Annotated in this window: 107 protein-coding genes, 3 pseudogenes and 1 riboswitch (2 of these 111 only partly in view); of the genes and pseudogenes, 28 read left to right on the top strand and 82 right to left on the bottom strand. The window is 73.4% G+C overall.

The window, feature by feature from the left end:
- From FIV44_RS19695 to FIV44_RS19685, 3 genes are all read left to right on the top strand, one after another.
- Positions 1–595, top strand: partial view of an HAD family hydrolase gene (locus tag FIV44_RS19695; protein ID WP_141005933.1) — the 3' portion only. Its footprint begins 284 nt before the window's first position; only the last 595 of its 879 coding nucleotides appear in the window; its start codon lies beyond the left edge, outside the window; it ends in the stop codon at positions 593–595.
- Between the two features lie 87 nt (positions 596–682).
- Complete coding sequence (locus FIV44_RS19690; RefSeq protein ID WP_141005932.1) at positions 683–1,492, top strand: sigma-70 family RNA polymerase sigma factor; 810 nt, start codon at positions 683–685, stop codon at positions 1,490–1,492.
- 121 nt (positions 1,493–1,613) lie between these two features.
- Positions 1,614–2,759, top strand: coding sequence for a DUF5667 domain-containing protein (locus FIV44_RS19685; protein ID WP_141005931.1), 1,146 nt, complete (start codon positions 1,614–1,616; stop codon positions 2,757–2,759).
- Positions 2,760–2,780: 21 nt separating this feature from the next.
- Here FIV44_RS19685 and FIV44_RS19680 read toward each other — a convergent pair whose 3' ends face one another.
- The 4 genes from FIV44_RS19680 to FIV44_RS19665 all read right to left on the bottom strand — a co-directional run bounded on the left by FIV44_RS19680 (position 2,781) and on the right by FIV44_RS19665 (position 5,751).
- Positions 2,781–3,962: a lysophospholipid acyltransferase family protein gene (locus FIV44_RS19680; protein WP_141005930.1), complete on the bottom strand. Its 1,182-nt coding sequence runs from the start codon at positions 3,960–3,962 to the stop codon at positions 2,781–2,783.
- The gene (locus tag FIV44_RS19675) at positions 3,955–5,016 is read right to left on the bottom strand and encodes an NAD-dependent epimerase/dehydratase family protein (protein WP_141005929.1); all 1,062 of its coding nucleotides are present in this window, start codon (positions 5,014–5,016) and stop codon (positions 3,955–3,957) included. The genes FIV44_RS19680 and FIV44_RS19675 overlap by 8 nt, the downstream gene beginning before the upstream one ends.
- Before the next feature lie 83 nt (positions 5,017–5,099).
- Positions 5,100–5,201 (bottom strand): 30S ribosomal protein bS22, encoded by a 102-nt coding sequence (locus tag FIV44_RS19670; protein ID WP_008356322.1) that lies wholly within the window; start codon positions 5,199–5,201, stop codon positions 5,100–5,102.
- A gap of 334 nt (positions 5,202–5,535) precedes the next feature.
- A complete protein-coding gene (locus FIV44_RS19665) occupies positions 5,536–5,751 on the bottom strand; it encodes a helix-turn-helix domain-containing protein (protein ID WP_141005928.1) in 216 nt (71 codons plus the stop codon).
- Positions 5,752–6,066: 315 nt separating this feature from the next.
- Between FIV44_RS19665 and FIV44_RS32410 the strand changes: the two genes are divergently transcribed.
- The 4 genes from FIV44_RS32410 (at position 6,067) to FIV44_RS19645 (ending at position 8,977) form a co-directional block, all read left to right on the top strand.
- Positions 6,067–6,477 carry a hypothetical protein gene (locus FIV44_RS32410; protein WP_141005927.1) on the top strand — a complete coding sequence of 137 codons (411 nt, stop codon included), beginning with the start codon at positions 6,067–6,069 and terminating at the stop codon, positions 6,475–6,477.
- Entirely contained in the window at positions 6,474–7,085 is a 612-nt protein-coding gene (locus FIV44_RS32405) for a TetR/AcrR family transcriptional regulator (protein ID WP_141005926.1), read from the top strand. The genes FIV44_RS32410 and FIV44_RS32405 overlap by 4 nt, the downstream gene beginning before the upstream one ends.
- A gap of 152 nt (positions 7,086–7,237) precedes the next feature.
- Positions 7,238–8,194 carry a tryptophan--tRNA ligase gene (trpS, locus tag FIV44_RS19650; protein WP_141005925.1) on the top strand — a complete coding sequence of 319 codons (957 nt, stop codon included), beginning with the start codon at positions 7,238–7,240 and terminating at the stop codon, positions 8,192–8,194.
- Between the two features lie 33 nt (positions 8,195–8,227).
- Entirely contained in the window at positions 8,228–8,977 is a 750-nt protein-coding gene (locus tag FIV44_RS19645; protein ID WP_141005924.1) for an HAD family hydrolase, read from the top strand.
- Here FIV44_RS19645 and FIV44_RS19640 read toward each other — a convergent pair.
- The 8 genes and pseudogenes from FIV44_RS19640 to FIV44_RS19605 all read right to left on the bottom strand — a co-directional run bounded on the left by FIV44_RS19640 (position 8,946) and on the right by FIV44_RS19605 (position 15,099).
- On the bottom strand, positions 8,946–9,368 hold the full coding sequence (locus tag FIV44_RS19640; protein WP_141005923.1) for a hypothetical protein: 423 nt from the start codon (positions 9,366–9,368) through the stop codon (positions 8,946–8,948). The two genes, FIV44_RS19645 and FIV44_RS19640, sit on opposite strands and share 32 nt — an antisense overlap.
- Positions 9,369–9,378: 10 nt before the next feature.
- Positions 9,379–10,197: a pyrroline-5-carboxylate reductase gene (proC, locus tag FIV44_RS19635; protein ID WP_281285747.1), complete on the bottom strand. Its 819-nt coding sequence runs from the start codon at positions 10,195–10,197 to the stop codon at positions 9,379–9,381.
- A complete protein-coding gene (locus tag FIV44_RS19630; protein WP_141005922.1) occupies positions 10,194–11,135 on the bottom strand; it encodes a proline dehydrogenase family protein in 942 nt (313 codons plus the stop codon). The genes proC and FIV44_RS19630 overlap by 4 nt, the downstream gene beginning before the upstream one ends.
- A 33-nt stretch (positions 11,136–11,168) precedes the next feature.
- A complete protein-coding gene (locus FIV44_RS19625; RefSeq protein WP_141005921.1) occupies positions 11,169–11,903 on the bottom strand; it encodes an ABC transporter permease in 735 nt (244 codons plus the stop codon).
- Entirely contained in the window at positions 11,900–12,613 is a 714-nt protein-coding gene (locus tag FIV44_RS19620) for an ABC transporter ATP-binding protein (protein WP_141005920.1), read from the bottom strand. The genes FIV44_RS19625 and FIV44_RS19620 overlap by 4 nt, the downstream gene beginning before the upstream one ends.
- Before the next feature lie 134 nt (positions 12,614–12,747).
- Positions 12,748–13,344 carry a TetR/AcrR family transcriptional regulator gene (locus FIV44_RS19615; protein ID WP_141005919.1) on the bottom strand — a complete coding sequence of 199 codons (597 nt, stop codon included), beginning with the start codon at positions 13,342–13,344 and terminating at the stop codon, positions 12,748–12,750.
- Positions 13,341–14,044, bottom strand: a pseudogene (locus tag FIV44_RS19610) (sugar phosphate isomerase/epimerase family protein). Before FIV44_RS19610 ends, FIV44_RS19615 begins: the two are co-directional and overlap by 4 nt.
- 116 nt (positions 14,045–14,160) lie before the next feature.
- The gene (locus FIV44_RS19605; protein ID WP_141005918.1) at positions 14,161–15,099 is read right to left on the bottom strand and encodes a Ppx/GppA family phosphatase; all 939 of its coding nucleotides are present in this window, start codon (positions 15,097–15,099) and stop codon (positions 14,161–14,163) included.
- 59 nt (positions 15,100–15,158) lie between these two features.
- Here FIV44_RS19605 and FIV44_RS19600 point away from each other — a divergent pair, with 59 nt between their 5' ends.
- From FIV44_RS19600 to FIV44_RS19590, 3 genes are all read left to right on the top strand, one after another.
- Positions 15,159–15,920, top strand: coding sequence for a DUF3109 family protein (locus FIV44_RS19600; protein WP_141005917.1), 762 nt, complete (start codon positions 15,159–15,161; stop codon positions 15,918–15,920).
- An 81-nt stretch (positions 15,921–16,001) separates the two neighbouring features.
- Positions 16,002–16,640, top strand: coding sequence for a VOC family protein (locus FIV44_RS19595; protein WP_141005916.1), 639 nt, complete (start codon positions 16,002–16,004; stop codon positions 16,638–16,640).
- Between the two features lie 19 nt (positions 16,641–16,659).
- Positions 16,660–17,361: a class I SAM-dependent methyltransferase gene (locus FIV44_RS19590; RefSeq protein ID WP_141005915.1), complete on the top strand. Its 702-nt coding sequence runs from the start codon at positions 16,660–16,662 to the stop codon at positions 17,359–17,361.
- A gap of 180 nt (positions 17,362–17,541) precedes the next feature.
- Here the strand turns inward: FIV44_RS19590 and FIV44_RS19585 are convergent, their stop codons facing one another.
- A complete protein-coding gene (locus FIV44_RS19585) occupies positions 17,542–18,576 on the bottom strand; it encodes a LacI family DNA-binding transcriptional regulator (RefSeq protein WP_141005914.1) in 1,035 nt (344 codons plus the stop codon).
- An 82-nt stretch (positions 18,577–18,658) separates the two neighbouring features.
- On the opposite strand from FIV44_RS19585, the gene radA reads away from it, so the two are divergent.
- Together radA and disA are read left to right on the top strand one after the other, a co-directional pair.
- The gene (gene radA / locus FIV44_RS19580; RefSeq protein WP_141005913.1) at positions 18,659–20,089 is read left to right on the top strand and encodes a DNA repair protein RadA; all 1,431 of its coding nucleotides are present in this window, start codon (positions 18,659–18,661) and stop codon (positions 20,087–20,089) included.
- Positions 20,090–20,424: 335 nt separating this feature from the next.
- Positions 20,425–21,498 carry a DNA integrity scanning diadenylate cyclase DisA gene (gene disA / locus FIV44_RS19575; RefSeq protein ID WP_141005912.1) on the top strand — a complete coding sequence of 358 codons (1,074 nt, stop codon included), beginning with the start codon at positions 20,425–20,427 and terminating at the stop codon, positions 21,496–21,498.
- Between the two features lie 14 nt (positions 21,499–21,512).
- On the opposite strand, the gene FIV44_RS19570 is transcribed toward disA, so the two are convergent.
- Together FIV44_RS19570 and FIV44_RS19565 are read right to left on the bottom strand one after the other, a co-directional pair.
- On the bottom strand, positions 21,513–21,905 hold the full coding sequence (locus tag FIV44_RS19570) for a hypothetical protein (RefSeq protein ID WP_141005911.1): 393 nt from the start codon (positions 21,903–21,905) through the stop codon (positions 21,513–21,515).
- 53 nt (positions 21,906–21,958) lie between these two features.
- Positions 21,959–22,774, bottom strand: a complete 816-nt coding sequence (locus FIV44_RS19565) for a hypothetical protein (protein WP_141005910.1) — start codon at positions 22,772–22,774, stop codon at positions 21,959–21,961.
- A gap of 93 nt (positions 22,775–22,867) precedes the next feature.
- On the opposite strand from FIV44_RS19565, the gene FIV44_RS19560 reads away from it, so the two are divergent.
- A complete protein-coding gene (locus FIV44_RS19560) occupies positions 22,868–23,740 on the top strand; it encodes an HhH-GPD family protein (RefSeq protein ID WP_141005909.1) in 873 nt (290 codons plus the stop codon).
- Positions 23,741–23,758: 18 nt separating this feature from the next.
- On the opposite strand, the gene FIV44_RS19555 is transcribed toward FIV44_RS19560, so the two are convergent.
- From FIV44_RS19555 to FIV44_RS19495, 13 genes are all read right to left on the bottom strand, one after another.
- The gene (locus FIV44_RS19555) at positions 23,759–24,340 is read right to left on the bottom strand and encodes a cysteine hydrolase family protein (protein WP_141005908.1); all 582 of its coding nucleotides are present in this window, start codon (positions 24,338–24,340) and stop codon (positions 23,759–23,761) included.
- Positions 24,341–24,364: 24 nt separating this feature from the next.
- The gene (locus FIV44_RS19550) at positions 24,365–25,792 is read right to left on the bottom strand and encodes an amidase (protein ID WP_141005907.1); all 1,428 of its coding nucleotides are present in this window, start codon (positions 25,790–25,792) and stop codon (positions 24,365–24,367) included.
- Complete coding sequence (locus FIV44_RS19545) at positions 25,789–27,228, bottom strand: amidase (protein WP_141005906.1); 1,440 nt, start codon at positions 27,226–27,228, stop codon at positions 25,789–25,791. The genes FIV44_RS19550 and FIV44_RS19545 overlap by 4 nt, the downstream gene beginning before the upstream one ends.
- Complete coding sequence (locus FIV44_RS19540) at positions 27,225–28,694, bottom strand: amidase (RefSeq protein WP_141005905.1); 1,470 nt, start codon at positions 28,692–28,694, stop codon at positions 27,225–27,227. The genes FIV44_RS19545 and FIV44_RS19540 overlap by 4 nt, the downstream gene beginning before the upstream one ends.
- Positions 28,695–28,707: 13 nt before the next feature.
- On the bottom strand, positions 28,708–28,902 hold the full coding sequence (locus tag FIV44_RS19535) for a hypothetical protein (RefSeq protein ID WP_141005904.1): 195 nt from the start codon (positions 28,900–28,902) through the stop codon (positions 28,708–28,710).
- 61 nt (positions 28,903–28,963) lie between these two features.
- Complete coding sequence (locus tag FIV44_RS19530; protein WP_181410699.1) at positions 28,964–30,427, bottom strand: ABC transporter substrate-binding protein; 1,464 nt, start codon at positions 30,425–30,427, stop codon at positions 28,964–28,966.
- Positions 30,428–30,690: 263 nt separating this feature from the next.
- A complete protein-coding gene (locus FIV44_RS19525) occupies positions 30,691–31,683 on the bottom strand; it encodes an ABC transporter ATP-binding protein (RefSeq protein WP_141005902.1) in 993 nt (330 codons plus the stop codon).
- The gene (locus FIV44_RS19520) at positions 31,680–32,678 is read right to left on the bottom strand and encodes an ABC transporter ATP-binding protein (RefSeq protein ID WP_141005901.1); all 999 of its coding nucleotides are present in this window, start codon (positions 32,676–32,678) and stop codon (positions 31,680–31,682) included. Before FIV44_RS19520 ends, FIV44_RS19525 begins: the two co-directional genes overlap by 4 nt.
- Positions 32,679–32,682: 4 nt before the next feature.
- A complete protein-coding gene (locus tag FIV44_RS19515) occupies positions 32,683–33,579 on the bottom strand; it encodes an ABC transporter permease (protein WP_141005900.1) in 897 nt (298 codons plus the stop codon).
- A gap of 7 nt (positions 33,580–33,586) precedes the next feature.
- A complete protein-coding gene (locus tag FIV44_RS19510; RefSeq protein ID WP_141005899.1) occupies positions 33,587–34,519 on the bottom strand; it encodes an ABC transporter permease in 933 nt (310 codons plus the stop codon).
- Between the two features lie 3 nt (positions 34,520–34,522).
- Complete coding sequence (locus FIV44_RS19505) at positions 34,523–35,281, bottom strand: GntR family transcriptional regulator (protein WP_141005898.1); 759 nt, start codon at positions 35,279–35,281, stop codon at positions 34,523–34,525.
- A gap of 178 nt (positions 35,282–35,459) precedes the next feature.
- Complete coding sequence (locus FIV44_RS19500; RefSeq protein WP_141005897.1) at positions 35,460–36,206, bottom strand: GntR family transcriptional regulator; 747 nt, start codon at positions 36,204–36,206, stop codon at positions 35,460–35,462.
- A 123-nt stretch (positions 36,207–36,329) separates the two neighbouring features.
- Positions 36,330–38,885, bottom strand: a complete 2,556-nt coding sequence (locus FIV44_RS19495) for an ATP-dependent Clp protease ATP-binding subunit (RefSeq protein WP_141005896.1) — start codon at positions 38,883–38,885, stop codon at positions 36,330–36,332.
- A gap of 188 nt (positions 38,886–39,073) precedes the next feature.
- Here FIV44_RS19495 and FIV44_RS19490 point away from each other — a divergent pair, with 188 nt between their 5' ends.
- The gene (locus FIV44_RS19490) at positions 39,074–40,612 is read left to right on the top strand and encodes a hypothetical protein (RefSeq protein WP_141005895.1); all 1,539 of its coding nucleotides are present in this window, start codon (positions 39,074–39,076) and stop codon (positions 40,610–40,612) included.
- A 20-nt stretch (positions 40,613–40,632) separates the two neighbouring features.
- Here FIV44_RS19490 and FIV44_RS19485 read toward each other — a convergent pair whose 3' ends face one another.
- The 3 genes from FIV44_RS19485 to FIV44_RS19475 all read right to left on the bottom strand — a co-directional run bounded on the left by FIV44_RS19485 (position 40,633) and on the right by FIV44_RS19475 (position 42,996).
- Positions 40,633–41,295 carry a response regulator gene (locus FIV44_RS19485; protein ID WP_141005894.1) on the bottom strand — a complete coding sequence of 221 codons (663 nt, stop codon included), beginning with the start codon at positions 41,293–41,295 and terminating at the stop codon, positions 40,633–40,635.
- Entirely contained in the window at positions 41,285–42,520 is a 1,236-nt protein-coding gene (locus FIV44_RS19480; RefSeq protein ID WP_141005893.1) for a sensor histidine kinase, read from the bottom strand. The genes FIV44_RS19485 and FIV44_RS19480 overlap by 11 nt, the downstream gene beginning before the upstream one ends.
- 140 nt (positions 42,521–42,660) lie before the next feature.
- Positions 42,661–42,996 carry a histone-like nucleoid-structuring protein Lsr2 gene (locus FIV44_RS19475; RefSeq protein WP_141005892.1) on the bottom strand — a complete coding sequence of 112 codons (336 nt, stop codon included), beginning with the start codon at positions 42,994–42,996 and terminating at the stop codon, positions 42,661–42,663.
- A gap of 181 nt (positions 42,997–43,177) precedes the next feature.
- Between FIV44_RS19475 and FIV44_RS19470 the strand changes: the two genes are divergently transcribed.
- On the top strand, positions 43,178–44,290 hold the full coding sequence (locus FIV44_RS19470) for a hypothetical protein (RefSeq protein ID WP_141005891.1): 1,113 nt from the start codon (positions 43,178–43,180) through the stop codon (positions 44,288–44,290).
- A 17-nt stretch (positions 44,291–44,307) separates the two neighbouring features.
- Here FIV44_RS19470 and FIV44_RS19465 read toward each other — a convergent pair whose 3' ends face one another.
- Entirely contained in the window at positions 44,308–44,898 is a 591-nt protein-coding gene (locus FIV44_RS19465) for a hypothetical protein (RefSeq protein ID WP_141005890.1), read from the bottom strand.
- A 143-nt stretch (positions 44,899–45,041) separates the two neighbouring features.
- On the opposite strand from FIV44_RS19465, the gene FIV44_RS19460 reads away from it, so the two are divergent.
- Positions 45,042–46,994, top strand: a complete 1,953-nt coding sequence (locus tag FIV44_RS19460; protein WP_141005889.1) for a sensor histidine kinase — start codon at positions 45,042–45,044, stop codon at positions 46,992–46,994.
- On the top strand, positions 46,982–47,623 hold the full coding sequence (locus tag FIV44_RS19455; RefSeq protein WP_141005888.1) for a response regulator: 642 nt from the start codon (positions 46,982–46,984) through the stop codon (positions 47,621–47,623). Before FIV44_RS19460 ends, FIV44_RS19455 begins: the two co-directional genes overlap by 13 nt.
- Positions 47,624–47,650: 27 nt before the next feature.
- Here FIV44_RS19455 and FIV44_RS19450 read toward each other — a convergent pair whose 3' ends face one another.
- The 8 genes and pseudogenes from FIV44_RS19450 to FIV44_RS19420 all read right to left on the bottom strand — a co-directional run bounded on the left by FIV44_RS19450 (position 47,651) and on the right by FIV44_RS19420 (position 57,099).
- Positions 47,651–48,961, bottom strand: coding sequence for an NHL repeat-containing protein (locus FIV44_RS19450; protein WP_141005887.1), 1,311 nt, complete (start codon positions 48,959–48,961; stop codon positions 47,651–47,653).
- A gap of 117 nt (positions 48,962–49,078) precedes the next feature.
- On the bottom strand, positions 49,079–51,475 hold the full coding sequence (locus tag FIV44_RS19445) for a tetratricopeptide repeat protein (RefSeq protein WP_141005886.1): 2,397 nt from the start codon (positions 51,473–51,475) through the stop codon (positions 49,079–49,081).
- A 22-nt stretch (positions 51,476–51,497) separates the two neighbouring features.
- Positions 51,498–52,271 (bottom strand): type III pantothenate kinase, encoded by a 774-nt coding sequence (locus tag FIV44_RS19440; RefSeq protein ID WP_141005885.1) that lies wholly within the window; start codon positions 52,269–52,271, stop codon positions 51,498–51,500.
- A 5-nt stretch (positions 52,272–52,276) separates the two neighbouring features.
- Positions 52,277–53,191, bottom strand: coding sequence for a carboxylating nicotinate-nucleotide diphosphorylase (gene nadC, locus FIV44_RS31500; protein ID WP_246087050.1), 915 nt, complete (start codon positions 53,189–53,191; stop codon positions 52,277–52,279).
- Between the two features lie 97 nt (positions 53,192–53,288).
- Positions 53,289–54,857, bottom strand: a pseudogene (locus FIV44_RS31495) (L-aspartate oxidase); the annotation flags it as partial.
- 13 nt (positions 54,858–54,870) lie between these two features.
- Entirely contained in the window at positions 54,871–55,290 is a 420-nt protein-coding gene (gene panD / locus FIV44_RS19430) for an aspartate 1-decarboxylase (protein WP_141005884.1), read from the bottom strand.
- A gap of 19 nt (positions 55,291–55,309) precedes the next feature.
- On the bottom strand, positions 55,310–56,194 hold the full coding sequence (gene panC / locus FIV44_RS19425; RefSeq protein WP_141005883.1) for a pantoate--beta-alanine ligase: 885 nt from the start codon (positions 56,192–56,194) through the stop codon (positions 55,310–55,312).
- Positions 56,191–57,099, bottom strand: a complete 909-nt coding sequence (locus tag FIV44_RS19420) for a Rossmann-like and DUF2520 domain-containing protein (protein WP_141005882.1) — start codon at positions 57,097–57,099, stop codon at positions 56,191–56,193. Before FIV44_RS19420 ends, panC begins: the two co-directional genes overlap by 4 nt.
- A 335-nt stretch (positions 57,100–57,434) precedes the next feature.
- Between FIV44_RS19420 and FIV44_RS19415 the strand changes: the two genes are divergently transcribed.
- A complete protein-coding gene (locus FIV44_RS19415) occupies positions 57,435–58,412 on the top strand; it encodes a hypothetical protein (protein WP_141005881.1) in 978 nt (325 codons plus the stop codon).
- Here FIV44_RS19415 and FIV44_RS19410 read toward each other — a convergent pair.
- The 12 genes from FIV44_RS19410 to folP form a co-directional block, all read right to left on the bottom strand.
- A complete protein-coding gene (locus FIV44_RS19410; RefSeq protein WP_141005880.1) occupies positions 58,396–59,802 on the bottom strand; it encodes a bifunctional cytidylyltransferase/SDR family oxidoreductase in 1,407 nt (468 codons plus the stop codon). The two genes, FIV44_RS19415 and FIV44_RS19410, sit on opposite strands and share 17 nt — an antisense overlap.
- 23 nt (positions 59,803–59,825) lie before the next feature.
- A complete protein-coding gene (locus FIV44_RS19405) occupies positions 59,826–61,016 on the bottom strand; it encodes a hypothetical protein (protein ID WP_141005879.1) in 1,191 nt (396 codons plus the stop codon).
- 10 nt (positions 61,017–61,026) lie between these two features.
- Positions 61,027–62,241 (bottom strand): hypothetical protein, encoded by a 1,215-nt coding sequence (locus tag FIV44_RS19400; protein ID WP_141005878.1) that lies wholly within the window; start codon positions 62,239–62,241, stop codon positions 61,027–61,029.
- Positions 62,238–63,080, bottom strand: coding sequence for a hypothetical protein (locus tag FIV44_RS19395; protein WP_141005877.1), 843 nt, complete (start codon positions 63,078–63,080; stop codon positions 62,238–62,240). The genes FIV44_RS19400 and FIV44_RS19395 overlap by 4 nt, the downstream gene beginning before the upstream one ends.
- Positions 63,077–64,279, bottom strand: a complete 1,203-nt coding sequence (locus FIV44_RS19390; RefSeq protein WP_141005876.1) for a hypothetical protein — start codon at positions 64,277–64,279, stop codon at positions 63,077–63,079. Before FIV44_RS19390 ends, FIV44_RS19395 begins: the two co-directional genes overlap by 4 nt.
- Positions 64,280–64,575: 296 nt before the next feature.
- Complete coding sequence (locus tag FIV44_RS19385; protein WP_141005875.1) at positions 64,576–68,166, bottom strand: bifunctional glycosyltransferase/CDP-glycerol:glycerophosphate glycerophosphotransferase; 3,591 nt, start codon at positions 68,164–68,166, stop codon at positions 64,576–64,578.
- Positions 68,167–68,233: 67 nt separating this feature from the next.
- Positions 68,234–68,830, bottom strand: a complete 597-nt coding sequence (locus FIV44_RS19380; RefSeq protein WP_141005874.1) for a hypothetical protein — start codon at positions 68,828–68,830, stop codon at positions 68,234–68,236.
- Positions 68,831–68,921: 91 nt separating this feature from the next.
- Positions 68,922–69,899, bottom strand: a complete 978-nt coding sequence (locus tag FIV44_RS19375) for a hypothetical protein (protein ID WP_141005873.1) — start codon at positions 69,897–69,899, stop codon at positions 68,922–68,924.
- 44 nt (positions 69,900–69,943) lie between these two features.
- Complete coding sequence (locus FIV44_RS19370; RefSeq protein WP_246086503.1) at positions 69,944–70,465, bottom strand: DUF3180 domain-containing protein; 522 nt, start codon at positions 70,463–70,465, stop codon at positions 69,944–69,946.
- 7 nt (positions 70,466–70,472) lie between these two features.
- Positions 70,473–71,042, bottom strand: coding sequence for a 2-amino-4-hydroxy-6-hydroxymethyldihydropteridine diphosphokinase (folK, locus tag FIV44_RS19365; RefSeq protein ID WP_141005872.1), 570 nt, complete (start codon positions 71,040–71,042; stop codon positions 70,473–70,475).
- Positions 71,039–71,446, bottom strand: a complete 408-nt coding sequence (gene folB, locus FIV44_RS19360) for a dihydroneopterin aldolase (RefSeq protein WP_141005871.1) — start codon at positions 71,444–71,446, stop codon at positions 71,039–71,041. Before folB ends, folK begins: the two co-directional genes overlap by 4 nt.
- Positions 71,443–72,321, bottom strand: a complete 879-nt coding sequence (gene folP, locus FIV44_RS19355; RefSeq protein WP_246086502.1) for a dihydropteroate synthase — start codon at positions 72,319–72,321, stop codon at positions 71,443–71,445. Before folP ends, folB begins: the two co-directional genes overlap by 4 nt.
- Before the next feature lie 166 nt (positions 72,322–72,487).
- On the opposite strand from folP, the gene FIV44_RS19350 reads away from it, so the two are divergent.
- The gene (locus tag FIV44_RS19350; protein WP_141005870.1) at positions 72,488–74,050 is read left to right on the top strand and encodes a glycosyltransferase family 2 protein; all 1,563 of its coding nucleotides are present in this window, start codon (positions 72,488–72,490) and stop codon (positions 74,048–74,050) included.
- A gap of 174 nt (positions 74,051–74,224) precedes the next feature.
- Here FIV44_RS19350 and rfbA read toward each other — a convergent pair whose 3' ends face one another.
- Positions 74,225–75,118 (bottom strand): glucose-1-phosphate thymidylyltransferase RfbA, encoded by an 894-nt coding sequence (rfbA, locus tag FIV44_RS19345; RefSeq protein ID WP_141005869.1) that lies wholly within the window; start codon positions 75,116–75,118, stop codon positions 74,225–74,227.
- A 42-nt stretch (positions 75,119–75,160) separates the two neighbouring features.
- On the opposite strand from rfbA, the gene rfbB reads away from it, so the two are divergent.
- Together rfbB and FIV44_RS19335 are read left to right on the top strand one after the other, a co-directional pair.
- On the top strand, positions 75,161–76,210 hold the full coding sequence (gene rfbB, locus FIV44_RS19340) for a dTDP-glucose 4,6-dehydratase (RefSeq protein WP_181410698.1): 1,050 nt from the start codon (positions 75,161–75,163) through the stop codon (positions 76,208–76,210).
- Positions 76,211–76,212: 2 nt separating this feature from the next.
- Positions 76,213–77,604 carry a sugar nucleotide-binding protein gene (locus FIV44_RS19335; protein ID WP_246086500.1) on the top strand — a complete coding sequence of 464 codons (1,392 nt, stop codon included), beginning with the start codon at positions 76,213–76,215 and terminating at the stop codon, positions 77,602–77,604.
- A gap of 163 nt (positions 77,605–77,767) precedes the next feature.
- Here FIV44_RS19335 and FIV44_RS19330 read toward each other — a convergent pair whose 3' ends face one another.
- The 7 genes from FIV44_RS19330 to dacB all read right to left on the bottom strand — a co-directional run bounded on the left by FIV44_RS19330 (position 77,768) and on the right by dacB (position 85,138).
- Positions 77,768–78,118, bottom strand: coding sequence for a hypothetical protein (locus tag FIV44_RS19330; protein WP_141005868.1), 351 nt, complete (start codon positions 78,116–78,118; stop codon positions 77,768–77,770).
- Positions 78,119–78,125: 7 nt separating this feature from the next.
- A complete protein-coding gene (gene folE / locus FIV44_RS19325) occupies positions 78,126–78,701 on the bottom strand; it encodes a GTP cyclohydrolase I FolE (RefSeq protein ID WP_246087049.1) in 576 nt (191 codons plus the stop codon).
- 59 nt (positions 78,702–78,760) lie between these two features.
- Positions 78,761–80,833 (bottom strand): ATP-dependent zinc metalloprotease FtsH, encoded by a 2,073-nt coding sequence (gene ftsH / locus FIV44_RS19320; RefSeq protein WP_141005866.1) that lies wholly within the window; start codon positions 80,831–80,833, stop codon positions 78,761–78,763.
- Between the two features lie 109 nt (positions 80,834–80,942).
- Positions 80,943–81,494, bottom strand: coding sequence for a hypoxanthine phosphoribosyltransferase (hpt, locus tag FIV44_RS19315; protein ID WP_141005865.1), 552 nt, complete (start codon positions 81,492–81,494; stop codon positions 80,943–80,945).
- Between the two features lie 5 nt (positions 81,495–81,499).
- Positions 81,500–82,480, bottom strand: a complete 981-nt coding sequence (tilS, locus tag FIV44_RS19310) for a tRNA lysidine(34) synthetase TilS (RefSeq protein ID WP_141005864.1) — start codon at positions 82,478–82,480, stop codon at positions 81,500–81,502.
- Between the two features lie 2 nt (positions 82,481–82,482).
- Positions 82,483–83,532: a zinc-dependent metalloprotease gene (locus tag FIV44_RS19305; RefSeq protein WP_246086499.1), complete on the bottom strand. Its 1,050-nt coding sequence runs from the start codon at positions 83,530–83,532 to the stop codon at positions 82,483–82,485.
- A gap of 133 nt (positions 83,533–83,665) precedes the next feature.
- Complete coding sequence (dacB, locus tag FIV44_RS19300) at positions 83,666–85,138, bottom strand: D-alanyl-D-alanine carboxypeptidase/D-alanyl-D-alanine endopeptidase (RefSeq protein ID WP_141005863.1); 1,473 nt, start codon at positions 85,136–85,138, stop codon at positions 83,666–83,668.
- 104 nt (positions 85,139–85,242) lie between these two features.
- Between dacB and FIV44_RS19295 the strand changes: the two genes are divergently transcribed.
- On the top strand, positions 85,243–85,731 hold the full coding sequence (locus FIV44_RS19295; protein WP_141007963.1) for an inorganic diphosphatase: 489 nt from the start codon (positions 85,243–85,245) through the stop codon (positions 85,729–85,731).
- 19 nt (positions 85,732–85,750) lie between these two features.
- Here the strand turns inward: FIV44_RS19295 and FIV44_RS30660 are convergent, their stop codons facing one another.
- From FIV44_RS30660 to FIV44_RS19235, 12 genes are all read right to left on the bottom strand, one after another.
- Positions 85,751–86,314: a TetR/AcrR family transcriptional regulator gene (locus tag FIV44_RS30660; protein WP_181410697.1), complete on the bottom strand. Its 564-nt coding sequence runs from the start codon at positions 86,312–86,314 to the stop codon at positions 85,751–85,753.
- Positions 86,311–87,006, bottom strand: a complete 696-nt coding sequence (locus FIV44_RS19285) for a class I SAM-dependent methyltransferase (protein WP_141005862.1) — start codon at positions 87,004–87,006, stop codon at positions 86,311–86,313. Before FIV44_RS19285 ends, FIV44_RS30660 begins: the two co-directional genes overlap by 4 nt.
- Entirely contained in the window at positions 87,003–88,994 is a 1,992-nt protein-coding gene (locus FIV44_RS19280; RefSeq protein WP_141005861.1) for an acyl-CoA dehydrogenase family protein, read from the bottom strand. Before FIV44_RS19280 ends, FIV44_RS19285 begins: the two co-directional genes overlap by 4 nt.
- Positions 88,995–89,029: 35 nt before the next feature.
- On the bottom strand, positions 89,030–90,301 hold the full coding sequence (locus tag FIV44_RS19275; RefSeq protein ID WP_141005860.1) for a C40 family peptidase: 1,272 nt from the start codon (positions 90,299–90,301) through the stop codon (positions 89,030–89,032).
- A gap of 267 nt (positions 90,302–90,568) precedes the next feature.
- Positions 90,569–91,645, bottom strand: a complete 1,077-nt coding sequence (locus FIV44_RS19270; protein ID WP_246086498.1) for a phosphatase PAP2 family protein — start codon at positions 91,643–91,645, stop codon at positions 90,569–90,571.
- A gap of 10 nt (positions 91,646–91,655) precedes the next feature.
- A complete protein-coding gene (locus tag FIV44_RS19265) occupies positions 91,656–92,681 on the bottom strand; it encodes an ABC transporter ATP-binding protein (RefSeq protein ID WP_141005859.1) in 1,026 nt (341 codons plus the stop codon).
- Positions 92,682–92,683: 2 nt separating this feature from the next.
- Positions 92,684–94,315, bottom strand: a complete 1,632-nt coding sequence (locus tag FIV44_RS19260; RefSeq protein ID WP_141005858.1) for an ABC transporter permease — start codon at positions 94,313–94,315, stop codon at positions 92,684–92,686.
- Complete coding sequence (locus tag FIV44_RS19255; protein ID WP_141005857.1) at positions 94,312–95,370, bottom strand: thiamine ABC transporter substrate-binding protein; 1,059 nt, start codon at positions 95,368–95,370, stop codon at positions 94,312–94,314. The genes FIV44_RS19260 and FIV44_RS19255 overlap by 4 nt, the downstream gene beginning before the upstream one ends.
- A riboswitch (TPP riboswitch) is annotated at positions 95,362–95,469 on the bottom strand. It overlaps the preceding gene by 9 nt.
- Before the next feature lie 116 nt (positions 95,470–95,585).
- Positions 95,586–96,656 carry an MBL fold metallo-hydrolase gene (locus FIV44_RS19250; RefSeq protein WP_141005856.1) on the bottom strand — a complete coding sequence of 357 codons (1,071 nt, stop codon included), beginning with the start codon at positions 96,654–96,656 and terminating at the stop codon, positions 95,586–95,588.
- Between the two features lie 9 nt (positions 96,657–96,665).
- Positions 96,666–97,490 (bottom strand): SDR family oxidoreductase, encoded by an 825-nt coding sequence (locus tag FIV44_RS19245; protein ID WP_141005855.1) that lies wholly within the window; start codon positions 97,488–97,490, stop codon positions 96,666–96,668.
- Positions 97,487–98,599, bottom strand: a complete 1,113-nt coding sequence (locus FIV44_RS19240) for an NAD(P)H-dependent amine dehydrogenase family protein (protein ID WP_141005854.1) — start codon at positions 98,597–98,599, stop codon at positions 97,487–97,489. Before FIV44_RS19240 ends, FIV44_RS19245 begins: the two co-directional genes overlap by 4 nt.
- Before the next feature lie 22 nt (positions 98,600–98,621).
- A complete protein-coding gene (locus FIV44_RS19235; RefSeq protein WP_141005853.1) occupies positions 98,622–99,800 on the bottom strand; it encodes an oxidoreductase in 1,179 nt (392 codons plus the stop codon).
- Positions 99,801–99,860: 60 nt separating this feature from the next.
- Here FIV44_RS19235 and FIV44_RS19230 point away from each other — a divergent pair, with 60 nt between their 5' ends.
- Positions 99,861–100,769, top strand: coding sequence for an oxygenase MpaB family protein (locus FIV44_RS19230; RefSeq protein ID WP_141005852.1), 909 nt, complete (start codon positions 99,861–99,863; stop codon positions 100,767–100,769).
- Positions 100,770–100,776: 7 nt separating this feature from the next.
- On the opposite strand, the gene FIV44_RS19225 is transcribed toward FIV44_RS19230, so the two are convergent.
- The 6 genes from FIV44_RS19225 to nth form a co-directional block, all read right to left on the bottom strand.
- Positions 100,777–101,553, bottom strand: a complete 777-nt coding sequence (locus FIV44_RS19225; protein ID WP_141005851.1) for an enoyl-CoA hydratase/isomerase family protein — start codon at positions 101,551–101,553, stop codon at positions 100,777–100,779.
- 19 nt (positions 101,554–101,572) lie between these two features.
- Positions 101,573–101,815, bottom strand: coding sequence for an acyl-CoA dehydrogenase family protein (locus FIV44_RS19220; RefSeq protein ID WP_281285879.1), 243 nt, complete (start codon positions 101,813–101,815; stop codon positions 101,573–101,575).
- A gap of 159 nt (positions 101,816–101,974) precedes the next feature.
- Positions 101,975–103,150: a MarP family serine protease gene (locus FIV44_RS19215; protein ID WP_141005850.1), complete on the bottom strand. Its 1,176-nt coding sequence runs from the start codon at positions 103,148–103,150 to the stop codon at positions 101,975–101,977.
- Positions 103,147–103,887 carry an NUDIX hydrolase gene (locus FIV44_RS19210; protein WP_246086496.1) on the bottom strand — a complete coding sequence of 247 codons (741 nt, stop codon included), beginning with the start codon at positions 103,885–103,887 and terminating at the stop codon, positions 103,147–103,149. The genes FIV44_RS19215 and FIV44_RS19210 overlap by 4 nt, the downstream gene beginning before the upstream one ends.
- Positions 103,884–104,516: a TlpA family protein disulfide reductase gene (locus FIV44_RS19205; protein ID WP_141005849.1), complete on the bottom strand. Its 633-nt coding sequence runs from the start codon at positions 104,514–104,516 to the stop codon at positions 103,884–103,886. Before FIV44_RS19205 ends, FIV44_RS19210 begins: the two co-directional genes overlap by 4 nt.
- Positions 104,516–105,232, bottom strand: a complete 717-nt coding sequence (gene nth, locus FIV44_RS19200) for an endonuclease III (protein ID WP_246086495.1) — start codon at positions 105,230–105,232, stop codon at positions 104,516–104,518. The genes FIV44_RS19205 and nth overlap by 1 nt, the downstream gene beginning before the upstream one ends.
- 138 nt (positions 105,233–105,370) lie before the next feature.
- Between nth and FIV44_RS19195 the strand changes: the two genes are divergently transcribed.
- Positions 105,371–106,048 (top strand): Crp/Fnr family transcriptional regulator, encoded by a 678-nt coding sequence (locus tag FIV44_RS19195; protein WP_141005847.1) that lies wholly within the window; start codon positions 105,371–105,373, stop codon positions 106,046–106,048.
- A gap of 32 nt (positions 106,049–106,080) precedes the next feature.
- On the opposite strand, the gene FIV44_RS19190 is transcribed toward FIV44_RS19195, so the two are convergent.
- From FIV44_RS19190 to sp36, 4 genes are read right to left on the bottom strand one after another with little or no spacing between them, the layout of a single operon-like run.
- Positions 106,081–106,902 carry an MBL fold metallo-hydrolase gene (locus tag FIV44_RS19190; protein ID WP_246086494.1) on the bottom strand — a complete coding sequence of 274 codons (822 nt, stop codon included), beginning with the start codon at positions 106,900–106,902 and terminating at the stop codon, positions 106,081–106,083.
- A 4-nt stretch (positions 106,903–106,906) separates the two neighbouring features.
- Entirely contained in the window at positions 106,907–107,779 is an 873-nt protein-coding gene (locus FIV44_RS19185; protein WP_141005846.1) for an NUDIX hydrolase, read from the bottom strand.
- Positions 107,776–108,237, bottom strand: a complete 462-nt coding sequence (locus FIV44_RS19180; RefSeq protein ID WP_141005845.1) for a RidA family protein — start codon at positions 108,235–108,237, stop codon at positions 107,776–107,778. Before FIV44_RS19180 ends, FIV44_RS19185 begins: the two co-directional genes overlap by 4 nt.
- A 4-nt stretch (positions 108,238–108,241) precedes the next feature.
- Entirely contained in the window at positions 108,242–108,397 is a 156-nt protein-coding gene (sp36, locus tag FIV44_RS19175; RefSeq protein ID WP_141005844.1) for a Sp36 family protein, read from the bottom strand.
- On the opposite strand from sp36, the pseudogene FIV44_RS33295 reads away from it, so the two are divergent.
- The 4 genes and pseudogenes from FIV44_RS33295 to FIV44_RS19160 all read left to right on the top strand — a co-directional run.
- Positions 108,356–109,213 (top strand): annotated as a pseudogene (locus tag FIV44_RS33295) (sensor histidine kinase); the annotation flags it as partial. The gene sp36 and the pseudogene FIV44_RS33295 sit on opposite strands and share 42 nt — an antisense overlap.
- 417 nt (positions 109,214–109,630) lie before the next feature.
- Positions 109,631–110,317, top strand: a complete 687-nt coding sequence (locus FIV44_RS32395; RefSeq protein WP_281285877.1) for a response regulator — start codon at positions 109,631–109,633, stop codon at positions 110,315–110,317.
- Between the two features lie 238 nt (positions 110,318–110,555).
- Complete coding sequence (locus FIV44_RS19165) at positions 110,556–111,422, top strand: ABC transporter ATP-binding protein (protein WP_141005842.1); 867 nt, start codon at positions 110,556–110,558, stop codon at positions 111,420–111,422.
- Positions 111,422–112,552 carry the start of an FtsX-like permease family protein gene (locus tag FIV44_RS19160; protein ID WP_141005841.1) on the top strand. Its footprint extends 1,299 nt past the window's final position, so the window shows 1,131 of its 2,430 coding nt (coding positions 1–1,131); it begins with the start codon at positions 111,422–111,424; the stop codon falls past the right edge of the window. The genes FIV44_RS19165 and FIV44_RS19160 overlap by 1 nt, the downstream gene beginning before the upstream one ends.

Below are 112,552 nucleotides of genomic sequence, written 5' to 3'. Positions count from 1 at the left end.
GCACGTCGCCGAGGCGCGCAATTCCGCGCTCGCGTTCATCGCCGGACACACCGTGCAGGAGCTGGAGGAGGTCGGCGAGGAGATCTTCGACGAGGCGATGGCGCACCGGATCTGGCCGGGCACCCGCGCGCTCGCGCAGATGCACCTCGACCAGGGCCAGCGGGTCTGGCTGGTCACCGCCGCGCCGATCGAGATCGCCAGCCTGATCGCCCGCCGCCTCGGCCTCACCGGGGCGCTCGGGACGGTCGCCGAGCATGTCGACGGGGTCTACACCGGCAGGCTGGTGGGCGACATGCTGCACGGACCGGCCAAGGCGGTCGCCGTCAGGGCGCTCGCCGAGCGGGAGGGCCTCGACCTGTCCCTGTGCTCCGCCTACAGCGACTCCGCCAACGACCTGCCCATGCTGAGCCTGGTCGGCGATCCCTGCGCGATCAACCCCGACGCCAAGCTGCGCGCTCACGCCCGCGCGCACGGCTGGCGGATCCGCGACTACCGGACCGGTCGCAAGGCCGCCCGCGCCGGACTCGTCGTGGGCTCGGCGGCGGCCGGGGCCGCGGTCGCCGGGGCCGTCGTACGACGCAGGCTCCGCGGGTAGCCGCTGCAACCGGTTCTCGGGTTCCGGTACCACTGCGCAAGGATCCGCCGTAGGATCCCTGCCGGGGGCAGTAGGGAGGGGACCCGAATGACCTGGCAGCGCACTGACCTGTCGCGAGGGCTGGACGCCCTCCGCGAGGCTGTGCTCGCTGCCCTGTCCCCTGCGCCGACGGCGGCGCTCGCGGGAGGCGCCACTCCCTCCCCGCGCAGCGGGTACGACGCCCCGTGGCTGCTCAGCGAGGCCCACGTGGAGAGCGACGGCTTCGACCGCGACGGCGCGTCCGGCTCCGGCGGCTCCGGGGGCTTCGGCGACTCCACCCTCGCGACCTCCTCGGAGGACTCCCCCGAGGCCCGGGAGCGGCTGATCGGCCTGGTCGAGCTCGCCCGCGGCGGCGACGCGGAGGCCTTCGGGCTGCTCTACGACCATTACCAGCCGTCGGTCTACCGGTTCCTCTACTACCGGACCCGCTCCGTGGTCGTCGCCGAGGACCTGTGCTCGGAGACCTTCTTCCGCGCGCTGCGCAACATGTCGTCCTTCCGCTGGCAGGGCAAGGACTTCGGCGCCTGGCTGATGACCATCGCGCGCAACCTCGCCACCGACCACTTCAAGGCCGGCCGCACCCGCCTCGAGCTGACCACCGAGGACATGGGCCAGCACGACGACGCGACCGAGGGCCCGGAGAACGCCGTCCTGGCGAGCCTCACCAACGAGATCCTGCTCGAGTCGCTGACCAAGCTCCCCAACGAGCAGCGGGACTGCCTGATCATGCGCTTCCTGCAGGGCATGAGCATCGCGGAGACCGCCGCGGCGCTGGGCCGCAGCGACGGCGCCATCAAGCAGCTCCAGCTGCGCGGCGTCCGCAACCTCGCGAAGCTGATGCCGGAGGGAATCCGATGATCCGTTCGGACTATGCCGGCATGACCTTCCGGACCGTAACCAGCGGCACCGTCCTGTCGTTGGATGTCTGTAGGGACGGACGGGCCCCGATGGCCCCCCAGACACGAGGACGGACGTTGTGATGCGCGGGAACGGCTGGTCGCGCGGCGCCGACGAGTTCGACGCGCTGGTCTCCGGCCGCGCCGAGGACGAAGCGGACCGTGACGCGCACGCCGAGCTGCTCGAGCTCGTCGCCGCCCTGCGCGCCGTCCCACCGCCCACGGCCCGCCCGGAGTTCGTCGCCTCGCTGCGCACCCAGCTGGTCGCCGCCGCCGAGCGCGAGCCCGAGCGCGCCGAGGAGGACCTGGCCGTCCGGCTCACCCCGCGTCAGCGGCGCGGCTCCCGCGAGCGCCGCCTCGCCGCCGTGATCGGCGGCTTCGCCGTGGTGTCCGCCACCGGCTCGATGGCGATGGCCTCCCAGGACGCCCTGCCCGGCGACGTGCTCTACCCGGTCAAGCGGGCGATCGAGAACGCCCAGACCAACCTGCAGCCCGACGGCGCAGCGAAGGCCGACTCCCTCATCTCGCACGCCCGGGCCCGCCTCACCGAGCTCCAGGCGCTCACCGCCCGCGACGCGAAGGCGGCGGCGGTCAACGCAACCCTCCAGGACTTCACCGACCAGGCCCGGCAGGCGTCCGAGTTCGCGCTCGACGACTACGCCGCCACCGGCCGGCCCGAGCGGATCGCCGACCTGCGGGCGTTCGCCGCCGACAGCATGGACGTGCTCGGCGGCCTCGGCTCGGTCGTGCCCACCGACAGCCGCTCGAGCCTGATCACCGCGACGCAGACGATCCGCCAGATCGACGCCGCCGCGTGGGAGGCCTGCCCGAGCTGTGCCGAGGGCGGCATCGCCGAGATCCCGGAGATCGCCACCCTGCCGCTCAGCGCGGTCCTCAGCGGCGACATCACCGCCTCGGTCACCGAGCCGCTGGTGGAGCCGGACAAGAAGAAGGACAAGCCGGCCCAGGGCACGCCTCCGGCGGCGCCCCCGACCGACATCGCCGCGCCGCCGGTGCCGCCGGTCGAGACGCCCGGCACCACCGAGACCGACAAGGCCAAGACGGGCGTCGGCAAGACGGTCGACGAGGTCACCCGCGGCCTCACCGGCACGCTCGGCCTCGACGGCCAGAGCCAGACGACCGACGGCGCGACCGACCCCGGCCTGCTCGGCACCCTGGTCAACGGCGTCGGCGGCCTCCTCGGCGGCCTGCTCGGCACCAACCAGTAGGCCCCGCCGGAGGAGACCGGATCAGCGGAAGACCGACTCCCGCTGCATGAGCAGGCTGTAGAGCGTCTGCTGGATGGTCTCGCGGACCTGATCGGTCACGTTGAAGACCAGCATCGGGTCCTCGGCCGCGCCGTCGTCGTACTCGTCGGTGCGGATCGGCTCGCCGAACTCGAGCAGCCACTTGGACGGCAGCGGGACCAGGCCGAGCGGCCCGAGCAGCGGGAACAGCGGCGTGATCGGGATGTACGGCACGCCGAGCAGGCGGGCCAGCGACGGGATGTTGCCGACGAGCGGGTAGATCTCCTCGGCGCCGACCACCGACAGCGGCACGATCGGCACACCGGTGCGCAGCGCCGCGGACACGAAGCCGCCGCGGCCGAAGCGCTGCAGCTTGTAGCGCTCGGAGAACGGCTTGCCGATGCCCTTGAAGCCCTCCGGCCACACGCCGACCAGCTCGCCGCCGCGCAGCATCCGCTCGGCGTCCTCGTTGCAGGCCAGGGTGGCCCCGCCCTTGCGGGCCACCGAGCCCACGACGGGCAGCCGGAACACCAGGTCGGCGCCGAGCGGGCGCAGGAAGCGGCCGGTGTGGTCGTGGATCGAGACCATCGTCATCAGGCCGTCGACCGGGATGGTGCCGGAGTGGTTGGACACGACCAGGGCGCCGCCCTCGGTGGGGATGTTCTCGATCCCGCGGACCTCGATCCGGAACCACTTCTGCGCCACCGGCCGCAGCGCGGCCATGAAGAAGCGCTCGGTGACCTCGGCATCGAAGCCGTACTCGTCGACGACGTACTCGCCGGTGAGCCGGCGGCGCAGGAACGCCAGGAACCGGGCCAGCTGGGGCTCCCACTGGTCGCCGAACAGCTCCCTGCTGGCGTGCTGGAAGGCGGCCAGCCAGTCGCCGGCCGGGATGCCCGAGAGCGGGCTCGCGCCGCGCTCCTCGGTGCGGGCCGGGGCCACCACCGGCGCCGGTACGTCGGCCGGCGCGTCGAGCAGCGTCGGCGTCTCGATCACGGGGGCGTCGTCGGCGGGCGGCTCCTCGACCGGGGCGGTCTCCTTCGCCGGAGCCGGCTTCCTGGCGGACGCCTTGCGCGGCGTACCGCTCTTCGGCGCGAGCCCGCGGGCCGCGGCGGACGGGCGCTTGCCGGTGCCGCGGCCGGGCTGGCCGCGGGTGCCGATCGGGATGATCTCGGCGTCAGCCATCCGTGCCTCCAGCGAGGGTGAGCTGGGCGGGACGGTCCTCGTCGACCGCGGGGAGGCGCTCGGCGAGCGCGCCGAGCATCCGTTCGGTACGGTGCGCCCCGGGCGGGAGCGAGGCGGCGAACTCGGCGAAGGCCGAGGCCGTCGTGTAGTGCGGCTCGAAGCCGAGCTCGTTGCGCATCCGCGTCGTGTCGACGCCGCGGCCGTAGGTCAGGAAGGCGACCAGCTCGGGCGAGAGGTCGGCGCGGCGTACCGACTTGAGCACGGACCCGAGGCCGCCGAAGGCCACGCCGGGCACGGGGACATTGGGCCGCCCGGAGCGGCGCAGCGCCTGGGACAGCATCAGCAGGCCGTCGCCGGCGACGTTGAACGTCCCGGCCCGCTCCTCCCGGACGGCGTGGCGCAGCACCCGGTTGAGGTCGGACTCGTGGAGGAACTGCAGCCGCGGGTCGAACCCGAGCACCGTGGGGATCACCGGCAGCCGGAAGTACGAGGCCAGCGGGCTCACCACCCGCGGTCCGATCACGTTCGCGCAGCGCAACAGGGTCACGGTCACGTCGGGACGGCGGCGCGCGAAGCCACGGACGTACTGCTCGACCTCGGCGACGTCCTTGGCGTACCCGGCGCGCGCAGGACGCCGGGGCTCCATGTCCTCGGTGAACATCGCGGGATCGCCGCTGCTGGCGCCGTACGCGGTCGTCGAGGACTTCACGACCAGGGAGCGCAGGCCCTCGACCTTCTGGCAGGCCGCGAGGAGCTGCATCGTCCCGATGACGTTGAGCTCCTTCATGGTGCCGCGGGCACCTGCGGAGCCGGGGGTCGCGATCACGCTCATGTGGACGACGGTGTCGACGTCCTCCTTGGCGAGGACCTTCGCGATGACCGGGTTGCGGATGTCGGCGCGCACGAACGTCACGTCGCCGAGGTCGCCCCGCGGCGGGATGACGTCGACGCCGATCACCCGATCGATCCCGGGGTCGGTGGCCAGGGTGCGCGCAAGGGTGCGGCCGAGGTCTCGTGAGACCCCTGTGACCAGGACCGTGCGTCCGGCGCCCATCTCCACCGACTCCTCGGAATCAGGCCGGCGCGCCTCGGGCGCCGGCGATGGCTGCGACTGCGCGAGCTAGCGGCTCGCGCAGCTCACTTGCCGAGCTTGCGACGCTGGACGCGCGTCTTCTTCAGCAGCTTGCGGTGCTTCTTCTTCGCCATGCGCTTGCGGCGCTTCTTGATGACAGAACCCACGTGGAACCTCTCCGGATCACCGGGCGCGACCAGCACCCGGCGTGACGTACGACGCCCCGGGGACCCCGGAGCACCGGGTCAGCCTATCCGGACCCCCGTGGCCGCGGTGAATCAGCGCAGGAGATGGGACGGAGATCGCACGGCGCCGTGACCCTGGCCGGCGCGCTCGGCCTTCCGGGCGGCGGGCGGCGGCGCCTGCATGAATCCCCGGATGTCCGGGGATTCATGCACTTGTCAGGGGTTGCAACCCCCACTATGTGCATGGATCCCCGGATGTCCGGGGATTCATGTGCCGCATGAGGCCCCTGGGACCACCGACGGGGTCGTCCTCGGGCTAGCCGGCGGAGTAGAAGGACTTCCGGAGGTACTCGTTGACGTCGTCCTCGGTCACCCGGAACGAGCGACCGACCCGGACGGCGGGGAGCTCACCGCTGTGCACCAGCCGGTAGACGGTCATCTTGGAGACGCGCATCACCGAGGCGACCTCGGCGATGGTGAGGAATTTCGGGTCCGGGAGGGACTCGGCGCGCTCGCGCGACGTAGGAGCCATGACCAACCACGCTTTCTGTGCGCCCGTCACCGCCTTCCCCAGCTGTGATCTGCCGGGCGCCACTTGCGTGAGAATAGGGCCAGATGTGACTCGTGGGGAAGGGATTCATCAGTGAAACTTTTGGGATCCCGGCGTGTCGCCTTGACCGACCTCTGATCGCCGACGCCCCCGAAGCGCCCTCAGTACATCCCCGAGCGCCCTCTTTCACGCTCAGCAGGCCCGCCCCGGCCCACGCCGGCGCCTCCACAAGCCCCTTGTCGTACACCCGTGTTCGACTTATGATCTCGAACATAGGTGTCCAACTTGGAGGTCCCCATGAACGCACGACAGATCCGCAGGTTCGCACTGCACTACGGCGAGATGGTCGCCGCCATGCTGCTCGGCATGATGGTCCTCTGGCCGGTCTGGATGCTCGCGACGAGCGCCGCGGGCGACGGCTCGTGGCTGCGCTCGGCCACCGTCGAGACGCTGGTGATGGCGACGACCATGGCGCTGCCGATGGCGGGCTGGATGCGCTTCCGCGGGCACCGCTGGGCGCCGATCGCGGAGATGTGCGCGGTGATGTACGCCGGCTTCGCGGTCGCCGTCCCCCTCTACTGGGCCGGCGCCCTCGGCGAGCACGGCCTGATGATGGTCGGCCACATCGCGATGTTCGTGCTGATGCTGGTCGCCATGACCTGGCGCTGGCAGGAGTACGCCGGCTGCCACGACGCGGTCGCCGCGTGACCACCCGCCCGCTCCGCGCCGACGCCCGCCGCAACGTGGAGTCGATCCTCGACGCGGCGACCACCTGCCTGGCCCGCGACCCGGACGCGAGCATCAACGACATCGCCCGGGCCGCCGGCGTCGGCCGGGTGACGCTGTACGGCCACTTCGAGAACCGCGCCGGCCTGGTCGGCGCGGTCGTCGACCGGGCGATGCGCGAGTCCGAGGCGTCCCTGCGCGGCGTCGACCTCTCCGGCGACCCGGCGGCCGCCCTGGTCCGGTTGATCGAGGCGAGCTGGCAGGTCACCCTGCGGTACGGCGCCCTGGTCGTCGCCGCCGAGCGGAGCATGCCCGTCGCGGAGATGGACGCCGCCCACACCGAGCCCCGCGAGCGCGTCCGGCGGCTGCTCGAGCGCGGCCGCGCGGAGCACCGGTTCCGCACCGACCTCCCCGTCTCGTGGCTGCTGACGGCGATGCACACCGTCACCCACGCCGCGGCGGCGTCGGTGTACGTCGGCGAGCTGGCCGACGCGGAGGGTGCCCGCGCCATCGCCGCCACGATGCTCGGCCTGCTCACCCCGCCCGGGGCCGTGGTCCCGGACGTCGCGGCGCTCCGGAGCGTGCGATGATCGAGGCGTGTCGAACCGGATGACCTTCGCCTGGTGGCCCGCCTGACGGCGGCCGCCCCCTCGACACACCCTTCCACCGGCCGCCCTCGGGCGGCCGTCGTGCTTCTCCGGCCCGGTCCTGCCACCCGTGGGCCTCACTCCCAGGAGCACCCATGTCCCGACGCCTCTCCCTCCTCACCCCGAGCGGCCGCCTCACCCTCGGCAACCTGCTCGGCGCCCTGCGCCCGATGCGCGCCGCCCAGGCCGAGGCGGACTGCTTCTACGGCATCTCCGACCTGCACGCGCTCACCATGCCCCGCTCCCCCGACACATTGCGCGCCGCGATCGCCGAGCAGGCCACGCTGCTCCTCGCCGCCCGCCTCGACGGGAGCACGCTGTTCCGGCAGAGCCACGTGCCGGCGCACGCCGAGCTGGCGTTCCTGCTCGAGTGCGTCGCGACCACGGGCGAGCTGGGCAGAATGATTCAGTTCAAGGAGAAGTCCCGGCGCCGGGAGTCGGTGCGGTCCTCGCTGTTCACCTATCCCGTGCTGATGGCCGCCGACATCCTGCTCTACAGCGCCGAGCAGGTCCCGGTCGGCGACGACCAGCGCCAGCACGTCGAGCTCGCCCGCGACCTCGCGCTGCGGTTCAACACGACCTACGGCCCGGTGTTCACCGTCCCCGAGATCACGGTCCCGCCGGCCGGCGCGCGGGTGATGGACCTCGCCGAGCCGACCCGCAAGATGAGCAAGTCCGGTCCCGGCGCCGGCTCGATCGCACTGCTCGACCCACCCGACGTCGTACGACGGAAGGTGGCCCGCGCGGTCACCGACTCCGACACCGGGCTGGACGCGGTGCGCACGGACCGCGCGACCAAGCCGGGTGTCACCAACCTGCTGGAGATCCTCGCGGCCTGCGGCGGCTCGGCGGAGGGGATCACGACGTACGGCGCCCTCAAGGCGGCGGTCGCCGACGCGGTCGTGGCGGAGCTGGCGCCGCTACAGGAGCGCTACCGGGAGCTGGCCGCGGACCCCGCCCACGTGGACGAGGTCTACCGCCGCGGGGCGGAGCGCTGCCGCGAGGTGACCGCCCCGGTGCTCGCCGCCGCGAGGGACGCGATGGGGCTGTGAGGGCTGTCGGTGGCCGCTGGCAGACTGCTCCGCATGACGATCCGGGCCCTGCTCCTCGACCTGGACGACACCCTGGTCGACCACCGCGGCGCCGCCGACCGCGGCGTGCGCACGTGGCTGGCCGGACTCGGGCTGGCGGAGACCGAGACCGAGCTGGAGGGCCACGTCGAGCGCTGGTTCGTGCTCGAGACGCGCCACTACGAGCGGGCCCAGCGCCGCGAGCTGACCTACACCGAGCAGCGGCGGGTCCGCATCCGCGAGTTCCTGCCGGGCTGGGACCTCGCCGACGACGCGCTGGCCGACGACGTCTTCCAGGGCTTCCTGGGCTGCTACCAGGCCGCACAGCGGGCGTTCGACGACGCCGCGGCGGCGATCGACCGGGCCCGGTCCGCCGGGATCCCGGTCGGCATCCTCACCAACGGCGACCACGCCATCCAGACCGGCAAGCTGCGCCGGACCGGCCTGCTGCGCCCCGACGTCCCCGTCTTCGCCTCCTCCGCGCTGCCCGCCGCCAAGCCCGACCCGCGCTCCTATCTCACCGCCTGCGCCGGCCTCGGCGCCGATCCGGCCGCCACCCTCATGGTCGGCGACTCGCTGCGCCACGACGTCGTGGGCGCCCAGCGCGCGGGCCTGCAGGCGCGGCTGCTCGACCGGTCCGGGCGGTACGACGCCCGCCGGGCCGGCGTCCGAGTGCGGACCGTGCGTGGGCTGGCCGAGCTGACCGAGCTGGACGTCCGAGGCAGCGCCGGGGTCACTCGGGCCAGCAGCCCGCGGAGCCGGTGACGACGGCTCGGTCGCCCTCCCGGGACAGGCTCAGCACGATGTCCTCCCGAAGGAGGAAGCGGACCCCGAAGTCGCTGACCCGGGTGCGCCAGCCGTCCGCCTCGTAGGCCGCCGCGACCTCGGCGAGGTGGGCCTCGTCGGCGTCGTCGAAGTCGAGGTGGAGCACGTAGTCGAGCTCCTCGGACGCGTCGTCGGGCGCCTTGCCCCGGCAGTGCACGATCTCGTCCGCGACCGTCTCGGGCGAGGCGTCGAACTCGGCGGCGAACGCGTCGGCCAGCGGCCGGGCCCGGTCCGCGCCCCGCTCGGCGTGCTCCCGGATCTCGGCGTCGCCGGGCCCACCGCACGCCGGCAGGGCCAACAGCACGACGAGCGCGACCCCGAGACGCCTCATCGGCCGGACGTCAGCTGCCGAGCTCGCGCGAGCGGTCCCGGGCCGCCTCCAGCGCCGCCAGGAACGCCGCCCGCACGCGGTGGACCTCGAGCTCGCGCAGCGCCGCGGCCGTCGTACCGCCCGGCGAGGTGACCTGCTCGCGCAGCACGGCCGGGTGCTCGCCGGTCTCGCGGAGCATGGTGGCGGAGCCGACCAGGGTCTGCACGACCAGCTCCTGGGCGATGGTGCGCGGCAGGCCGAGGTGGACGCCGGCCTCGATCATCGACTCGACCATGAAGAAGACGTACGCCGGCCCGGAGCCGCTGATCGCGGTGACCGCGTCCTGCTGCTTCTCCGGCACCTGCACCACGCGGCCGACCGAGGCCATCAGCTCCTCGGCCTCGGCGAGGTGGCCGTCGTCGCAGTGGGTGCCCGGCGAGATCGCGGCCATGCCCTGGTCGACGAGGGCGGGCGTGTTCGGCATGACCCGGACGACGGCGATGCCGTCCGGCACACGGGACTCCACGAACCCGGTGGTGATCCCGGCGGCCAGCGAGACGAGCAGCTGGCCGGCGTGCAGGGTCGGCGCGAGCTCGGCGAGCACGTCGGCCATGTCCTGCGGCTTGACGACGAGGAGCACGGTGTCGGCCTCGGCGGCGGCGGCGACGTCGTCGACCACGCGCACGCCGTACCTCTCGGCGAGCTCGGCGGCGCGCTCGGGCCGCTTCTCGACGACCACGAGCGCCTCGGCGCTCCGGCCGGCCCGGATCAGGCCGGACAGCAGGGTCTCCCCCATCACACCCGCACCGATGACAGCGGTCCGCTTCTCGCCCACGCCCTGCTCACTCACCTTCTGGAGACCAACGACGTGAGGAAGAGTCTCAGGTTCGCGGGACGCTCCGCCACTCTGGCCGAGCGCGTCTTCGTCACAAGCCTGGGAAGCAAGCTTCCGTCGAAGTGACTCTCGCCGCGCTGCCGGCTGAACACTCTGCGCATCAGGTAGCCGTGCCACGCGGCGCCGTACGGCAGGTAGACCCGCACCCGCTCCCCGCTCGCGACCAGCCGCCGCTGCTCGGCGGAGCGGATGCCGTAGGGCAGCTGGAGCTCGTACGTCGACGGCGCCCGGCCGTAGCGACTGGCCAGGGCGCCGGCGATCTCGATCAGGCGCGGGTCGTGGGTGGCGATGACCGGGTACCCCTCGCCCGCGAGCAGCACCTTGAGGCAACGCACGTAGGCCTTGTCGACCTCCGCGGAGTCGGCGTCCGGGCCGCCGCGCTCGATCCGCACCCGGCTCCCGGGGACGGCGAGCGCCCGGCAGTCGTCCTCGGTGCGAGGCAGCGCAGCGGACAGCGCGACGCCGACGTCGGGGAAATCCTGCCGCAGCGCCGCGACCAGCGCGAGCGTCCGGTCGACCTCCCCCGCCTCGGGCGGGGCGATCGTCACGGTCGCGCCGACCCGGGCCGCCGTACGGCAGACCTTGCGGGCGACCGAGAGCGCCGACTCGCCCGGCAGGTCGGACCGGATCGTCACGTCGGCGCCGGCCGCGAGGCCCGCGTCGGAGAGCCGGTCGAGGAGCGTCCGGTACTCCGCGACGGCTGCGACCGCCTGCACCTCCGGGTGCGCGGGCGCACCGAGGTGGGCGACGCTGACGGGGAACCCGTCCGCCGCCAGCTCGGCGACGACCCGCACGAGGTCGTCGACCCGCTCGCCGGCCACGAACCGGCGCACGACCCGCCGCGCCGGCGCGCTGCGGGACAGCAGCGTCAGGGAGTCCCGGACCGGTCGCATGCCCCAAAACTACGGGCTTTCCGGCGATCTCCGTCAGTCGGTACGGCGTTGCAGCGTCGCCGCTCCGAGGGCGAGCGCGGCGAGGGCGAAAGCCACCACGATCGCGACATCGCGCAAGACCTCGCCGGTCCGGGTCGTGGTCGCGAGATGCTCCATCGCGTCGACCGCCCAGGTCAGCGGCAGCACGTCGGCGACCACCTCCAGCACCCGGGGCAGCCGGTCGCGCGGCACCAGCAGCCCGCAGAGCAGGATCTGCGGCACCACCACCGCGGGCAGGAACTGCACCGCCTGGAACTCGGTGCGGGCGAAGGCGGAGACGAACAGCCCGAGCGCGGTGCCGAGCACGGCGTCGGCGACCCCGACCAGCACCAGCAGGGCGTCCGGGCCGCGGAGGTCGAGGTCGAGCAGCCCGATCGCGACGCCGGCGGCGAGGGCCGCCTGCACCGCGGCGACCGCGCCGAACGCGAGCGCGTAGCCCGCCAGGAAGTCCAGGCGCCCCATCGGCATGGTGAAGAGCCGCTCCAGGGTGCCGCCCGAGCGCTCGCGCAGGGTGGTGATGCTGGTGACGAGGAACATCACGAAGAACGGGAAGATCGCCAGCAGGGCCGGCCCGATCCGGTCGAAGACGATCGGCGTGTCCTGGAAGATCCACCACAGCAGCGCCTGCAGGAGACAGGGCAGCACGAGCAGCATGGCCAGCGTGCGGTGGTCGCGCCGCAGCTGCGTCAGCACCCGTACGGCGATCGCGAGCGTCACCCGGGGCGTCATGCGGGGCCTCCCTCGACCAGGCCGAGGAAGGCGGACTCGATGTCGTCCACGCCCTGCGCCGCCTTGATCTCGGCGGGTGGACCGTGAGCGATGATCCGGCCCTCGCGCATCAGCAGCAGCGCGTCGCAGCGCTCCGCCTCGTCCATCACGTGGCTCGACACGAGGACGGCGGTCCCGGCGGCGGCGATCCGGTGGAAGAGCGCCCACAGATCGCGGCGGAGCACCGGGTCCAGGCCGACCGTCGGCTCGTCCAGCACCAGCAGCGCGGGCGTCCCGAGCAGCGCCACGGCCAGCCCGACCCGGGACCGCTGGCCGCCGCTGAGGCGCCCGACCACCGCGTCGCGGTGGCTGCCCAGGTCCACCGCCGCCAGGGCCTCCTCGGCGACGGCGGGCGGCAGGCCCAGCACCCGGGCGAAGAAGCGGAGGTTCTCGGCGACGGTCAGGTCGTCGTACACGCTGGAGGACTGGGTCTGGTACCCGACGCGGTCCCGCAGCGGCCGGCTGCCCGCGGGCCTCCCGAGGACCGTGACCGTGCCGGCCGCCACCCGCTGCACGCCGACGATGCTGCGCAGCAGCGTGGACTTGCCGCAGCCCGACGGGCCGAGCAGCCCGGTCACGCCGGGCCCGATGTCGAGGTCGAGGCCGGCGAGCACCACCCGGCCGCCGCGCACCACGCGCAGCCCGGCGATCTCGACGATGGAATTCACCATGTGATGAATAATGCGCCTCGGGGTGGGTCGGGCGCAACCACGACGGCCATGTAACACGTTGTCCACGTCGGTCTGGAACGTTCCAATGGGCCGTGAGCCGAGGAGAACGGGCGGGTAGAGGGGTGGACCACGTGTTACAGCGGGCCGGTGAGGAAGCCGTCCAGCACCGGCGCGTACACCGCCACCAGCGCGTCGACGTCCATGGCGACGAGGAGCTCGGCGTGGACGACATACCGCAGCACGAGCAGGCCGATCACCTGGCTGGCGACCAGCTGCATCCGCCGCTCCGGGGCGTCGACGCCGAGCGCGCTGCCGAGCGGCACGAGCACGACCGGCAGGAAGCCCTCACGGAACAGCGCGTCGCCGCCGGGCTCGAGCAGCCGGCGCACCATCGCCAGCAGCGCGGGCTGCACGGACGGGTCGTCCCAGACGCCGAGCAGCGCGCGGAGCAGCCGTTCTCCGGCGCCCTCGACCGGCCCGACGACCTGCTCGGCCAGCACCGACCGGGGGTCGACCGGCAGCTCCAGCGCGGCCACGAACAGGTCGTCCTTGGAGCCGAAGTAGTGGTGCACCAGCGCCGGGTCCACACCGGCATCCCCCGCGACGGCGCGGATCGTCGTACCCGCGAATCCGGCCGCCGCGAAGCGGGCGCGTGCCGCGGCCAGGATCGCCGCGCGGGTGTCGGGGCTCCCGGGCCGGCGGCCCCGGCCCCCTCGGACCGACGAGGTCACGCGCCGTCCCCGGCGTCGGCCGGTACGACGGTCAGGTGCTCGATCGCGAACTCCAGCGACTCGCGCAGGTCGGCCTCCCGCTCGTCGCGGTCCACGCAGCGCCGGGTGTTGATCTCGAGCACGACCTCGCCGGCGAAGCCGGTGCCCGCCAGGTGCCGCAGGAACTCCGCCGCGCCCATGTCGCCGCGCCCCGGCACGAGGTGCTCGTCCTTCGCGGAGTCGGTGCCGTCGGTGAGGTGGACGTGCCGCAGCCGGGGCCGAGTCGCTCGGCCATCGCGACCGGGTCGGACTGCGCGATCGCCGCGTGGGAGAGGTCGATCGTGGTGTTGGCGTACGGCTCGGAGGAGGGGTCCCAGCCGGGCAGGTACATCTCGAGCCGGCGCCGGGAGGCCCGCCACGGGTACATGTTCTCGACGGCGAACGCGATGCCCGAGGACTCCTCCAGTGCGGCGATCCCGTTGACGAAGTCGCGGGCGTACTCCCGCTGCCAGCGGAACGGCGGGTGCACGACGACGACCTCGGCGCCCACCGCCTGCGCCATCGCGGCCGAGCGCTCGAGCTTGCCCCACGGCTCCACGCCCCAGACCCGCTGGGTGAACAGCAGGCAGGGCGCGTGGATCGCGCTGATCGGCACGCCGTGGTGCTCGGACAGCTGCCGGACGGCGTCGACCTGCTGGGACAGCGCGTCGATGCCGACCATCACCTCGACCGCCTCGTAGCCGACGGACGCGGCGTACGCGAAGGCGTGGGCGGTCGACTCCGGGTAGACCGAGCTCGTGGAGAGCCCGATCCGGGGACGCCCCGGCCCGCCGACACTCATGACGGGTCGTTGACGCTGAGCTTGTCGATCCGCTCGAGGATCACGCCCTCGCGCAGGGCCCACGGGCAGACCTCCAGCTCGGGGAGGTCGAAGATGTCCATGCACGCCTCGGCGACGAGCGCGCCCGGCACGATCTGGTGGGTGCGACTGGGCGAGACGCCCGGCAGCGCCGCCAACTCCTCCGGCGTCATCGCCACCAGCTTGGGGATCCACTGCCGCAGCTCCGCCAACGGGAGCACGCGCGGCACCAGCTGTCCCTCGGCCGACGGCGCGGCGCCGCAGATCCGGGCCAGGGAGCGGAAGGTCTTCGACGTCGCCGACGCCCGGTGCGTCGCGCCCGCCCGCAGCAGGTGGCCGGCGTCGCGGGCGATGTCGGCGCGGATCCGGCGCCGGATCTGCCGCAGCTGGTCCTCGTCCGGCTGCGCCGCGAACTCCGAGCGCGCCAGCCGGGCCGCCCCCAGCGGCAGCGACCACGCGACGTCCGGCCGCTCGTCGGACCCGGCCGCGATCTCCAGGGACCCGCCGCCGATGTCGAAGACCGCCAGCCGCCCGGCCGACCAGCCGAACCACCGTCGTACGGCGAGGAACGTCAGCCGCGCCTCGTCCTCGCCCGGCAGCACCGCGATCCGTACGCCGGTCTGCGCCTCGACGTGGGCCAACACCTCCTCGGAGTTGCCGGCGTCGCGGACCGCGGAGGTGGCGAACGAGAGCATCTCCTCGCAGCCCTTCTCCTCGGCCACGACGAGCGCCTGCGCGGTGAACGCCGTCAGGGCGTCGATGCCGGTCGGCGACACGTCGCCGTGCTCGTCGAGGTGCTCGGCGAGGCGCAGCGGCTCCTTGTAGGAGTACGCCGGCAACGGCGCCGCGCCGCCGTGGGCGTCGACCACCAGGAGGTGGCCGGTGTTCGAGCCGATGTCGAGCACACCCAGACGCATACGTCCACGGTACTAGCGCAATGAGCCAGGATGACCAGGGCTCCACTAGATTGGGGCGAGTGCCCGAGGTCCCGCTCGATTTCCCCCGCGCGTGGGTGGAGTTCACCAACCCGGCCGACGAGACCGAGGTCCTCAAGTGCGACCTCACCTGGCTCACGTCGTCCTTCACCTGCATCTTCGGCAGCGGCTGCGCCGGCATCTACGCCGACTCCCCCGACGTCGGCTGCTGCACGCTCGGCGCGCACTTCGCCGACAAGGCCGACGAGAAGCGGGTCGAGGGCTTCGTGCGGCAGCTGACGCCGGAGCACTGGCAGTTCCACCCCGGCCGGCCGGTGAAGCGCAAGGACTGGGTCGAGAAGGACGAGGACGGCGAGCGGAAGACGCGCATGCACGAGGTCGGCGGCCAGCGCTCGTGCGTGTTCGCCAACCGCACCGACTTCGCCGGCGGCGCCGGCTGCGCCCTGCACGGCCTCGCGCTCGAGCTCGGGCGCAACCCCCTGGAGACCAAGCCGGACGTGTGCTGGCAGCTCCCGATCCGCCGTACCTTCGCCGAGATCGAGCGGATGGACGGGTCGTCGTACGTCGAGGTGACCATCACCGAGTACGACCGCCGCGGCTGGGGACCCGGGGGCCACGACCTGGACTGGTACTGCTCCGGCAACACCGAGGCCCACGTGGGCGTCGAGCCGGTCTACGTCACCAACGAGGCCGAGCTCGTCGCGCTGATGGGGCGGGAGGCGTACGACGAGCTGGTGCGCCACTGCGAGGCCCATCTGCGCTCGCGATCGGCGCTCGCACTGCACCCCGCCGACCCCCGTTGAGCGCTCCCGCAGCCTTCTCGACGTCAAGAGACAGCGACCCCGATTCGTCGGACCTCTGCGGGCATGCTCAGAATGTCTGGCATGCGCCTGGACCATCTCTCCTACGCGGCAGGACCCGACGGACTCGAGAGCACTGCTGCCCGCCTGGGCGCAGTGATCGGGCGTGAGTTCGTCGACGGCGGCGTGCACCCGCGCTTCGGCACCCGCAACATGATCCTCCCGCTGACCGACAGCACCTACCTCGAAGTGGTCGAGGTGCTCGACCACCCCGCCTCCGACAAGGCGCCGTTCGGCCAGGCCGTGCGCGCCCGCTCCGCCCTCGGCGGCGGCTGGCTCGGCTGGGCCGTGGCCGTCCCGGACATCGCGATCGTCGAGCAGCGGCTCGGCCGGTCCGCCGTACCCGGCTCGCGGCACCGCCCCGACGGCACCGAGCTGCGCTGGAAGCAGATCGGCATCAACGGCCTGATCGCCGACCCGCAGCTGCCGTTCTTCCTGCAGTGGGACGTCCCGGCCGACCTGCACCCCTCGACCGGCGCCGACGGCAGCGTGTCGCTGGCCGGCATCGAGATCGCCGGCGACCCGCAGCGGGTCAGCGAGTGGCTCGGCGAGACCGTCGAGGCGCCGCTGGAGGACGTGAAGGTCGAGTGGGTCGCCCCGCACGGCACGCCCGGCATCCTCGCCGCGCAGGTGCTCACCCCGGACGGCATCGTCCGCATCTGACGCTCGTCCGTTCGACCTGATGCAGCCCCGGGGCACCATCCCCAGCCCCAACATCTGGCACCACACGGCGACGTACGAGCTCGAGAACCGCGCCGCCGACCCGGACGGACGACTGTGGTCCGCGATGCGTCGGCGCGCCGACTGGGACGGCCGGGTCGTGCTCGACCTCGGCTGCGGCACCGGCTTCCACCTGCCCGCCTTCGCATCGACCGCTGCGAAGGTCGTCGGCGTCGAGCCGCACGCCGGGCTCGCCAAGCTCGCCGGCCGCCGGCTGCGCACCCGCGGGGTCGCCGACGCGGAGGTGCTGCGCGGCACCGCTCAGGAGATCCCCCTGCCCGACGCGTCCGTCGACGTGGTCCACGCGCGGTGGGCGTACTTCTTCGGCCGCGGCTGCGAGCCCGGCCTCGCCGAGCTGGACCGCGTCGTACGCCGGGGCGGGGTCGCGCTGGTCATCGACAACGACGGCTCCCGCTCGACCTTCGGCGGCTGGTTCCGGCGCGGGTACCCCCATCTCGACCCGCCCGAGGAGACCGAGCGGTTCTGGAGCCTGCGCGGCTGGACCCTCGACCGCGTCGACATGGGCTGGCGGTTCGCGTCGCGCGCGGACCTGGAGGCCGTCGTACGGATCGAGTTCACCCGCGAGCTCGCCGACGAGGTGCTGCGCGAGCACGAGGGCGTCGAGGTCGACTACGCCGTCAACCTCTGGTCGAAGACATTCTGAGCTGGTTTGGCCGAGCGTGTCGCCGGATCGAGGGCGCCGCACGGTCCTCGCTTCGCTCGGACCGCGGGCGTCCTCGATGCGCTTCGCGCGGGCGCCACGCTGCCGGCCACGCGGTCGAGATAGGCGTCATCCGAGGTTTCCTGGCGACAAGACGCTGGTGTCGGCGGTGAGCGGTGCGGGCTACCGGACGCTGGAGGTCCTCACCTGGAGGGCGGGCTGGAGGAGCACGCCGCTCTGGGCGGCGTGGCCGGGCGCCAGCAGTGTGCGGAGCGCCGCGACGAGGTGGACCGCCACCTCCTCCAACGGCTGCCGGACCGACGTCAGGCCCATCACCTGGGCGACCTGGGAGTCGTCGAAGCCGACCACCGCCACGTCGCGGCCCGGCTCCAGCCCGCGGTCGGACAGCGCCCCGAGCACTCCGACCGCGAGCGTGTCGGACGCGCACACGAACGCCGTCGGCGCGCTCGACTCGAGCAGCGACGCGGCCGCCCGGCCGCCGGCCAGCACGCTGTCCTCGACGGCCGCCTCCAGGCCGGCGGTCGGCAGGCCGAGGGCGGTCATCGCGCGGTGCCAGCCCGCCCGCCGGTCCTCGCCGATCCGCGAGCCGGGCTGCCAGCCCAGCCAGGCGATCCGCTCGTGTCCCTGCTCACGGACGTGCTCGGTCGCGGCCTCGACGCCGGCCGCGCCGTCGACGTCCACCCACGGATGGCTCGCCGCCGGGTCGTCCCACGGCCGCCCGAACGCCACGAACGGCGCCCTCCTCCGGGCCAGGCCGACCGTCTGCGGGTTGCCGAGGTAGGTGTCGGTCACCACGAACGCGTCCACGGCCGTGGAGCGGAGGAGGTCGTCGTACCCGCCGAGGGGGTCGGGCTGCTCCCCCTCCGCGACGCGGCCGCCGGAGAACAGCAGCACGTGGTAGCCCGCCTCGCGCGAGGCCTCCACGAGCGCGTGCACGAACCGGTCCATCGCCATGTTGGCGGTGAACTCCTGCGCCGGGCTCAGCCGCAGGCCGACCAGGTGCGAGGAGCGGGTGCGCAGGTGCCGCGCCGCCTGGTTGGGCGTGTAGTCGAGGTGCTCGATGGCCTGCTGCACCCGGGTGAGCGTGTCGGGTCGCAGCAGGTCGGGGTTGTTGATCGCGTTGGACACGGTCTGCCGGGAGACGCCGGCCCGCTCGGCGACGTCGGCGAGCGTCGCCGGCGGTCGAGGGGTGTCCACCGCACGATTCTGTCACGGCGTTTTTCCACAGCCACCGCGCGCCAGGGCGGTTGCGTCGGCACTCTGCTCTACTGTCGTGCCCATGGCTGGTTCGAAAACACGTTCGACTTACCGCTGCGGCGAGTGCGGCTGGTCCACCGCGCGCTGGGTGGGCCGCTGTGGCGAGTGCCAGGCGTGGGGCTCGGTGTCCGAGGTCGCGGTCGCCTCGTCCGGTTCGTCGAGCCGTACGACGGCCGCGCCCGTCACGCACGCCGCAGTGCCCATCGGCCAGGTCTCGGCGGAGCGGGCCGTCCACCACCGCTCCGGGGTGCCCGAGCTCGATCGGGTCCTCGGCGGCGGGCTGGTGCCCGGCGCCGCGGTCCTCCTCGCCGGCGAGCCCGGCGTCGGCAAGTCGACCCTGCTGCTGGAGGTCGCCGCCCGGACCGCCGCCGCCCGGCAGCGCACGCTCTACGTCACCGGCGAGGAGTCGGCCGCCCAGGTCCGGCTGCGCGCCGACCGCACGGGCGGCATCCACGACCAGCTCTACCTCGCCGCCGAGACCGACCTCGGGGCGGTGCTCACCCACATCGAGCAGGTTCGGCCGAGCACCGTCGTGATCGACTCGGTGCAGACCATCGGCGCCTCGGGGGTCGACGGCGTCCCGGGCGGGGTCACCCAGGTCAAGGAGGTCGCGCAGGCGCTGGTGCGGATGGCGAAGAGCCGCGACATCACCGTCGTGATGATCGGGCACGTCACCAAGGACGGCGCGATCGCCGGGCCGCGGGTGCTGGAGCACCTCGTCGACGTCGTCCTGCACTTCGAGGGCGACCGCAACTCCCGCTTCCGGATGCTCCGCGCGGTCAAGAACCGGTTCGGCCCGGTCGACGAGGTCGGCTGCTTCGACCTCGGCCCCGACGGCATCCGCACCGTCGAGGACCCGACCGGCATCTTCGTCGAGCGCCATCACGGCCGCGTCCCCGGCACGTGCGTCGCCGTCTCCATGGAGGGACGACGCCCGCTGCTCGCCGAGGTGCAGGGCCTGGTGACCCTCTCCCCCGCCGAGCGCCCCCGCCGTACCACCTCGGGCGTCGACGGCTCCCGGCTGGCGATGATCCTCGCCGTGCTCCAGCAGTACTGCGGCATCCGGCTCCACCAGCACGACGTGTTCGCCTCCACCGTCGGCGGCGCCCGGCTCAGCGACCCCGGCGCCGACCTCGCCCTCGCCGTCGCGATCGCCTCCGCCCACTTCGTCAGCGCGCCACCGGCCGGCGTGGTCGCGCTCGGCGAGATCGGGCTCTCCGGCGAGCTGCGCCGGGTCCGCGACCTCCCCCAGCGACTCGCCGAGGCCGCCCGCCTCGGCTTCGCGATGGCCGTGGTCCCCGCCGACCCCGGCACCGCCCAGGGGGTCCGACGCACCGGCGGCGAGCGGACCGTCGACGGCATGCGGGTCGTCGAGGTCCCCGACGTCGCCTCGGCGCTGGCCGCCCTCCACCTCGACCGCCGGACGAAGCACGCCTTGGAGGTGGTCGAGTAGCGGGCCGCCGCGTCGCCTGCGGCCGCCCGGCGCAGGGCAGGCGCGTCAGCGGCGGGCGCATCGGCGGGCGGCACGTCGGCGGGCGCGAGCGCAACGGCGTCGGCGGTGGCCCGCAGGCCGATGGGCGGGGCGGCCGAAAGCCGCGGCGCAGCGGACGGAGCGAAGCGACGGTCCTTGACGGCGGGGGACGGTCGGCTACCGTGCGGCTGCCCAGACCAACCACGAGACGAAACCAGCCCCGAGACCCACCAGACCCGGATATCCACGCATGACCACGGCACCGCGCGGATAGGGTGACCTACGTCCGAGCAGCACATCGAGCAGGGAGCAACCCAGTGGTCACGTCGGCCGACCCCCGACTCCGCGAGGCCCTCGCGTCCATCGCACCGGGTACGCCCCTGCGCGACGGGCTCGAGCGGATCCTCCGTGGGCGCACCGGCGCGCTGATCGTGCTCGGGCAGGACCGGCTGGTCGACAGCCTGTGCACGGGCGGGTTCGAGCTCGACGTGCCGTTCACCGCCACCGGCCTGCGCGAGCTCGCCAAGATGGACGGCGCGATCATCGTCGACGGCGGCGTCAACCGGATCATCCGGGCGGCCGTGCACCTGATGCCCGACCAGAGCATCCCGTCGGAGGAGACCGGCACCCGCCACCGCACCGCCGACCGGGTCGCCAAGCAGACCGGCCATCCCGTGATCTCGGTGTCGCAGTCGATGCAGATCATCGCCGCGTACGTCGGGGAGACCCGCCACGTGCTCGAGGACTCCGGCCAGATCCTCTCCCGCGCCAACCAGGCGCTGGCGACCCTGGAGCGCTACAAGCTGCGCCTCGACGAGGTCTCCAGCACCCTGTCCGCGCTGGAGATCGAGGACCTGGTGACCGTGCGCGACGTCGCCGTCGTCGCCCAGCGCCTGGAGATGGTCAGCCGGATCGCCCGCGAGATCGAGGACTACGTCCTCGAGCTCGGCACCGACGGCCGCCTGCTCGCGCTCCAGCTCGAGGAGCTGGTGACCGGCGTCGACACCGAGCGCGAGCTGGTCATCCGCGACTACGTCCCCTCCCGCCGCCGCAGCCGCGACCCCCTCGACCTGCTCACCAAGCTGGAGCAGCTCTCCTCCACCGACCTGGTCGACCCCTCGGCCGTCGCCCGGGTGCTCGGCATCGGCACCGGCGAGCACCTCGACGGCGCGGTCGCCCCGCGTGGGTACCGCCTGCTGACCAAGGTCCCGCGCCTGCCCACCGCCGTCATCGAGGGCCTGGTCGACCACTTCGGCACCCTGCAGAAGCTGCTCTCGGCCGGCATCGACGACCTCCAGGCCGTCGAGGGCGTCGGCGAGCTCCGTGCCCGCAGCGTCCGCGAGGGCCTCAGCCGCCTCGCCGAGTCGACCATCCTCGAGCGCTACGTCTGAGGCCGGTCACCGGCTCATCCCGCGTCGGCGCAGGTCCCGTTGGCGTAGTCGAAGAAGGCGATGACGTCGGCGGCGTCGTCCTCGTCGATCCCGTAGACGTCGGCGAGGCCGGACGCGTCCGCCGCCACCTGGTCGAGCTCCCTGAGCTGCGCCTCGTCGACCTCGCCGAGCTGCTCGACGAACACCTCGAACCCGTTCCGTGCCGCGTCGTCGATGTCACCGGGCGTCCCGACCTCGTCGAGGTCCTCGGCCCGGTCCCGTACGGCGTCGACGTCGTTCCCGGAGTCCGCCTTCCAGACGGCGCAGAAGTCCTCACTGCTGGCGTCGCCGGGCGAGCCACCGCATCCGGTCAGAGCGACGGCCAGCAACAGGCCGGCTGCGGTCCCGGCGATTCGCGACGTGTGCACAGACCGCTCCTCCCCCGGCTCCCGCGCCGCAAACGGACCCGGGAGCGAGTCGGTCAGTTCGTCGGCGTCTTCGGCTTCTTGGCCTTCTTGGTCCTCTTCTCCTTCAGCGTCACCTGGATCGTCTCCGGAGCCGGCGCGCCGAGCGCGAACTGGGCCTCCGCGGGCTCACCGCCGAGCGCGGCGGCGGCGATGGTGAACTTCCCGGGCTTCGCCCAGCCGGCGTTGCGGGTGCAGCCGTCGGTGGACTCGCGGGCCTCGGGCCAGGTGAGCTGGACGACGGTCGCCACGGCCTGTCGTACGACGACCGGCTGGGCGGGCACCGCCTTGGGGCACTGACGGGTGGTCCACACGTCCTTGCCGCCCTGGGAGACCTTCACGACGACACTGTCGCCGGCGACCTGCCAGGTGCACGCCTCCGACTTGCGGGTCTGCAGCGAGAGCGTCACCGGGACGTCGCGTCCGGCCACGGCGCCTTCGGCGATCGACGGCGTGACGAGGACGTCGGACGGGGTGCACTCCCCCTGGGGCTCGGCGAGGGTGGGCGTGGTGGGCACCGTGGCGGGCTCGGTCCCGCCCGGGTCGGCCGCGCCGACCGGGTCGGCCGGTTCCGAGCCGCCCGTCTCCGCGGCGGCGGCGTCCTCGCCGGCGGTGACGGTCCCGGTCACCTCGACCCGGCCACCGGCCTGCTCCGCCGCCGGCTGCTCGCCCGAGCGGCCGTCGCTGCCCGCGGTGAGCAGGCGGGCGATCACGAACACGAGCGCGAAGGCGAGGCCGAGCACGAACACCCGGCGCCGCCAGTACACCCCCGGCGGGAGCGGTCCTCGGGTCGCCGCACCGCGAGCGGCGCCCGGACGGCGGGACGTGGACATGGGACGACGGTAGCCAGCCGCGACCCGCGATCCTCGCTGACCCGCCGGTCCCGGCGTGGCGCGCCGTGATCGACAGGTCACAATGAACCTGCGATGACGACGAGCACCCTGGTCGAGCCGATCCTGCGCTGGTACGACGAGCACGCCCGCGACCTGCCGTGGCGGCGCCCCGACGCGACGCCGTGGTCGGTGCTGGTCAGCGAGTTCATGCTCCAGCAGACGCCGGTCGCGCGGGTGCTGCCGGTCCACGAGGCCTGGCTGGCCCGCTGGCCGACCCCGGTCGCGCTGGCGGCGGAGCCGTCGGGCGAGGCGGTCCGGGCCTGGGGACGGCTCGGCTACCCGCGGCGCGCGCTGCGGCTGCACGCCGCGGCGACGGCGATCACCGAGCACCACGGCGGCGTGGTCCCGGACTCCTACGACGACCTCCTGGCGCTGCCGGGCGTCGGCGACTACACGGCCGCCGCGGTCGCGGCGTTCGCGTACGGCCAGCGCCAGGTCGTCCTCGACACCAACGTCCGGCGGGTGCTGGCGCGCACCGTGACCGGCACGGAGTTCCCGGCGCGCTCGGTGACCCGCGCCGAGCGCGACCTCGGCGCGGAGCTGCTGCCGGCCGACCCGCCGACCGCGGCGACCTGGTCGGTCGCCGTGATGGAGCTCGGCGCCCTCGTCTGCACCGCCGACCGTCCCCGCTGTGGCGGCTGCCCCGTCACCGACGCCTGCGCCTGGCAGCAGGCCGGCGCCCCGGCGTACGACGGCCCGCCGCGCCCCGTGCAGACCTACGCCGGCACCGACCGCCAGTGCCGTGGCCGGCTGCTCGCCGTGCTCCGCGACACCCACGGCAGCGTGCCCAAGGAGCGCCTCGACGCCGCCTGGGACGACGTGCCCCAGCGGGAGCGCGCCCTCGCCTCGCTCATCGCGGACGGCCTGGTGGCCGAGCAGCCCGACGGCCGCTACGCCCTCCCCTGACCCACCGGGGCGGCGGGATCAGCGCAGGTGGGCCGCCACGAGCTCGCGCCACGGCGCGACCTCGGCGAACACCGCGGCCATCACCTCCAGCGCCGGCCCGTGCTGGGACTCCGGCGCCGAGACGCAGTCCGAGGCGACGAGCATGTCGAAGTCGCGCTGGTGGCCCGAGCGCACCGTCGACTCGACGCAGACACTGGTGACCACGCCGGTGACCAGGAGCCGGGTGATCCCCTTGCCGCGGAGCACGGTCTCCAGGTCGGTGTAGAGGAAGGCGTCGTACCGGCTCTTGTCGATGATCACGTCCCCGTCGGCGGGCGCGAGGTCGTCGACCACCTCGGCGTCCCAGGAGCCGCGGACGAGCGGGGCCGGCTCCATCGTCTTCAGCATCTCCATCCGCGCGGGCGCCTCGACGAAGTCGGGTCGGAACACGTGCCGGGTGTAGATCACCGGGACGCCGAGGCGACGCGCCTCCGCGATCAGGTCCCGGTTCTCGGCGATCACCGCGGCGGTGTTCGGGAGCCCGTTGCCGTTGCTGGGCAGCGAGCCCTTGTCGTGGACGAAGCCGTTCTGCATGTCGATGACGAGCAGTGCCGTGGTCATGTCTCTCCTCTCAGGCCGCGATTCTCAGGCCGCGATCGCCGGGACCGCGAGATGCCAGTCGGTGTCCCTCTGGAAGGCGTCGGCGGCGCGAAGAACGGTGGCCTCGTCGAACGGCCGACCGGCCAGCTGCATGCCGAGTGGGAGCCCGGCCCCGGTGAAGCCGATGGGGACGGTGATCACCGGGTGTCCGGTGACGTCCCAGTACGGCGTGTTGACGGTCCGGATCCAGGAGGCGCTGTCACCCTCGGTGAGATCCGCGATCGACAGCGCGCCCTGCCAGGCGGACGGCGTCAGCACCAGGTCGACCTGCCCGAACAGCTCGGCCACGGCCAGGGTGGCCACCCGTCGCACCCGCTGCGCCTGCACGTAGTCGGCACCGCTGAAGAAGGTGCCGCTGCCCAGGCCCAGCCGGATGGTCCGCGCGTAGTCGGCGAGCCGGGTCTGTGCGTCGGGGCGGTGGTAGGCGCCCGACTCGCCGGCGTTGATCGGCCACAGGCTGGCCATCGTCAGCTCGTAGTGGGGCAGGGTGACGTCGACGACGCTCGCGCCCCAGGCCTCCAGCTGCGCGATCGCGGCGTCGAGGGCCGGCGCCAGCGCCGGATCGACGTACGGCGCCAGGTCGGCGCCGCTGGTGCGGTCGACGCCGATCGTCAGTCCGGTCAGGTCGCCGGTGAGCGCCGCCGCGTAGTCCGGGACCGGCTCGTCGATCGCGCACAGGTCGCTGGCGTCGTACCCGGCGAGGGCCTGGAGCAGCACGGCGCAGTCGTGGGCGGACCGCGCCATCGGGCCGATGTGGTCGAGGCTGTAGCCCAGCGGCACGCAGCCCGACTTCGGCACCCGGCCGAAGGTCGGCATCAGCCCGGAGATCCCGCAGAACATGGCGGGGATCCGGATCGAGCCGCCGGTGTCGGTGCCGAGACCGCCGAGGAACATGCCGGCCGCGACGCCGCTGCCGGTGCCCGAGCTGGAGCCGCCCGGCCAGTGGTCGAGGTTCCACGGGTTGCGCGGGATCGGGAACGGCTTCTCGGGGTCCGGCGCGCCCATCGCGTACTCCATGGTGGTGAGCTTGCCGGTGATCAGCCCGCCCGCCTCCCGGAGCCGTCGTACGACGACCGCGTCGCCCTGTCCCCAGGACCGGTCCAGCACCAGCGACTGGGCGGTGGTCTCGCCCTCGCGGGTGGTGATGATGTCCTTGATGCCGAGCGGGATCCCGTGCAGTGGACCGAGGTCCGTGCCGGCCGCGAGGTCGGCGTCGGCGGCGGCGGCCGACGCGAGCAGGGTCTCGTCGTAGCGGCTGATATAGGTGCCGACCCGATCGTCGAGGCGGTCCGCGGCCGCGATCGCCTGCTCGGCGAGCTGGACGCTGGTGACGGTGCCGTCGCGCAGCGCCCGAGCAGCGTCGGCGATGGTCAGGTGCTCGGTGGTGGGGGTGGTGGGTTCGGTGACGGTCATGCCGCCGCTCCTTCCGTGAGCTCGGCCGGCGTCGGCACCCGCAGGTGCCAGTCCGTGGCCTGTTGGTAGGCGTCGCCGGCACGCAGCACGAGGGCCTCCTCGAACGGGCGGCCGGCGACCTGGAGACCGAGCGGCAGGCCGCCGGCCGTGAATCCCATCGGAACGCTGAGCACCGGGTTGCCGGTGGTGTCCCAGTAGCCGGTGAAGCTGGGGTTCCGCAGTCCCAGGAGACCCTGGGCGAGGTCCTCGAAGGACATCGCGCCGCCCGCGGCCGTCGGGGTGACGATCAGGTCGACCGTCTCGTAGACCGCGTTCAGCGCCCGGATCCCGACGGTGCGGGCGCGCTGGGCCTGGACGACGTCGGCGGCGGTGTAGAACACCGCCATGCCGACGATCTTGCGGAGCGCGGCGAAGTAGTCCTCCCACCGCGACTGCAGGTCCGGGCGGTGATAGGCGAAGGCCTCGCTCAGCATGATGACCATGTCCGCCGTCGACATCTCCGCGTAGAACGGCACCTCGACCTCGACGACCGTGGCGCCGCGCGCCTCCAGCACGGCGACGGCGGCGTCGAAGGCCGCCGGGAGCGACGGGTCCTCGTACGCGCCGGAGATCCGGGCCAGCCGGTCCACCCCGATCCGCACCCCGCTCAGGTCACCGCTCAGGTCACCGCTCAGCGCACCGGAGTAGTCATCGGCCGGCACGTCGATCGCGCACAGGTCGCTGGCGTCGTACCCCGCCATCACCTCGAGCATCACCGCGCAGTCCCTGGCGGAGCGGGCCATCGGTCCGATGTGGTCGAGGCTGTAGCCGAGCGGGATGCAGCCCGACTTCGGCACGCGGCCGAAGGTCGGCATCAGCCCGGAGATCCCGCAGAAGGACGCGGGGATCCGGATCGAGCCGCCGGTGTCGGTGCCGAGCGCGCCGAGCACCGCACCGGTCGCGACCGAGCTGCCCGAGCCGGAGCTGGAGCCGCCCGCCCAGTGCTCGAGGTGCCAGGGGTTGCGCGGGATCGGGAACGGCTTGGTCTCGTCCGGCGCGCCGATGGCGAACTCCATCGTGGTCAGCTTGCCCAGCACGATGCCGCCGGCGGAGCGGAGCCGGTCCACGACGACGGCATCGCCCGACATCGCGTCCCGGTCGTGCACCAGGCTCTGCCCGGTGGTGACGCCCTCGCGGGTGGTGATGATGTCCTTGATGCCGAGCGGGATGCCGTGCAGCGGCCCGACCTCCCGACCGGCCGCGAGATCCGCGTCAGCCGCCTCCGCCGCCGCCAGGGCGGACTCGGTGTAGCGGTCCACGAACATCCCGACCGCGGCGTCCTGGGCATCCGCGACGGCGACGGCCCGCTGAACCAGCTCGACGCTGGTCACCGTGCCGGCCCGCAGCGCGGCCGCCACCCCGGTCAGGGTCAGAGGAACGGTGCTGTCGTCGCTCATGCCACCACCGCCACAGAGGTCGTCGGCACCTGCAGGTGCCAGTCGGAGACCTGCTGGTAGGCGTCGCCCGCGCGGAGGACGAGCGCCTCCTCGAAGGGCCGGCCCGCGATCTGCAGCCCGAGCGGCAGCCCCTCGGCGGTGAGGCCGATGGGCAGGCTGAGCACCGGGTTCCCGGTGGTGTCCCAGTAGCCGGTGTAGATCGAGGAGAACAGGCCCTTCCCAGGGGCCGCCGCCATCCGGTAGAGCGCGTCGATGGCCGGCGCACCGGCGGCCGCGGTGGGCGTGACGATCAGGTCGACGGTCTCGTAGACGGCGTTCAGAGCCTGGACGCCGACGGTCCGCGCGCGCTGGGCCTGGACGTAGTCCATCGCCGAGTAGAGCGCGCCCTGCTTGAGCATCCGGCGCGTGGCGCTGCCGTAGTCGAGCCATCGTGACTGCAGGTCGGGGCGGTGATAGGAGAGTGCCTCGCTGAGCATGATCACCCAGTCGGCGGTCGACATCTCGTCGTAGAACGGCAACTCGATCTCCACGATCTCGGCGCCCCGCTGGGCCAGGGCGGCGACCGCGGCGTCGAAGGCTCCGGGCAGGGCCGGGTCCTCGGCGTCCCCGCCGAACCGGGCCAGCCGGTCCACGCCGATCCGTACGCCGGTCAGGTCGCCGGTCAGCGCGCCGGAGTAGTCGTCGGCGGGTACGTCGATCGCACACAGGTCGCTGGCGTCGTACCCGGCCATGACGTCGAGCATCAGCGCGCAGTCCTTGGCGGAGCGGGCCATCGGTCCGATGTGGTCGAGGCTGAACCCGAGCGGCACGCAGCCCGACTTCGGCACCCGGCCGAAAGTCGGCATCAGGCCGGTGATGCCGCAGTAGGCGGCGGGGATCCGGATGGAGCCGCCGGTGTCGGTGCCGAGGGCGCCGAGCACGCCGCCGGCGGCGACCGCGACACCGGATCCCGCGCTGGAGCCGCCCGGCGAGTGCTCGAGCGACCACGGGTTGCGCGGCACCGGCATCCCGCTCCACCCGTCGGGCGCCCCGATCGCGAACTCGGAGGTGGTGAGCTTGCCCATCACGATCCCGCCGGCCGAGCGCAGCCGCTCGACCACCACGGCGTCGCCCGCGAGGGCGGTGCGGTCGTGGATCATGCTCTGCGCCGTGGTCGGTCCCTCGGCGGTGGTGATGATGTCCTTGATGCCGAGTGGGATGCCGTGCAGCGGGCCGAGGTCCTTGCCCGCCGCGAGGTCGGCGTCGGCCGCCTCGGCCGCCGCGAGCGCGGACTCGGTGTAGCGGTCGAGGAACATGCCGGTGGCGGCGTCGAGCCGGTCGGCGACGGCGAGGACCTGGTTGACCAGGTCGACGCTGGTCGTCGTGCCGGCGCGGAGGGCAGCCGCCGCCTCGGCGATCGTGGCGATCCCGGAGGTGGCGCCGGCCTCGGCGGGGGCGGCACTGCCCGGTTCGAGCGTGGTCGTCATGGCAGGCTCCCGTTCAGACGCGCGGGTCGAAGGTGACGGCGGGCTCGGCGTACCGGACGCCGGGCATGGTGTAGAGCGCCTCGACGCCCTCCCGGCTCTGCGGGTAGGCGGCGACCATCTGGTCGACCTCCTCGGGCGTCGGGCTGATGCCGTTCATCGCGAGCAGGGCGGTCACGATCTCGCGGTCGGTGGGGGTGTTCTCGGGCATGGCGATGCCGTCCTTTCGGTGCTGCGGAGAGTGCTGCGGATGGGTGGTACGGCCGGCTCGATCAGCCGACGCTGACGGTGGTGAGGTCCACGAACCACGACTTGGGCTGGATGAAGCCCTTCACGTCGGGGCTCAGGGCGCGCGGGTTGCGGTCGTTGACGACGTCCAGCCAGGGCGCGTCCTGGTCGACGACGGCGGCGATCTGCGCGTAGATGTCGTAGCGCTTGTCGTGGTCGAGCTCGACCTGGGCCTCGCCGAGGAGCTTGTCGACCTCGGGGTTGCTGTAGCCGCCGACGTTGGTGTAGCCACCGGTCGCGAAGCCCATGCCCCAGAAGGCCTCCTGGATGAAGGTCAGCGAGATGTTGACCGCGTCGGCGTCGTCCGGGATCTTCCCGGTTTCGAACTCGGTGAGCATCGCGGCCCACTCGATCGGCTTGAGCTCGACCTTGACGCCGACCTTCGCCAGGTCGCTCTGCAGCAGCTGGTTCATCGGGCCGGGCTGCATGTTGCCGGAGCCGGACGTCGGGTACGAGACCGACATCGAGAAGCCGTCGGGGTAGCCGGCCTCGGCGAGCAGCCGCTTGGCCTCGGCGGGGTCGTAGGAGAAGGTGTCGTTGTCCTCGCGGTACGCCGCGCTCGCCTTCGGGGCGACCTGCAGGGCCGGGTCCGCGGTGTCCTTGAGCAGGTCCGTGGCCATCGACTCGCGGTCGATCGCGAGGTTCAGCGCGCGGCGCACCTTGGCGTCGCTGAGCGGTCCGGTCCGGACGTTGAGGATCCACGGCCAGATGTGGTCGTAGGAGTTGGTGAGGACCTGGTAGCCGTCGCTCTCCAGGCCGGCGATGTCGTCGGGGTTGGGCGCCTCGACCCAGTTCACCTCGCCGGCGCGGAGCGCGGCCAGGCGGGCGGAGACGTCGGGCATGGCCTTGAGGACCAGCTTGTCGACCTTCGGCGCGCCGCCCCAGTAGTCCTCGTTGGCGACGAGGACGGCCTGCTGGCCGCGGGTGAGGGACTCGAACGCGAACGGGCCGGTGCCGGCCGGGTGGTCGGCGTAATCCTTGCCGTAGGTCTGGATCGCGGTCGGGCTGGCGATGTAGAGGAACACGATGTCCTCCAGCAGGTGCGACCACACGCCGTTGGTGGTGATCTCGAACGTGCTGTCGTCGACCTTGCGGTAGGACTTGACGCCGGCGGCGGTCAGCCCGGCCCGGCCCGAGACGGTCTGGTCGTACTGCGGCGCCTCGGGGTTCATGTACCGGTCGAAGTTGTAGACGACCGCGTCGGCGTCGAACGGGGTGCCGTCGTGGAAGGTGACGCCCTCGCGCAGGTGGAAGGTCCACTTCGTCCTGGTCTCGTCGATGTCCCAGGACTCGGCGAGCCCCGGGATGATCCCCGGCGTCTCGTCGCCCTGCTGGAGGTCCCACTTGGTGAGGGAGTCGTAGAGCGAGTTGCCCATGAACCGGTAGCCCTCGTAGCCCTGGCCGCCGGCCAGGATCGTGTCGGGACTCGGTACGTCGGCCGCGGTCATCGCGATCGTGAGGACGCCCTTCTCGCTGGCCGGTGCGGCCGCGCCACCGCCGCCGCACGCCGCGAGGGGACGACCAGCAGGGCGGCCGCCAGCGCCAGCAGCAGGCGGCGGAGGGGACGCGGAGGACTCGCGTGGGGCGGGCGCGGTGTGGACGAGGGCATGCGGATCGACCTTTCGGGCAGGTCCGACCGCCCGACCTCCGAGAGCGGTCGGCGTTCGGCGTGGAGAGGGAACTCGGGCGGCAGCGCTGCCGCGGGGTGGGGTCAGGCGGGTCGCATCAACGGAACCGGGTCCTGGTGGACGCACGACGCGTGGTGCAGCGGGGTGCGGACGGTGAGGGTCGGCCACTCCTGCGCGCAGACGTCGGCCGCGAGGGGGCACCGGGTCCGGAACCCGCATCCGGAGGGCGGGGCCGCCGGGTTCGGCAGCTCGCCGTCGAGCACGATCCGGGACCGGTCGGGGCCGGGTGTGGAGGACAGCAGGGTCGCCGTGTAGGGATGGCGTGGGTCGTTCCAGATCTCCTCGGCGGCGCCCTCCTCGACCACCCGGCCGAGGTACATCACGGCGACCCGGTCGGAGATGTGCTCGACGACCGCCAGGTCGTGACTGATGAACACATAGGCGATGCCGAGCTCGCGCTGCAGGTCGGCGAGCAGGTTGAGCACCTGCGCCTGAACGCTCTTGTCGAGCGCGCTCACAGCCTCGTCGCAGATCACGACCTCCGGGTCAGTGGCCAGCGCCCGCGCGATCGCGGCGCGCTGCAGCTGGCCGCCTGACATCTGGTGCGGGTGGCGCTCGCCGTACGACGGGTCGAGGCCGACGCGGTCGAGCAGGTCCGGGATCCGGCGGGCCCGCTCGGCCCGGGAGAAGCCGTGCGCGCTCATGTTGAACGCGATCGACTCGGCGATGGTCAGCCGCGGGTTGAGGCTGGTCTGCGGATTCTGCGGCACCACCTGGAGGCGGCGGCGCAGCGCCTTCAGCTCCCTGCCCCGCAGCCGGTGGATGTCGGCCCCGTCGAAGAGGACCTCGCCGGAGTCGGGCTCGAGCAGCCGCAGCATCATCTTCGCGGTGGTGGACTTGCCGCAGCCGGACTCCCCGACGATGCCGAGCGTCTCGCCGGCGTACAGGGTGAGATTGACGTCGGACACGGCACGCACGCCGTTGCCGAAGGTCTTGGTGAGGTCGTTGACCAGGATCAGTGGCCTCCTGCGTCCCGAGGTGGGCGCGACCTCGGGGGTCTCGAGCACGGTGCTCATGCCGCGCCCTCCTTCCAGGCCTCCTGCTGGCCGTTGACGATGGGGCAGGCCGCGTGGCGGCCGGGGCCGACCGCGACGAGGGGCGGCGGGGTGGTCCGGCACGACGACCGGACCTCGGTGCAGCGGGCCGCGAAGGAGCATCCGTCGGCGACCTCGCCGGTCAGCGGCGGGCGGCCGGGGATCACTTGCAGCTGACCACGGGCCACCCCGGGGAGAGGGAGGGAGGCGAGCAGCCCCCGGGTGTAGGGGTGCCGCGGCTGCGCGAGCACCTCGCTGATCGGGCCGGTCTCCATCATGGTGCCGGCGTACATCACGCCGACGGTGCCGCCGAGCTCCTCGGCCACGCCGACATCGTGGGTGACCATGAGCAGCGAGGTCCCGAGCGAGCGCTGCAGCTCGCGGAACAGCTCGAGGACCGCAGCCTGGACGGTCACGTCGAGCGCCGTGGTCGGCTCGTCGGCGATGAGCACGTCCGGCTCGCAGGCGATCGCGATGGCGATCACCGCCCGCTGCCGCATGCCGCCGGAGAGCTGGTGCGGGCGGGCGCCGGCGATCCGCGCCGGGTCGGCGATGCCCACCTTCTCGAGCAGCTCGACCGCGCGGGTCTTGGCGGCCTTGCGGTCCGCTACCACGTCGTGGGTGACCAGCACCTCGACGAGCTGGGAGCCGATGGTGCGCAGCGGGTCGAGCGCGCCGGTGGGGTCCTGCGGCACCATCCCGATCCGGGAGCCGCGCAGGGCGCGCATCTCACGCTCGGAGAGGGCGGCCAGGTCGACCCCACCCAGCACGACCGATCCGGTGATGGTCGCGTTCCCCCCGTAGAGGCGCAGGATCGAGCGGGCGGTGACGGACTTGCCGCTGCCGCTCTCGCCGAGCAGCACGAAGGTGCCGCCGGGCTCGACCTCCAGGTCGACGCCGCGCACCGCACGGACGGCGCCGTCCCCCTTGCCGAAGGTGGTGTGCAGGCCGGTGACCTGCAGGTGGCTCTCGGTCACGTCGTCACCGGCCCTTCCGTCGTACGTCGAGGACGTCGCGCAGCGCGTCGCCGAGCTGGTTGAAGACGAGCGAGGCGCCGAAGATCACCAGAGCCGGGATCAGGGCGGTCATCGGCGCGGTGTACATGTTCTGCCGTTGCTCGTTGATCATCTGGCCCCACTCGGGGTGCGGCGGCGCCACGCCCAGGCCGAGGAAGGACATGCCGCCGGCGAACACCAGGGCGAGGCCGATCAGGCTGGTGGCATAGACCAGCAGCGTGGGCAGCACGTTGGTGAGCACCTGCCGGCGGGCGATCGCGAACGTGCCGGCCCCGCTGGCGTACGCCGCCTCCATGAAGTCCATCCCCTTGAGCCGCATGGTCTCCGTCTCGGCGATCCGCGCGATCGGCGGGACGAGGACGACGGACAGCGAGATGACCGTGGTCATCGTGCCCGGGCCGAGGGCGGCGGCGATCGCGATCGCCAGCAGCACCGCGGGGAAGGCGTAGAACACGTCCGCCGTCCGCATGATCAGCGAGTGCAGCCATCCCGGCCCCATGGCGGCCAGGATGCCGATCGCACTGCCGACGAGGGCGCCGATCGCCACCGGCAGCAGCGCGGAGACCATGCTCGGCCGGGCGCCGGCGACCACCCGCGCGAGGACGTCGCGTCCCTGGCCGTCGGTGCCGAGGAGGTGTCCGGCCGAGCCCGGAGGGAGCAGCCGCTGGGTCATCACGTTGGTGGTGACGTCGCCGACGAGCCACGGCCCGACGAGTCCCAGCAGGACCAGGAGCCCGGCGAGACCGCCGTAGATCCAGAGGGCGAGGGGCCGGCGGGTGCGGGCGCGGGTCCGACGCCGCCGGCTGACCGGCCGGGCGGGCGATGCGGTCGAGGCGGCGATGTCCGCCGTGGTGGTGGTCATGCGTTCCTCACTCGGGGTCGATGAGCGCGTGGGCGGTGTCGACGGCGATGTTGACGAGGACGAAGGCGGCGGCGCTGACGAGCACGCCCGCCTGGGTGACCGGCAGGTCCCTGGTCGAGATGGCGCTGAACAGCAGGCTGCCGAGGCCGGGCCAGCTGAAGATGGTCTCGACGAACACGACGCCGCCGAGCAGGTAGCCGACCTGCAGGCCGGCGACCGTCAGCAGGGAGGGCAGGGTGTTGTGGATCGCGTGGACCAGCACCTGGCGCGGGGACAGCCCGCGGGCGCGCAGCGCCTCGACGAAGTCCATGCCGAGCACCTCCAGCAGCGAGGCCCGGAAGACCCGGCCGATCATGCCGGCCGGCACCAGGGCGGAGGTGAGCGCGGGCAGGAAGCCGTGCCAGAGCAGGTCGCCGAAGCCGCCGCCGTTGACGTCGTGCATGCCGGAGACCGGGAACAGGCCGGTGCCGAGCGAGAGGTAGATGATGAACAGCAGCGCGACGGAGTACTGCGGCGCCGACACCGACACCGAGCTGATCGCGCCGCAGATCCTGCCCAGGACCGTGGTCGGCCGCAGTGCCGCGACGGCTCCGAGCGCGATGCCGAGCACCAGCGCGAGGACCAGCGCGTACGCCGCGAGGACCAGCGTGTTGCCGAACGCGGAGACCACCAGCTCGCGGGCCGGGCGGTGCTGGGCGATGCTGGTGCCGAGATCGCCCTGGACGGCGTTGGTCAGCCAGTTCCAGAACTGGACCACGATGTTCTGGTCCAGCCCGAGGCTGCGGCGTACCTGCTCCTTGGTCTCCTCCGACGCGCCGGTGCCGGCGAGCAGCGCGGCAGGATCGCCGGGGATCAGCTTGACGGTGCCGAAGACGATCACCGCCACGCCGAAGAGGACGGGAACGCCGTAGCCGAGCCGGCGGAGGACGAATCGGGTCATCGGTCAGCCTTTCCGGATGCCGAAGGTCGGGCTGATGGCCTGGGACAGGACGGACATCCGGTCGCCCCGGCTGCGCAGGACCGCGTAGTTGAAGGCGTCGCCCGCGTCGTCGCGGATCACCTGCTCCATGGCCAGCACGGGCCGGCCCACCTCCATCTCGAGGATGCCGGCGAGCAGCTGGTCGGCGGCCATGACCTCGATGAGGAAGTCGGTCTCCCCGATGGTGATGCCGGCCTTCTCCAGCAGCGCGTACCAGTGCGTCCGGAACGGCGTGGTGCGGACGGACTCGGCCTGCGGGAAGCGGACGTAGTTCGAGTAGAGCCCCAGGATCTGGCCGTACTGGTAGCCGACGTACTCGATGAGGAGCGCGTCCTCACCGGGCTCGCAGGCGAGACGGCGGGCCGCGGCGCGCGGCATGGGCACGATCTCGTGGGCCAGGACGCGGCTGGCGGTGCCGGGCATGGCGCGCTGCACGCTGTCGCCGAAGCCGTGCGCCTCGACCAGCTTCATGGTGTTGCGGTGGGCGACGGCCAGGGTGCCCGTGCCCTGGATCCGCTCCACGATCCCCTCGCGCCGGAGCAGGTCGATCGCCTCGCGAACGGTGGACCGCGAGGCGCCGTAGGACTTCATGAGGTCGGCCTCGCGGGGGAACAGACCGCCCGAGAAGCCTCCGCTCATCACCTCCGACCACAGCGCGTCACGCAGCCAGCGCACCGCGGGTCGGTGCGGGCCACGACGGTGGAGTGTGTTCGACCGGGTCATGGCGAGGATTGTTCGTAGGCCACGTTTCCGACTGCCTGTTCGCCCCGTAACGCCGAAGTTTCGCCGCGCTCCGCCGCCCTTCCCCGCGTGGAACGAGCCGATCGCGGGCCATAACGCCGATCGCGGGCGGCCCAGCGCCGGGGCTCCGCCGGGCGAACGCCGAGCCGGACCGGGTCGGTCAGGCTCCGGGGACGGCCGTCGAGAGGCTCTCCCGCGAGAACAGGGCCGTCTGGCGGCGGGTGCGGCAGAACGCGACGTCGAACGGGCGGTCGGCGCCGTCGTACACGACCTCCTCGAGCACCATCACCGGCTCGCCGGCGACGATGTCCAGGATCTGCGCGTCCTGGTGGTCCGCGAGCGCGGTCTCGATGTGGAAGGTGCTGCGGCCGACCTCGATGCCGGCTCGGGTGAGCATGGCGTAGAAGTCGTTCTCGATCATCTCGGGCGACACACGGGCGGCCTCCGGCTCCGCCATGTAGTTGGTCGCGTAGCCGGTCGAGACGCCGTCGAGCAGGGCGACGTAGTCGATCCGCAGGACCGGCTCGCCGTCGTCGACGGCCAGCAGCCGCGCGACCGGCGGCATGGCGGGGACCGTGCTCCAGTCGATCAGCGTGGTCTGCATCCGGCCGCTCCAGATGCTGTCCTCCTGCGGGTCCTCGACCCCGTGCAGCTCCCGCATCGAGTACCACGTCCGTCCGCCGTGGAGGAAGGTGCCCTGCCCGCGGACCCGGTCCACCATGCCCTCGTCCTGGAGCAGCAGCAGCGCCTCGCGGATACAGGCGCGTGGTGCGTCGAACTCGGCCCGCAGCTCCTCCTCCGACGGGAGCACGTTCGACGCGTAGTCGCCGGCGACGATGCTCGCCCGCAGCAGGTCACGGATGCGCCGGGTCTGGTCCTCGGTACGACGAGGTGCGTGCATGCCCATGACGGCATGGTGCAGGACGCGCGTGACAGCCAGGTTTCGCGGCCGCCCGGCCCCGAGAACGCACCGACCCGTCGCGTTCGAACGCGACGGGTCGGTGCGGATCAGGCGTACGGGCGCGCCGGGTCAGTCGTTGCCGGCGGCGGGCAGGTCGCCCTCGCCGGCGTCGCCGCCCTCGCCGACCGTCTCGAGCGGAGGCAGGTCGGGGAGGTCGCCGACCTTCTGGCCCTCGAAGGTGAAGGTCGCCGCGGCGCCCTCGCCGTCGACGTCCACGAGCACGATCTGGCCGGGGCCGACCTCGCCGTACAGCATCTTCTCGGCGAGCACGTCCTCGATCTCGCGCTGGACGGTACGCCGCAGCGGCCGCGCACCGAGGACCGGGTCGAAGCCCCGCTCGGCGAGCAGGTTCTTCGCGGCCTGGGTGAGCTCGATCTTCATGTCGCGGTCCTTCAGCCGGACCTCGACCGCGGCGATCATGTTGTCGACCATCGCGACGATCTGCTCCTGCGACAGCGGCGGGAACACGATGATCTCGTCGACGCGGTTGAGGAACTCGGGGCGGAAGTGCTGCTTGAGCTCCTCGGACACCTTGCTCTTCATCCGCTCGTAGGAGCCTGCGGCGTCGCCGGCCTGGTTGAAGCCCAGGTTGATGCCCTTGGCGATGTCACGCGTGCCGAGGTTGGTGGTCATGATGATGACGCAGTTCTTGAAGTCCACGACCCGGCCCTGGGAGTCGGTCAGGCGACCTTCCTCCAGGATCTGCAGCAGGCTGTTGAAGATGTCGGGGTGGGCCTTCTCTACCTCGTCGAAGAGGACCACGGAGAACGGCTTGCGGCGCACCTTCTCGGTGAGCTGGCCGCCCTCCTCGTAGCCGACGTAGCCCGGAGGCGAGCCGAACAGCCGCGAGACGGTGTGCTTCTCGCCGAACTCCGACATGTCGAGCTGGATCAGCGCGTCCTCGTCGCCGAAGAGGAATTCCGCCAGCGTCTTGGACAGCCAGGTCTTCCCGACGCCGGACGGGCCGGCGAAGATGAACGAGCCGCCGGGGCGCTTGGGGTCCTTCAGGCCGGCACGGGTACGACGGATCGCGCGCGAGAGCGCCTTGACCGCCTCGTCCTGGCCGATGACCCGCTTGTGGAGCTCGTCCTCCATCTTGAGCAGCCGGGTGGACTCCTCCTCGGAGAGCTTCACGATCGGGATGCCAGTCGCCACGGCGAGCACCTCGGCGATCAGCTCCTCGTCGACCTCGGCGACCTCGTCCATGTCGCCCGCGCGCCACTGCTTCTCGCGCTCGGACTTCTTCAGGATCAGCTGCTTCTCCTCGTCGCGCAGGCGCGCGGCCGCCTCGAAGTCCTGCCCGTCGATGGCCGCCTCCTTGCGCTGGCGCACCTCGGCGATCTTGTCGTCGTACTCGCGCAGGTCGGCGGGCGCCGTCATCCGGCGGATCCGCAGCCGCGAGCCGGCCTCGTCGATCAGGTCGATCGCCTTGTCCGGCAGGAACCGGTCGGAGATGTAGCGGTCGGCCAGGGTCGCGGCCGAGACCAGCGCCTCGTCGGTGATGGTCACCCGGTGGTGCGCCTCGTAGCGGTCGCGGATGCCCTTGAGCATCTCGATCGTGTCGGCGATCGACGGCTCCGGCACCTGGATCGGCTGGAACCGGCGCTCCAGCGCCGCATCCTTCTCGAGGTACTTGCGGTACTCGTCGAGGGTGGTCGCGCCGATCGTCTGCAGCTCGCCCCGGGCCAGCATCGGCTTCAGGATCGAGGCCGCGTCGATCGCGCCCTCGGCCGCGCCGGCGCCGACCAGGGTGTGGATCTCGTCGATGAACAGGACGATGTCGCCGCGCGTACGGATCTCCTTGAGCACCTTCTTCAGGCGCTCCTCGAAGTCGCCGCGGTAGCGCGAGCCGGCGACCAGCGCACCCAGGTCGAGGGTGTAGATCTGCTTGTCCTTGAGCGTCTCGGGGACATTGCCCTTGACGATGTCCTGGGCCAGGCCCTCGACGATCGAGGTCTTGCCGACGCCGGGCTCGCCGATGAGCACCGGGTTGTTCTTGGTGCGCCGCGACAGCACCTGCATCACGCGCTCGATCTGGGCGGCCCGGCCGATGATGGGGTCGAGCTTGCCCTCGCGGGCGTCCTGGGTCAGGTTGCGGCCGAACTGGTCGAGCACGAGCGAGGACGACGGCGTGTCGCCGCTGCTCGAGCTGCCGGTGCTGGCCGCCGCGGCGGTGCCCTCCTTGCCCTGGAAGCCGGAGAGCAGCTGGATGACCTGCTGGCGGACCCGGTTGAGGTCGGCGCCGAGCTTCTGCAGGACCTGGGCGGCGACGCCCTCGCCCTCCCGGATCAGGCCGAGCAGGATGTGCTCGGTGCCGATGTAGGAGTGGCCGAGCTGCAGCGCCTCGCGCAGGGACAGCTCGAGGACCTTCTTGGCACGCGGGGTGAAGGGGATGTGGCCGGACGGCGCCTGCTGGCCCTGGCCGATGATCTCCTCGACCTGGGCGCGCACCGCCTCCAGGGAGATGTCCAGCGACTCGAGCGCCTTGGCGGCGACACCCTCGCCCTCGTGGATGAGACCGAGCAGGATGTGCTCGGTCCCGATGTAGTTGTGGGAGAGCATGCGGGCCTCTTCCTGGGCCAGCACGACCACCCGGCGGGCACGGTCTGTGAACCGCTCGAACATTGCACGCTCCTCACACGTCACACGGGGCTGTTCTCAGGGTCTACAACCCCGCTCACACCCTACGCGTTCCGGCCCAAGGACCCTGATCCGTCCGCTGTCAGCGAACGGAGCCTCACACGCCCATGGTTTGGCAACCCCGGGACCGGGCACCTGTCCAGGCATTTGACACGGGGGCCAGGAGGAGCAGCGTGACCGCGTACTCGAGCCAGGCGATCACCAATTTCAAGAAGACGATCGCCCACAACGCCATCAAGATGGACCTCCAGGTGAGGGAGCCCGGCTGGGAGGGTGACGCGACGACGGGGTTCGGGGGCGTGTTCGCGCCGTACCCGGCACTGGAGGGTCCGACCCTGCCGCCGGTGAGCGGTCCGACCGGCAACGTGCAGTACTTCGTGCTGGGGCCGGCGATGAACGCCTACGGGGGCCTCGACCGCGACCCCGGGAGCCCACTCACCCACAACGTGTTCCCGCCCGGCAGCACGATCGTGCGCGAGGAGGAGATCAACGGGTTCCCGGGCTACGTGTGCCAGACGGATCCGTGGACGTCCCTCTACCACCCGTGGCTGGAGCGGATCGACGCCGCCCTCGAGGGGTGGGACACCCTTCCCGATCACAGCCGCTTCGCCCAGGAGGCCGCGAAGGCCAACGCCGCCGTCCAGGGGCTGACCCCCACCAGCGGCTTCGGCGGCCAGAGCGCGGAGGAGTGGCGTCCCACCTTCACCGATCCGGACCGGACCACGGCGTTCGACCTGTTCTCCGAGTACGTCGGCGCCGACGTCGACTCGAACATGGTCTACGCCTTCCGCAGCAAGTACGGCCCGGTCCGCGCCGGGACCGTCATGCAGAACCAGGGCCAGATCGCCTACGGCCTCACCCTCATCCTGGGCGGCGAGGCCAAGCTGTGGGAGGAGGCCGGGGTCGACATCATGAAGCTGTGCGAGGCGGCCGAGGCCGCCTTCCACTACGAGCCGCCCGCCTTCGACTTCAACTTCGACCTGAAGATCTTCAAGGCCTTCACGGATCTCGCGGGGACCTTCGTCCCGGCCCCCGCCGGCACCGTCCTCAAGGGCGCCTCGGCGGTCGCCGGATTCCTGCAGGCCGTCATCCCCGAGAACACCGAGGACACCACGCCTCCCCCGCCGCTCTCGGCCTCGACGGCCGAGCAGGTCGCGACCAACTTCGAAGAGGCCATCCTGACCCTGCGCCGGGCCACGTTCCACCAGGAGGAGGTGCTCTACCACTGCGCCCGCCGGCTCAACGAGGACATCGGGAGCGTGAAGGTCGACTACCTCCACATCCACCCCGGCGCCGGCCTCGACCCGGGGATCACCACGGCCGAGCAGATCAGAGTGCACACCGGCGCCCTGCAGGACATCGGGATCAACCAGGTGCCGATCATCGCCACCATCTTCGCCCAGGCCGCCGACGACACCTACGGTCTCGCGCCCGCCGACATCTGGACCCGCGGCTGGCCGCTGGGCTACGGCACCAGTGGCCCGCAGGAGAACGTCGCCGAGATCCTGGGCGAGTTCGACAAGGTCGCCACCGGATCCGCCCGGGAGCTGGTCGACGCCGGCAAGGAGCTCGCGATCGCGGCCGGGTGGATCGAGGGCGCCGACCAGGGGAGCCAGGCGGACTTCACCGGCCTCAACGACGAGCTCGAGCGCGGCAGGACCGAATGGGAGCACCCGCCGCCGGAGCCGGTCCTGCCTCCCGGCCTGCGCTGAGCGCACCACGCCGCGCGGCGTCAGCCGCGTGACACGAGTCCGTGCTCGTAGGCGTAGACCACCGCCTGGATCCGGTCCCGCAGCCCCAGCTTGCGCAGCACCTCCGCGACGTGCGACTTCACCGTCTCCGGGGCGATGTGGAGCTCGGCGGCGATCTCGGCGTTCGAGCGGCCCGTGGCGAGCTCCAGCAGCACCTCCCGCTCCCGCGGGCTGAGGTCGCGGGCGGCGGCGGGCTCGGGCCGGGCACCGGGTACGTCGGCGAAGCGGGCCGCGACCAGCTGGCGGCTGACCGCGGGCGCCAGCAGCACGGCCCCCTCGGCGACCATCCGCACCGCCTCGACGAGGCGCTCCGCGGTGGCGTCCTTGAGCAGGAACCCGCTCGCGCCGGCCCGCACGGCGTCGTACACGTAGGCGTCGAGGTCGAAGGTCGTGAGGATGAGCACCTTCGTCGGGTGGTCGGCGGTGATCAGCCGGGTGGCCTCGATGCCGTCCAGCTCCGGCATCCGTACGTCGACCAGCGCCACGTCGGGCCCGGTGCTCGCGACCAGCGCGATCAGCGCGCGCCCGTCGCCGGCGGTGCCGACCACCTCGATCCCGGGCTGGGCGTCGAGCAGCGCGGCGAAGCCGGAGCAGATGACGGGCTGGTCGTCGGCGACGACCACCCGGATCGGGTCATCCGACATCCGGCCCTCCCGTGGGGATGGTGGCCTCGACGACGAACCGCTCGCCGGCCGCCTGCACCCGGAGCCGGCCGCCGAGCGCCTCCACCCGCTCCCGCATGCCGGCCAGGCCGCGCCCGCCGCCGAGGTCGGTCGGTGGCGTCGCGACGGGGTTGGCGACGGCGACCTCGAGCAGCCGCGGTGTCGTGCTCACCGTGACCTCGACCGGCGCCGCGGGGGCGTGCTTGCGGGCGTTGGTGAGCGCCTCCTGCACGACGCGGTACGCCGCGTACCCGGCCGCCGCCCCGACCGGGGCCTGCACGTCGCCGGCGAGGCGGACCTCCTGGCCGGACCTGCGGGTGCGCTCCACGAGCGCCGCCACGTCGGCCAGGGTCGGCTGCGGGGCCCGCTCGGCGTCCCCGGCCCGGCCGAGGATGCCGAGCACCCCGCGCAGCTCGTCGAGCGCGAGCCGCGCCTCGGCCGCGACCTCGGCGAGGACCCGCCGGCCGGCGGGCTCCAGGTCGGGCTCGGTGTACGGCGCGGTCTCGGCGCGCACCGCGATCAGGGACACGTGGTGGGCGACCACGTCGTGCAGGTCGCGGGCCAGCCGGGCCCGCTCGGCGACCACCGCGCCCTGCTCGCTCACGGCGCTCTCGTGCGCCACCAGCCGCACCCGGTGCTCCTCGCGCATCGCCGTCGAGCGGAACCACAGCACGAAGGCGAGCAGGAGGCCGAACCCGATGCCGTAGGCGATGGCCACCGAGAGCGGCCCGCCGCCGTACTCCAGGTCGATATGGGACCCGAAGGGCGCCTCCATGTCGCCGCCGGTCACCACCCACACCAGGACGACCAGCATCGCCAGCGCGATGGCGCCCACCGCGATCCGCGGCCGCCGCCACGACGTCGTGAGCGCGACCGCCCCGAGCGTGGCCAGGACGCCGAAGTGCAGCGGCGCGGTCCAGGGGCTCAGCACCGTCGGCACCAGCGGCAGGCACGCGACCGCGATCGCGAAGGCCGGCCAGCGGAACGCCAGCCACGGCGCCGACGGCATGAGGACGACGAGGATCAGGACCAGGAACCCCGCGACCACGTCGCTCGGTCCCACCGACCAGGACATCTGCTCGACGAACCACGGGTACCAGGCGGCGGTGGCGAAGCAGACGAACACCACCAGGCTCGCCGTGATCGCGGCCACGCGGTACGACGCCGGCACCGGCCGGTCGTGCGGGGTCAGGAGGTCGTTCGGCATGACCTCATCCTCGGGCCGCGCGCGCCGGCCTCACCACCCTCGCCGGAGCGGATCCGGCGCTCCCCCGGGCGGGGGATGGCGGGCGGGGCGGGTGCAGGAATCGCCGCTGAAGCGGCGATTCCTGCACCCTCCACGCACCGTCAGTGCTTCGCGTCGTACGCCTCGCGGACCTCGGCGGGGATGCGGCCGCGCTCGGGGACGGTGAAGCCGTTGTCGCGGGCCCAGGCGCGGACCTCCTTGGCCGAGGCGCCGCCGGCGGCGGCGACAACGGCGCGGCCACCGCGCTTGGCGCCGCCGGCGCGGCCGACCTTGCGGCCGTGCCCGACGTACGCCGCCAGCGCGTCGCGCAGCTTGCCGGCGTTCTTGTCGTTGAGGTCGATCTCGTAGTTGGCGCCGTCGAGACCGAAGGAGACGGTCTGGGTCGCCTCGCTGCCGTCGATGTCGTCGACGAGGACGATGTTGACCTTCTGTGCCATGTATTCCTCGCTGGGCGAATAGAGAATATGGAATCGGGTCCGATAAACGAATCGGATTATCGACTCTTCGCACACTAGCAGCATTTCCGGAATCATCGCATTAGCGGTGAACGCGCGCGTTGCGGGAAATGCGGATTCGCCTGGAGGCTCGCATTCCCGGCGCCATCACTATCCTGACCGCGTGACGACTTCTGCCGCGCTTCCGCCGGGGGCACGCATCCTGCACGTCGGCCCGCACAAGACCGGGACCACGGCGCTGCAGAGCGCGCTGCACCAGGCCCGCGCCGAGCTGGACGGCCAGGGCGTGAGATATCTCTCCCGCAGCCGGCACGACGCGTCCGCGGCGCGGTGGGTCACCCGGCGCCTGGTCACCGGCTCGAACGCCCGGGCGGCCGAGGAGCGCTGGGAGCGGATCGTGGCCGGGCTGCGCGGGCCCGGGGTGGAGCGCCGGCTGTTCAGCAGCGAGTTCCTCTCCGACGCGACGGACGCGCAGATGGACGAGATCATCGAGCGGGTCGGGCGCGAGGACCTGTGGGTGGTGGTCACGCTGCGCCCGCTCGCCCGGATCCTGTCCTCGCAGTACCAGCAGGGGCTGCAGAGCGGCGGGCGGCGCGAGTACGACGAGTGGCTGCGCTCGATCTTCGACCCCGGCCACCCGCGGTCGGCGCCGCGCCAGTTCTGGCTGCGGCACCGGCACGACGCGCTGGTCCGCCGGTGGGCGGAGCGGATCGGGCGCAGCCGGGTCGTGGTCGTCGTGCTCGACCCGTCGGACCGGCAGTTCCTGCCCCGCACCTTCGAGGACCTCCTCGGCCTGCGCGCGGGCACGCTGACGTCGCAGGAGGCCCTGGAGAACCGCTCGCTCACGGCCGCGGAGGCGGAGGTGGTCCGCCGGTTCAACGCGCAGTACCGCCGGCTCGGGCTGCGCCCGGAGGCGCACGCCCGGATGCTGATCGACATCGGCGCCCACCTCAAGGACCGGGTCCCGCCTCCGGACGAGCCGCGGATCGTCACGCCCGACTGGGCCATCGCCCGGGCCAACGAGGTGGCTCGGGAGATGGCCGACGGCATCCGCGAGCTCGGCGTCGACGTCCGCGGCGATCTCGCCCAGCTGACCGACGTCCCCCTGACGGGCGCCGACGCCACCGTCGTCACGACGAGCGTCGACCCCGAGCTCGCCGCCCATCTCGGCATCGGCGTGGCGCGGGGGCTCCAGCGCCTCGACGCCCCGCGGCCGTCCGCCCCGTCGGCGGGCCGGAGCCTGCTGTCCCGGATCCGCGCCCGCCTGCGCCGCTGAATGCGGGCTGAGCTCCGTCACAGCGAGGTGGCGCGCCGGGCGGTGAGCAGCAGGGCGATCGACAGCACGATCAGGCCGGGCATCGGGACGGGGAACAGCGAGACGACGCCGGCGACGACGAAGGCGACGGCGGCCGGCTTCGGGAGTGCCCTGCGGCGCAGGCCGGTGACGCCGATCGTGACCAGGCAGACCAGCAGGATCGCCGACTTCGCGAAGAGCGGGACCAGGATCGCGGTGCTCTCGAAGGTGAGCTCGCGGAAGGTCGCGTCGTCCGTGCCGGCGGCCACGGCACGGAGCGTCGAGAGGATCTCGTACGACGAGCAGGCCGCGAGCGCGACTCCGACGGCGGCGCCGAGGACGGCCCAGGTGGGGACGTCCGCGCGCCAGCGGGCCAGGCCGAGGGACAGCACCAGGCAGCCGGAGACGACGGCGACCGCCGAGGGGATGGTCACGGGGTGTTGGAAGGCCTCCCGCGGCTCCATGCCGTTGAGAGCGATGTAGCCGACCGCTCCGAGGATGGTGAGCACGCTGCCGACGGTGAACGGCAGCGCCAGGGATCGTGAGGTGGCCGGAGCCGCGAGGGGCGCGGTCGCCGATGCGTTCGTCATGGTTGCCTCCAGGGCGTTCGGGGACGAGGTGGACGCCCACGACGCTAGGAATCCCGCCGGCCCGGCACATCGCGGCGACCACCCGATCCGGGGTCGTGGGCAGCACGGAGGCGCACCCCTCCGAGAGCGCCCACAATGAGCCCATGACGGGGCAGCGACGGGCCACCTGGGCCTTGGCCGTGGTGGCCGCCCTGTGCCTGGCGACGGCGGTCGTCTTCGCCCTGCTCGCGCCCGGCAGGTCCGCGGCCCTGATGGTGGCCGTCGGCCTCGTCGCCGCACCCCTGACCGCCGGGCTGTCGGTGATGATCGCCCGGCGTCCCGACGGCTCAGGAGACCCGGGCAGCGGTCGGGTCGCCGTGCTGCTCGCCCTGGTCGGCGCGACGGCAGCGCACGTGTGCGCGAAGGAGAACGTCCGCTCGTGGCTCGCGACCGACCACGAGCGGGCGGGGTCCTTCGTCTGGCTGGAGGCCGCGTGGGACCAGAGCGCACTGGCCTGCATGGCGGCGGTCGGCCTCCTGCTGCTGTACTTCCCCGACGGCCGGCTCCCCGGCCGCCGGTGGCGGTGGCTGCCGCCGGCCCTCGTGGCCGTCGCCCTCCTGGCGATGGCGTGGGCCGCGCTCGCGGGCGAGCCGTTCCGCCCGCCGCTGGACTTCCTGCCCCGCAACGAGCCGCCCGGCCTCCTCGCCGGGCCGTCCGGCAGCGACTCTCCCCCGTTCGTGCTCGTCCTCGTCGTCCTGGTCCTGGCGAGCGCGGTCTCGCTGGTCGTGCGCTACCGGAGGGCCGGGGCGGTGCAGCGCCTGCAGGTCAAGTGGCTCGCGCTGGGCGGGTTCGGGGTCGCGCTCTACCCCGTCGTCTGCCTGGGGGAGATCGCGATCTGGGGCGAGCCCCGGTGGGGCAGCCTGGCAGTGCTCGCGGCGGGCATCCTCGGCATCCCGGTCGGCGTCGGGATCGCGATGCTGCGCCACGACCTGTACGGCGTCGACCGGGCGCTCGTCGCGGTGGTCACCTGGACCCTCGCCACCGCCGTCCTCCTCGCCTTCTACGCCACCGCCACCGGGCTGGCCGGGGCCACCGCCGGCAGGGGCTCCGTCCCGGTCGCCGTGACCGTCACGGTGCTCGCCGTGCTCGCCTTCGCCCCGCTGCGGGCGTGGCTGCAGCGCCAGGTCGACCGCCGGCTCTACCCCCGGCGTCGCGCGGGGAACGCCGCCGTCGACCAGCTGCACCGCGACGTCGCGGCCGGCCTCGCGCGTCCCGAGCAGCTCGAGGAGCGGCTGCGGACCGCCCTACGAGACCCGGCGCTGCGGGTGGTGCTCGACGACCGCGACGGGCCGGGCGACGGCGTCCCCGTCGAGCTGGGCGGCGCGGTGATCGGCCGCCTCGTCCCCGGACCGGGCGGCCCGTCGGTCGAGGTGCTGCGCGATGTCGCCGCCCGGGCCACGACCATGGTCGAGGTGGTGCGCGTGCGGGAGGAGCTGGGCCGTGCGCTGCGCGAGGTCGAGGCGAGCCGGGCCCGCCTGGTCCAGATCGGGTACGACGAGCGGCGGCGCCTCGAGCGCGACCTCCACGACGGCGCCCAGCAGCGCCTCGTCGCGCTGGGCATGTCGATGCGGCTCGCGCAGCGTCACCTCGCCGACGGCACGGTCGACGTACCGGGGCTGTTCGACGAGGCCGTCGCGGAGATCGGGACGGCGGTCGCCGAGCTGCGCCAGATCGCCCACGGGCTGCGTCCGAGCGCGCTCGACGACGGGCTCCCCGCCGCCATCTCCCGGCTGGTCCGCAGCCTGCCGATGCCGATCGACCTGGCCGTCGAGGACGTGCTGCTGCCCGACGACGTGGCCACGACGGCGTACTTCGTCATCGCCGAGGCGGTCACGAACGCGGTCAAGCACGCCGACGCGACCCGGATCGTGCTCCGGGTGGCCCGGGACGGCGGCGCGGTGACGGTGCACGTCACCGACGACGGCCGCGGGGGCGCCGTCATCGCGCCGAGCTCGGCGATGGCCGACCGGGTGGCCGCCCTCGGCGGCCGGCTGTCCGTGCGCAGCCCGGCCGGCCGGGGCACCACGGTGGAGGTGATCCTGCCGTGCGCATCGTGATCGGCGAGGACTCCGCCCTCTTCCGCGAGGGCCTGGCCCGGCTGCTGGAGGACGCCGGGCACGAGATCGTCGGCAAGGCCGCCGACGCGGTCGCGCTCGTGGATGTCGTCACCGAGACCACCCCCGACCTGGTCGTGGTCGACGTACGGATGCCTCCCGACGGCACCGACGACGGCGCGCGGGCCGCCAAGGCGCTGCGGGCGAGCCACCCCTCCCTCGCCATCGTCCTGCTCTCCCAGCACGTGGAGTCCAAGCACTCCGTGGAGCTCGCCGGCTCCGGGCGGTTCGGCTATCTGCTCAAGGACCGGGTCCTCGACGTCGACGACTTCCTCGACGCCCTGCGGCGTGTGGCCGGCGGCGGCTCCGCGCTCGATCCCGAGGTCGTCTCCTCATTGCTGGGCGCGAGCCGGGACGGGCCGCTCGCGCGGCTCACGCCACGGGAGCGGGAGGTGCTCGCGCTGGTCGCCGAGGGGCGCACCAACGCCGGCATCGCGGCACGGCTGTTCCTGACCGACCGCACCGTGGAGTCCCATGTCACGAGCATCATCGACAAGCTCGGCCTGAGCGACTCGACCGAGAACCGGCGGGTGGTCGCGGTGCTCACCTGGCTCGGCGTCCGCCCCGGCTGAGGCGGCGGGCCCGCGCCGGGCGCCGGCTCAGCGCTTGCGTCGGACCAGCTTGCCCTTGACGGTGACCGGCTGGCCGCCCACCTGCGGGCTCAGCGTGATGGTCACCTTCACCACGCGCCTTCCTCGCAGCGCGGCCCGGCCCGCCTTGGTGAGGCGCACCTTGACCTTCGCGGAGGCGCCGGCCGGCAGCGCGTACGCCCCCCGGGCCACCGTCACCTCGACCTTCTTGCGGCCCTTGCGCACCTTCTGCTGCAGCCGCGCCTTGCCCACGCAGCCCGAGACCGCGGTGGCCGGGCAGGTCAGCTTCAACGTGGCCTTCTTCCCGGCCGCCTTCACCTTCTTGCCCACGACGCCTGCTCCGCCAGTGCGCTGGTAGCGCAGCACCTGGCCGTCGCCGAGGACGTACATCGTGGAGCCGTCGGCGGAGAAGTCCACGTCGTCGTTGTCGCCGTGCGGCGTCACGAGGGTGGCGAGGTAGGTCCCGTCGGCGGCGAACTCCTGGACCCGGTCGGTGCCGTCGACCACCGCGATCGTGCCCGACGGCGAGAACGCCAGCCCGACCGGCGTGCTGAACCGGCCCGGCTCGCCGCCGAGCTGGCCGAACCCGCCCGCGACATTCCCGGAGGCGTCGTGCACGACGATCCGGTCGGCGGCCGGGCTGGCGACATAGGAGGTGCCGCCCGCGCCCGCGACCACCTCCGTCTGCTCGGCCATGATCCCGCCGGCGGTCGTCGAGCCCCTCTTCCAGAGCCGGTGCCCGGTCGCGTCGTACTTGGCGAGGAACTCGTCGTGCCAGCCGGCTCGGAGGTCGGACTCGACGAGGAACGCGTTGCCGGCCGGGTCCAGCCCGATGTCGGTCGGGTCGAGGTCCACGTCGCCGTGGGGACCTCCCGCGGGCCCGAAGGGTGCATAGGAGCGCACCACGGCGCCGCCCGGCGACAGCACCTGGACCGCATCGGTCGCCTCGTCGTTCCAGCCGACGAGGTGGACGTTGCCGGCCGCGTCGACGTCCATCGCGGGCGCCACCCCGCTCGGCGCCGGGAAGCTCGCGAGCTGGGCACCGGCGGCGGAGTAGCGCACCAGCCGGCCGGGGTAGGGCTGGGAGACCCACACGTCGCCCGTCGGCGAGACGGCCAGCCGGGGGGACCAGGCCGCGACGTCCCAGGCGCCCACGAGCCGCCAGCCCGCGGCGGCGCGGGCCGGCACCTCCGCGGCCGCGGGGACGACCGCCTGCGCCGGGACCGGCGTGACGACGGCGCTCAGGGTCATCGCCAGGGCCGCGGAGGCACCGGCGGCGAGGACGCCGACGCGGCCGGCGGTCGAGGTCGGGCTGGTCATTCGAGGGCCTCCTGAGAAGGGCGGTCGTGGCGACGGACCCGATGCTGCCGCCGCGCGACCGGCGCGGTCAGCCCGCTCGGACAAACCCGAACAGCAATCCCGATACCGGCCGGCCGGTCAGCCGGTCGGGCCGTCGTGTCCGTCGAGCTCGTGCAGCGCCTCGGCGGCCCGGTCGCGCTCGAAGACGTTGCCGATCTGCTCGGCCACGACGCGAGCGGCGAGGTAGTGCTCTCGGGCCAGGTCGGGACGGGTGGCGCGGAGGTAGTCGCCGGCGTTGCTCAGCGTCATCGCCTCCAGCTCCCGGACGCCGACCTCGCGGGCCAGCCGGAGCGCCTCGTCGTTGACGCGCATCGCCTCGTCCAGGTCGCCGAGGTCGTAGCGGACCGAGGCGAGGGTGGAGGTGGCGTACGCGATGCCCCGAGGACGCCGCAGCCGCCGCGCGAGCCGGAGCGCGCGGGTGGCGGCCACCTCCGCCTCCCGGATCCGGCCCGCCTCCTGGAGCAGGGTGGTGACGTTGTTGGCGGCGAGCTGCTCCCCGGCGACCCAGGCCTGCGTCTCGGCCAGCGCGCCGGCCTCCTGGAGTCGGGCCAGTGCCTCCTCGCTCCGGTCCATGCGGGTGAGGACGACGCCGAGGTTGAGCAGCGCGTTGGTGAGGTGGACGTCGGCCGCGGCCCGACGGTCCTCGACATTGGCCGCGAGCAGCCGGACGGCCTCGTCGTTGTCACCGCGCATGTGCACGACATTGGCCAGCGCGTTGCGGGCCTGGACGACACCGAGCCGGTCGCCCAGCGCCTCGCTCGCGGCGAGGGCCTCCTCGAGCATCGGCCCGGCCTCGTCCGGACGACCCAGCCTGCCCAGGGTCTGCCCGAGGTTGCGGCGGCACACCGAGACCCCGAGGGCGTCTCCCGCGCGCTCCGCCGCCGCGAGGGCGTGGCGCTGGAGCACCAGGTTGGTCGCGGCCTCGCTGCGGTCGGCCAGATAGGCCCAGAGCACGGTCGCCAGCCGCACCGTGAGCTCGTCCCAGCCCGCCTCGGCGGCCCAGGTGACGGCGTGCACCAGGTTGGCCTGCTCCTCCCCCAGCCAGTCCAGCGCGCCGACCTCGTCGGTCGTGGCGGCGGTGTCGTGGGGCCAGTACCAGTCGGCGATCGAGCGCGGGTAGATCACCGCCACCGCCCGGGTCGCCTCCGCGAGGTAGTGCTCGAGGAGCCGCCGACCGGCCTCGGCGAGGGTGCTGGGCGGATCGACGTCCAGCGACATCCGGCGGGCGAACCGGCGGACCAGGTCGTGCAGCTCCCACCGACCCGGCCGGACCGACGAGACGAGGCTGGCGGTCGCCAGCCCCTCGAGCGCCGTCCGGCTCGCCGCGCCGTCGCCGGTCCCGGCTCCCAGCAGCTCGCGCGCCGCGTCATCCCCGAGATCGGTGCCCGGAGCCAGCGCCAGCAGCCGGAGCGCGGCGGCGGCGTCGGGGTCCAGGGCCGCGTAGGACTGCGCCAGCGACCCGTGCAGCCCGTCGTCGAGGGCGAGCAGCCGCAGCCGCTGCTCGTGGGCGTCGCGGTGGTCGGCCAGTGGCCAGTCCGGGTGCTCACGGACCCGGCGGCCGAGGAGGGTCAGGGCGAGGGGAAGGCCTCCCGTGGTCGCCGCCAGGGCGTGGAGGTCGGCGTCGTCCACCCCGGACGGCCGGCCCGACACGGTGGCCAGCAGCAGGGCCGCCGCCTCGGCGGGGAGCGCGGGGAGCCGGGCCCGAGTCAGCCCCTCCGCCTCCGGGAACTCGACCCGGCTGGTGACCAGCGCGACGCTCGCGTCCCCCGGCGGCAGCAGCTCGGCGACCTGCTCCGGGCCTGCGGCGTTGTCGAGGACCAGGAGCACCCGTCGCGCGGACAGCAGGTCCCGGTAGTGCTGGAGCGGGTCGCCGACCGCGGCCGGTCCGCCCAGCAGGCACCGGAGCAGGCCGTCGAGCACGGTCGCCGTCTCGGGCGGGATCCGGCCCTCGGTGAAGCCGTCGAGGTTGACGCGCAGCACTCGGTCGAAGCGCGGAGCGATCCGCACGGCGACCGCCAGCGCCAGCGCGGTCTTGCCCACCCCGGGCATCCCGCTGACCACCACGTTCCCCGTTCCGCCCGCGAGCTGGTCCACGAGGTCGTCGCGACCGATCAGCAGCGGCGGATCGGGCAGTCCCTCGTCCACCCGGACCACCAGGCTGGTCCCGGCCCGCTGCCGCTCCACCAGTGCCTCGCGCCACCGGCCGAGGGTGCCCTCGTCCGCGTCCAGGGCGGCGGCGATCTCCAGCACCAGCGGAGCGTTCAGCCGCGACCGGCCCGGGCGGAAGCAGTCGTAGACGGTGCTGCGCGACACCGCCGTCTCGCCGGGCGCCAGTCCCCGCCGCTGCCGGGCCGCGGAGATCCGCAGCGCGATCTGCTGGTACGACGGCGAGCCGGCCCGCGCCCTCAGCTCGCCCAGCGCCGCGGCGATGCTCGCCGGCAGGTCGGCATCTGCCCGCCCGGTCGCACCCACCACGTCGCCATGCTCTCACCCGGGCTCAGGTGTTGCGGAGGAACACCCGCTCCAGCCCGCGCAGGGTGAGCCAGGGCGCGCGGTGGGTGAAGCAGCGGCACTCCTCGACGACCAGCGGCGCGAGGTACCCGGTGGCGATGACCGAGACGTCGGCGGGCGAGCAGTCGAGCGCGGTGGTGAGTCGCTCGACCATGCCCTCGACCTGGCTCGCGACGCCGAACACCATGCCGGACTGCAGCGCCTCGACGGTGTTCTTGCCGATCACGCCGCGCGGGCGGACCAGCTCGACCATCCGCAGCTGGGCGCCGCCGCGGCTCAGCGCCTCGAGGGAGATCTCGATCCCGGGCGTGATCGCGCCGCCGACGTACCGGCCCTGCTCGTCGACCACGTCGTACGTCGTGGCGGTGCCGCCGAAGTCGACGACGATCGCCGGGCACTCGAAGTCGGCGGCCGCGGCGAGCGCGTTGACGATCCGGTCGGTGCCGACCTCGCGCGGGTTGTCCACGAGGATCGGGACGCCGGTGCGGATGCCGGGCTCGACGATGACGCAGGGGATGTCGGGGAAGTGCGCGGGCAGCATCTCGCGCCACACGTTGAGGACGGCCGGCACGGTGGCGCACACCGCGATCCCGGTGACCTCCTGCTCGCGGCTGCCGAGCAGCCCGCGGAGCAGCACCGCCCACTCGTCGGCCGTCCGGTGCTCGGCGGTGGACACCCGCCAGTCGGCGTGCACCGCGCCGTCGGCGACGAGGCCGAGGACGGTGTGGGCGTTGCCGATGTCGGCGGCGAGCAAGGGCATGGCCGCTAGTCCGTCCGGAAGTCCAGGCCGAGGTCGAACACGATCACCGAGTGGGTGAGCGCCCCCACCGAGATGAAGTCCACCCCGGTCTCGGCGACCTCGCGGGCGCGCTCGAGGGTGAGTCCGCCGGAGGCCTCCAGGGTCGCCGGCCGTCCGGCCGCGTCGTTGATCCGGACCGCCTCTGCCATGTCGGCGGTGCTCATGTTGTCGAGCAGGATCTCGGTGCAGCCGGCGGCGAGGACCGCGCGCAGCTCGTCGAGGTCCATCACCTCGACCTCGACCCGCAGGCCGGGATGGGCGGCGACGACGGCCTGGTACGCCGCCACGACGCCGCCGGCCGCGACCGCGTGGTTGTCCTTGACCATCGCCCGGTCGACCAGGCTGAGTCGGTGGTTGACGCCGCCGCCGCAGCGCACGGCGTACTTCTGCAGCGCGCGCCAGCCGGGCAGGGTCTTGCGGGTGTCGAGAACCCGGGCGCGGGTGCCGGCCAGCGCGTCGACCCAGCGAGAGGTCGCGGTCGCGACGCCGGAGAGGTGGGAGGCGAAGTTGAGGGCGGTGCGCTCGGCGGTCAGCACGCCGCGCACCGGCCCGGAGACCGTCAGCACGACGTCGCCGGGCGCCACCCGGGTGCCGTCGGGCACTCGATCGGTGACCTTCACGGTGTCGCCGAGGGCGTAGGTGAAGGCGAGCTCGGCGATCGCGAGACCGGCCACCACGCCCGGCTCCCGGGCCGCGATGTCGGCCACCGCGTGGCCCATGTCGGGCATCGCGTCGCTGGTGACGTCGTCGACGCCCCCCGGCAGGTCCTCCTCGAAGGCCAGGACGACGTGGTCGTAGACGGCTCGCGGGTCCAGCCCGGCGCCGGCGATCTCGTCGACGAGCGCGGCCGGCAGGTCGTCGTACGGGGTGCGGGCGATCAACCGAGACCGCCGTCGGTCGCGGGGCGGGGACGAACGCGACGGTGGTGACGCCGTCGTCCATGGTCACGTCGAAGTGCCCGGCCCAGTGCGCGTCGTCGCGCTCGGGGAAGTCGTCGCGCCAGTGGGACCCGCGGGTCTCCTCGCGCAGCGCGGCGGCGCCGGCGAGCGCGGCGCTGATGGTGAGCAGGTTGGTGGCCTCCCAGGAGGCCTGGTCGACGGCCTCGGCGGCGTGGCCGGCGAGCTTGTCGAGCACCGCGGCGCCCTCGGCCAGGCCGGGCGCGGAGCGCAGCACGCCCGAGCGCGAGGTCATCGTCTCCTGCAGCTCGCGGCGGATGTCGCCGGCGACCAGGCCGGCGGTACGGCGGTCGGCGGACGGCTCGCGCCAGGCCGGCAGCTCGCCGGGCAGCACCTCGGCGATCCGGCGCGAGAACACCAGGCCCTCGAGCAGGGAGTTGGAGGCCAACCGGTTGGCGCCGTGGACCCCGGAGCAGGCGACCTCGCCGGTGGCGTAGAGGCCCGGCAGGTCGGTGCGGCCGTACAGGTCGGTGCGCACGCCGCCCGAGGCGTAGTGGCAGGCCGGCGCGACCGGGATCAGCTCGGTCACCGGGTCGATGCCGTGGGAGCGGGCGGTGGCGAGGATGGTCGGGAAGCGGCGCTCCCAGAACTCGGCTCCGAGGTGCCGGGCGTCGAGCCACATGTGCGGACGCCCGGTCTCCAGCATCCGCTTCATGATCGCCTTGGCGACGACGTCGCGGGGCGCCAGGTCGGCGAGCTCGTGGACGCCCTCCATGATCCGGGTGCCGTCGTCGTCGACGAGGAAGGCGCCCTCGCCGCGGACCGCCTCGGAGATGAGGGGCTGCTGGCCGCGGGAGTCGGGGCCGAGGTACATCACGGTCGGGTGGAACTGGACGAACTCCAGGTCGCGCAGGGTCGCCCCGGCCCGCAGCGCGAGCGCCATCCCGTCGCCGGTCGACACCGACGGGTTGGTGGTCTGGGAGAACACCTGGCCGAGGCCGCCGCTGGCGAGCACGACCGCCCGGCAGTGGACGGCGCCCACGCCGTCGCGCTCGCCCTCGCCGATGACGTGCAGGGTCAGGCCCGCCACGCCCGTCGTACCCGCTGCGTCCTCGCCGAGCAGCAGGTCGACGGCCAGCGCGTGCTGGATCACCTCGATGTCGGGAGCGGCCTCGATCGCGGCGATCAGCGCCCGCTGGATCTCGGCGCCGGTGGCGTCGCCGCCCGCGTGCGCGATCCGGTCGCGGTGGTGGCCGCCCTCGCGGGTCAGCGACAGCTCGCCGTCGTCGGTGTGGTCGAAGTTGGTGCCGAGCGCGATCAGCTCGCGGACCGCCTCGGGGCCCTCGTTGACGAGCACCCGGACGGCGTCGAGGTCGCAGGCCCCCGCGCCGGCGACGAGCGTGTCGGCCTCGTGCTGCTCGGGGGTGTCGCCGGGACCGAGCGCGGCGGCGATCCCGCCCTGCGCCCACTGGGTCGAGCCGGCGTTGAGCACGTCCTTGGTGACGACGAGGATCCGGTCGACGGACCCGCGCAGCCGGAGGGCGGCGGTGAGGCCGGCGATGCCGGAGCCGACGATGACGACGTCGGCGCGCGTCGTCCAGCCGGGGCTGGGCGCGGTGAGGCGCCCGGGCAGGCGCAACGTGTCGGGCATCCCAGCAGACTACTCAGCGCGTCGCCGTCACGTCCCCGCGGGCGAGCGCCGGGTCGCCGAAGGTCTCGGCGGGGTCGAACCCGGTCGCCATGATCTTGTTGTCGGCGTCGACGAAGACGACGTGCGGCTGGTGCTCCTTCGCCTCCTCGGTCGTCATCTGGCCGTAGCCGATGAGGATCACCAGGTCGCCGGGGTGGACCAGGCGGGCGGCGGCGCCGTTGATGCCGATCACGCCGCTGCCCCGCTCGCCGGCGATGGTGTAGGTCTCCAGGCGGGCGCCGTTGGTGATGTCGACGATGTGCACGAGCTCGCCGGCCAGCAGGTCGGCGGCCTCGAGGAGGTCCTCGTCGACGGTGACCGAGCCGACGTAGTGGAGGTCGGCCTGGGTGACCGTCGCGCGGTGGATCTTGCTCTTCATCATGGTGCGCAGCATGGGAGTCTCCCTGGAGGGTTCAGAACTGCAGAGGCAGGTTGTCGATGAGCCGGGTGGTGCCGACCCGGGCGGCGACGAGGATCCGGCCCTCGGTGCCGGGCTCGGGGTAGTCGGGCAGCTCACCGAGGCCGGTGGTGGTCAGGGCGAGGTAGTCGAGCTCGACGCCGGGTGCGGACTTCAGGACGCTCATGGCGGCCCAGCGCGCCGCCGGGACGCCGTACGACGCCCGCTCCTGCGCCGCGCGCAGCGCCCGGCTGAGCGCCACCGCCTGCTGCCGCTGCTCGGCGTCGAGGTAGCGGTTGCGGCTGGAGCGGGCCAGGCCGTCGGGCTCCCGGTCGGTGGCGGCGCCGACGATGTCGATGCCGAGGCACAGGTCGGACACCATCCGCCGGATGAGGGCGAGCTGCTGGTAGTCCTTCTCGCCGAAGACCGCGACGTCGGGCCGGACCAGGCCGAAAAGCTTGGCGACCACGGTCAGCACGCCGCGGAAGTGGCCGGGCCGGCTGGCGCCCTCGAGGAGATCGGCGAGCGGTCCGGGCTGGACGGTGACCGCCTCGGAGGGGACGCCTTCGTGGGGCACGCCGTCGGGGTACATCTCCCCCACGACCGGCGCGAACACCACGTCGACGCCCTCGGTGGCGGCGAGCTCGAGGTCGGCGTCGAAGGTCCGCGGGTAGCGGTCGAGGTCCTCGCCGGGCCCGAACTGCAGGGGGTTGACGAAGACCGACACGACGACGGTGCCGTCGGCGCCCGCGCGCTCGCGGGCGATCCGCATCAGCATCGCGTGGCCCTCGTGCAGGGCGCCCATCGTGGGCACCAGCACGACCGAGCCCGAGCGTGCGCCGAGCAGGCCCGCGAGATCCGCCCGGCTGCGTGCGACAGCCGGCAGGGTGAGGGTGGTCATGCCGACTCCACCCGGGGCGAGAGGACGCGACGGTCGCCGTACGCGCTGAGCACTCCTGCGATCGCCTGGGCCCGGATCGGCAGCAGCCGCCCGTCGGTGACCGCGCGGTCGAGGGTGGCCCACGCCATCGCGACGTACGACGGCACGGTGTCGGGCGCGTTGGCGGAGATGTCCTTCAGGTGGGCCGCGACCGTCTGGACGTCGCCGCGGACGATCGGGCCGGTGAGCGCGGCGTCGCCGTGGGCGAGCGCGTTGTCGAGGGCCGCGTCGAGCAGGGGGCGCAGGGTGCCGGCCGGGTCGTCGACGCCGGCGGCGCCGAGCAGGCCCATCGCCTCGCTGACGAGGGTGACCAGGTGGTTGGCGCCGTGGGCGAGGCCCGCGTGGTAGAGCGTGCGCATCTCCTCCGGCACCCAGGTCACCCGGCCGCCGAGGTCGGCGACCAGGCCCTCCGCGATCGCCCGCTCGTCCGCGCCCGCGGTGAGGCCGAAGACGCAGCCGTGGAGCCGCTCGAGGTCGACGGAGGTGCCGGTGAAGGTCATCGCCGGGTGCAGCGCGATCACCCGGGCGCCGACCGCGGCGGCGGGCGCGAGGACGGCGAGGCCGTGGCGGCCCGAGGTGTGGGCGACCACCTGGCCCGCGTGGAGGGCGCCGGAGTCGGCGAGCACCTTCACGACGTTGGGGAGCATGTCGTCGGGGACCGTCAGCAGCAGGAGCTCGGCCTCGCGGGCCACGTCGCTCGGCTTGCGGAGCGGGACGCCGGGCAGGAGCTCGGCGGCGCGCCGGCGCGAGGCGTCGGACTCGCCCGCTGCGGCGACGACGGGGTGGCCGGCTGCGCGGAGACCCGCGGCCAGGACGGCGCCGACCCGGCCCGCGCCGATCACACCCACACGGAAGAGGTGGGACATCGTGAACCTTTCGTTCCCGTCCCTCCGACCACTCGCCGCCCCGCTCGGCGGGTCGGGAGCCGGTGTGGGTACCGGACGTTGTGCTCAGTGGTGTCGTCCCGGGGTTCCGGGACACCTCAACGGTACGCCTGCGCGCGGGGCCCGGGAACGGGTCGGTCCGGTGGCCTGCATCACACGGGCGTGGCCTGGCCTAGGGTCGGTCGCATGTCGACGCCGTCCCCGCTGCCCCCGGGGCCCGGCTGCTGCACGTCGGGCCGCACAAGACCGGGACGACGGCGCTGCAGAGCGCCTTCCACCAGGCGCGGGCGGACCTGGCCGGACAGGGCGTGCGGTACGTGTCGCGGAGCCGGCACGACGCGAAGGCCGCACGGTACGTCACCGGGCGGATGGTCGCGGGGCGCGACCCGGTCCGGGCCGAGCGGGCGTGGGGCGCCGTCGTCGGCGACCTGACCGCGGACAGCGACGAGCGGCGAGTGTTCAGCAGCGAGTTCCTCTCCGACGCCTCCGACGAGCAGATCGCCCGGGTGGTCGCCGACGTGGGCGTGGCCGACCTCTGGGTGGCGGTCACGCTGCGGCCGCTGGCCCGGATCCTGTCGTCGCAGTACCAGCAGGGCCTGCAGCGGCAGAGCCCTCACCGGTACGACGACTGGCTGCGCATGGTGCTCGCCGACGACACCAGCGCGCCGGAGCCGCGGGAGTTCTGGACCCGCCACCGGCACGACGAGCTGGTCCGGCGCTGGGCCGCGCACGTCGGCGCGGACCGCGTGGTGGTCGTCGTACTGGACTCGGCGGACCACCGGTTCCTCCCCCACACCTTCGAGCGGCTGCTCGGTCTGCGGCCCGAGACCCTGGCCGGCCAGGACGCGCGGGAGAACCGCTCGCTGACCGCCGACGAGGCCGAGCTGCTGCGCCGGTTCAACGTCGACTTCGCGGCGCTCGGGCTGGGGCCGGACCACTACGTGCGGCTGTTCCGCCACCTCAAGGACCACGTCAAGGAGCGCGAGCCCGCCCCCGGCGAGCCCGGGCTGGTCACGCCCGACTGGGCGGTCGCCCGCGCCAACGCGATCGGGCGGGAGATGGCCGAGGCGATCCGGGCCCTCGGCGTCCCCGTGTACGGCGACCTCGACGCGATCGCGGCGACCGGGCTCGCGGGGGTCGCGTCCACTCCCGAGCCGCCGGCGGCGATCGATGCCGGGGTGGCGGCGTGGTTCGGCGCCGGGCTCGCCCTGGCGGCCGAGCGGCTCGCGCGGACGACGGCTCCCCCGCCGGAACCGGAGCAGGCGCCGCGCCGCAGGTTCAGTCGCCGAGCGTGAAGGGGTCGTCCTTGCGGACGTCGTAGACGTGTCCCGACTGGTCGGAGATGAGCACGTCGACGGAGGTGTGCGCGACGGTCTGGGAGTCCAGCAGGGTGCCGGGCGCCTCCTGGCCGAAGGCCTTGGTGCGCATCGGGGTGGCGGTCCGCTCGGGGTTGATGCAGTTGACCCGGACGCCGGAGTCGGCCCACTCGTCGGCGAGCGCCTGGGTGAGGTTGACCGTGGCGGCCTTGGCCGAGGAGTAGAGGCTGTAGCCGCTGCGGCCGCGGGTGTAGGAGCTGGAGGTGAACAGCAGCAGCGCGCCCTGTGTGGCGGCGAGGTGCGGGTAGAACTCCTGGGCGATGAAGATCGGGCCGAGGTAGTTGATCTCGGTCGCGGCGTAGACCGTCTCCTCGGTGGTCTCGATCAGCTCACCGCGGGGCAGCACACCCGCGGTGTTGACGACGAAGTCGATCGAGCCGGCCTTGGCGACCGCCTCCTTCGCCGCGGCCGCGACGTCGGCGCGCCGGCCGACGTCGGTGTCGGTGGTCGACCGGCTGAAGGTGAGCACCGTGGCGCCGTACGACTCGGCGAGCTCGGCGATGTCGGCGCCGATGCCGTAGCTGCCGCCGAAGACCACCATGGTCCTGCCCTCCAGGGCCGCGCGGTAGCCGGCGTCGTCCTTGGCGCGGGGCAGGTCGATGCCGGTGAGCTGGAACAGCTTGTCGGCGATGAACACGTCGATCGGCTCGGTGACCTTCATGTTCCGGTCGTCGCCGTGGACCACGATGATCGGCTCGTCCGGCAGGTACTTCAGCACGACGCTGCAGTCGTCGGTGGCGGTGAAGTGCGGGTCGTCGGCGGCGATCTCGTAGGCGCGGGCGAGGACGTCGAGGCGGAACGCCTGCGGGGTCTGGCCGCGGCGCAGCGAGGCGCGCGGCGGGATGCTGCGGATGGTGTCGTCGGCGGCGACCTCGATGATCGTGTCGGCCGACGGGATGGCGACGTCGACGGCCGGGTAGCCGTCGAGGGCGGTGAAGCACTCGCCGATGATCCGGGGCGTCACCAGCGGCCGGACCGCGTCGTGCAGCAGGATCCGGGTGGTCGCGGCGTCGCCGGTCGCGACCAGGTGGTCGATGGCGCGCTGGGTGGTGTCGTTCCGGGTCTCGCCGCCCTCGAGGATCGCGGCGACCTTGGGATACCCGCCCCCTCGGGTGATGTCGCGGACCGCGTCGGTGTGGCCGGGCGTCATCATCACGACGACCTCGTGGACGTCGGGGTGGTCGTGCAGCGCGAGCAGGGTGTGCTCGAGCAGGGTCTTCCCGGCGACCTTGATGAGCTGCTTCGGGATGTCCAGTCCGACCCGGGCTCCGACACCGCCGGCGAGCAGGACGGCGACATTCCTCGTCATGGGCCGCAGTCTCCCACGGGCGGTCAGCGAGAGCGGATTCGGCGGAGCGCCCGCCGGCGCAGCTCCTGCAGGATCGCGGAGCCGCTCGCCGATGCGAGGGCCGACGACGGCGAGGACGACGGCGCGGGTGTCGGGGCGGGCGGCGGGGCGGGGGCCGGCGGCAGCTTCAGGCCGACCCGGAAGTAGGCGTCCATCATCCGGCCGGCGGAGGCGACGTCGAGTGCGGTCGGCACCTCGAGCCGCTCGGGGTACGCCGCGGGGTCGACGCTCAGGTGGGCGATGTCGCCGACGAGCGTGGCGTCGGAGCGGGTGATCGCCTCGACCCAGTCGGCGACGTACTCGTTGGCCTGCTCGGCCGCCCAGCGCGGCACCCGGGTCGGGTGCCTGGGCGCGGCCTGGACCACGCCGCGGAGCTTGACGGCCCGGGGGTCGCCGGCCGTGGCCATCCAGGCGCCCGGGTCGCCGTCGTGCTCGGCGTACGCGATGGCGCAGTGGCGCAGCATCTCGGCCTCGGGGAACGGCAGCGAGATGTTCCCCGACGCGGTGAGCTCCAGCACCTCGTCGACGCCGAGCAGGGCCTCGAAGGAGCGCAGCAGCCAGTGGTGGTCGGTCGGGTCGAGGACGACGAAGACGATCCGGTCCTCGCCGAACACGCTGCCCCACTGCGCGATGATCCGGCGCGGGTCGATCCGGCGCAGCGCCTGGCCGGACCGGAGCGGGGCGTGCACGTCGGCGTCGCGCGGCTCCTCGGCGAAGCGGGTGCGCAGCCAGTCCTCCAGCGGATGGACCGAGCCGCGGCGCAGCCCCTGCTGCCACCGCGAGGCCAGCTGCGGCGCGAGGGCGCGGATCGTGCAGACGAGATACGACGGCCCGAGCTCCTCGCGCAGCCCGCGGATCCGCTCCACCGACGCCAACGACAGCGCCTCGCTCGACCAGAAGCTCACCCGCGCGTCGGAGGTGCGGAACTCCTGGGTGAGCTCCTGGTAGCGGCCGGGGCGGGGCACCCAGTAGTCGCGGTCGCTGCCCGCCGCGGTGAGCGCCACCTTCTTCTCGTGGGCGCGGCGGGAGACGTTGTGCGCGCCCTGCGCCTCGAGCGCCTCCCGGGCGGCCCACAGGGAGTGCTGCAGCGCCGTGGTGCCGGTCTTCGGCATCCCGATGTGCAGCAGTCGCGCGCCGTCGGGCAGCGCTGCGGGCAGGCCGGTCGAGGTGGACATCGCAGGAATCCTACGAGCCGCGCAGCCGGCGCCGGCCGCGGCGTCCGAGCTCGCGCAGCACCGCGCGGGACGTCGTGTCCTGGGCCTGCCGCTCCAGCTCCTCCGCGACGGCGCGGTGCCGCGACCAGGCGGCGCGCTCGACCGGTCCGGCGAGGTCGCGGTGCTCGGGACGGGGGTGCACGCCGGTGAGCTTGGTGATGATCCCGACGGCGAGGGCGGCCGCGGCGCCGGGGTCGATGGCGCCGACCGGGGTGTTCTCGCCCTCGGCGGGCGCGAGGGCGCGGTCGGAGAGCAGGCCGAGGTCGCCGATCACCCGGGCGCCGGAGGCCGCGATCCGCTCGGCCATGCCGGCGCCGGCCGCGAGCGCCCGGTCGATCGCCCAGCCGGGGGTCAGCAGCCGCTCGGCGTCGGGGTCGGGCGGCGCCGCCTGCAGCCCGCGGGCCGCCCCGAAGCGGATGAACCGCCCGTGGTCGGCGCTCGACCACGGCGCCTGCGAGGTGCGGTCGACGAGCTCCTGCATCAGCGCTGCCTCGGGATGGGTCAGCGACCGGTTGGTCTTGTCCGCCGGTGGGCGCAGCAGCCCCTCGGGCAGGCCGAGCAGCGCCTCGAACGCGGCGGGCAGGCCGCGGTGGTCGCGGTCGTCGACCACGATCACGGTGACCCGGTCGCCGCCCACCAGGCCGACCCAGCGTTCGACCAGCCGGTCGTGGCGGTGCCGCTGCCAGAAGGACGGCGTGACCGTCCCACCGTCAGGGACGTCGAACTGGTCGAGGATCGCGCGCAGCCACGCGTCGTACGGCGGCACGGGGACGTTCTGGCCGTACTGCTGCCACTGGGAGCCGAGCAGCCGGACGATCGGCCGCGCGGTGATCACGACGTGCGTGCGCGGCCCGAGCGCGTCGAGGACGGTGCGCGCGCCGGCGTCGGTGGCCTCGCAGTAGACCTCGCTGCTCAGCACCCCGATCCGGGGCCGCGTCTCGTGCAGCGCGGCGACCAGGTCGTACCAGCGCTGCCGGAAGGCGTCGATGTCCTTGCCCGGGTCGACCCGGCCGAGCGCGACGGCCATCGAGGCGTTCATCTCGTGGGCGAGCTCGCCGGGATAGGCGACGCCGTGCCCGGCGAGCGCGTCGCGGGCCTCCCACAGCGCGCCCTGCATGGCGGTGGTGCCGGTCTTGTAGGGCCCGATGTGGACCAGGGTGGTGCCGTCGGGCAGCGGCTCGATCATCGGGGTCCCCTCAGCCGCGCCACGAGCTCGCGGGCAGGGACCCGATCGAGGGGTACGACGACGGGCCGGTCGGGCGCGAGATCGGCCGGCCGCTCGAGCTGGCCGAGCATCACCTCCAGCGCCGTGTCGGCCGCGACGTCGATCGGGACCAGCCCGTGCTCGGCGGGGACCGGCCACAGCAGGGCGTCGCGCGGGCCGCTGATCGTCACGCCGTCGGCCTCCAGGCCGGCGAGCGCGGCCCGGCAGGCGTCGCGCAGGACCCGGGCCTCGGCGGGACCCACGTCGGGGTCGGTGTCGAGCGCGCGACTGATGCAGGCGACGGCGTCCGAGGCGCCGTCGGTCGCGGTCTGCCAGGCCGGCGGGAGCAGCACCTCGACCTGGGCGACGAGCGCGTCGGCGTAGGCGCGAGCCGTCTCCTGGCCGCCGGGGACGCTCTGCGGCGGCACCGGGTCGGCGGCGGTGTGCGTGGCCGCGGCGACGGCGTCGAAAGGGGGCCAGCGGCGGCCGGCGGCGAGGGTGAGCAGCTGCTCGAGGGAGGTCACCTCGTCGAGGGAGACCGCGAGGTGGACCGGCGCGGCGGCGGTGTGGAGCGCACGGACCTCGCCCACCCAGGCGGCGAGGGCGTCGGTGGTGGGCTCGGGCAGCAGCTCCGCGACGGCGCCGACCACGAGCAGCGTGCGGTCCGCCGGCAGCACGGCCGGGTCGAGGTCGACGACCGTGACGTCGGGCAGCTCGTCGTCGTCGCGGGCGATCCGCTCGTCCTCCAGGGACGCCCACCAGGTGGGCACCGCGAAGGCGTTCATCCCCGCCCGGGCGTCGGGGACCTGGAGCAGGCTCATCGGCTCACCCGTCGCCGGGCGCGGCGGCCGAGCTCGCCGAGCAGCTGGCGGCCGCCGTACGTCGTGAGGTCGGGCGTCGTGAGGTCGGGCGTCGTCAGCTCGGACGTCGTCGCCGGGGCGCTGTCGTGCTGGCGGGCGGCGTGCCGGAGCGCCGCCGTGAACGCGACGTCCATCAGCCGGCCGGCGCTCTCGACGTCGACGGTGGCGGGCACCTCGACCTCCTCGGCGTAGCCGGCCGGGTCGACGAGCAGGTCGGCGAGATCGCCGACGACGGTGACGCCGGAGTCCTCGACGGCGGCGTTCCAGGCGGCGGCGTACTCGTTGGCGCGCTCGGCGACCCACCGCGGCGCGCGGATCGGGTGGGGAGTGAGCGTGTTGGTGTAGTCGCGCAGCGGGACGCGGGCGAGCACGCCGATCGCCTCCATCCAGGTGGGATGGTCGCCGCCGTGGTCGGTGTAGGCGCGGTTGAACTGCCGCAGCATCTCGGCCTCGGGGTAGGGCAGCGACGCGTTGCCCTCGGGCACGGCCTCGAGCACCTCGGGGACACCCATCAGGGCCTCGAAGACCCGGAAGGTGCGGTCGCGGTCGACCGGATCGGGGACGACGAGCACGATCCGGTCCTCGCCGAAGACCGGTCCCCACTCCTCGATGATCCGGCGCAGGCTGAACCGGTGCAGCGACGGCATGAAGCGGATGTAGTCGATGGTCACCTCGCCCTCGACCGTGACCGCCGCGAACTGGTTGGCCGCCCACTCCTCCAGCGACTGCGTGCCGCGGCGGCGCAGCCACTGCTGCCACTGGGACACCATGAGCGGCGCCAGCGGGCGGAGGGTGACCACGACGTGGGTGTCGGCGCCGAGCTGGTCGGCGAGGTACTGCACCCGGTCACCGGTCGCGTGGCTCAGCGACTCGCTCGACCAGAACGTGCACCGCGCCTCCGAGCCGCGGAACTCCGCCGCGAGCGCCTGCCACCGGTCCTCCCACCGGCCCTGCCAGAACTCCGCGAGCCCGCCCGCCGCCACCTGGCCGACCCGCATCTCGTGCCGGCCCCGGCCGACGTTGTGGGCGCCGAGCTCCTCCAACCGCGGCCGCGCGCGGTCGAGCGCGCCCTGCAGGGCCGTCGTACCGGTCTTGGGCAGGCCGATGTGGATGAACCGCGAGCCGTCCGGCAGGGCGTCCGGCAGGTCGACTGGGCGCATGGCTGCGGCAGCTCCTTCGGTCGGTCGGGACCCCCGATCCTAGATGCCGGTGCTCGGCGGCACGCCTCTGCCCGCTGTAAGCGGCAAGCCTCTGCCCGCTGTAACACGTCGTTCGCTGCTCTGGCCGCCGCGAGCCTGCTGTAACACGTCGTTCGCCCACCTAGCCGCCGCGTACCTGCTCCAGCAGCCCGGCACAGACCGCTTCCACCGACGTCATGCGGCTGGTAGAGCAGCGAACGACGTGTTACAGCGCCGGGGGCCGGCTGCCCGCCCCCGCCCCGCACACCCAACGACGCTCAGGCGTCGCCGAAGAAGGCGGCCGCGACCCGTTCCGCGGCGTGACCGTCCATGAACCGGTTGAACCGCTGGTGGAAGGCCTCCATGGCGTCGGCGTACCTGCGCTGCAGGCCGTCGATGTCGCGCAGCAGCTCCACGACCTGCTCGGCGGTGTCGACGTGGGGGCCGGGGGCGGTGGGGCCGTAGTCGTAGAGGAAGCCGCGCACGCCGCCGACGTACGTCGCGAGGTCGGGCACCAGGAACACCATCGGTCGCCGGGTGAGGGCGAAGTCGAAGCGCAGCGAGGAGTAGTCGAGCACCGCGGCGTCGGCGGCCAGGATCAGGTCGTTGATCTCGGGGTACTCGGTGACGTCGAGGAAGCGCGTCGCCCCCGCGCCGTCGCCGGCGGGGTTGTGGAAGCGGTGGCCGCGCAGCAGCAGGACGTAGTCGGGGCCGAGCTCGCGGGCGGCGGAGGCGACGTCGAGGTGGTGGACGGCGTCGGCCGCGCGCCAGTTGGTGGCCTGGTCGTCGCGCCAGGTGGGGGCGTAGAGGATCGCCCTCTGGTGGTCCTCGATGCCGAGGCGGCGCCGCACGTCCTCCCGTACGACGGCGGCGCGATCGCCCACGAGCGCGTCGTCGCGGGGGTAGCCCTCGCTGTGGATCGGGCCGTCGTAGGCGTACTCACGCCGGTAGTACTGGTCCATGTCCGGCTCGGGGGTGAGGATCAGGTCCCACTGCTTCGACGTGCGGGCGAGCTCCAGCTCGATCCGGCGCGGCGGGTAGTGCTTGGCGTCCCACATCCGGATGCCCATCGACTTCGACGGGTAGCCGTGGAAGGTCTGCAGCAGCCGCTGGCCGGGGCGCTTGCGGAACCAGCGCTCGGGGTCGATGTTCATGCACAGTCGCCCGGCGGCGGCCATCACCCGGTACCACTCGCGGGTGGTCATCACGACCGGCACGCCGCCCTCGGGCACCCAGGACGCCGCCGACGCGACGCCCCAGTAGAGCGTGAGCTCGGGCCGGGTACGCCGCAGCTCCTCGTGGAGCGCGCGCTGGCTGTCGGTCGCGGACGCGCCGACATAGGACTGGAAGTAGACGGCGTCGGGCTCGAGCGGGATGTCGCCGTCGGCGTACCACTCCTGGAGCCGGGTCTGGCCGTAGGGCACCCGGTCCTCGACCGGCACCGGCGGCAGCAGCTCGACGCCGGCGACCCGGCCCTCCTGCACGACGCGGGCGGAGTAGCCGGGGTGCTCCGTGCCGACCATGAAGTGGTGCAGCCGGTCGATGCCGCGCTCGCCGAGGAGCGCGCGGGTGGTCGTGCCGTTGCCGGTCACGGCGAGCCAGAGCCAAGCAGGGGCGAGGGGACGCGCGCCGAGGCCCCAGCGGTCGACGGTCAGCTCGACGCTCGCCCGGACCTCGCCGGGAGCGTCGCCGGGCTCGAGCTCGGTGGTGAGGACCTCGGTGCCGCCGGCCTGCGTGAGGAGGGCGAGGCGGACATCGCCGGAGGGAGGTACGCCGAGCCAGTGGCCGGCCACGGTGAGCCGCAGGCCCTCGACGACGAGGTCGTCGACGACGAGGGTGTCGGCCGTCTCGTAGAGCTCGGTGTCGCCGCTGGCGGTGCGGGAGCCGACGACCTCACCGGTGCCGACGCCGAGCCACTGGGGGGCGGCGGCGGGCCAGCCGAGCACGACCTCCTGGCCGTCGGCGGTGAGCGCGCGCACCTGCCAGCGGCGCTGGCCGGTCCAGGCCGCGGGCAGCTGCAGCCGGAAGGCCGCGCCCTCGGGGGTCGTGCTGATCTCGGCGCGGACCTGCTGAGTGCCCTGGGTGACGCGTACGCCGGTCACCCGGGTCGTGCCGCCGGGCGGCTGGTCGAGGACGCCGGCGACGGTACGGCCGTCGACCTCGAGCGAGCGCAGCCGGGGTCCGGCATCGGGGCGGACCCGCAGGCCGACGACGTCCGAGCGCGGGTTGAACGCGACCACGGCGCCCGCGACCGGGCGGGGCGCCAGGTGGTCGCGGCCGATGAACCCGGCCGAGGCCTGCTCGTCGATGAGCGGGACGGCGCCGGAGCGTCGTACGCCGTCGACGTCGATCTCGACCTCGACGACCCAGGTGGCGGTCCCCCCGGCGGTGGCCGCGACGACCTCGGCGACCGGGACGATGGCGTCGAAGGCGCCCCAGGAGAAGTCCTGGTGGCGCCGCAGCGCCTGGTTGGCGCGGGCGTCGCGGAACCGACGGACCTCGAGCGGGAGGCGCTGTCCGGTCTCCCGGTCGACGAGGGCGCAGGTGATCGCCGGGAGGCCGGTCATGTGGACGAAGTCGATGGCAGCGAAGACGGTCAGCTCGAGGGTCGTGGCGTCGATCCAGCGGACCTCGCGCAGCATCGCCCGGAACCGGGTCTCGTCGGCGGTCATCTCGAACAGCTCCGGCGGGATGCCGAGCCGGGTGTCGTCGTGGTGCGGCAGCAGCGCCCAGACCTTGCCGTCACGGACCTCGGTGGGCCGGTTGCCGCGGGTGAAGAGCCGGGCGCCGAGGAAGTCCTCGAGAGCCTTGCGGTGATCGTGCTGCAGCAGCCACAGCTTCACCCGCGCCTCGGCGTTGAGGCGGGCCCAGACGTGCTCGTCGGCCGCCTGGAGCAGCATCGCGACGTGGTCGCGCAGCGTCTGCCACTGGCGCCCGTCGGCCCGCTCAACGTCGGCGATGAGCGGCTGCACGGCCGTGTCGAGCACGCCCCACAGGAACCACTCCCGGACCTCGGGCAGCCCCAGCGCCTCGACCCGGTGCCAGGTGTGGTCGTTGCGGTCGATCCAGTCGGGCAACCCGCTGAGGACGTCGGGGACGGTGCCGACCTGGACGCCGTCGCGCCGGTCGGTGGGGATGTAGGTGAAGTCCGTGAGCAGGTCGAACGCCGGCGCCCGCTCCAGCAGCCCGAGCGCGACGTCGGCGCCGTCGGGGAACTCGTCGGTGAACCGCAGGCCGGCCCGCTTCCAGTACGTCCGGGTGAAGAGCTTGTTGCCCAGCCCGAGGTCGGTGACGGCGACGGGGGTGGCGGCGAGCGTGGTGGCGCGCACGGGCGTGTGGTGGGCGGCGTCGTACGCCGAGTCGGGGATCCAGCCCGCGATGTCGGGCTCGCGCATCGCGCCCACGACCACGGGCGACGCCGAGCGTCGGTGCGCCTCGACCAGCCGCTCGATGCCGGTGTGGACGAAGTCGTCGCCGCCGTTGGTGACCACGACCACCAGCTCGCCGGACGCGGCCGCGACGCCGGTGTTGCGGGCCGCCGCGAGGGACCTCTCGACCCGGATCCGGGTCTTGATCCGCCAGTCCTGGGCGGCGTGCTCGCGCACGGTGGCGGTGACCCGCTCGTGCCGCCCGAAGCGCACGACCAGGACCTCGAGGTTGCGGTGGGTCTGGACCTTCAGCGAGTCCAGGCAGGTGCCGATCCGGGTGGTGTCGTCGTCGCTGACCGGCAGCACCACCGTCACCAGCGGCCCGGAGAACTCCCCCCGGAACCGCCGGGTGGCCCGCCCCACGGGCCCCCGCAGCCGGCCGGGTCCTGCCTTGGCGAGCCGGATCAGGCCCTGCTGGGCGCGGGCGCGGTCGAGTGCCAAGGCGGCAGCGTCCTTCCGGGTCGACGAGTTCAGGGTCGCCCGATGCTACCTAGCGGGGATCAGTGGGTCAGGCGGGGCGGCGGGCCTGGGTGCGCGCCTGGGCCTCGAGGGCGTGGATCTGGGCGGTGAGGATGTCGAGCTCGGCCTCCAGCTCGGCGACCCGGACGACGGCCTGGCCGGCCCGCTCCTCGGCGTGGGCCAGCTGCTGGGTGAGCCGGTCGATGGTGCGCTGCGCCTCCTCGGCGCGCTCGCCCGACTCCACCAGCTCCCGGCGTGCGTCGGCCAGCTCGGCCGCGGCGTCGCCGAGCCGCTTCTCCAGGCGGGCGATGGTGGCGTCGCGCTTGGCGACCTTGCCGGTCATGTCGGCGGCGAACTCGACGTTCTCGGCCGTGCGGACCTCGGTCAGCTCGGCGTACGCGCGCGCCTGGTCGGCGCGGTCGCGGGCTGCCTCCTGACGGGAGTCCAGGAGCTCGGAGTGGGTGATCTTGGTGGCGGCCGCGCCGAGCACGAGGGCGGCGACGGCGGCGAGCGTGACGAGGACCCAGGATCCCGTCACGGCCGTGCCGGCGACGGCGAGCGTCGCGAGCACGAGGAGGAGCACGGCGACCACGACACGGGTCGACCGCTGACGGCGGCGGTGGCCGGACATGACAGGGGAAGTCATAACCAGCACGGTAAGCCTCCCGAGCGCCGGGACGCGGTAGACACGCTCGTCACATCCGTCCCAACCGTCACAGGGCTCGTGCGGTGCGGCGTCAGCGCACCGGCTTGTACGACGCCGTCCCGTCGCGCACCGTGATCTTGAAGGCGATCGCGGGCTTGGCGCCCCGCTTGGCCTTGCCCTGGATCAGCTTGATGCCCAGCGCCCGCCGCTGCTTCGCCGCGACCTTGGTGTGCAGCCAGGCGACGACCTCGGCCTCGCTCGCGCCGGCCTCGAGCCGCTCGTTGGCCTGCCAAGTCGTCCGGATCGCCCGCGCGACGCCCTTGCGCTCCCACTGGTAGCGCACCTTGTGCTTGTTGGCCCGGGCCTTCTTCGGGATCGTGATCTGCGGCCGGGCCCAGGTCCAGGTGAGGGCACAGGTCTCGACGCTCTCGACCGCACCGCCCGCGCCCACCTGCTCGTGGCGTGCGTCGACCCGGACCAGCCGGCCGGCCGCGTCGCTCACCGCGGTGATCGACAAGACGTAGTGACCGTACGCCGTCATCCCGTACGTGGTGGTGCCGGTGAAGGTGGCGCCGCCGCCCGGGTTGGCGCTCATGGTGAGCTCGTCCCACTGGTCGGTGCTGATGAGCGGGCCGTCCTCGTCGCCCCACAGCTCCTCCGAGGGGTCGGCGCCGGCGACCGCGGCCCGGCTCTTGATCCACTTGGCGGGCACCGGCGCGCGGTGCACCCGCAGCGACTTGCGGACGGCGGGGGCGGTGCGGGCGTAGCGGGTCCGGCCGCGCTCGATCACCTGGCGCGGCACGTCGCTCTCCTCGGCCGTGCGGATCCGCTTGGTCCCGGTCCGGACGTCGTAGTCGATGACCATGACGCTGTCGCCGTCCTCGGCGTCGGTGCAGGCCTCCGTGACGGTGCCGCTCTCGCTCTGCCACGCGGTGCCGTACGACAGCGTGACGGCCGCGTCGAAGGCGGCCAGGGTCTGCGGGTCGGGCGCCGCGGCCGCGCGGGCGCCGGCGGGCGCGGCGACCAGGCCGAGCGAGAGCGACAGGGCGAGAGCGGTGAGCAGGCGCATGGAGCGCAGCCTCTCCCCGGCGCGCCACCCTGAAACCCGGGCGCTCAGCCTCGGCCGGCGGGCGGATCGTCGTCGCGGACCCGGCAGGCCCGCTCGAGGAAGAGGCCCGCGACCACCGCCGCGAGCGCGCACGCCGCCGCGGCGAACGACCGCGCCATCCGCTCGTCGGCCAGCTCGGCCGGGTCGCCGATCCACGAGAGCGCGTAGCCGACGTAGCCGCCCGTCACCAGCGCCGCGACCAGCACGCTGGCCCGAGCCAGGACCAGCCGGTTGACGGCCTGGTGCGCCTCGAGCCGCTCGCGGCGCACGTGCACGGCGCGGTGGGTGACCCAGGCGACGTACCCCAGGATCGCGGCGAGCAGCAGCAGCGCGAGGGGCTGCGGGGCCGACACCAGCGGGGGTACGACGCCCAGCCGGTCGCACAGCGGCTGGACGGCCCAGCCGGCGACGAGTCCGACCGCGGCCCAGCCGAGGACGGTGGGCAGCCCGGTCGGCCGGAGCCCGTCCGGCGAGGGTCCCGGAGGCTGCTCGGGCTCCTCCGGCGGCTGGACCGGGTCCCGGCTCACGCCGAGGTCATTCCGTCTCGAGCACCAGGTCGTCGCGGCGGGTCAGGCCGTCGGTGCCGATCGCCGCCAGCAGGTCGGCGATCGGGCCGCGGTCGAGGAGGACGGCGTCCTGCTCGACGTCGAGCCAGGGCTGCAGCACGAACGCCCGCTCGTGGGCGCGGGGATGCGGCAGGCGGAGCTCGTCGGTGTCGCTGCGGCGGTCGCCGACCACGATCAGGTCGACGTCGAGGGTGCGCGGGGCGTTCTTGACCTCGCTGCGCTCGCGCTCGAAGGCGTCCTCGATGGCCAGGGCCCGGTCGATCAGGCGGTGGGCCGACAGGGTGGTGTCGGCGAGCACGACCGCGTTGAGGAAGTTCTGGGCGTCGGGCGGGCAGTCGACCGGCGTGCTCTCGTAGACCGGGGAGACCCCGGTGACCCAGACCTCCGGGGTGTCGGCGAGGGCGCCGAGCGCGCCCTGGAGGGTCGCGAAGCGCTCGCCGAGGTTGGAGCCGAGAGCGATCACCACCCGCCGGATCGGCCGCATCTCGCCGGTCAGCGTGTCCGCGTCGACGATATTCGGATTGGGGGTCTCGGTCATGCTGGGCCCTCTGCCTTCCCGGTTCGGTCTCCCACCCCTGCCGCCTCACGGCGGCGGGTGATGGTGAGCTGTACGTCGGCGAACGTCGCCTGGATCGGCGCATCCGGCTTGTGGACGGTCACACGCACCCATTCAACACGAGGGTCCAACAGGCAGGTGTCCGCGATCCGTTGCGCGAGGGTCTCGATCAGGTCGACCGGGTCCCTCGTCACGGCGGCCACGACCTGGTCGACGAGGCTTCCGTAGTCAACAGTGTTGCGCAAGTCGTCCGAGGCGGCCGCGGGGGCCGTGTCGATGCCCAGGGTCAGGTCGATCCTGAAGACCTGGCCGTCGCGTCGCTCGTGGTCGAAGACGCCGTGGTGGGCGAAGCACTCGATGCCGAGGATGCTCAGCTCGTCCGTCATTCCCCGTCCCTCTCCGGCGCCACGGCCCGATCCGCGGCTGGCCCCCACTGTGCCGCAACGGCGAGCGCGTCGCGGTGGGCACGCACATCGTGGACGCGCAGGCACCACACCGCCGCCCCGCCGAGTCCCGCCGCCAGCAGGCCGCTCAGGGCCACCCCGGCCGCCTCCCGCTCCCCCACCGGCCGCGGCTCGCCCGCGGCGTCCTCGAGCAGCCGGCCGAGGAAGGTCTTGCGGCTGGCCCCGACGAGCAGCGGGAACCCGAGCCCCGCCAGGACGTCGAGCCGCCGCAGCAGCTCCCAGTTGTGGTGCGCCAGCTTGGCGAAGCCCAGCCCGGGGTCGAGCACGACCTGCTCGTCGCGGACCCCCGCGGCGCGGATGGCCGCGACCCGCTCCGCCAGCTCGGCGCGCACGGCGGCGACCACGCCACCCTGGTCGTCGTACTCGGTGAACTGCTGCATCCGGTCGCTGTGGGCGCGCCAGTGCATCGCGACGTAGGTCGCACCGGTGCGCGCCACCACGTCGAGGATCTCCGGGTCGGCCAGGCCGCCGGAGACGTCGTTGACGATCCGGGCGCCGGCGTCGACCGCACGGGCCGCGACCTCGGCGCGCATGGTGTCGACCGAGACCGTCGCGCCGTCGCCGGCGAGGGCCTCGATGACGGGTACGACGCGGTCGAGCTCCTCCGCGAGCAGCGGCCGGGTCGCCCCGGGCCGGGTGGACTCGCCGCCGACGTCGAGGATGTCGGCGCCCTGCGCCAGCAGCTCGCGACCGTGGGCGATCGCGCGCTCGGGGTCGTCGTACCGGCCCCCGTCGGAGAAGGAGTCCGGCGTGACGTTGACGACCCCCATCACCAGCGGGGCCGGCGGAGCAGTCATGCCCGAAACCCTAGTGGTCGGCGCAGTCAGCGCTCTCAGCGCCGGCGGCCGGTGGCCGGTGGCCGGTGGCCGGTGGCCGGTGGCCGGTGGCCGGTGGCGCTCGCGGCCGGGGATCTCCCCCGCGACGTGCGCCACCCGGCGCATGGCGCGACACTAGACTTCGGGCATGGCCGAGGCTCCTGCGGTGTCCGTCGTGATCCCGACCTACCGCTCCGGGCCCGGGCTGGACCGGGCGATCGCGTCGCTGGACGCGCAGACCCTGCCGCAGGCCGAGATCGAGGTGCTGCTGCTCGACGACGGCTCGCCCGACGACACCGCGCAGCGGATCGAGCGGATCGCGGCACCGCGGGCCAACTACCGCGCGTTCGTCCTGGAGGCGTCGGGGTGGCCGAGCCGGCCGCGCAATGTCGGTGTCCGGGAGGCGCGCGGGCGCTACGTGCTCTTCATGGACCACGACGACGAGCTGTATCCCGACGCGCTCCGCGCCGGCGTCGCGCTGGGCGACGAGGCGGGCGCCGACGTGGTCAACGGCAAGGAGGTGCGGACCCAGATCGCCCGGTGGGGGCTCACGCACTACACCCACGACAGCCCGGACGCCCGGGACGAGCCGCTGCGCGGGCTGCTGCCGATGACACCGCACAAGCTGTACCGGCGGACGTACCTGCTGGAGCACGACATCCGGTTCCCGGAGGCGCCGCGACACCTGTGGGAGGACCTGTTCTTCCACGTCGGCGTGATCCGGCGCGAGCCGCAGGTGGCGCTGCTGAGCTCGACGCCGTTCTACCACTGGCGCAAGACCGCCGAGAACAACTCGACGTCCAGCGACGGCACGAAGCTCGACTACAGCGGCGATCCGGAGTACTGGCCCTATCTCGACAGGCTGTTCCGGCTGATCGCGGAGGTCGAGACGCCGGGGATCCGCGACGAGCTGCTCGCCCAGAACGTCCACGTGCGGCTGGTCTCGCAGCTCGGCCAGCGCGCCGACCCCGAGGACGCCTCCGTGGCGCAGGCGCGGGCCGAGGTGGCGCGGATGCTGGCGGCGTACGTGCCGCCCGAGCTGGACGCGCTGCTCCCCGAGCGCAGCCGGGTGGCGATCACCCTGTTCCGAGCCGGGTACGCCGAGGCGGCAGCCGACTTCCTGCGCGACGGGATCGACCGGAAGCCGGAGTTCACCGTCACGGCGGTCGAGGACGCCGGCGACGGCGGTGTGACCGTGACCGGCACCGTGGCCTGGAGTCGGGTCCCCGGGCAGCCGTTCGCCCGTCGTACGCCGGACGGGAGCATCGTGCGCGACCTGCCCGAGCCGCTGGCCGGTCTGCTCGCCGAGCGCGGGCTGACGCCGAGCGCGGACGTCTCGGGCGCCTTCGTCGACGTCGCGATCCGGCACGCACCGACCCGGGTCAACTGGCTGCTGCCGGCGACCTCGGCGGTCGATCTGGTCGAGCAGGAGGACGGCACGCTCGAGCCGGCCGGCCGGTTCACCGCGCGCTTCGACCCGCGGACGGCCGCGATGGGCGGCCCGGTGCCGCCGGGCGCCCACCTGGTGCTCGGGATGTGCGAGCTGGACGGGCGCACCGGCATCAAGCGGGCGTTCAGCGACCTGCCCGCCGGCACGCAGGTCGGGCCGATCGTCCTGGACTACTCCGCGCAGGACGGGCTGCTCCTGCGGGTCCCCGCCGAGGAGCCGCCCGCCCGCAGGGGTCTGCTGGGCCGGCTGCGCGGTCGCTGATCCACGCTCCGTCTCGTCCACGCTCGGTCTTGCCGCCACGCGGACGCAACCACCTACCGGGCTCGACGGCGCACGCGGCAGCGCGGCGCACGGCGGCGAAGCCGCATCGTGCGAAGCCCGCGGTCCGAGCGCAGCGAGGACCGGGCGGCGAGCACGATCTGCGACGGGCTCGCGTCAAAGCAGATGATTGGGACCCGCGTCGGCGGCCTCGGCCAATAGGTCGAGGAGATACCGGCCGTACCCGCTCTTGAGCAGCGGCCGGGCCAGCTCCTCGAGCCGCGCGTCGTCGATGATGCCGAGCCGCCAGGCGATCTCCTCCGGCGCGCCGACCTTGGTGCCCTGCCGGGCCTCCAGCGCGCGCACGAAGTTGCTGGCGTCGTTGAGGTCGTCGAAGGTGCCGGTGTCGAGCCAGGCCGAGCCGCGCGGCAGCACCTCGACCTGGAGCCGCTCCTCGTCGAGGTAGAGCCGGTTGAGGTCGGTGATCTCGAGCTCGCCGCGGGCCGACGGCCTCAGGGTCTTGGCCTTGTCGACGACGTCGGGGCCGTAGAAGTAGAGCCCCGGCACGGCGTAGTGGCTGCGCGGCTTCTCGGGCTTCTCCTCCAGCGAGAGGGCGCGGCCCTCGGCGTCGAACTCCACCACGCCGTACGCCGTCGGGTCGGCCACGCGGTAGCCGAACACCGCGGCGCCGTCGAGATCCTGGAACCGGCGCAGGCGGGTGCCGAGGCCGGCGCCGTAGAAGATGTTGTCGCCCAGCACCAGGCCGGCCCCGCCGCCGGCGAGGTGCTCCTCGCCGATGAGGAACGCCTGCGCGAGGCCGTCCGGCGACGGCTGCACGGCGTACGTGATCTCGATCCCGAACTGGCTCCCGTCCCCGAGCAGGCGGCGGAACTGGTCGGCCTCGTGGGGCGTGGTGATGACCAGCACCTCGCGGATGCCCGACAGCATCAGCGTCGAGAGCGGGTAGTAGATCATCGGCTTGTCGTAGATCGGCATCAACTGCTTGCTGATGGCGTGCGTGATCGGGTGGAGCCGGCTTCCCGTGCCCCCGGCCAGGATGATCCCGCGCATGCTGTCCCACTCCTCTGCTCGGCCTCGCTGACGCCAACCTCGATGCGTCGCGACGGCATTCTCCAACATAGGCTGACCGGCGTGCGCATCCTCGTCACCGGCGGAGCCGGCTTCATCGGCTCCAACTTCGTCCATCATCTCGTCCGTCACACCGACGCCTCGGTGACGGTGCTCGACAAGCTGACGTACGCCGCCAGCCGGGAGTCGCTGGCCGGGCTGCCCGAGGACCGGGTGGAGCTGGTCGTCGGCGACATCGTCGACGCCGGCCTGGTCGAGCCGCTCGTGGCGCAGCACGACGCGGTCGTCCACTACGCCGCGGAGTCGCACAACGACAACTCCCTCAACGACCCCTCGCCGTTCATCCAGACCAACCTGATCGGCACCTTCACCCTGCTGGAGGCGGTGCGGAAGGCGGGCGTCCGGTTCCACCACGTGTCCACCGACGAGGTGTACGGCGACCTGCCCCTCGTCGATGACACAGCCGACGACCCGAAGCGGTTCACCGAGGAAACGCCGTATCAGCCTTCTTCTCCTTACTCAGCGTCCAAGGCGGGCTCCGACCACCTGGTGCGCGCGTGGGTGCGCAGCTTCGGGGTGCAGGCCACGATCTCGAACTGCTCCAACAACTACGGGCCGTGGCAGCACATCGAGAAGTTCATCCCGCGCCAGATCACCGAGGTGCTCGACGGCCGGCGGCCCAAGCTGTACGGCTCCGGCGAGAACGTCCGCGACTGGATCCACACCGAGGACCACTCCTCCGCCGTGCTGCGGATCCTGGAGCAGGGCCGGATCGGCGAGACGTACCTCATCGGCGCCGACGGCGAGAAGTCCAACCTGGAGGTGGTGCGGATGATCCTTCGGCTGATGGGCAGGGCGGAGGACGACTTCGAGCACGTCACCGACCGCGCGGGGCACGACCTGCGCTACGCCATCGACTCCGGCAAGCTGCGCACGGAGCTCGGCTGGAGCCCGGAGTACGGCGACTTCGAGGCGGGCCTCGCGCAGACCGTGGCGTGGTACCGGGACAACGAGGCGTGGTGGCGGCCCAACAAGGACGCCACCGAGGCGTCGTACGCCGCCAAGGGCCAGTGAGCGTGAGCGACCTGCGCGTCGAGACGACGCCCATCCCCGGGATGCTCGTCGTCCACCTGCCGGTGCACCGCGACGACCGCGGCTGGTTCAAGGAGAACTGGCAGCGCGAGAAGATGGTGGCGCTCGGCCTGCCCGACTTCGGACCGGTGCAGAACAACATGAGCTTCAACGTGGCCCGGGGCGCCACCCGCGGCATCCACACCGAGCCGTGGGACAAGTTCGTGTCCGTCGCCACCGGCCGGGCGTTCTCCGCGTGGGTCGACATGCGCGAGGGCCTGTCCTTCGGCGCGACGTACTGGACCGAGGTCGACGAGAGCATCGCCGTGTTCGTGCCGCGCGGGGTCGGGAACTCCTACCAGGCGCTGGCCGACGGCACGGTGTACTCCTATCTCGTCAACGACCACTACGTGGCCGGCAAGACCTACCCGGCGCTCAACCTGGCCGATCCCACCGCTGCGATCCCGTGGCCGATCCCGCTCGACTCCCCCGAGGCGGAGCTCTCGGCCAAGGACCGCACCAACCCGCTGCTGGGCGACGTGCAGCCGATGCAGCCGAGGAGGACGCTGATCACGGGCTGCCGCGGCCAGCTGGGACGGGCGCTCGCCGCGGTCTTCCCGGACGCGACGCTGGTCGACCTCGACGAGCTCGACCTCACCGACGACGCCGCCCTGGCCGCCTGGCCGTGGGAGGAGTACGGGCTGATCCTCAACGCGGCCGCCTACACCGCCGTCGACAAGGCCGAGACGCCGGAGGGCCGGGCGACCGCCTGGGCGGCGAACGCTGCGGCGCCCGCCGCGCTGGCCCGTCTGGCGGCCGCACGCGGGATCACCCTGGTCCACTACTCGACCGACTACGTCTTCGACGGCTCCCCCGTCCCCGGCGGGCACCGTGAGGACGAGGGGTTCGCGCCCCTCGGCGTGTACGGCCAGACCAAGGCGGCCGGCGACCTCGTCGTGGCGGGTGCCCCGCGCCACTACGTCCTGCGCACGTCGTGGGTGATCGGCGAGGGGCACAACTTCGTGCGCACCATGGCTCGCCTCGCCGCCGACGGTGTCGACCCGGCGGTGGTGTCGGACCAGGTGGGTCGGCTGACGTTCACCTCGGAGCTGGCGCGCGCCACCGCCCACCTGGTGGCCACCGAGGCGCCGTACGGCACCTACAACGTCACCAACGGCGGCACCCCCCGCTCGTGGGCCGAGTACGCCCGCCGGGTCTTCGAGCTCACCGGCCACGACCCCGCCCGGGTCAGCACGGTGACCACCGAGGAGTACGCCGCCGGCAAGGACCTCTCCCCCCGCCCGCTGCACAGCACGCTGGCCCTGGACAAGCTCGCCGGTACGGGGTTCGTGAGCGCCGACGCCGATGAGGCCCTGGCGGCGTACCTCGCCGGCTGAGCTGCGTGGCTGAGCTGCGTGGCTGGGCTGGCTGCTGCATGGATCCCCGGATGTCCGGGGATCCATGCGCTTGTCAGGGGTTGCAACACCTGACAAGTGCATGAACCGCCCGTCGCATGAGACGAATGAGACTGGTGGGACGGCATCGGAGCGACCCGCCCGATCACCCGACCGGGAAGTCGTCGACGTGCCGTCCACTCTCGAGCCAGTCGACGAGCTCCGCGAACACCCGCATCGACCGCACCTTGTCGAGGTCGCCGCCGACCTGGATCGCGCTGCCGCTCGAAGCAGCGGGCTCGACGGTCACCCGCCAGGCCCGCCGGTAGGCCGTGTGGTGGAGCAGCAGCCCCACAAGGCTGAGCAGTCCCGGAAGAGCGCTGAACCAGTGGACCCAGCGCACCGACTCGGCGTCCGTCAGATCCCGGAGCTCGCTGCCACGGGGGCGGCAGCTGACCCGCGCCGTACCGTCGGCAGTGACGACGACCCGGTTGAGCGGGCCTTGGTCGGTGCGCATCGCGCGCTCAGCCGCGCGGGCTGTGGATGAGCGCCATCGCCTCGGACCGCGTGGCGGCGTTGTGCATGATCCCGCGCACAGCGGACGTGATCGTCCGAGCGCCGGCCTTGCGGACGCCGCGCATGGTCATGCACAGGTGCTCGGCCTCGATCACCACGATCACGCCGCGGGCATCGAGGATCTCCATGAGCGAGTCGGCGACCTGGGTGGTGAGCCGCTCCTGGACCTGAGGGCGCTTGGCGTAGACGTCGACCAGGCGGGCCAGCTTGGACAGACCGGTGATCTTGCCGCTCTCGGCGGGGATGTAGCCGACGTGCGCGACGCCGGTGAACGGCACCAGGTGGTGCTCGCACATCGACCACAGCTCGATGTCGCGGACCAGCACCATCTCGTCGTGGCCGAGGTCGAAGGTGGTGGTGAGCACGTCCTCGGGGGTCATCCGCAGGCCGGCGGTCAGCTCGGCGTACGCACGGGCCACGCGCGCGGGGGTCTCGCGCAGACCCTCGCGGTCCGGGTCCTCGCCGATGGCGGCGAGGAGCTCGCGGACGGCCGCCTCCGCGCGCGGCTGATCGAACGCGGGCACGTCGGCAGGCCCGCGGTCGGGCGCGCTGATCGGGTCGGGCACCTCGGGTCCTCGGCTCGTCAGGTGCCCGCGGGGGGCGCGGGCGGGGTCGGGTCGCTCGGAGGTACGGCGGGCCCGCCGCCGTACACGTCGCCGCCGGGTCCGGGCGGCGTGAGGATCTGGCCGCCCTCGCCCTCCTCGGACGGGTCCGGGGCCGAGCCGTTCTGCTCGGCGCGGCGGCGGATCTCCTCGGGGATCTCGACCGGCGGGATCGTCGACGGCACCCGGTTGGGCGAGCCGGTCCAGGCCGGGCGCTGGGGGCGCAGGTGCAGCGCGGTGAAGATCTCCGCGACCTGCTCCTTGTCGAGGGTCTCCTTGTCGAGCAGCGCGAGCACCAGAGCGTCGAGCACGTCGCGGTTCTCGACCAGGATGTCGAAGGCCTCCTGGTGCGCCGTGGCGAGGAAGTTCTTGGTCTCCTCGTCGATGATCGCGGCGACGTCCTCGGAGTAGTTGCGCTGGTGGCCCATGTCGCGGCCCAGGAAGGGCTCGGAGTTGGAGTCGCCGAGCTTGATGGCGCCGAGGCGGTCGGTCATGCCGTACTGCGTGACCATCGCCCGGGCCAGGCTCGTCGCCTTCTCGATGTCGTTGCCGGCGCCGGTCGTCGGGTCGTGGAAGATCAGCTCCTCCGCGGCCCTGCCGCCCAGCATGTAGGCGAGCTTGTCGAGCATCTCCGAGCGGGTCTGGGAGTACTTGTCCTCGTCCGGCAGCACCATCGTGTAGCCGAGCGCGCGGCCGCGCGGCAGGATCGTGATCTTGTGGACCGGGTCGGTGCCCGGCAGCGCCGCCGCGACGAGGGCGTGGCCGCCCTCGTGGTAGGCGGTGATCAGCTTCTCCTTCTCCGACATCAGCCGGGAGTTGCGCTGCGGTCCCGCGACGACGCGGTCGATCGCCTCGTCGAGGGTCTCGGCGGTGATCACCTTCTGGCCGTTGCGGGCGGTCAGCAGCGCGGCCTCGTTGAGCACGTTGGCGAGGTCGGCGCCCGAGAAGCCGGGGGTACGACGCGCGACCGACATCAGCTCGACGTCCGGACCGAGCGGCTTGCCCCGGGAGTGGACCTCGAGGATCCGCTTGCGGCCGGCCAGGTCGGGCGCGTCGACCTGGATCTGGCGGTCGAAGCGGCCCGGGCGCAGCAGCGCGGGGTCGAGGACGTCGGGCCGGTTGGTGGCGGCGATCAGGATGACGCCGCCCCGGACGTCGAAGCCGTCCATCTCGACGAGCAGCTGGTTGAGGGTCTGCTCGCGCTCGTCGTGGCCGCCGCCCATGCCGGCGCCGCGGTGGCGGCCGACGGCGTCGATCTCGTCGATGAAGACGATCGCGGGGGCGTTCTCCTTGGCCTGCTCGAACAGGTCGCGCACGCGGGAGGCGCCGACGCCGACGAACATCTCGACGAAGTCGGAGCCGGAGATGGAGTAGAACGGCACGCCCGCCTCGCCGGCGACGGCGCGCGCGAGCAGGGTCTTGCCGGTGCCGGGCGGGCCGTAGAGCAGCACGCCCTTGGGGATCTTGGCGCCCACCGCCTGGAACTTCGCGGGCTCCTGGAGGAACTCCTTGATCTCCCCGAGCTCCTCGATCGCCTCGTCGCACCCGGCGACGTCGGCGAAGGTGGTCTTCGGCATGTCCTTGGTGATCATCTTCGCCTTGGACTTGCCGAACTGCATGACGCCCCGGCCGCCGCCCTGGACGTTGTTCATCAAGAAGATGAAAAGCAGGATGATCAGCGCGAACGGCAGCAGCGTGGCGAGGATCGAGCCGAGCAGGCTGGGCTTGGGGTTCTTCGAGTTGGCCTTGTCGATGTCACCCTTGGCGACCTGCTCGTCGACCTGCGCGAGCAGGGTCTCCTGCTGGCCGTCGATGTAGTACGACATCACCTTGTCGCCGGACTCGCGGGTGCCCTTGTCGAGGGTGGCCTCGATCGCCTGGTCCCCGTCGATGAAGGTGATCTCCTCGACCTGGCCCTTCTCGATGTACTTGGCCATCTGCGAGGTGGGGATCTCGTCGTACCCGCCTCCGGGCGCGAGGAACTCGAGAGCGAGGACGACGGCGAGGACCGCCACCACGATCCAGAGCCAGGGCCCCCTGAAAACGCGCTTCACAGACTTACTCGCTCCCCATTTTCCACGACAGGATCAGACGACGGTACACGCCGCCGACGGGTCCCATTCTGTCTGGTCCCTGGTTGGGCAGGGGGCGGGAGCACCCCGATCACGAATAGACGGAGGGGGAGAGGGTGCCGATGTCGCGCAGGTTGCGGTACCGCTCGCGGTAGTCCAGGCCGTAGCCGACCACGAACTCGTTGGGGATGTCCCAGCCGACGTACCGCGCCTTGACGGGCATCTGCAGCGCCTCCGGCTTGCGCAGCAGGGTGGCGATCTCGACGCTCGCCGGGCCGCGGGAGCCGAGGTTGGACGTGAGCCACGACAGGGTCAGGCCGGTGTCGATGATCTCGTCGACGATGAGGACGTGGCGGCCGGTGATGTCGGCGTCGAGGTCCTTGAGGATCCGGACCACGCCGGAGGACTTCGTGCCGGAGCCGTACGACGACACCGCCATCCAGTCCATCTCGACGTGCTTGCCGAGCGCCCGGGCCAGGTCGGCCATGATCATCACCGCGCCGCGCAGCACGCCGACGAGGACGAGGTCCTTGCCGTCGTAGTCGCGCTCGATCTCCGCGGCCAGCTCGGCCACCCGGTCCTGGATCTGCTTCTCGGTGAAGAGCACCTCGACCAGGTCGTCCGCGACGTCGCTTGCGTCCATGGGCGTCAGCCTGCCACAGCCGTCGGGCGGAACCGGAGGTGGGCGCCGTCGCGGTACGCCGTCACGTGGCCCGGCAGCTGCACCTCCCCGCTGAGGTCTCCGCGGGCGAGCCGGTCGAGGGCCGTGACGTGGACGTGGAACAGCTCGGCGTCGACCGCCCCGGCGTCGAGCGCGGCCAGCCGGAGCACCCGGGTGGCGACCGCCGGCAGCAGCCGGCCGAGGGCGTCGATCGGGAGGCCGTCGGGACTCGCCAGGTCCTGGTACGCCGCGTCGGCGAGCGCGTCGAGCGCCTCGACGTCGGCGCGGACCTGGTCGGCGGTCCGGGCCAGGGTGGCGGCGATGCCCGGTCCGAGCTCGGCCTCGAGCACCGGCAGCACCCGCTGCCGGACCCGGACCCGGGCGAAGCCGGGGTCGCTGTTGTGGGGGTCGTCCCAGTACGCGATCCCCTCGGCCAGGCAGGCGGCGACCGTGTCGGCCCGGGCGACGTCGAGGAGGGGGCGCCGGTAGTGGTCGAAGGCCCGGCGCATCCCGGCGATGCTGCGGCCGCCGGATCCGCGGGCCAGGCCGAGCAGGACCGTCTCGGCCTGGTCGTCCCGTGTGTGCCCCAGGAGCACGACGGCAGCGCCGACGTGCTCGCGCAGCTGCTCCAGCACGGCGTACCGGGCGCGGCGGGCGGCCGCCTCGACGCCCAGCCCCGACGGGTCGACCCGGACCCGGGCGGTGGCGGTCTCGTCGGCTCCCAGCCCGGCCATCTGGGCGACGACGCGGGCGGCGTGCTCGGCCGAGCCCTCCTGCAGGCCGTGGTCGACGGTCGCGCCGATCACCCGCAGGCCCGCCTTGCGCCCCTCGAAGACGGTCGCGGCCAGCAGGGCGAGCGAGTCGGCGCCGCCCGAGCAGGCCACCAGGACCGTCGTCCCGGGGTCGAGATCGGCCAGCGTCCGTCGTACGCCCCGGCGGGTGGCGGCGACGGCGGGGTGGAGACCCATCGTCAGGAGAGGACGCGCTTGACCCAGCCGTCGGGGTCGCTCAGCTCGGCCTTGCTGGGGAGGTTCTCGGGGCCGGCCCAGACGGCGTTGAACTCGTCCATGCCGACCCGGTCGACGACCGAGCGGACGAACTGGGCGCCGTCGCGGTACTGGGCCATCTTGGCCTCGAGGCCGAGGAGGCGGCGCAGGATCCGGTCGAGGGTGCCGACGCCCTGGCGGCGCTTGGTGAACTTCCGGCGGATCTGGGCGACGCTCGGGATCACGGTCGGGCCGACGTCGTCCATCACCACGTCGGCGTGGCCCTCGAGCAGCGACATCATCCCGGTGACCCGGTCGATGACGGCGAGCTGCTCGGCGGTGCTGAACATCTCGACGATGCTGCCGCCGTTGCGGCCGGCCTTGATCGCCTCGGTGATGCGCTCCAGGCCGTTGTCGAGGAAGCTGGCCGGCTCGACGGTGTCGCTGATCGCGCGGATCTCCGAGAACAGGTGCTCACGCATCCACGGCACCGCGGTGAACTGCACCCGATGGGTCTCCTCGTGCAGACAGACCCACAGGCGGAAGTCGTGGGGGTCGACGCCGAGCTCGCGCTCGACGTGGACGATATTGGGCGCGACCAGCAGCAGCCGGCCGTACGGCTCGTAGAACGGGTCGAACTGGCCGAGCACCTTGCTCGCCAGGAACCCCAGCAGCCCCCCGACCTCGGCGCCGGTCACCTTCGCGCCCACCCTCAGCCCGATCCCGCTGGGCTGCTTGCTGGCGACGATCTTCTCGATCATCGGCCGGGTCGCGATCGCGAAGCCCTCCGCGTTGGCCTGCACCCACCCCGGCCGGTCGACGACCAGGATCGGCGCCGTGCCGTCCGGCGCGTCCAGCCCGGTGAACTCCCGGACCAGCCCGGTCGAGCGGTGCGCCCCCGCCCGCAGCTCGGCCACCGCCTCGTCCGCCTCGGCGCGGCTCACCACGGGCCCCTCCCCCGCCAGCCGGGAACCCAGCGACACCGCCAGGCCCCAGTCGATCATCGGCGGCAGCGGGACGGCGGGTGCGGTCATGCCCGGAAGCCTAGGCCGTCCCTCCCAGCCGCACCCCCGCCGAAGTGCGACGACTGCAGGCGCGAAGTGCGAGGACTGCAGGCGCGAAGTGCGCCTTCTGCGCGCCCCTCGTCCCTGCAGAAGGCGCACTTCGTCAGCAGGCGCAGGCACCGAGGCCGGCGGCGGCGTTGTCCATGGCGATCCGGGCGAGGCCGCCCTTGACCTTCTTGACCTTGTCGGCCATGAGGGCGAAGGCGAGCAGGTGGCCCTCGGCGTCGATCGCGATGCCGGCCAGGGAGGTGACGCCGGTGAGGGTCCCGGTCTTGGCGCGGACCCGGCCGCGGCCGGCGGCGGGGCCGGTGTCCATCCGGTCGGTGAGCGAGCCGGTGTAGCCCGCCACCGGGAGCGCGGCCAGGAGGGGGCGCAGCTGGGGGTGGTCGGCCGAGGCTGCGAGGCGGAGCACGTCGACGAGTACGCCGGGCGCGAGCCGGTTGTCGCGGGAGAGGCCGCTGCCGTCGTACAGGACCGAGCCGCGGGGGTCGATGCCGTTGGCCGCGAGGACCCGCTCGACGGCCTGCCGGCCGCCCGCGAAGGAGCCCTCGCCCTGGTCGGCGAGCCCGGCGTGGCGCAGCAGCACCTCGGCGGCGGCGTTGTCGCTGACCTCGATCAGCCGCTGCACGATCTGGGCGACGGTGGGGCCGGCCACCCGGCCGACCTCCGCGGCGCCGGTGGGCGTGGGGGTGCGGGCCGGCGCGCCGGCCACGGTGATGCCCCGGCGGGCGAGCGCCTGCGCGAACACCGTGGCCGCCTCCAGCGCGGGGTCGGCGACCGGGCCCTGTCCGGGGAGGGCGCGGCCCTCGTCGACCCACAGCGCACTGACCGGGTTGACCTCGTCGGGGATGTACTCCGGCCTCCAGCTCGGGTGCACCGCCGGCCCGGAGAACAGCCCGTCGTCGAAGCCGAGCTCGACCGTGTCGACGCCCGACGCCTTCAGGGCGCGCGCGGTGCGCTTGGCGAGGGTCCGGACGTCCGCGCGCTCGGGCTGGTACGTCGCGCTGCCGGACGACGGCGCGGTGGGCTCCCGCGCGAGGAAGGGGTCGCCGCCGCCGACCAGGACCAGCCGCGGCACCCCGCCCGGGGTGCCGGTGTCGAGGACGGTCGTCGTCGCGAAGGTGTGCTCGGGCCCGAGCAGGAACAGCGCGGCGGCCGCCGTGACGATCTTGGTGGTGGAGGCGGGGATGGCGACGGCCGCGCCCTTCGCGGCCTCGTAGGAGAGCCCGGTGCCCTCGAGCGGCCCGACCGCGGCGATGACGTGGCGGCCGAGGTCGGGCGAGTCCAGCGGAGCGAGCGCCTGCCGGATGGCCGCGGCGTCCAGCGGAGCGGTGCCGTCGGCAGCGGGGGCGAGGGCGTCGGGCACCACGACCGGCGGTACGTCGACCTCCGGCGGCGGGGCGACGGCGGCCGGGTCCGCGGGCGTGCCGGCGTCCGACCGCAGCTCGTCCCACCACTGCTCCGCCCACCCGGTCTGCCAGGCGAGGCCCGCTCCGGCCAGCAGCGCGACCACGAGCACGGCGGCGAGCACACGGCGTACCCGACCCCTGCCCGCCTCGCGGTCCCTCTTCGCCACGGTTCTCCTCCCCGACTGCGCGTTCCGGGACATTGTGCGGGACAATGGCGCGAACATCGCGTCGGGCCCTGCCCGTGCTCGCAAGATTGTGGAGGAAGCCTGTGCTGGAGTTCGACGTCCTCGTGGAGATCCCCAAGGGGAGCCGCAACAAGTACGAGGTCGACCACGAGAGCGGGCGCATGCGTCTGGACCGCTTCCTCTTCACCTCGACCATGTACCCCGCCGACTACGGCTACATCGAGGACACCCTGGGCCAGGACGGCGACCCGCTCGACGCGCTGGTCCTGCTCCAGGAGCCGACCTTCCCCGGCTGCCTCATCAAGTGCCGCGCGATCGGCATGTTCCGGATGACCGACGAGGCCGGCGGCGACGACAAGGTCCTCTGCGTCCCCGCGGGCGACCCGCGGATGGAGCACCTGCGCGACATCAACCACGTGCCGAACTTCGACCGCCTCGAGATCCAGCACTTCTTCGAGGTCTACAAGGACCTCGAGCCCGGCAAGTCCGTCGAGGGCGCCGACTGGGTGGGCCGCACCGAGGCCGAGGCCGAGATCGCCGCGTCGTTCGAGCGGTTCAAGACCGGCGCGCACTGACCCGGGAGGCGACTCGGAGTCACCCCGGAGCCAGCACCTCCGACAGCCCGGCGGCGATCGCTGCCGGGCTGTCGTCGTACTCGGGCGGCATGGTGACGTAGCTGAGCGCCAGCCGGGCGAGGGTGCGGGCCAGCTGCGGGAGGCTCGCCGGCTCCCGGTGCGGCCAGGCGGCGCGGGCGGCGGCCTCGAGCCGCTCGGCGACCCGCACCAGCAGCGGCCCGGCGTCGGTGGTGACGATCCGGACCAGGTCGTGGTGGGCGTCGCCGGCGCGGACCCGGTCGATCAGCGGGTCCTCCGCCGCGGTCTCCAGGAACAGCCGCAGCCCCTCCTCGAGGCCGGTGCGCGGGTCGTCGGCGTGGGCGGCGAGGGTCTCGGCGATCAGCGCGCACAGCGCGTCGGCGAGGTGGACGGTGTAAGCCTGCGCGAGGCCGTAGCGCGACCCGAACGCGTTGTAGAGCGTCTGCCGGCTGACCCCGGCGTCGCGCGCGACGGCCTCCAGGGTGACGTCGCCCCAGGGCCGCTCCAGCAGGAGGGCACGCAGCGCCGCGAAGACAGCGGTACGACGCTCCGCGGCCGTGCTCACCCGCGAGCGACCTCGCGCTTGACGCCGCGGAAGTAGGCGATCGCGCCGCTGCGCTCGAGGACGAGGTCGGCGATGCCCTCCTCGGCGAACCAGGTCGCGAGCTCGGCGCTGGTGCAGCCCGGGCCGAGCAGGCCGGCGACCCGCCCGGCCCGGCGCATCGGCTCGAACCGGAGGCCGGTGTCGTTGAGCAGCGCGCTGCCGGTGAGGACGCCGCCGGGGCGCAGCACCCGCGCCATCTCGACGACCGCCCGGGCCGGGTCGGGGAAGCAGTGCAGGCCGGTGAAGGTGACGACGAGGTCGAAGGAGGCGTCGTCGAAGGGGAGGTCGCCGACGTCGGCGATCCTCGGGACGACCTGGTCGGCGACGCCGCGCCGCTCGGCCACCCGCAGCGTGCGGTCCAGCATGGTCTGCGCGATGTCGCCGGCGACGTACTCCACGCCCTGGCCGGGACGCAGGCCGCGCAGCGCGACGCCGCCCCCGCAGGGGATGTCGAGGATCCGGCTGCCGGCGGGCTGCCGGCCGATCTCGTCGGCGGCCCGGTAGAGCCGGCGCAGATCGCTGTTGACGCCGAGCCGCCAGAGCGCGCCACCGGCGTTCGGGTGCTCGACGGTCCAGTCGTAGAAGGACGCCCACAGCGGGTCGTCGGACCAGCCGCCGAGGCCGGGGACGCGGGTGAGCGCCGAGCGGATCATGCGTCGTCCCCGATGAGTGCGGGGGCGCGCAGCAGCGACGTCGGTACGGCGAACGCGTCGACCAGCTCGCGCGCGATCGGCCGGACCCGGCGGCACAGCTCGGCCACCTCGCGGGTGATCGCCTTGGACCGCTGCGTGGTGAGCCGGCCGTGCTCGATGAACCAGCCGCGGTCGGCCTCGATGCCGGACAGGGCGTGCAGGTCGCACAGCAGGTTCAGGGTCAGCTTCAGGTCGCCGTCGTCGTCCGGCAGGCTCTCGACCTTCGCGACGAACGCCTCCAGCACGAGCCGCTCGACGTGGGCGCGGGCGGCGGCGATGACGTGGTCCTGGACCCGCGAGAAGACCTCGCCCGGGTTCATGCCGGAGTCGACGCCGCGCTTGAGCCGCCGGGCCACGCCGCCGATCAGATGCTCCTCGCGGAACCGGTACATGGCGAGGTGGTAGTTGGGGTCGCGCAGGCCGCTGTCGGTGTGCCACTCGTCGCTCCCGCCGCCGGGCAGGACATCGCGGATCTGCTCCAGCAGCCGGTGCACGCGAGTGCGCTCGAGGATCGTCTCGACCGCGAGCCCGGCCACGAAGCGCACCATGCCGAGCTGGTCGAGGTCGGAGAACTCGCTCGCGTAGTCGGTCAGCAGGCCCTTGCCCACCAGCTGCAGCAGGACGTGGTTGTCGCCCTCGAAGGTGGTGAACACGTCGGTGTCCGCCTTCAGCGCGGCGAACCGGTTGACCGCGAGATAGCCCGCGCCGCCGCACGCCTCCCGGCACTCCTGGATCACGTCGGTCGCGTGCCAGGTCGTGAGCGCCTTCGTGCCGGCCGCGCGGGACTCCAGCAGCCGGCGGGTCTCCTCGTCGGTGCGGACGCCGGAGAAGACGTCGTGCAGCTCGCCCGCCAGGACCTCCTGGGCGAAGTGCAGCGCGTAGGTCCGCGCCAGCCGGGGGAACAGCCGCCGCTGGTGCAGGCCGTAGTCGAGCAGCAGCTGCTCGCCGCTCTCCTCGCCACCGTGCTCCGCGCCGGTCTCGAACTGCCGCCGCAGCAGGCCGTAGCGGACCGCGATCGTGAGAGCGACCTTGGCCGCGCTCACCCCCGCGGCGCCGACCGAGACGCGGCCCTGGACGAGCGTGCCGAGCATGGTGAAGAACCGGCGGCCGGGGCTCTCGATCTCGCTGACGTAGGCGCCGTCCTCGGTCACGTCGGCGAACCGGTTGAGCAGCGCCTCGCGCGGCACCCGCACGCCGTCGAACCAGATCCGGCCGTTGTCGACGCCGTTGAGGCCCATCTTGGCGCCGTCGTCCTCGATCCGTACGCCGGGCAGGGGCTCGCCCGCCTCGTCCCGCAGCGGTACGACGAGCGCGTGCACGCCGTGCCGCTCGCCGGCCACCTCCAGCTGGGCGAACACCACCGCCACCCGGGCGTGCCGCGCCGCGTTGCCGATGTAGTCCTTGCCGGCCTCGTGGGTGGGCGTGGTGACGACGAACTCGCTCGTGGCGGGGTCGTAGGTCGCGACCGTGCCGAGCGCCTGAACATTGCTGCCGTGGCCGGTCTCGGTCATCGCGAAGCAGCCGAGCAGCCGGCCGCTGACGACGTCGGCGAGGTAGGCGTCGTGGTGGCGCTGGGTGCCGAGCTGCAGGATCGCGCCGCCGAACAGGCCGAACTGCACACCGACCTTGACCAGCACCGACAGGTCGCCGTACGCGAGGGACTCGAAGGCGGCGATCGAGGCGCCGATGTCGCCCCCGCCTCCGTACTCCTCCGGGAAGCCCATCGCGGAGGCGCCGGTGCCGGCCATCTCCAGCACCACCTCCTTGACCCGCTCGCGGAACTCCTCGCGCGGCATCGTCTCGGCGTCCTCCAGCACGGAGGCGTACGACGGCAGCAGCTCGCGCACGGTGCGGCGGACGTCGGCGTACTTCCCGTCGAGCAGCGCGGTGAGCGCGGCGACGTCGACCTTCAGCTCGGGGGGCGCGGTCGCAGTGGACTCCTCGGCCATGGGGACGAACCTAGCGTTCCGGCGTGACGCGCGGGTCAGGGGCGTGCGAAGAAGTCGGGCGTGCGCCAGTAGTCGATCGACTCCTCGCTGACCGGGCGACCGGTGCGCGGGGCGTGGATGATCCGGCCGTCGCCGGCGTAGAGCGCGACGTGGAAGATCGACGACGGCTTGCCGCCGTCGGCCCAGAAGACGAGGTCGCCGGGGCGGAGCTGGTCGCGGCCGATCGGCGTGGACTGCTCGTACTGGGCGACGGAGTAGTGCGGGAGCGCCTTGCCCGCGGCGGCCCAGGCCTGGGCGACCAGGCCGGAGCAGTCCCAGGCGCCAGGGCCGGCGGCGCCCCAGCGGTAGGGCTCGCCGAGCTGGGCGCGGGCGAAGGCGATCGCGGCCTGGGCGCCGTCGGCGGGAGCGGGGGCGGGCTCGTCGGCCGCCGGCTCCTGCCCGCCCGGCTCCTTCTCGTCCGCCGTCTTGTCCGCCGCCTTGTCCTGGGCGGCCTGCTCGGCCTCGGCCGCCCGCACGGCTGCGGCCGCCTCGGCCGCCGCCTCCGCGTCGACCGCCTCCTGCCGGGCCCGCGCGACCGCCACACTGACGCCCTGGAGCCGGGCGAGCCGCCGGACCAGCTTGGTACGACGTCCCTCGATCCGCGCCGTGACCGCCTCCGCGTCGCGGGCGGCCGCGCGCGCCTCGTCCCGCGCGGCCCGGGCGTCGGCCAGCGCCCGGTCGGCCTCCTCGGCGGCCGCGGTCGCCGTCTCGGCGGCGGTCGCGGCGGCGGAGGCGGCGGCGACGTACTCGTCGCGGCGCTGGTCGAAGAGCGACTGGACGTACTCGCTCGCCGAGGACTGCTCGAGGAGCGTGTCCATGCCGTCGGCGCTCACCAGCGCCTCGACGACGGAGATGTCCAGGCCCATGCCCTGGGCGGTGATGACGGCGTCGCGGAACGCCTCCTTGTGCACCGCCAGCGTCTGGTCGGCCACGGCGGCATCGGCGGTCGCCTGCCGGGCGGCGGCCCGGGCGTTGCGAGCGGACCAGCGGGCGCCGTTCCACGCCTCGGTCGCGCGGGCGGCCCGGATCGTCGCGGCGTCGAGCCGGGCGGCGGCGTCGGCGAGTCGCTGCTGGATCACGGCGACGTCGCCCTCCGCGGCCCCGGCCCGCTCCTGCGCCGCCTGCACGTCCTCGGCGGTCGGCGCGGCCGGTACGGCGGGCGCCGGGCCGGCCGGGTCCACCGGCGGGTCCGCCTGGGCCCCGGGGATGCAGACCACCGCCGTCACGACGAGGGCGAGCAGGCCGGTACCGAGGCTGGGGAAACGCACTCGCGTCACCGTAGTGCTCTTTTGTCACATCCGAAACAGAAATCTCAAAAATCTCAGAAGTGACCGGCGTGTCGCCTTGACGAATTACACACTTGTAATTCAGCCAGGTCCGGGCGGGAGCGCAGCGAGCCGCCGCAGCCGACCCGGCGGAAACTGCCCGCGAGCGCAGCGAGCCGGGGCGGTTTGCGCCGGGTCGGCGGGCGCGACAGGTGAGGACGCGCCGGGTCGGCGAGGATCCGGGGTCAGGATGCGCCGGGTCGCGACGGCTCAGTCGACCTCGACGGGGATCTTCGACGTGGTGGTCGTCGGATGCGAGTGCAGATGTCGGTCGAACTTCTGCCCGCTGGCGATGCCGCCGACGTAGAAGGACACGATGGCGATCGCGATGCCGGCGAGGTCGTCGGCGACGTAGTGCCAGCCGAAGTACAGGGTGGCGACGACGGTGAGGCCGAAGTTCACCCAGAAGACCCACTTGAGGACCTTGGAGCGCAGCGTGTACTGGACCATCAGCGCGAACAGCAGGGTGATCGCGCAGTGCAGGCTGGCGAAGCCGGCGATGGAGTTCACCGAGCCGGTGGCGCCGCCGTACAGGACGTTGCCGCGGGCCCGGACGATGCTGTCCATCAGGTCGGTCGTGCCGGTGTGGGCGAGCGAGGTGTACTCCGGCCAGTAGGCGATGCCGGGGCCGAGCGTGGGCAGCAGGTAGTAGGACAGCGTGCCGAGCGACCAGGCCAGGCACTGCGAGGTCACGAACCAGTAGCCGAAGGAGTAGTTGCGCGACCAGACCAGCCAGGCCGTGACGCCCAGCGGCACGAGCGGCAGGAACATCAGGTAGATCGGCGAGAGGATCTCGGCGGTGAGGCTCGTGCCCAGCAGGCCGTGCAGCACGTCGCTCGGGTCGTGGCCGAAGAACATGACCCGGTCCAGGATGTGCAGCTCGCGGTCGTAGGACAGCGCCTTCACCTCGCCGGCCGCGGCGGCCGGGTCGGAGCGCACGAACGGCAGGAACGACTTGAGGTTCCGGTAGCTGACGTAGGTCAGGTAGAAGCTGATGACGCCGATCGCGACCAGCGTCGCGCGCTCGCGGGTCCAGTGCGTGCGCAGCCGCTCCCGCACGACCGGCAGCACCCGGCTCGGGCGCCCGTGCGCCTTCCACAGCGCCAGCGGGAGGAGGTCGAGCAGGAGGGCGCCGAGGAGGAGCAGCGGCAGCCGGATGTACGACGGTCCGAGGAAGCTCCCCTCGGGGTCGAGGAGCCGGCGGTCCAGCTTCCACGCGGTGAAGACCGCGAGGCCCAGCATGAGCGCGGCCGTGCCGATGAGCAGGGTGTAGGCGCGGCGGTACACCCGAGGGATCCTACGGTGCCTCGCCAGCCGGTCCGGCGGCACCGCCCGGCAGGACCGCGATGCCGTGTGGTTCCACACGTACGACGACGGGCCGGCCCGGCTCGGGGACCCAGCCCGGCACGCCGACCGCGTCGAGCTCGCCGACGCCCTCGACGGAGACCACGAGCCGGCCGGCGTCCGGGGTCGGGCGGAAGCTGCGGACCACGGCGGGCAGCCCGTCGCGCAGGTCGGGACCGGCCAGCACGGCGGACGCCCGGAGCGCGACCGCGGGCGCCGGCTCCCGGCCGGCGTGCCGGAGCAGCGTGGCGGCGGGCGCCCCGGTGAGCACCCGGCCGTAGCCGAGGAAGAACGCGGTGTCGGCGTCGGCGGGCGCCGCCCAGACCTCGCCGGTGGGTCCCTCCTGCACGATCCGGCCGGCGCGCATCACGGCCAGCCGGTCGGCGACGGCGAACGCCTCGTCCTGGTCGTGGGTGACCAGCAGCGCCGTCGTGCCGGACTCGGTGAGGATCTGCCGAAGATCGGCGGCCAGGCGGCCGCGCAGGCCGGCGTCGAGGGCGCTGAGCGGCTCGTCGAGCAGCAGCAGCCGGGGCCGCGCGGCGAGCGAGCGGGCGAGGGCGACCCGCTGCCGCTCGCCGCCGGACAGGGTGCGGGGCAGGCGGTCGGCGTACCCGCCGAGACCGACGAGGTCGAGCAGGTCGGCGACCTCGGCCCGGACGGCGGTCCGGGACAGGCCCTGCAGGCGGCGGGCGTAGCCGACGTTGCGGGCCACGGTCAGGTGGTCGAACAGCTGGCCGTCCTGGAACATCAGCGCGAAGCCGCGGCGGTGGGTGGGCGTGCCGGCGAGGTCGGCACCGTCCCACGCGATCCGGCCGGCGGCCAGCGGCTCGAGCCCGGCGACGGCGCGCAGCAGCGTGGACTTGCCGCAGCCCGACGGCCCGAGGACGGCGAGCACGGCACCGTCCGCGACCGCCAGGTCGACGTCGTCGACGGCCACGGTGCCGTCGAAGGCGACGGTGACTCCCTGCAGGTCCAACACGCTCACCACGCTCCTACAGCCGGCACCCGCAGCCGCTCGACGACGAGGATGACACCGGCGGTCACGGCGGCGAGCACGACCGACGCGGCCATGGCGGTGCCGTAGTTGAGCGCGCCGGGGTGCCCGAGCAGCCGGTAGATCACCACCGGCAGCGTCGGCTCGGCCGGACGCACGATGAACGAGGTCGCGCCGAACTCCCCCAGCGACACCGCGAACGCGAAGCCCGCGGCGGCCAGCAGCGGGCGCCAGACCACGGCCAGGTCGACGGTGAGCAGGGTGCGCAGCGGGCCGGCCCCCAGGGACGCCGCGGCCTGGCGCTGACGGTCGTCGATGCCGGCGAGCACCGGCACGAGGATGCGGACGACCAGCGGCAGCGCCACCAGCGCCTGGGCGATCGGCACCAGTACCGGGCTGGAGCGCAGGTCGAGCGGCGGGGAGTCGAGGGCGATGAGGAAGCCGAAGCCGAGGGTCACCGCGGAGACGCCGAGCGGGAGCATGAAGAACCCGTCGAGCACCGCCCGCGCCCGCCGCCCGGCCCGGGTGCGGACGGTGCGGGTCACCACGAACGCCACCACCAGGCCGAGGGACAGCGACATCCAGGTCGCGTCGACCGCGATCCGCAGGGACGCCGCCAGCGCGTCGGCGACCGAGGTCTGCAGCAGGCCCTCGGCCGAGCCGCCGAGGGCGCGGTAGTACGCGAGGCTCCACCGGCCCTCGCGTCGTACCGAGCCGACGACGAGGGCCAGCACCGGCAGCGAGACCAGGCCGAGGGTCAGCAGCGTCATCGCCACCGCCGGGACGTCGCGGCGCCGCGGGCGCGTGGGGGCGGCCGCGACGCGTCGTACCGTCGGATCGGGTACGGCGCGCAGCCGGCCGACCACGACGAGCAGCGCCACGACCGCCAGCATCTGCACGAGCGAGAGCGCCGCAGCGGCGGGCAGGTCCAGGAGGTCCGCGGTGAGCAGGTAGATCTCGGTCTCGACCGAGGAGTACCGCACGCCGCCGAGGACGAGCACGACGCCGAAGGCGGTCGCGCAGAACAGGAAGACCACGCTCGCCGCCGAGACGATCGCCGGGCGCAGCGCCGGCAGGGTGACCGTCCGGAAGACCTGCGCCGGCGTCGCCCCCAGCGCCGCGGCGGCCTCCGCGGGACGGCGGTCGAGGCCCTCCCAGGCGGCGCCGACGGTACGGATCACCACGGCGACGTTGAAGAAGACGAGGCCGATCAGGATCGCGACCGGCGTACCGTCCAGGTCGAGGAAGCCCAGCGGCCCCGAGGACGCGATCAGCTGGCGCACGGCCAGGCCGACGACGACCGTCGGCAGCACGAAGGGCACCAGCAGCGCGGTGCGCACCAGCGCCCGGCCGGGGAACCGGAGGCGGTGCAGGACGTACGCCGCCGGGAGGCCGAGCAGGACCGCGACCAGGGTCGCGACGGTGCTGGTCCACACCGTGAACCACAGCACCCGCCCCGTGCGTGGACGGCGCAGCACGTCGAGCACGGCGCCCGGGTCGAACGAGCCGTCCGGCCACACGCCCCGCTGGAGCATCGCGCCGACGGGGAGCACGAAGAAGACGGCGACGACGGCGACCGGGACCGCGGCGAGCAGCCCCAGTCCCAGCCGGCGGGTCATCGCGAGACGATCTCCGTCCACTCCTCCAGCCACGCCTTGCGCTCGGTCGCGATCTCGGCCGGTGCGACCCGCTCGGTCGTCTCCGGCCGCTTCGCGAACCGCGCCCAGTCGGCCGGGAGCTCGGTGTCCTCGGCGACCGGGAACACGTACATCGACTCGGGCAGTGCGGCCTGCACCTCGGGCGACAGCAGCCAGTCGATCACGGCGTGGGCGCCGGCGGTGTTGGTCGTGTCGCCGTCGAGGACGCCGGCGTACTCCACCTGCTCGAAGCAGCCGTCGAGCAGCGCGCTCGTGCTGGTCCCCTCGCCCGACTCGTCGAGCGTGAACGCGGGCGAGGAGTCGTAGGACACGACGATCGGCCGGTCGCCGCCGGAGAAGGTGAAGTCGGTGTAGTAGGCGTCGGACCAGCCCTTGACGACCTTGGCGCCGTTGGCGACGAGCCTCGTCCAGTACGACGACCAGTCGTCGCCGTACTTCCCGATGGTGGCGAGCAGGAACGCCAGGCCGGGCGAGCTGGTGCTGGCGCCCGGGATCACGAACAGGTCCCGGTAGACGGGCTTGGTCAGGTCGTCGAGGCCCTTGGGCGCCGGGATGTCCTGCTCCGCGAACCACGCGTCGTCGACGTTGACGCAGACGTTGCCGGTGTCGATGGGCGTGAGCGCGTCCTGCTCGTCGCCCTCCAGCTCGTGGGCCGCGGCGCCCTCGGGAAGCGCGGGCGCGTACGAGGCGAACACCCCCTCGTCGACCGCGCGGGTCGCGAAGGTGTTGTCGATCCCGAACACGACGTCGCCGACCAGGTCGTCCTTGGTCAGGACCAGCTGGTTGGTCAGCGCCCCGGCGTCCTCGAGCTTGCTGATCCGGAGCCGATAGCCCGACTCCTCCTCGAACGCCTTCACCAGCTCGTCGGGGATCGCGAACGACTCGTGGGTCACCAGCGTGACCGTCGAGCCGTCGCTCGCGCTGCCGTCGTCCTCGGTGCCGAGGAGCGAGCAGCCGCTGGCGAGCAGGGCGGTGGCGGTGAGGGCCGCGAGGCCGGTGAGCATGCGCGTACGCATCGGTTGACTCCCTTCGCCGGTGCTAACCGGATCAGGTTCGGAGGGTCTGCGGCTCGGGCCGCACTCTCAGCACCTCGTGGTGCTCCCCTGTCTGACCTCGTCAGTCTAGCGACGGCGCTGCTGGTGCTCACGCCGGTCTCATGAGAACGGCGCCCCATGCATTCTTGTAGTCGATTCGCCGATCTCGCTACAAGAATGCATGGGGCGCCGTCACGTCAGACCGCGGTGTAGACGACCCCGTCCGGGCGGTCCACCGCGCTGACCTGGCCACGCGCGACGAGCAGGTCGAGGTGGGCCTTGGTCTCCATCGCGGCCATGCCCTGGCTGAACACGTCGAGCTCGCCGAACGCCCGCTCGTGCCGGGTCCAGCCGAGGTCCTTGGCGACCACGAGCGAGGTGACCGAGCCGCGCTCCTTCACCGAGGCCAGGCAGAGGGCGAGGCGGTGCTCGTGGTGGGCGAGGAGCTCGTCGACGCGCTCGTACGACGACGGGGCGACCGGGCCGTGGGCGGGCAGGATGCGCAGGTCGGGGAGCTCGCGGACGCGGGCGAGGGAGGCCATGAACTGGCCGAGCGGCTGCTCGGAGGGCGGCACGGTGAACCCGATCGACGGGGTGATCGTCGGCAGCACGTGGTCGCCGGCGAACAGCACGCCCTCGGCCTGGTCGGCGAACACGTAGTGGCCCGGCGTGTGGCCGGGGGTGTGCACGGCGTCGAGCAGGCGGCGGCCGATGTCGAAGGTGCGGTCGCCGTCGAGCCACAGGTCGGGGAACGCCCAGTCGGCGGCCTTGGGGAGCTCGCCGTCGTGGCCGGCGGCCCACTGCTGGGCGATCTCCTCCGCACCGGCGGTGCGGAGCACGGCGAGGAAGGGGCTCTCGCCCACGTCGGCCGTGGACGCCCGGTGGAGCAGCTCGAGCGCGGGCCGCTCCTCGGCGCCGAGGACCACGTCGGCGCCGTACTCGTGGCCGAGGACCGTGGCGAGCGTGAAGTGGTCGCGGTGGACGTGGGTGACCAGGAACCTCTTGATGTCACCGAAGCCGGAGCCGATCGAGCGCAGCGACCGGTCGAGCAGGTCGCGGGCGACCGGGATCGACCAGCCGCCGTCGATCAGGGTGAGCCCGTCGTCGCCCTGGATGACGTAGACGTTGACCGCCTTGAGCGCGTCCATCGGCAGCGGCAGCGGGATCCGGTGGATGCCCTCGGCGACCTGCCACGCGCCCTCGTCGGCCCAGTGCCGGCCGGAGTCGGGCGAGATGGCATGGCCGGTGGCGATCCCTCCAGTGGTCATGGAGTCACTCTAGGCGCCGTTCACTTCCGGGCGGAGGTCGGGCAGGCGAAGGTCGAGATTCGGCTCCTGGATGCCGCCGTCGACCTCGAGCATCTTGCCGGTGACGTACTTCCCCGCCGGCGAGGCGAGATAGACCACCGCGGCGGCGATGTCCTCGGCCTCGCCGATCCGGCCGAGCGGGGTCGCCTGCTCCAACTGGGCCTTCGTCTCCGGTACGCCGGCCACGAACTCCAGCGCGCTCGTCATCACCGACCCGACGAAGACGCCGTTCACCCGGATCTGCGGGCTGAGGTCGGTGGCGGCCAGCCGCGACCAGTGCGCGAGGGCGGCCTTGGCGGTGCCGTAGGCGAGGTACCCGCGCCCGGCCAGGCGGCCCATCGCCGAGGAGATCGAGGTGATCGACTTCTGCCGCCCGTCCCCTGCGGACCGCAGCATCAGCGGGGCCGCCGCCCGGCTGAGCGCGTGCGCGGTGGCGACGTTGAAGTGGAAGGCCTCCTCGAGGTAGGCCACGTCGGTGTCGAGGAAGGCGTTCGGGATGGTGCCGCCGACGTTGTTGACGACGACGTCGAGCCGACCGAAGGCGTCGTACGCCCGCTCGGCGAGGCCCGCGACCTCCTCGGTGTGCGCGAGATCGGCCGGTACGACGACCGCCCGGCGCCCGGCCGCCTCGACCCGGGCCGCGACGTCGGCCAGCTGGCTCTCGGTCCGCGACGAGATCACGACGTCCGCGCCGGCCTCGGCGAGCGCGACGGCCGTGGCGGCGCCGATCCCGCGGCCGGCGCCGGTGACCACGGCGACGTGGTCGGTGAGCCGGAACCGGTCGAGGATGCTCATCGCCTCCCTCCGGTTCCCGCGACCAGACCGCGGCCGGTCACGAGCGGGAGGTCGAGCGCGGTCACCAGGCCCGGCCTCGCGGCGACCACCGCGGGGATCGCGTTGATCAGCCGCTGCGCGGTGACGATCATGCCGGAGACGTTGTGGTCGCCGTGCTCGCCGTGGTGGGTGAACTCCAGCTTCATGCACGGCTCGCCGGCGATCTCCACGCGGTAGCAGCCGTCGCCCTCGGCGGGCGTGGGCCACTCGGGGACCTGGTCGGCCGCCGTCCGCGTGACGTGCTCCAGGGTGATCCGCGGGACGCCGTCCGCGGTGCCGATGACCCGGAAGCGGACGGCCCCCATGGTGCCCTCCGCCACGTCCAGCGACACCGTCCTCGTGTCGCGCGGCGCCGGGCGCCGGTCGACCTCCTCGATCAGCGGCTCGTCGAGGGTCACGCCGAGCCCCGCCGCGATCACCCGCACCACCGGACCCCACGCCGTGGTGAGGATCCCGGGCTCCCACAGCAGCGGCTTGGCGTCCAGCGGCTGCCCGAAGCCGAACAGGTCGCGCATCACCACCGGCTGGTAGTACGTCGAGTAGTCGGCGATCTCGCTGACCGTGACGTGGTCGATGCGCTGGCTGAGACTGGTGAGCACGAGCGGCAGCACGTCGTTGGCGAAGCCCGGATCGATCCCGTTGACGTGCAGGCTGGCGTCGCCCTGCCGGCCGGCCTCGTCGATCTGCTCGATCATCTCGGGCGGGAGGGTCCCGTCACCGTGGAGCAGGATCACCGGGCCGGACGAGACCACGTTGACGCCGTCCCGGATCAGCTCGGTGAGGTCGGCGATCGACTCGAAGACCCGGTCGTCGGTCATCGCGCCGTGCACGATGCAGTCCGGGCGCAGCGCGACCAGCTCGTCGCGGTCGGTGGTCGCCCTGACCCCGAGCTCGCGGTCGAGGCCGGCGAGGATGCCCGCGTCCTGACCGTGCTTCTCGGGCGTGGACGTCCACACGCCCACCAGCTCGAGGTCGGGGTGGGCGTCGACGCCGACGATCGCGTGGCGCCCGATCGTCCCCGTGGACCAGACGACGACCCGCAGCGGCTTCTCAGGGATGGTCTGTGACATGCGGGTCAATCTAGAACGAGTTCTAGTTTGTGGGAAGGGCCTCCGGGCACCGGGTGCCGGAGTAGATGGTCGGCATGCACCGGTTGCAGTGGCTGCAGATCCCCGTGCGTACGACGCCCGCGCGGAGCCGGTCGACGAGGTCCGGCTCGCGCAGCAGCGCGCGCCCCATCGCCACGAAGTCGAAGCCGTCGGCCATCGCCTGCCGCATCGTCTCGAGCCGGTTGATCCCGCCGAGCAGCATGAGCGGCATGGCCACCGCGCCCCGCACCTCCAGCGCCTTGGGCCGGAAGTAGGCCTCCTCGAAGGCGTAGCGCTTGAGGAAGCCGCGCCCCATCGGCGTACGCATCCCCCACCGGACGAGCGGCGGCATGGTCGCGGCGAACTCCGCGACCGGCGCCTCGCCGCGGAACAGGTACATCGGGTTCATCAGCGACGAGCCGCCCGAGAGCTGGAGCGCGTCGAGGTGGCCGTCGGCCTCCAGCAGCTGGGCCAGCTCGACGCTCATCGCGGTCGTGACGCCTCCGGCGAAGCCGTCGGAGACCGAGACCTTGGCGGTGACGGCGACCGAGGACCCCACCTCCTCGCGTACGACGCGCGCGATCTGCCGCGCGAGCCGGCCCCGCCGCTCCAGCGGGCCGCCCCAGCGGTCGCGGCGGCGGTTGAGGCCGGGGGCGAGGAAGGAGGAGATGAGGTACGAGTGCGCCATGTGCAGCTCGAGCACGTCGAAGCCGGCGCGCACCAGCACCCTCGCCGCGTCGACGTACGCCCGGGTGACCCGGGCCAGGTCGCGCTCGGTCGCGGACCGGATCAGCTGCATCGACAGCGGGCTCGGCATCGGACTGGCCGCGATCGCGGGCACGCCGTTGGAGCGGCCGTTGGCGACCGGGCCGGCGTGGCCCACCTGGCCGGCGATCGCGGCGCCGGTCGCGTGGATCTCGTCGGCCAGCCGCGCGAGGCCCGGCAGGGTCCGCTCCCCCACGACGATCTGCTCGCGGTGGGTCCGGCCCTCGGGCGCCACCGCGAGATAGGCGACCGTCGTCAGCCCGACTCCGCCGACCGCGGGCGCGCGGTGATAGGCGATCAGCTCGTCGGTGACCACGCCGTCCGGCGTACGCCCCTCGAAGGTGGCGGCCTTGACCGTCCGGTTGCGCAGCCGGACCGGACCCAGGTCGGCCGGGGCGAAGACGTCGGGAGTGCTCACCCGGGCACTCTAGGCCCAGATCTGGAACACGTTCTAGCGCTGGGGGGCTATCGTCGGCGCATGGGGAAGACGCTCTGGCGCGACCGCAACGAATCGCTGGACCCGGAGACCGACTACGTCGAGATCGTCCAGAACCTCACGCTCTACGAGTTCACCTGGGACATCACGCAGGCGCTCAGCTTCGCGCTGTTCCGCACCTACGCCGTGCCCAGCATCGGGCGGCTGCTCGACGAGACCGGCGCGTTCACCGGCGCCGTCCAGAAGCGGTACGACGACACCGCCCTGCTGCTCGAGGCGCCCTTCGTGCATGGCTTCGACTCGGCGGCCGGCAAGGCCGCGCTGCGCCGGATCAACCAGATGCACAAGGCGTACGACATCTCCAACGACGACTTCCGCTATGTGCTGTCGACCTTCGTCGTGATCCCCAAGCGCTGGCTCGACGACTACGGCTGGCGCCCGCTCACCGCCACCGAGCTGCGGGCGAGCGTCAACTACTACCGCGCACTGGGCCGGCACATGGGGATCAAGGACATCCCCGAGACCTACGACGAGTTCATGCACCTGATGGACGACTACGAGCGCGCCCACTTCGACTTCGACGCCGGCGGCCGGCGTGTCGCCGACTCGACGCTGCGCCTGCTCACCACCTTCTACCCGCGGCCGCTGCGCAAGCCGGTCGAGGTGTTCAGCCGCGCCCTCATGGACCGGCCGCTGCTCGACGCCTTCGCGTACGCCGAGCCCAGCCCGCTGGTCCGCCGGCTGAGTCTCGGCGCGATGCGGGCGCGTGCCCGGCTGCTGCGGTACACACCGTCGAACCGCAGGCCGACCTTCACGGCCGACCTGCCGCGGATCAAGAGCTACCCGGACGGTTACCGTCTCGACGCGCTCGGCACGTTCCCGGTTCCGGGGGTCGGTGGCTGCCCGGTCCGGCACGAGGCGGCACCGGTGCCGGACACCGCACGTACCTGACGCGCGATCAGTCGCCGAACCTCGGCTCCCTCTTCTCCAGGAACGCGGCGATGCCCTCCCGACCGTCCGCACCGTCGGCGAGGGCCCGGATCGAGAGGGTCTCCTTGCGCAGCGCGGTCTCCGGCGCGGGCGCGGCGACCTCACGGAGCAGCCGCTTGGCGGCGGCCTGGGCGGGCGCGGAGCCGGCCGCGAGGTCGGACACGACCTGGTCGGCGGTGGCGGCCAGCTCGTCGGCGGGTACGACGCGCGCGACCAGCCCGGCGTCGTACGCCTCCTGGGCGGTGAGCAGGTCGCCGAGGAGGGCGAGGCGCAGCGCGCGGTGCAGACCGAGGGTGTGGACGAGCAGCGAGCTGCCGCCGTCGGGCGAGAGGCCGACCTTGGTGTAGGCGAGGCTGAATCTCGCGCGGACGGCGGCGAGCACGATGTCGGCCGCGGCGGCGAGCGGGAACCCGGCGCCGGCGGCGGTGCCCTGGACCACGCTCACGACGATCGCGTCGGAGCGGACCAGCTCGCTGACGACCCGGTGCAGCGCGTCGGCGAGGTCGTCGATGAAGGCCCCGGGCTCCTCCGCGGTCGCGAAGGCGCCGAGGTCGCCGCCGACGGAGAAGAACCGGCCCTCGGCCGCCAGGACGACGACCCGCGCGCCGTCGCGGTGCGCGGCGCGGACGGCGTCGTGGAGCTGCCCCACCGAGCCGGGATGGATCGGATTGCCGCGGTCGCCGTCGGCGAGGGTGATCCGGGCGATGCCGTCGGCGTACTCGTAGCGGACGAAGGTCTCGGTCATGGGTCGGTCCTCGTGAGTGTCAGCGGAACTGGTCGTGCAGGACGGGCGGGAGGTCGAACAGCGGCTCGCGGCTCAGCTCCGCGCGCCCGAGGGTGGTCAGGTGGGCCTCGTCGGGGCCGTCGAAGATCCGCATCGCGCGGTGCCAGCCGTAGAGCGAGGCCAGCGGCGTCACGTCGCTGACGCCGGCGGCGCCGTGGAGCTGGATGGCGCGGTCGATGACGGAGAGCACGGCGCGAGGTACGGCGATCTTCGCGGCGGCGATCAGGTGCCGCGGGGTACATCGGCGACGGCCCGGTCATGCGGTCACTATGGCGTACGCGCCTGGTGCATGAATCCCCGGATATCCGGGATTCATGCACTTAGTGGGGGTTGCAACCCCTGACAAGCGTATGGATCCCCGGATATCCGGGGATCCATACACTCACGACGCACAGTCACCGGTGCTCACCTCGGTGTCGGAGGCGGTACCGGCGCGGGCGCTGTCCTGGACCTGCTGGGCGGTGAGGGCGTACCCGGTCTCGGGGTCGGTGACGGACGCGGCGAACACGACGCCGGCGACCTTGCCCTGGGGCGTGACGATCGGGCCGCCGGAGTTGCCGGGGCGGACCAGGCCCCGCAGGGAGTAGACCTCGCGGACGACGGTGCCGGCGCCGTAGATGTCGGGCGAGCGGAGGTTCTGCATCGCGCGGACCCGGCCGGTCTGGACGTCGAAGGGACCGTCCTGCGGGTATCCCACGATCGCCACGGGGTCCTCGGCGCCGACGGTCTTGTCGAACTTCAGCACGGGGGCGTCGTCGGTCTCGAGGGCGAGGACGGCGATGTCGAGCTCGCGGTCGTAGAGCACCACCCGCGCGAGCTCGGTGCCGCCGCCGATGCTGACCTCCGGGTCGTCGACGCCGGCGACGACGTGGGCGTTGGTCATCACGCGGTCCTCGGCGAACACGAAGCCGGTGCCCTCGACGCCGCGGCCGCATCGGTTGCCGCCGCGGATCTTCACCACGCTCGACTGGGTCGCCTTGACCTTGGCCGAGCCGGGGAGCTCGGAGGGCCCCGGGGCGACCTCCACGATCCGCTCCGGCGCGAACGGCTCGAGGTAGCGCGGGAAGAAGCCCGTGCCGACCACGTTGTTGAACGCCTGGAGCGTGCTCGGGGCCGACTCCGGCAGCACGTCGTTGACCTTCGAGAGCACCACGGAGCTGCGGACCATCGAGGTGACCGAGCCGATCCGGGTGCCGGAGATCGCGACGCCGAGGGCCCACGCCACGAGGAGTACGGCGAGCGCGCTCAGCAGCGCGCCGCCGACCGCGTCCAGCGCCCGGGCCGGCTGCCAGGTGATCCGCTCGCGGACCCGCGCGCCGGCGTACTGCAGGACGGCCTGGCCGAGCGAGGCGCACAGGATCACGATGAACAGCGCGCCCAGGGAGACCGCCAGGGACGGCTCGAGGCCGCCGAGGACCAGCGGCGCGAGCAGGATGCCGCCGAGGCCGCCCGAGAGGAGGCCGATGGTGGCGAAGGCGCCGGTGATGAACCCCTGCCAGTAGCCGGAGAGGGCGTACGCGGCGACGAGGATCAGCAGCAGCCAGTCGAGGAGGTTCACTCGTTGGGCTCCAGGATGTCCATGCCGTCCCCCGCGTCCTCGTCGGCTGCTGCTGCGGCGGCCGTCCGGCGGACGTGCTCGGCGAGCATGTAGTCCGGGAGACTATGCACCGGCGGATCCGTCACCGGGGGGAGCCACCCGAGGAAGTCGAAGAACCGGGTCAGGATGCCGCCGGTGAAGCCCCACAGGATGACGTCCTTGTCGGGACCGATGAGGAAGCCCGGCCCGGTCCAGCCGCCGGGGTGGCGGACCTGGATCCGGTGCTCCGGCGCGAACAGCTCCTCCAGGGTCACCCGGTGGATCGCATGCACCTCCTGCGGCGAGGCGACCCGGATCGGCGCCGGGTCGCGCCACCAGCCGAGGACCGGCGTCACCGCGAAATTGGACGGCGGCAGCCACAGCTCGGGCAGGGTGCCGAACACCTCGACACCCGTCGGGTCGACGCCGATCTCCTCCTCGGCCTCCCGCAGCGCGGCCTCGACGATGGTCTCGCCGGGGTCGATGCTGCCGCCGGGGAAGGAGACCTGCCCGGGGTGGGAGCGCATGTCGTGGGCGCGCTCGGTGAGCAGCACGTCGTGGTCGCCGAAGAGCATGAGCACCGCGCCTCGTCGTACCGGCCGGTCCTTCGGCGGCAGGAACGCGGTCAGCTCGCTGCCGCGGATGCCCCGCGCGCCCTCCGCGACCGGGTGCAGCCAGTCGGGCAGCCCGTCCGGAAGGCCATCCGGTACGCCGCTCACGGCGTGGCCTTCGCGGCGGCGAGGTCGATCCCGAGCGTCTCCTCGACCATCGCGACCACCTCGTCGGACGAGGTGACCCCGCCGGTGTGGGGCTTCGAGACGGTGCCGTCCTCGGCGACGAAGAGGAAGAAGGGCAGCCCGGCCCCCAGCGGGGCGTCGGTCTCCTGCAGGTCGCCGCACCCGTCGGCGAGCGAGGGGTAGGTGACGCCGCTCAGCCGCGCGAGGTCGATGGCGGCGCCGGGGTAGGTGTCGAGCCAGTTGACGCCCAGGACGGTGATCCGGTCGCCGTACTCCTCGTAGAACTCCTGCAGCGCCGGCATCTCCTTGCGGCACGGGCCGCAGTTGGAGGACCAGAAGTTGAGGACCGCGGGTCCGTGGACCCGGGACAGCGCGGCCCCCGCCTCGCCGCCGAGGCAGTCGAGCTCGAGGTCGGGCAGCCGCGCGGCGGCGCCGTCGCCGGCCGACCAGGACGCCGGGTCGCAGTCGGCGATGCCCGCGGCCTCGCGGTCCTGGACCAGGTCGGGCGTCGTGGCGTCGACCTTGCAGGCGAAGGAGGGCGCGACGCCGTCGCAGCCGGTGAGCAGGACCCCGGCCGCCAGCAGCGCGACCGCGGCGACGGGCAGACGCATCAGTTGGGCCCCTCGGTGCGGACCAGCTTCTCCGCCTCGACCGGGTCGGTCGGCCCGGTGCCGTACGACGGGCACCACCGCGCCACCGGGCAGGCACCGCACGCGGGCTTCTTGGCGTGGCAGCGCCGGCGGCCGTGCCAGATCAGGTGGTGGGACAGCATGGTCCAGTCCCGCTTCGGGAACAGCGCGCCCACGGCGTGCTCGACCTTCACGGGGTCCGTCTCGTCGGTCCAGCCCAGCCGCCGCGACAGCCGGCCGAAGTGGGTGTCGACGGTGATGCCGGGCAGGTCGAAGGCGTTGCCCAGGACCACGTTGGCGGTCTTGCGGCCCACGCCCGGCAGCGTGACGAGGTCGTCGAGCGTGGCGGGCACCTGGCCGTCGTACCGCTCGACGAGGGCGGCGCTGAGCTTGAGCAGCGACTCGGTCTTGGCCCGGAAGAAGCCCAGCGGCCCGACGATCTGCTCGAGGTGGGCCCGGTCGGCGGCCGCCATCGAGGCCGGGTCGGGGTAGGCCGCGAACAGGGTCGGGCGCACCGCGTTGACCCGCTTGTCGGTCGTCTGCGCCGACAGCACGGTGACGACGAGGCACTCGAAGGCGTTGTCGAAGTCGAGCTCGGCGTGAGCGTCGGGGTAGGTCTCGGCGAGCACCCGGTCGATCTTGCGGGCCCGGCGGACGAGCTGGGTCGGCGTCTCCTCAGTCGTGTCGATCGGCCGCACGGAGGCCACCCTACGGTGTGCCTCCGACAGGCCGGGACCACGCGTCCGCGCGGGACATGCCGGAGGCGACGCTAGGTGTGACATCACGCACTGGCTAGGATGCGGCCGACCGGGTTTTACCGTGACTTTGGAGGAAGCGTGGACAACGACGTACTCCGTCAGGCGCCACTGTTCAGTGCCCTCGACGACGAGGCCATGGCAGCGCTGCGCACGTCCCTGGCGACCACGCGCCTCCGGCGCGGCGAGGTGCTGTTCCACGAGGGCGACAGCGGCGACAAGCTGTACGTCGTCCTCGAGGGCAAGGTGAAGCTCGGCCGCACGTCCTCCGACGGGCGCGAGAACCTGCTCGCGATCATGGGCCCCGGGCAGATGTTCGGCGAGCTCTCCCTCTTCGACCCGGGCCCGCGCTCGGCGACCGTCACCTGCGTGACCGACGCCGAGTTCGCCTCGCTGTCCCACGAGGACCTGCTGCGCTGGCTCGAGGGCCGCCCCGTCGTCGCCCGCGGGCTGCTCGCCCAGCTCGCCGCCCGGCTGCGCAAGGCCAACGACGTCGTCGCCGACCTGGTGTTCTCCGACGTCCCCGGCCGGGTCGCCAAGGCACTGCTCGACCTCGCCGACCGCTTCGGCCGGACCGCCGACGACGGCGTCCACGTCCACCACGACCTCACCCAGGAGGAGCTCGCCCAGCTGGTCGGCGCCTCCCGCGAGACGGTCAACAAGGCGCTGGCCGACTTCGCCTCGCGCGGCTGGCTGCGGCTGGAGCCGCGCTCGGTCGTGATCCTCGACATGGAGCGGATGTCCCGCCGCGCCCGCTGATCCGCGGCCGGCGCCTCCCGCCGGGCTGTCGCTCAGCGAGCAGCGAGATACGCCAGCTGGGCCCGGACCGACGACTCGGCGGCGCCCCACAGGGCCTCGTCGACGTCGGCGTACACGACCTCCACGACCTGCCGGGGCAGGGTGGGGTGCTCGGCGACGTCGGGCGGCAGCTGGGCGGGGGCGAGCCCGAGCCGTTCGAGCGCGGACTCGACCTGGGCGAGGCGCTCGCGGCGGTGGACGAGGTAGTGGTCCAGGACGCCGGCGGCGTCGGGGAGCACCGGGCCGTGGGCCGGCCAGAGCGAGCCGACCCGGCCGTCGGTGACGAGGGATCGCATCCGGGCGATGGAGTCGAAGTACGAGCCGAGGTCGCCGTCGGGGTGGACGATCACGGTCGTGCCGCGGCCGAGGACCATGTCGCCGGTCAGCAGGGCGCCGTCGGCCTCCACCAGCAGCGAGATCGAGTCGGTGGTGTGGCCGGGGGTGGCGAGCACCTCGACGTCGAGCCCACCGACGGAGAGGACCTCGCCGTCGGTGAGCGGGTCCGAGCGCCAGCACTGCGCCGGGTCGAGCCCGCGGACGCCGCAGCCCATCCGCTCCGCGAACGAGCGGGCCGCCTCGGTGTGGTCGACGTGGTGGTGGGTGACGACGACGGCCTCCACCTGGCCGGCGACCGCGGCGACGGCGTCGAGGTGGTCGTCGTGCAGCGGGCCGGGGTCGACCACGATCGAGCGGCCGGAGCCAGGCTCGCGCAGCACCCAGGTGTTGGTGCCGTCGAGGGTCATGATGCCGGGGTTCGGGGCGAGCACGCAGCGCCCGCGGTCGCCGTACAGCCCTCCGGTCCAGGTCTCCCCCACGACGTCAGCCCCGTCGTGCGGCGACCAGGGGCCGCAGCTGGTCGGGCATCGAGAGCGTGAACCCGTCGCCGAGCGGCTCGACCTCCGGCGTGAACATGGTGACCGTGCGGTCCCGGCTCGCGGCCATCACGGCGTCGACGTCGCCGAGGGTGCCGACCTCCAGGCAGGTGAGGTACGTCGGCGGCAGCATGCCGAGCTCGCCACGGTCGGCCCGGTCGGCGGCCTCGGCGGCGCCGATCCAGGTCACCTCGACCGACTCCGTCGACACGTCGCGCGTGATCTGCCCCTCGGGCAGGCGGGCCACGAAGAACCAGGTGCGGAAGCGCTTCGGCTCGAACACCGGGGTCAGCCAGCCGCTCCAGATCCCGAGCAGGTCGGTGCGGAGCACGAGGCCGCGGCGGTCGAGGAAGTCGGTCATCGACAGCTCGTGCGACTCCAGTGCGAGGCGGTCCGCCTCCCAGTCGTCGCCGGTGGTGTCGGCGACGACGCTGTCGGCGGAGGTCCCGGCGAGCAGGACGCCGGACTCCTCGAAGGTCTCCCGGACCGCGGCGCAGACCAGGGCGCGCGCGACGTCCTCGGTCGCGCCGAGCCGGGCCGCCCACTCCGCCGGCGTCGGTCCCGCCCACGCCACCGCGTGGTCGTCGTCCCGCGGGTCGACCCCGCCGCCGGGGAAGACGCACATCCCGCCGGCGAAGTCCATCGTCGTGTGCCGCCTCAGGAGGTAGATCTCCGGCCGGCCGTCGGCCCCTGCACGCTGCAGCACCACCGTGGCGGCGTCGCGCGGCACGGCGGCCTCGCGCCGCCCGTCGGCGTACTCCGCGGCGAGGTCGGCGAAGCCCTCGGGCAGCGGCACCGGGGGCAGCGGGATGCGGGTCACGCGCGCACCTCGGCGATGACCTCGACCTCGACGGGCGCGTCCAGCGGCAGCACGGGTACGCCGACCGCGGAGCGCGCGTGCACGCCCGCCTCCCCGAACACCTCGCCGAACAGCTCCGACGCGCCGTTGGCGACCCCGGGCTGGCCGGTGAAGTCGGGCGTGGACGCCACGAACGCGACGACCTTCACGATCCGGACCCGGCTCAGGTCTCCGGCGACCGAGGAGATCGCCGCGATCGCGTTGAGCGCGCACTGCCGCGCACAGGCGTAGGCGTCCTCCGCGCTCACCTCGCCGCCGACCTTGCCCGTCGCCATCAGCGCGCCGTCCCGCATGGGCAGCTGGCCGGCGGTGTAGACGTAGTCGCCGCTGCGGGTCGCCGGGACGTACGCCGCCACCGGCGGCACCACGTCCGGGACGCTCAGGCCGAGCTCGGCGAGGCGCTCCTCGGGGGTCGCCATCCGCTCAGTCCTGGACCGGCCGCTTGAAGTACGCGACGTCGTTGCCGCCCTGCCCGGGCAGGATCGCGACCAGCTCCCAGCCGTCGGAGCCGAAGTTGTTGAGGATCTGCGCCGCGGCGTGGTTGAGGACGGGCGCCACCTGGTACTCCCACTTGGTCATGTGGGGCACGATATCCACCCTAGGTCTGACGTCGACCACCCCGGCGCCGTCTACGGTGGCCCGGTGGCAGGACCGCATCGGCAACCGTGGCGGCTCGGACCGCGCGGCAAGCGGTGGTTCGACGTCGCCCTGACCCTGGCCCTGCTGCTGCCGGTGCTGCCGTACCTCGCCTTCGTCGACGACGCCGTCGGCGCGGTGCTGATGCTGGCGCAGATCACCCCCCTCGTCCTGCGACGCCGTCACCCGGTCGCGGTCTTCGCGGTCGTCGCGGCGGCCAGCGCCGTGCAGGCGCTGGTGATCGACAGCCCGCTGTGGAGCCAGGCCGCCTTCCCGATCGCGGTCTACTCCGTCGCTCGGTACGCCGGCCGCCGGTGGGCCGCGGCGGCGCTCTCGACCGGGCTGGTCGGAGCGGCGGTCGCCACCGTGGACTGGCTCCGCGGCTTCGGCGCCGACCTGCTGAACCCGGCCAATGTGACGGCGTACTTCATCACGATCGCGCTCTTCGTCGTCGTCGCCTGGACCCTCGGGACGCTCGGCCGGACCCGGCAGGCGTACGTCGACGCGCTGGTCGAGCGCGGCGAGCGGCTCGAGCGGGAGGCGGCCCAGCAGGCCGCGCTCGCCGCGATCGACGAGCGGCACCGGATCGCCCGGGAGATGCACGACGTGGTGGCGCACGGGCTGACGACGATCGTGGTGCAGGCCGACGGCGCCCGGGCGGCCGCCGCGCACGACCCCTCGGTGACCGAGCCGGCGCTCGCCACGATCGCGGCGACGGGCCGGGAGGCGATCGCGGAGCTGCGCCGGATGCTGGGCCTGCTGCGGGCGGAGGAGGCGCTGACCGCGCCCCAGCCCCGCCTCGCCGACCTCCCGGCACTCCTCGGCGAGGCGCGCGCCGCCGGGACGCCGGTCCTGGCCCGGCTGCCCGCGCCGCTGCCCGCCGTCTCGGACGGGGTGGCCCTGACGACGTACCGGATCGTGCAGGAGGCGCTCAGCAACGTCCGCAAGCACGCGGGTCCCGGCGCGCTGGCCACGGTCGGCGTGCGGGTCGAGGGGACGCGGTGGTGGTCGAGGTGGCCGACGACGGCCGGGGCGCCGCCGCGCCCGACGACGGCCGGGGCTGGGCCTGGCCGGCATGCGCGAGCGGGTCGGCGCCCACGGGGGCACGCTGGAGACGGGGCCTGCGCCCGGCGGCGGCTTCCGGGTGTGCGCGAGGATCCCGCTGTGAGCCATGACGTGAGCGAGCCGACCGAGCCGATCCGGGTGTTCCTCGTCGACGACCAGGACCTGGTCCGGGCCGGGTTCCGGATGCTCATCGACAGCCAGCCCGGGCTCACCGTGGTCGGCGAGGCCGGGGACGGCGGGCAGGCGCTCGAGCGGCTCGCCGTGACCCGCTGCGACGTCGTGCTGATGGACGTGCGGATGCCCCGCCTCGACGGCGTGGAGGCCACCCGGCGGCTGGCCGAGCGGCCCGACCCGCCGCAGGTGATCGTGCTGACGACCTTCGACCTCGACGAGTACGCCTTCGCCGCGATCCGCGCCGGCGCCGCCGCCTTCCTGCTCAAGGACGCCACCCCCGAGACGCTGCTCGACGCCATCCGCACCGTCCACGCCGGCGACTCCGTGGTCGCCCCCAGCACCACCCGGCGGCTGCTGGAGCACTTCGCCACCGCCCTGCCCGACCCGGACGGAGCCGCCGGCGCACCCGCCCCCGACCACCGCCTCGACGCTCTCACCGAGCGCGAGCGGGAGACCCTCGTCCTCGTCGGCCGCGGCCTCTCCAACGCCGAGATCGCGGCCGAGTTCGTCGTCTCCGAGGCCACGGTGAAGACCCACATCGGCCGGCTGCTCGCCAAGACCGGCTCCCGCGACCGCGTCCAGCTCGTCGTGCTGGCCTATGAGACGGGTCTGGTCCGGCCGTGACGCCACCGCTGTAACACGTTGTTCGCCCCCCTCCCAGCCCCGTGTCCGATGTACCAGCCCCGTACAGAGACCGATCTCCGACGTGATCGGGCGGGTAGAGGCGCAGACAACGTGTTACAGAGGACAGCCGGCGGCCTCAGCCGCGAACAACGTGTTACAGCACCGTCCACCCACCGTCGTACGACGGATCAGCCCGTGGCCTGACGATCGCGGCGCGCGATCCGGCGAGGCTCGGGGCATGACCTCTCCCACGCTCGCCGCCAGCGCCCGCGGCCTCACCAAGTCCTACGGCCGCGGCGACACCCTCGTCCACGCGCTCCGCGGCGTCGACCTCGATCTGCCCGCCGGACGGTTCACCGCGATCATGGGGCCGTCGGGCTCCGGCAAGTCCACGCTCATGCACTGCCTGGCCGGGCTCGACCAGCCGACGTCCGGCACGGTCAGCGTGGCCGGCCAGGCCCTCGAGGGGCTCGGCGACGACGCGCTGACCCGGTTCCGCCGCGACCACGTGGGGTTCGTGTTCCAGGCGTTCAACCTGCTGCCGATGCTGAGCGCCGAGCAGAACATCCGGCTCCCGGCCGAGCTCGCGGGCCGCGACCGCGACCCCGGACTCCGCGAGCGGTTCGACCGGATCGTCGACACCCTCGGCCTCACCGCACGGCTGACCCACCGCCCGGCCGAGCTGTCCGGCGGCCAGCAGCAACGGGTCGCCATCGCGCGAGCACTGCTCTCCGCGCCGGCGATCCTGTTCGCCGACGAGCCGACCGGCAACCTCGACAGCACCAGCTCCGCCGAGGTGCTCGCCCTGCTGCGCCAGTCGGTGCGCGAGCTCGGCCAGACCGTCGTCATGGTCACCCACGAGATCGAGGCCGCCCGGTACGCCGACGACGTCGTCGTGCTCGCCGACGGCCGGATCACCGAGCGCCGCGAGGCCGCGGCCGAAGAGGTCTCGCCCCTCGGTGACGCCTGCTGCGCGCCGCGATCCGCGCACGCCGGCAGCGTTGACGTCGATCGACGGTCAACCAGAACGCCTCACTCCGCCGCCTCGCCGGCGTACGCGCCTCGCGACGCTCGCGACGCCGTCACCGAGGGGCGAGACCTCTGATGCGCACCGTCACCCTCGCGTCGCTGCGCACCCACACCCGCCGGTACGGCGCCGCGCTGCTCGCCGTCGTCGTCGGCTCCGCGTTCATCGTGGTCACCGCAGCCCTTTCGTCGTCGATCCGCGACGGCCTGACCGCCGGTCTCGCCGAGCCGTACGCCGGCGCCGACACCGTCGTCGACAGCCCCTCTCCCGCGGACGCGGGCCGGCTCCTCGCCGCCGCCGAGCGCCACGGCGCGGACGCCTGGCTGATCGGCTGGACCATGGAGCAGCTCGCCGTCGAGGGGAAGGTCGTCGACACCGACACCGACATCGGGCAGCTGCCCGACCGCCCGGACCGGCGCTGGCAGGAGCTGGTCTCCGGCCGGTTCCCGGGCGGCGCCGGCGAGGCGGTGGTCGACGCCAACACCGCCAAGGTGTCGCGGATCGAGGTCGGCGACCGGCTGCGGATCGGGACCGGCGGGAGCGCGCTCGACGTCACGGTCGTCGGGCTGGTCGACTCGCCGTCGACCTACGCCTACGCGTCGGTCTACCTGCTGTGGGCGGATCTCGCCCGCTGGCAGGACCGGATGTTCGTGACGAGCCTGGCCTGGGCGGACCCCGGCGGCGCGGCCGACGCGCGCGCGGCGGTCCGGGACGTCGTACCGGACGCGGAGGTGGTGGACGTCGACGCGTACGTCCAGGACCTGCAGAAGGAGGTCAACAGCGGCGTCGACATCGTGCAGGTCGTGGTGCTGCTGTTCGGGGCGATCGCCCTCGTGGTCGCGGTCCTCGTCATCAACAACACCTTCACCATCCTGTTCGCCCAGCGCTCGCGGGACTTCGCACTGCTGCGGTGCGTGGGGGCGACCCGGCGCCAGGTGCTGCGCTCGGTGCGCCTGGAGTCGCTCGCCCTCGGCGTGCTGGCCGCCGCCCTCGGGGTCCTCGCCGGGCTCGGCGCCGGGCACGGACTGGTCGCGCTGATCCACGCGCAGTGGCCGCAGGCCCGCCTGGGCGACGTCGATGTCGCGCCGGCCTGGATCGCCGGCGCCGCGGTCGTCGCGATCGTGGTGACCCTGGTGGCGGCCTGGCTGCCGACCCGGCGCGCCGTGCAGGTCGACCCGCTCACGGCGCTGCGCCCCGACGACAGCACG

The sequence above is a fragment of the Nocardioides humi genome (assembly GCF_006494775.1).
GTDB lineage: Bacteria > Actinomycetota > Actinomycetes > Propionibacteriales > Nocardioidaceae > Nocardioides > Nocardioides humi.
The sequence above is the reverse complement of the archived record's forward strand: the minus strand, read 5'-3'. Positions and strand labels throughout refer to the sequence as shown.

Excerpts from the sequence above, each read along its gene's own strand:
- FIV44_RS19690 (WP_141005932.1), top strand. The coding sequence starts at position 683 with ATGACCTGGCAGCGCACTGACCTGTCGCGAGGGCTGGACGCCCTCCGC.
- FIV44_RS19685 (WP_141005931.1), top strand. The coding sequence starts at position 1,614 with ATGCGCGGGAACGGCTGGTCGCGCGGCGCCGACGAGTTCGACGCGCTG.
- FIV44_RS19680 (WP_141005930.1), bottom strand. The coding sequence starts at position 3,962 with ATGGCTGACGCCGAGATCATCCCGATCGGCACCCGCGGCCAGCCCGGC.
- FIV44_RS19675 (WP_141005929.1), bottom strand. The coding sequence starts at position 5,016 with ATGGGCGCCGGACGCACGGTCCTGGTCACAGGGGTCTCACGAGACCTC.
- FIV44_RS19665 (WP_141005928.1), bottom strand. The coding sequence starts at position 5,751 with ATGGCTCCTACGTCGCGCGAGCGCGCCGAGTCCCTCCCGGACCCGAAA.
- FIV44_RS32410 (WP_141005927.1), top strand. The coding sequence starts at position 6,067 with ATGAACGCACGACAGATCCGCAGGTTCGCACTGCACTACGGCGAGATG.
- trpS (WP_141005925.1), top strand. The coding sequence starts at position 7,238 with ATGTCCCGACGCCTCTCCCTCCTCACCCCGAGCGGCCGCCTCACCCTC.
- FIV44_RS19645 (WP_141005924.1), top strand. The coding sequence starts at position 8,228 with ATGACGATCCGGGCCCTGCTCCTCGACCTGGACGACACCCTGGTCGAC.
- FIV44_RS19640 (WP_141005923.1), bottom strand. The coding sequence starts at position 9,368 with ATGAGGCGTCTCGGGGTCGCGCTCGTCGTGCTGTTGGCCCTGCCGGCG.
- FIV44_RS19630 (WP_141005922.1), bottom strand. The coding sequence starts at position 11,135 with ATGCGACCGGTCCGGGACTCCCTGACGCTGCTGTCCCGCAGCGCGCCG.
- FIV44_RS19625 (WP_141005921.1), bottom strand. The coding sequence starts at position 11,903 with ATGACGCCCCGGGTGACGCTCGCGATCGCCGTACGGGTGCTGACGCAG.
- FIV44_RS19620 (WP_141005920.1), bottom strand. The coding sequence starts at position 12,613 with ATGGTGAATTCCATCGTCGAGATCGCCGGGCTGCGCGTGGTGCGCGGC.
- FIV44_RS19605 (WP_141005918.1), bottom strand. The coding sequence starts at position 15,099 with ATGCGTCTGGGTGTGCTCGACATCGGCTCGAACACCGGCCACCTCCTG.
- FIV44_RS19595 (WP_141005916.1), top strand. The coding sequence starts at position 16,002 with ATGCGCCTGGACCATCTCTCCTACGCGGCAGGACCCGACGGACTCGAG.
- FIV44_RS19590 (WP_141005915.1), top strand. The coding sequence starts at position 16,660 with ATGCAGCCCCGGGGCACCATCCCCAGCCCCAACATCTGGCACCACACG.
- radA (WP_141005913.1), top strand. The coding sequence starts at position 18,659 with ATGGCTGGTTCGAAAACACGTTCGACTTACCGCTGCGGCGAGTGCGGC.
- FIV44_RS19565 (WP_141005910.1), bottom strand. The coding sequence starts at position 22,774 with ATGTCCACGTCCCGCCGTCCGGGCGCCGCTCGCGGTGCGGCGACCCGA.
- FIV44_RS19560 (WP_141005909.1), top strand. The coding sequence starts at position 22,868 with ATGACGACGAGCACCCTGGTCGAGCCGATCCTGCGCTGGTACGACGAG.
- FIV44_RS19555 (WP_141005908.1), bottom strand. The coding sequence starts at position 24,340 with ATGACCACGGCACTGCTCGTCATCGACATGCAGAACGGCTTCGTCCAC.
- FIV44_RS19550 (WP_141005907.1), bottom strand. The coding sequence starts at position 25,792 with ATGACCGTCACCGAACCCACCACCCCCACCACCGAGCACCTGACCATC.
- FIV44_RS19545 (WP_141005906.1), bottom strand. The coding sequence starts at position 27,228 with ATGAGCGACGACAGCACCGTTCCTCTGACCCTGACCGGGGTGGCGGCC.
- FIV44_RS19540 (WP_141005905.1), bottom strand. The coding sequence starts at position 28,694 with ATGACGACCACGCTCGAACCGGGCAGTGCCGCCCCCGCCGAGGCCGGC.
- FIV44_RS19535 (WP_141005904.1), bottom strand. The coding sequence starts at position 28,902 with ATGCCCGAGAACACCCCCACCGACCGCGAGATCGTGACCGCCCTGCTC.
- FIV44_RS19530 (WP_181410699.1), bottom strand. The coding sequence starts at position 30,427 with ATGACCGCGGCCGACGTACCGAGTCCCGACACGATCCTGGCCGGCGGC.
- FIV44_RS19525 (WP_141005902.1), bottom strand. The coding sequence starts at position 31,683 with ATGAGCACCGTGCTCGAGACCCCCGAGGTCGCGCCCACCTCGGGACGC.
- FIV44_RS19515 (WP_141005900.1), bottom strand. The coding sequence starts at position 33,579 with ATGACCACCACCACGGCGGACATCGCCGCCTCGACCGCATCGCCCGCC.
- FIV44_RS19510 (WP_141005899.1), bottom strand. The coding sequence starts at position 34,519 with ATGACCCGATTCGTCCTCCGCCGGCTCGGCTACGGCGTTCCCGTCCTC.
- FIV44_RS19505 (WP_141005898.1), bottom strand. The coding sequence starts at position 35,281 with ATGACCCGGTCGAACACACTCCACCGTCGTGGCCCGCACCGACCCGCG.
- FIV44_RS19500 (WP_141005897.1), bottom strand. The coding sequence starts at position 36,206 with ATGGGCATGCACGCACCTCGTCGTACCGAGGACCAGACCCGGCGCATC.
- FIV44_RS19495 (WP_141005896.1), bottom strand. The coding sequence starts at position 38,885 with ATGTTCGAGCGGTTCACAGACCGTGCCCGCCGGGTGGTCGTGCTGGCC.
- FIV44_RS19485 (WP_141005894.1), bottom strand. The coding sequence starts at position 41,295 with ATGTCGGATGACCCGATCCGGGTGGTCGTCGCCGACGACCAGCCCGTC.
- FIV44_RS19480 (WP_141005893.1), bottom strand. The coding sequence starts at position 42,520 with ATGCCGAACGACCTCCTGACCCCGCACGACCGGCCGGTGCCGGCGTCG.
- FIV44_RS19475 (WP_141005892.1), bottom strand. The coding sequence starts at position 42,996 with ATGGCACAGAAGGTCAACATCGTCCTCGTCGACGACATCGACGGCAGC.
- FIV44_RS19465 (WP_141005890.1), bottom strand. The coding sequence starts at position 44,898 with ATGACGAACGCATCGGCGACCGCGCCCCTCGCGGCTCCGGCCACCTCA.
- FIV44_RS19460 (WP_141005889.1), top strand. The coding sequence starts at position 45,042 with ATGACGGGGCAGCGACGGGCCACCTGGGCCTTGGCCGTGGTGGCCGCC.
- FIV44_RS19450 (WP_141005887.1), bottom strand. The coding sequence starts at position 48,961 with ATGACCAGCCCGACCTCGACCGCCGGCCGCGTCGGCGTCCTCGCCGCC.
- FIV44_RS19440 (WP_141005885.1), bottom strand. The coding sequence starts at position 52,271 with ATGCCCTTGCTCGCCGCCGACATCGGCAACGCCCACACCGTCCTCGGC.
- panD (WP_141005884.1), bottom strand. The coding sequence starts at position 55,290 with ATGCTGCGCACCATGATGAAGAGCAAGATCCACCGCGCGACGGTCACC.
- panC (WP_141005883.1), bottom strand. The coding sequence starts at position 56,194 with ATGACCACCCTCACCCTGCCGGCTGTCGCACGCAGCCGGGCGGATCTC.
- FIV44_RS19420 (WP_141005882.1), bottom strand. The coding sequence starts at position 57,099 with ATGTCCCACCTCTTCCGTGTGGGTGTGATCGGCGCGGGCCGGGTCGGC.
- FIV44_RS19410 (WP_141005880.1), bottom strand. The coding sequence starts at position 59,802 with ATGACGAGGAATGTCGCCGTCCTGCTCGCCGGCGGTGTCGGAGCCCGG.
- FIV44_RS19405 (WP_141005879.1), bottom strand. The coding sequence starts at position 61,016 with ATGTCCACCTCGACCGGCCTGCCCGCAGCGCTGCCCGACGGCGCGCGA.
- FIV44_RS19400 (WP_141005878.1), bottom strand. The coding sequence starts at position 62,241 with ATGATCGAGCCGCTGCCCGACGGCACCACCCTGGTCCACATCGGGCCC.
- FIV44_RS19395 (WP_141005877.1), bottom strand. The coding sequence starts at position 63,080 with ATGAGCCTGCTCCAGGTCCCCGACGCCCGGGCGGGGATGAACGCCTTC.
- FIV44_RS19390 (WP_141005876.1), bottom strand. The coding sequence starts at position 64,279 with ATGCGCCCAGTCGACCTGCCGGACGCCCTGCCGGACGGCTCGCGGTTC.
- FIV44_RS19380 (WP_141005874.1), bottom strand. The coding sequence starts at position 68,830 with ATGACTTCCCCTGTCATGTCCGGCCACCGCCGCCGTCAGCGGTCGACC.
- FIV44_RS19375 (WP_141005873.1), bottom strand. The coding sequence starts at position 69,899 with ATGCGCCTGCTCACCGCTCTCGCCCTGTCGCTCTCGCTCGGCCTGGTC.
- folK (WP_141005872.1), bottom strand. The coding sequence starts at position 71,042 with ATGACCGAGACCCCCAATCCGAATATCGTCGACGCGGACACGCTGACC.
- folB (WP_141005871.1), bottom strand. The coding sequence starts at position 71,446 with ATGACGGACGAGCTGAGCATCCTCGGCATCGAGTGCTTCGCCCACCAC.
- folP (WP_246086502.1), bottom strand. The coding sequence starts at position 72,321 with ATGACTGCTCCGCCGGCCCCGCTGGTGATGGGGGTCGTCAACGTCACG.
- FIV44_RS19350 (WP_141005870.1), top strand. The coding sequence starts at position 72,488 with ATGGCCGAGGCTCCTGCGGTGTCCGTCGTGATCCCGACCTACCGCTCC.
- rfbA (WP_141005869.1), bottom strand. The coding sequence starts at position 75,118 with ATGCGCGGGATCATCCTGGCCGGGGGCACGGGAAGCCGGCTCCACCCG.
- rfbB (WP_181410698.1), top strand. The coding sequence starts at position 75,161 with ATGCGTCGCGACGGCATTCTCCAACATAGGCTGACCGGCGTGCGCATC.
- FIV44_RS19330 (WP_141005868.1), bottom strand. The coding sequence starts at position 78,118 with ATGCGCACCGACCAAGGCCCGCTCAACCGGGTCGTCGTCACTGCCGAC.
- hpt (WP_141005865.1), bottom strand. The coding sequence starts at position 81,494 with ATGGACGCAAGCGACGTCGCGGACGACCTGGTCGAGGTGCTCTTCACC.
- tilS (WP_141005864.1), bottom strand. The coding sequence starts at position 82,480 with ATGGGTCTCCACCCCGCCGTCGCCGCCACCCGCCGGGGCGTACGACGG.
- FIV44_RS19305 (WP_246086499.1), bottom strand. The coding sequence starts at position 83,532 with ATGACCGCACCCGCCGTCCCGCTGCCGCCGATGATCGACTGGGGCCTG.
- FIV44_RS19285 (WP_141005862.1), bottom strand. The coding sequence starts at position 87,006 with ATGATCCGCTCGGCGCTCACCCGCGTCCCCGGCCTCGGCGGCTGGTCC.
- FIV44_RS19280 (WP_141005861.1), bottom strand. The coding sequence starts at position 88,994 with ATGGCCGAGGAGTCCACTGCGACCGCGCCCCCCGAGCTGAAGGTCGAC.
- FIV44_RS19260 (WP_141005858.1), bottom strand. The coding sequence starts at position 94,315 with ATGACCCGCCGGCTGGGACTGGGGCTGCTCGCCGCGGTCCCGGTCGCC.
- FIV44_RS19255 (WP_141005857.1), bottom strand. The coding sequence starts at position 95,370 with ATGCGTACGCGCATGCTCACCGGCCTCGCGGCCCTCACCGCCACCGCC.
- FIV44_RS19250 (WP_141005856.1), bottom strand. The coding sequence starts at position 96,656 with ATGACCACTGGAGGGATCGCCACCGGCCATGCCATCTCGCCCGACTCC.
- FIV44_RS19245 (WP_141005855.1), bottom strand. The coding sequence starts at position 97,490 with ATGAGCATCCTCGACCGGTTCCGGCTCACCGACCACGTCGCCGTGGTC.
- FIV44_RS19240 (WP_141005854.1), bottom strand. The coding sequence starts at position 98,599 with ATGTCACAGACCATCCCTGAGAAGCCGCTGCGGGTCGTCGTCTGGTCC.
- FIV44_RS19230 (WP_141005852.1), top strand. The coding sequence starts at position 99,861 with ATGGGGAAGACGCTCTGGCGCGACCGCAACGAATCGCTGGACCCGGAG.
- FIV44_RS19225 (WP_141005851.1), bottom strand. The coding sequence starts at position 101,553 with ATGACCGAGACCTTCGTCCGCTACGAGTACGCCGACGGCATCGCCCGG.
- FIV44_RS19205 (WP_141005849.1), bottom strand. The coding sequence starts at position 104,516 with ATGCGTCTGCCCGTCGCCGCGGTCGCGCTGCTGGCGGCCGGGGTCCTG.
- FIV44_RS19180 (WP_141005845.1), bottom strand. The coding sequence starts at position 108,237 with ATGGCGACCCCCGAGGAGCGCCTCGCCGAGCTCGGCCTGAGCGTCCCG.
- sp36 (WP_141005844.1), bottom strand. The coding sequence starts at position 108,397 with ATGACCAAGTGGGAGTACCAGGTGGCGCCCGTCCTCAACCACGCCGCG.
- FIV44_RS19165 (WP_141005842.1), top strand. The coding sequence starts at position 110,556 with ATGACCTCTCCCACGCTCGCCGCCAGCGCCCGCGGCCTCACCAAGTCC.